The following is an 81,280-nucleotide window of genomic DNA, read 5'->3' as shown; positions in this document are numbered from 1 at the left end:
TGAATAGATGGCGTGGTTGCCGCTCTACCCACCCGGCACGTTCTGTCAGAGGATGGTCGGGTTAAATCCAACGGGTGGAAGGATGGCAGCATGACATACGACACGATGATTGGGATCGATCTGGCGAAGAACGTTTTTCAGGTTCACGGAGCTTTGCTTTCCGGAGAGGTGAAGTTCCGGCGGAAGCTACCCCGGCAGCATTTTCGAAGATTTATGGCCGGGCAAGGCGCTTCGATCGTCGTGATGGAGGCGTGCGGGAGTGCTCATTACTGGTCACGCGAGATGACGAAACTCGGTCATGAAGTACGGCTGATAGCGCCACAGTACGTTCGTCCGTTCGTGAAGCGTCAGAAGAACGATGCCGCGGATGCCGAAGCGATTGTCACAGCCGCACAGCGACCTGGGATGCGCTTCGTTACGCCGAAGCTCGAGGAGCAGCAGGCACAGGCGCTTCTTTTTCGTGGGAGAGAACGACTTGTACGTCAGCGTACTGAGTTGGTAAACGCATTGCGATCAGCCCTCTACGAGTTCGGGCATCCAATTCCTCCGGGCATTGGGCAGCTTACGCGGATTGAGGCGATGGTTGAGGCTGAGAACAGCGATCTGCCAGAACTGGTTCGCGACGAATGCCGCGATCTTCTGCTGCAGATCGCCGAGAAGACGCAACGGATCGAGGGGAAGACAAAACAGATCGGCGCTCTGGCATCACTGACTGACACAGCACGCCGTTTGCAAACAATGCCGGGCATTGGACCAATGAGCGCGTTGGCCGTTGAAGCGTTCGCTCCACCCATGGAAAGCTTTCGGCGTGGGCGAGACTTCGCGGCTTGGTTAGGCCTGGTGCCACGGCAGCATTCGTCGGGAGGAAAGGAGCGGCTCGGACGAATATCAAAGGCCGGACAAGCCGATATACGCCGGCTTTTGATCATGGGAGCGATGTCGCGCTTGAACTGGCTCGGGCGGAGAACGATCCCGGAAAGGTCTTGGCTATCTGGAATGCTGGCCAGGAAACCGAGAATGCTTGTGGCTATAGCGCTCGCGAACAAAATGGCCAGAGCGATCTGGGCCATGCTGACAACAGGCAAGGATTATCAGAACCCGGCACAGACTGCTGCTGCGTGACAGAGGTGTGGCACAAGGTAGTTTAGAGCCGGTGACGGAGGTGTGAGAAAGTCGACGACCCATATGGGCAAAATGATCGAACAGATCTGGATCAGGAAAACCAGTTCGGGGCATAGAGCCAATCAGCTCGCTGAATAGATTTGGACCTGATCCGCTGATCACCATATCGGCCAGCGGCTTCTAAAGTGCCGCATTTAAAGGCCTGACAGAAGACCGCACTCGATCACACCCAATGGTTCAGAAACTTCTTGCATTACGGGCGGCAACCACAGAAGCCCCAGGGACACACCGCCAACCGAACTGCTGACGGATATTTACCTGCCGCTGGCATGACCATGGGAGCTGGCAGGCCGGTCAGCTTGCCGCCGCCTGCAAATCCTTTGCCGCTTCTTCATCGAGTTGGGCGGCGCGCTTGAAGGCCGGGCGGTCGGTGAGATGCGCCATGTAATCGAGAAAGGCCGGGCGTTTTTCGATGGTGCCGAAATGCAGCCCCCAGCCGATATGGGCGCCGACATAGACGTCCGCCGCGGTGAAGAGATCGCCGGCGATGAAGCGGTTTTCGCTGACGGCCCGTTCAAGCGTGTTCATCACATCCGCATAGCTGCCGCAGCCGGCCATGCGCAGCTTTTCCTTCGGCACTTCGAAACCCATCGCCTTCATGCTCACTGCCATTTCCAGCGGGCCTGCGGCAAAGAACATCCAGCGGTAATAGAGCCCGCGTGCCTTGGGTGTGGGCGCAAGGTTCGCGCCGGGAAAGGCATCGGCGAGATAGGCGCAGATCGCGGCCGCTTCGGTGACGATGGTATCGCCGTGTTTGATGGCCGGCACCTTGGCCATCGGGTTGATCAGCCGGTAGGCGGGCGATTTCATCGAGGTCTCGAAGCCCAGTATTTCCGTGCGGTACGGAACGCCCACTTCCTCGAGCATCCATCGCGCGATGCGTCCGCGCGACATGGGGTTGGTGTAAAAGATCAATTCACTCATGCTTTTGCCTCCCCAAGCAAAATCGTCGAAGCATCACGGGAAAACCGGTAGGGATTTCGCACTCGTGCTTCGCTCTTTAACAATCCGCAGCGTCATTCGCGTATTCCCTAAAGATCGCGCCGATGCTCCGATGAACGTTTGACTGTGCCTGGCAAGTTATGTGCGAGTAGATGCTGTTTCAGCTTTGTCTTATTGTTGTACTGGCCGTGGCACGCGGAATCGAAGTCTGCGCCTAGTGTCACGGCTAATCAAGATACTGTGAACAAAAAAGAAAACCCGGCGTTACGGCCGGGTTCCGTTCCCTGATGGCGCATGAAGCTAGCCGGCTATCGTTGTCGTCGGACGCCGCGGCCTAATCGTCTGTTTTCTTTCCCGCCTGCCGCGTTGCGGCCAGCAGTGCGAGGAAAAAGGCAATACTGGTCAGCACGGTGCGGATGAGATTGGAAAGCGCCCAGTGATCGCGCAATTCCTGCCAGTTTGACGGTATTTCGGTTGAAACGGTTTTGAAGAACTCGTTGATGGGAACATTGACCATTCGGGTCTGGATCACGACAACAGCGTAGATGACCAAAGCGGACAACCATATCAGGCGGTTGTGCCTGTCGACCAGTGCGGCGGCGAAAAGGATCGCCAGCGGGGAGAAGAAGGCGGCATAAAATACGCCATTTCGGACGCTGAAATTTATGCTGTTGAATGCTGCAACAAAAATTTCCGCATCAAGCTGCGGGAAAGCCATCATCACGGGATTGCTGAAGGCAAAAAAGAAGCCGGCCATGATGCCGAGGCTCAGGGGCGCGACGATGCGCAGGGCCGATGCTGCCGGTTCTCTCACAAGGGTCTTCGCAGGAAATTGCCTTGTTCTTATCGCGTGCAGAAATGAGCTGGACATGAAAATCTCCATCGAATAACCGTACATATGCGTACGGATTATCCGTACGCATATGTACGGTTATTGTCAAGGAAATGCGGATGCGTAACGAGAGCAGGGAATTGCGCCGGCGCGAGATTGTCGAACATGCCTTCGCCATGCTCGCGCAGGAGGGATATGCCGCCTTTTCCATGCAGGCGCTGGCGAAGGTGAGCAGGTCATCGAAGGAGACGCTCTATGGCTGGTTCGGCGGCAAGGCCGGGCTCTACGAAGCCATGGTGGCAGAAAATGCCGCAAGGCTGGTATTGCCCTCGGCGGAGGTGGCCGATGGGGTGAATGAGCTTTCCCGTTTCGGGGCTGAATTATTGTCGATGCTCCTGGGGGAGCGGGCAGTCCTGCTCAATCGGGTCGCGGCGGCGGAGGTCGGCGGTGATGCTGCACTCGGTGCGTTTCTGGCGGAAAAGGGTCGTGACCAGGTCATGCCGAAGCTTGCGGCATATTTTCAGGCATTGGAAAAACAGGGTGTCCTGTGCATGGCGGCATCGGAAGAGCCTGCGGAACTCTGGCTGTCGCTTCTGGTCGGGGATTTGCAGATCAGGCGTGCGACGGGGGCGATTGGCCTGCCGACGCAGGAGGAGATGGCGGCACGCTCGGCCCGCGCCGCGGAGCTGATATTCCGTCTTTACGGCACAAATGAAAAACCCGGCACTGAGGCCGGGTTCTGAAGTCGCTGAGAAGGCAGGCTCAGGCCGCCATGGCCTTCTTGAGGTTTTCGTCGATCTTGTCGAGGAAGGCGGTGGTGGAGAGCCAGGGCTGATCCGGTCCGATGAGGAGCGCGAGGTCCTTGGTCATGTAGCCGCTTTCGACGGTATCGACGCAGACGGTTTCGAGCGTTGCCGCGAACTTGGCCAGATCGGCATTGTCGTCCAGCTTGGCGCGGTGGGCGAGGCCACGGGTCCAGGCGAAGATCGAGGCGATCGAGTTGGTCGAGGTTTCCTGACCCTTCTGGTGCTGGCGGTAGTGGCGCGTAACCGTGCCGTGTGCAGCTTCGGCTTCGACCGTGCGGCCATCCGGCGAAAGAAGAACCGAGGTCATCAGGCCGAGCGAACCGAAGCCCTGCGCGACCGTGTCGGACTGCACGTCGCCATCGTAGTTCTTGCAGGCCCAGATATAGCCGCCGGACCACTTCAGCGCGGAAGCGACCATGTCGTCGATCAGGCGGTGCTCATAGGTGATGCCGATTTCGTCGAACTGCTTCTTGAATTCGTTCTGGTATACTTCTTCGAAGATATCCTTGAAGCGGCCGTCATAGGCCTTGAGGATGGTGTTCTTCGTGGAGAGGTAAACCGGCCACTTGCGCATCAGGCCATAGTTCATGGAGGCGCGGGCGAATTCGCGGATGGATTCGTCGAGGTTGTACATGGCCAGTGCTACGCCGGCGCTCGGGGCGTCGAAGACGTCCTTTTCGATGACCTGGCCGTCTTCACCGACGAACTTGATGGTCAGCTTGCCCTTGCCGGGGAACTTGAAATCGGTTGCCTTGTACTGGTCGCCAAAGGCGTGACGGCCGACGACGATCGGCTTGGTCCAGCCGGGAACGAGGCGCGGAACGTTCTTGCAGATGATCGGCTCGCGGAAGATGACGCCGCCCAGAATGTTGCGGATCGTGCCGTTCGGGCTCTTCCACATCTGCTTCAGGCCGAATTCCTCGACGCGGGCTTCATCCGGGGTGATGGTGGCGCATTTGATGCCGACGCCGTGCTTCTTGATGGCGTGTGCCGCGTCGACCGTGACCTGGTCATTGGTGGCGTCGCGGTTTTCAACCGAGAGGTCGTAATATTCGATATCAAGATCGAGGTAAGGCAGGATCAGCTTGTCCTTGATGAGCTGCCAGATGATACGGGTCATTTCGTCGCCGTCGAGATCGACGACCGGATTGGCTACCTTGATCTTTGCCATGAATTCCTCACCTTCGAAGCTGTGGCGCCGGGTGACGCCAATAGTCGGAAAAATATCCGGTGCGGCTATAGCATCGCACGCGCCTGAGGCAAAGCCATGGGGGGCGCTTTTTTGGCGCAGCGCAATAACGCTTTGCGCATTGCCAAACCACAATGCCTGAATACAGTCAGGCGAATCGCTTCGCCCGCTTGTCGGGCCCATCCCGGGATCACATCATGCGGAATATTCTGCTTCTGACTGCCGCCGTCCTCTTTTCCCACAGCGCCCTAGCGGCCTCACCTGCCGATCCCGTTCAGAAGGTGATGGATATCACCGTCAAGAACTGGTCCGGTGATGCGGAGAACTGGAAGTATATTTTTGATGAGGACATGCTGACCAGCCTCTTCAGCAAGGACTTCGTGACGCAATATCGCGAAGCCTCCAAGAAGCCCGCTTACGAGGCTGAAAGCGGGGAGAAGGGTGATCCCTTCGGTTACGATGTCGTGACCAACTCCCAGGATGGCTGCCCGCTGGCCGATGTTTCCGTGACGCCCGGTGCGGTGAAGGACGGCGTGACGGATGTGACGGCGAAATTCAAGCTCTGGGCCTGCATGGACGAGGCGGAGATGAAGGCGACCGTCGACGAAGTGCATTTCGATGTCGTCGAGGAGGATGGCCGGCCGGTCATCAGCGATATTCACCGGGTGGGGGACGAGGGCCGGGATTCGCTGCGCGAAGAGATGGCGGCGATCATCAAGGGCGAGTGAGGGTGGCGATACGGAGGTTCGTGGCACTTGAAAACCGCTCCTCCGTTATGCCCGGGCTTGTCCCGAGCATCTGCAACAGATTGATTTTACGAGACGTGCGTGGATCCTCGGGACAGGCTCGAGGATGACGCAGGGTGTGGGATGGAGCTTCTGTCCCACTCGAAGGCTGCCATTCGCCCGCTCCGTCTTTGATTTTGGTGCCGATCTGTGCCAGTGAAGCGCGCTTTAGCGCATCGGATGCAAAATCGACGCGCAGCTTTAAAAAACGGACAAATGACGATGGCAGGCACAAATAGCGAGCTTGAACTTCTGGCGGAAGGCCCGGCGATCATTCTGGTCGAACCGCAGCTCGGCGAAAATATCGGCATGGTGGCGCGGGCCATGGCCAATTTCGGTCTTGCCGAATTGCGCCTCGTCAACCCACGGGATGGCTGGCCGAGCGAAAAGGCGCGCTCCGCCGCTTCCAAGGCCGATCACGTCATCGATGGAACGAAGGTGTTCGACACGCTGGAAGAGGCGATCAAGGACCTCAATTTCGTCTATGCCACGACCGCTCGCGAGCGTTATGGTTTCAAGCCGGTGCGTGCGCCGGTGACTGCCGCCGATATGCTTCGCGCAAAATTCAAGGCGGGCGAAAAGACCGGCATCCTGTTCGGGCGCGAGCGTTGGGGGCTGACGAATGAGGAAGTGGCGCTGGCCGATGAGATCGTGACCTTCCCGGTCAATCCCGCCTTTGCCTCGCTCAACATCGCCCAGGCCGTGCTTCTGATGTCCTATGAATGGATGAAATCCGGCATGGACGATCTGGGGGAGACGCTTTTCCAGTCCGTCGAGCAGCGGCCTTCGACCAAGGAACAGGTTTTCGGCCTGTTCGAACATATTGAAGAAGCGCTGGATGCGCGCGGTTATTTCCATCCGGCTGAAAAAAAGCCGAAAATGGTCGACAATCTGCGCGCGGTGCTGTCGAGACGCGGTTTTTCCGAGCAGGAAATCAGCGTTTTCCGCGGCGTGATCAATTCGCTTGACCGTTTTCCCCGGCAATGGCCGAAGCAGGCGGGCAGGGCAGCGGGGCCGTCGGCCGAGGGAGCAGGGGAGAATGCTGAAGACGAGTGAGGCGGCCGCTGATGTGCTGAAACCGGTGCTGGTGTTCGATTCCGGCATTGGCGGGCTAACCGTGCTGCGCGAGGCGCGAGTGCTGATGCCCGAACGCGGTTTCATCTATGTCGCCGACGATGCGGGTTTTCCCTATGGCGGCTGGGAGGAAGAGGCGCTGAGGGCGCGTATTCTCTCGCTTTTCGAGAAGCTGCTGCAGGAATACAGCCCGGAAGTCTGCATCATCGCCTGCAACACCGCCTTCACGCTGGCCGGGGCCGATCTTCGCGCCCGGTTTCCGCAGATGACCTTCGTCGGCACCGTGCCCGCCATCAAGCCGGCAGCGGAGCGCACACACTCCGGCCTCGTCTCGGTTCTGGCGACACCCGGCACCGTCAAGCGGGCCTATACGCGCGATCTCATCCAGTCCTTTGCCACCCAATGTCATGTGCGTTTGGTTGGCTCGGAAAATCTGGCGCGCATGGCGGAAAGCTGGATCAGGGGCGAGCCGGTCCCTGACGATGCGGTGCTGGCCGAAATCGAACCCTGTTTCATCGAAAGTGACGGCAAGCGCACGGACATCGTCGTTCTTGCCTGCACGCACTATCCTTTCATGGCCAATCTGTTCCGCAGGCTCGCCCCCTGGCCGGTGGACTGGCTCGACCCCGCCGAGGCGATTGCCCGGCGTGCACGCCATCTGGTGCCGCTGCCGCAGGATGCGGAACATCCCGATGGTTTCGATTTCGCCGTCTTCACCTCCGGCAGGCCGGATTTCGCCACACGGCGGCTGATGCAGGGTTTTGGCCTCAGCGTTGCGGCGGCTTGAGCTGCTGTTGTATTTTTGCATCGCCCTTACCTGTCTTTTGCAATTCGAGATTGCGGCCTCTTGTCGCGCCGGTTTTCTCGTGTAAGGTGATTCTCGTCTGTAACCGCACTAGATGGAGGCGTGAAATGACTAATGACATGAATATGCGCCTTAACGGCATGTCTGGCCTTTCCGGCATGATTATCGGCGGTTATGTGACCCGAGGCGTGACCCTCCGATAAGGCTTATGGCCTGATTTCCTTGCCGTTTGGCATTTTCACTTCGCTCGACATGTAACTTGCGCCTTCGCGTGGCATGACTGCTGCGTCCGTCGTTTCGGCATGTCGTTTTCCATCGATAAAGGACCTGGCCGCTTTGCCGCGCCGGGATGGATTCCCCATGCAAAATGATCAACCATTGGTAGCATATGCGCTGCCGGATGCGGTGGACCGTCTGTTCGTCACATTCGGCGTCTGGAAAACCCTGAAAGCGGTTCTTGTGGCCGCACTGGTGCCGCGCGCACCGCCGACCGATCCCGCCGATCTGCCGGACCGTCTGCTGGTCGATATCGGCCTTGAGCCTCGGCAATTGAAGCGGCGGCGAGACTGGTCGGTGCCGTGGGCGCCGCGGTTTTGATGATGGCGGCCTCTTCGGCAAAGAAATGTCGAGGAGGTCGTATCTCTACGAGCAGCCGCCCGTTCCTCCGCCGGATGACAGGGCGGCTTAATCTTCGAAGATTGAGCTTGATACCTCCTGATTTTGGTGGCTTGCTCGACAAATTGGACAAGGGAGACTCAATCATGCCGCTGGAGAACTGGCTGGCCTTCGTGGCCGCATCTGCCATCATGCTCGCCATTCCGGGACCGACGATCCTGCTGGTGATTTCTTATGCGCTGGGCCATGGCCGCAAGGCGAGTACGGCAACGGTGACGGGCGTGGCGCTCGGGGATTTTACCGCCATGACGGCTTCCATGCTGGGTCTCGGAGCGCTGTTGGCCACATCGGCTGCACTTTTCACCGGCCTGAAATGGATCGGTGCCGCCTATCTTATCTATCTCGGCATCAAGCTCTGGCGTTCACCGGTCAGCGGCGAAGGCGCGGAAGGGGCGGGGGTAACCGGTCGGGAGCGGCCGCTCAAAATCTTCCTGCATGCCTATATCGTCACGGCACTGAACCCCAAGAGCATCGTGTTCTTCGTGGCCTTCCTGCCGCAGTTTCTGGTGCCGACATTGCCCTTCTGGCCGCAGGTGCTGATTTTCGAGGTGACGTTCCTGGTGCTTGCCACCGTGAATGCGGCCCTTTATGGACTTCTGGCAAGTGCCGCCCGCAACACGATCCGCAAACCCAAGGTTCAGCGCATCGTCAACCGCACGGGCGGCGGTCTCCTGATTGGCGCCGGTCTCATTGCCTTTGGCTGGAAAAGGGCGGTTGCGCCGTGAGGCACCTCTCGATCGCCTGAAATTCGGACATAACAAAATGGCATTGCCGCATATTCTCCTTGCCCTGATCACCGTGTTTTTGTGGGGCTTCAACTTCGTCGTCATCAAGGTCGGCGTCGCGGATATGCCACCCCTGTTTCTGACGGGGGTGCGTTATCTTTTTGCGGCGGTGCCTCTCGTCTTCTTCCTGCCGAAACCCAATGTGCCGTGGCGGCATATGATCGTCTACGGCATGGCGATGGGCTTCGTGCAGTTCGGCCTGCTTTATCCCGCCATCAAGCTCGGGCTGCCGGCCGGGCTTGCCTCGCTGGTCATGCAGTCGCAGGCTTTTTTCACGCTCGCCCTTGCCGTGGTGTTTCTCGGCGAACGGCCGCTGCCTTCGCAGATCCTCGGCGCACTCATCGCTTTTGGCGGGCTCGCCGTCATCGGCGTGGAGCGCATGACGGCGGCAGCGCTGGTGCCGCTTCTGATGGGCGTCGGTTCCGCCATTGCCTGGGCCTGCGGTAACATCGTCAATCGCCGCATCGGCCAGGTAAACGCGGTCTCTTTCGTTGCCTGGACAAGCCTTGTGCCCGTTCTGCCGTTGATCCTGCTCTCGCTTGTGGTGGAAGGGCCGCAGGCGATTGCCGAAGGTGTGGCGAATGCCACGCCGACCATGGCTTTCGTGGTGATCTATATGGCCTATGGCGCAACCATCGTCGGTGCCGGCATCTGGAGTTATCTGCTTCTGCGTTATCCCGCCGGAACGGTGGCGCCGTTTTCACTGCTGGTGCCGATTGTCGGGTTCATCAGCGCCTATCTGGCTTTTGCCGAACACATCACCGTCTTCGAGATCGTTGGTGCGACGCTGGTCATTCTCGGGCTGGCGCTCAACGTCTTCGGCCGGCGCATCGGCATTTCACGCTTCCGGCTAGGGTCGGAACAGGGTTGAGACCGAATTGCCTGTGCATTATCGGTACGGGGCAGACGCAACCGGCGATTTTTTGGTAAAGAGCATGTTCGTCCGCGCCTAAGAGAATCGGCCGGATGACATGCAGCACGAGGAACGGAACATTGCAGGTCGGTATCGACATGGGAACCCTATCGGGCGGGCAGCAGGCCAAGCTCGATATCGAGGAATTGCTTGCGACGCGTTTGCTGGTGCAGGGCAATTCCGGTTCCGGCAAGTCGCATCTGCTGCGCCGGCTGTTGGAACAATCGGCGCAATGGGTGCAGCAGGTCATCATCGATCCCGAGGGTGATTTCGTCACGCTGTCCGACAAGTTCGGCCACGTGGTGGTGGATGGCGAGCGCACGGAAGCCGAGCTTGCCGGCATTGCCAACCGCATTCGCCAGCACCGCGTTTCCTGCGTGCTGACGCTGGAAGGGCTGGATATCGAGCAGCAGATGCGGGCCGCAGCCGCTTTCCTGAACGGCATGTTCGATGCCGATCGTGAATATTGGTATCCGGTGCTCGTCGTGGTGGATGAGGCGCAGATGTTTGCGCCCTCCGTCGGCGGCGAGGTGACGGAAGATGCGCGCAAGGCGTCGCTTGGCGCCATGACCAACCTGATGTGTCGTGGGCGTAAACGTGGACTTGCGGGCGTCATCGCCACGCAGCGCCTTGCCAAGCTTGCCAAGAACGTGGCGGCTGAGGCGTCTAACTTCCTGATGGGCCGTACCTTCCTTGATATCGACATGGCGCGTGCGGCCGATCTGCTCGGCATGGACCGGCGGCAGGCGGAAATGTTCCGCGATCTGCAGCGCGGCAATTTCGTGGCGCTTGGCCCGGCCCTCTCGCGCCGCCCGCTGCCGATCGTGATCGGCGCGGTGGAAACCTCGGCGCGCTCGTCCTCGCCGAAGCTGATGCCGCTGCCGGATGCGCCCCAGGATGTGGAAGACCTGATCTTCACGCCAGATCCGGAAGAATTCACGCGGCCCGCCGTGCGCCGCACGCCGCCGGCACCGCGTCCGACCACGGATATTCTGGCTGAGCTCTCCCGTTCTACCCCTGCCGCCGTCGGTCCTTCACCCGAGCAATCGCCGCGTGCAGGTCAGCCGGAAATGACGCCGGAAGAGCGTGGGGAAAAGATCGGGGCGGTTCTGGTCGAAATCCTCGACGATCCGCAATCGGCCTATCGCACGGATGCGGTACTCTATCAGGACTTTCTGGTACGTGCCCGCATGCGCCGTATTCCCGGCACACCGATGTCGCTTCCCGAATTCCGCCGGCAGGTGGCGATTGCCCGTTCCGGTGTGGATGCATCGATGGCGGCCAGCGAGGGCTGGCAGAAGGCGCTGGAACTCTCGACCTCGGTTTCCGATGATCTGCAGGGCGTTTTCCTGCTGCTGGTCAAGGCGGCGCTGGGTGAAGAGCCTTGCCCGTCAGATGCCCGCATTGCCCGGGCCTATGGCACCCATTCCGCCCGCCGCGCGCGGCGCCTCCTCGGTTATTTCGAGGAGAAGGAGCTCGTGGTGGTGCATGCCGATTTCTCGGGCAAGCGCATCGTGGCGTTCCCCGATCTCGATGCAAAAACCGCACCCGGCGATGCGGATGCGGCTGAGGATGATGCCAGACTGGCGGCGGAGTGAGGTCTGGCAGGCTGCTTGCTAGACATACCTTCCGTCAGCCGGACTTGATCCGGCATCCAGCCACGGCGCGTCTGCGCCGTGAGAAGAGTCTGTTGCGATCAAGGACTTGATCGCGCTGGACTCCAGATCAAGTCCGGGGTGACGGCGCGTGTATTACGTAGCGTTGGCAAACTCACCCATAAGCGGAAACTCTGAGAGAGGTGAAGGCGGCACAATCGCCGCCTTCGTTGCTCATCATTACTCGACGGCCTTCACTTCCTTACGCGTCGCAATCAGCGAACCGATGATGCCGGTTGCGAGGATGGTGACGGTGACGCCGAGCGAGACGACCGGCGGGATCTTGGCGATGCCCAGCATATCGGCGACGAAAATCTTAGAGCCCACGAAGACCAGAACCGCAGCCAGCGCGTATTTGAGATAAGCGAAGCGGTGGATCAGGGCGGCAAGTGCGAAGTAGAGCGCGCGCAGGCCGAGGATCGCGAAGATGTTCGAGGTATAGACGATGAACGGATCGGTGGTGATCGCGAAGATCGCCGGGATCGAATCGACTGCGAAGATCAGGTCGGCGATTTCGACCATGATGAGCGCCAGGAAGAGCGGCGTCACGAAGGTCTTCAGCTTTCCGGTGGCCTCATCCGTTTCCTTGATGAAGAATTTCTCGCCATGCAGACGATCTGTCACCGGCAAGTGACTGCGCAGGAATTTCAGGATGCGGTTATTACCGATATCTGACTCATCATGGTCGGACGAGAACAGCATCTTGAGGCCGGTGAAGACGAGGAAGGCCGCGAAGAGATAAAGCACCCAGTGGAAGTTTTCGACGATGGCAGCGCCGCCGGCGATCATGATGCCGCGTAGGACGATGACGCCGAGGATACCCCAGAGCAGCACGCGATGCTGATATTGGCGGGGAATGGCGAAATAGGAGAAGATCATGGCGATGATGAAGATATTGTCCATCGCCAGGCTTTTTTCGACCACGAAGCCGGTGACGTATTCCATCGCCGACTGCTGGCCGGACTGATACCAGATCCAGCCGCCGAAGGCTAAACCGATGGCGATGTAGAAGCCCGACATCAGCAGGCTTTCGCGAATGCCGATTTCCTTGGAATTCTTGTGCAACACGCCGAGATCGAGCGCCAAGAGGCCAAGGACGAGAGAAATGAAGACCGCCCACATCCAGGTGGGGGTACCGAGAAAATCGTTGAGGAGGAAGTCCATCAGTCAACCTTTAGCCGGACGAGGTTGGCTTTGCGGATGGGGAACGTGTGTCAAGAATATACGTGGGCCCCAACCTTAAGAAACTCGACATCGCGTATTGTCCGGTAATACGCCAGAGGGGCCCGAGTTCTGATCACGATCGAAAGATGGGAGGGCCTGCAGGCTTTTCAAGGGGCGGCCCGCGAAAAAAGCGGCGGGCGTTGTTTGACAAATTTGTAAAACGTGTTTAGAAGCCGCCCCAACGCCGGGCAGTGATGTCCGGTGTGTTTTGTTGACTGCCTTGCAGTTTAAAGGCTGACGTTCGGCGGTCAATATCACCGACATGTCCCGTGGTTTCTCCATTTGCATGTGAGAAGCCTGTCAGAGGCCCTGAAACGGGGCTTCAGAGGAGGGCGTGTTTCCTTGAACCGGTTTGGCAACAAACCGGCATAACCTTTTGAGAAGGAAATACGATGAGCAAGCGCGAATCGGCTAAGTACAAAATTGACCGCCGTATGGGCGAAAACATCTGGGGCCGTCCGAAGTCCCCGGTAAACCGCCGCGAATACGGCCCGGGCCAGCACGGCCAGCGCCGCAAGGGCAAGATGAGCGACTTCGGCACGCAGCTGCGCGCCAAGCAGAAGCTCAAGGGCTACTACGGCGAACTGCGCGAAAAGCAGTTCCGCGCCACTTTCGACGAAGCAAACCGTCGCAAGGGTGACACCTCCGAAAACCTGATCGGCCTGCTCGAGTCGCGTCTGGACGCCATCGTCTACCGCGCCAAGTTCGTTCCGACCGTTTTCGCTTCGCGCCAGTTCATCAACCATGGCCACGTCACGGTTAACGGCGTTCGCGTCAACATCGGTTCTTACCGTTGCAAGGCCGGCGACGTTATCGAAGTTCGTCAGAAGTCCAAGCAGCTGGTTACGGTTCTCGAAGCCGTTCAGCTCGCAGAGCGCGACGTTCCGGACTACATCGAAGTTGACCACAACAAGATGGTTGCGACCTACGCCCGCGTTCCGTCGCTCTCCGACGTTCCGTACCCGGTCGTCATGGAACCGCATCTGGTCGTCGAATTCTACTCGCGTTAATCGACGCGTTTCAGTATTCAGGAAGCCGCCCTTCGGGGCGGCTTTTTTGTTTGCTGGGGAAGGCATTGCATGCAGGACATTCAGGCGATCGTCGATTCCATCTATGACAGCATGGTGCCCAGGCTCGGCGAGGGTAAGGTCGCGGATTACATTCCCGAACTCGCCAAGGTCGATCCCAACCAGTTCGGCATCGCCATCACCACTGTCGATGGAACCACCTATACGGCCGGCAATGCGCTTGTGCCGTTTTCGATCCAGAGCATCTCCAAGGTCTTCATGCTGACGCTGGCACTCGGCAAGGCGGGGGAAACAGTGTGGAACCGGGTAGGGCGCGAACCATCAGGTTCTTCCTTCAACTCCATCGTCCAGCTGGAGCACGAGCAGGGCATCCCGCGCAATCCCTTCGTGAACGCCGGCGCGATCGTGGTGACCGATATCGTTCTTTCCGGCCACCAGCCGCGCGAGGCGATCGGCGAGCTTCTGCGCTTCGTGCGTTATCTCGCGGACGATGACACGATCAGCATCGACGACACGGTGGCGAAATCCGAGCAGGCGACCGGTTTCCGCAATTTCGCGCTTGCCAATTTCATGCGTTCCTTCAGCAATCTGCATCATCCGGTGGAACATACCCTCGGCGTCTATTTCCATCAGTGTGCGCTTTCCATGACCTGCGCCCAGCTTTCCCGCGCGGGCCTCTTCCTCGCCAATCGCGGCCGCAATCCGCTGACGGGCCACACGGTCGTCTCCGACCGTCGGGCGCGGCGTATCAATGCGCTGATGCTGACCTGCGGCCATTATGACGGATCAGGCGATTTCGCCTATCATGTCGGCCTGCCGGGCAAGAGCGGCGTCGGTGGTGGCATCATGGCGGTGGCGCCGGGCAAGGCGTCGATTGCGGTCTGGTCGCCGGGTCTCAACAAAGTCGGCAATTCGGCACTCGGGTCACAGGCGCTGGAAATGCTGGCAACGAAAACCGGCTGGTCCGTATTCGGGGCTTGATCTTGCCGGCGTATGGGGGCATTGCCTGCATCGAGAACGGCAGTCGTGCCGGAGCGAGCTGATTATGAACATTCTCACCAAGATCGATGACATGGCTGACCAGATCGGGGCAGATCAGGATCCGTCCGAAGAAAACGGCAGCTCGCATCCCCTGTTCGACAATGCACCGCGCTCGGTCTCCTTCAACAAGCTGCGCAAGCGGCTGTTGCGCAATGTGCGTCAGGCGTTTGAAGATTTCGGCATGCTGAAAGGCCAGAAGCGCTGGCTGGTCGGCCTTTCCGGCGGCAAGGACAGCTATGGCCTACTGGCGCTGCTGCTTGACCTCAAATGGCGCGGCCTCCTGCCGGTGGAGCTCATTGCCTGCAATCTCGATCAGGGCCAGCCGAATTTTCCCAAACATGTGCTGCCGGAGTATCTGGCGAAGATCGGCGTTGCCCATCGCATCGAATATCGCGACACCTATTCCGTGGTGAAGGAGAAGGTGCCGTCGGGTGGCACCTACTGTTCGCTCTGTTCGCGGCTTCGGCGCGGTAATCTCTACCGCATCGCGCGGGAGGAGGGCTGCGACGCGCTGCTGCTCGGCCATCACCGCGAGGATATTCTCGAAACCTTCTTCATGAATTTTTTCCATGGCGGCCGGCTGGCCGGCATGCCGGCGAAGCTGATGAATGACGAGGGCGACCTGATGGTGCTACGTCCGCTCGCCTATTGTGCCGAGGAAGATATGGCGAAATTCGCGGCGGCGATGGAATTCCCGATCATTCCCTGCGACCTCTGCGGCTCGCAGGACGGGCTTCAGCGTAACGCCATGAAGGAGATGCTGGCCGATATCGAACGGCGCATGCCGGGCCGCAAGGATGTAATGCTGCGGGCGCTTGCGCATGTGAACCCTTCGCATCTGCTCGATCCCAGGCTTTTTGATTTTTCGGCGCTTTCTGTCACCGAAGCGTCATCTGAAGAGCGTAGGGAGGCCAGCCCTCCCTGATGAAGAAGTGCCCCGCGCCATGAGCCTTTCCGATAAAGATATCGAATTCCTCGTTTCCACCGTCGCCGCTGCCGGCCGACAGGAAATCATGCCCCGCTTCAGAAACCTGAGTGCCGGTGCCATCTCCGAAAAGACCTCCGCCGTCGATCTCGTCACCGAGGCAGACGTTCTGGCGGAAAAGGCGATCACCACCGCGCTGCTTGAGCGGTTTCCGAAGGCCCATATCGTCGGCGAAGAGACGTATGAGGCGGACCCATCAGTCATTCCAGCCCTTGCCGATGCGCCGCTTGCCTTCGTGATCGATCCCATCGACGGCACTTTCAATTATGCTTCCGGCTTTCCTGCTTTTGGCACATTGCTTGCGGTCACCATCAAGGGTGAGACGGTGGCGGGCATCATCCACGATCCCGTCATGGGCGATACCATCGTTGCACTCAAGGGTGAGGGGGCCTATCTCCACCGCAAGAACGGTTCGCAGGCGAAACTCAAGGTCGCCGATCCTGCGCCACTATCCGACATGGTCGGCATTTTTTCCTGGGGCCACAGCCATGAGGATCGCCGCCCGGTGATCGCCGCCAATATGGCCAAGATCAAGATGGCGCTTTCAATCAACTGTTCAGCACATGAATATTGGCTTGCCTCGGCCGGCAAGCTGCATTTCATCGGTCATGAAAAGCTGATGCCCTGGGATCATCTCGCCGGTGTTCTCGTTCATCAGGAGGCCGGCGGTTACACGGCCCGTTTCGACAATACGCCTTACCGGCCCGGCCAGACGACGGGCGGCATCCTGTCGGCTCCCGACAAGGAAAGCTGGAAGATGCTGCGGCGGGAAATCGTCGCCTTATAAAGTTTACGCTCAGAAAGAAGGATATCGCCCATGGCTCTCGAACTCGACATCGCCTCTCTTGCCAATGCGCTTCAGGAGGCGGCGGCAGTGGAAATCCTGCCGCGGTTCCGCAATCTGGGCGAGGGCGATGTGCGGATGAAGACCGAGGCGATCGACCTCGTGACGGAGGCCGACGAGGCTGCCGAGCGCCTGATCCGCGCCCGGGTGCAGGACATCATGCCCGAAGCGCTGTTCATCGGCGAAGAGGCGGTGGCGGCGGATGCCTCGCTGCTTGGCAAGCTTGCCGATGCCGATCTGGCGGTCGTGGTCGATCCGATCGACGGCACCTATAATTTCGCCTCCGGTCTGCCGCTGTTCGGCGTGATGATGAGCGTTATCTCGAAGGGGGAGACCGTTGCCGGCCTGATCTTCGATCCGATGGGCAATGACTGGGCAATCGCCGAGAAAGGCTCCGGCGCATGGCTTTGCAGCGCCGATGGCGCGCAGACGCAGATGTCGGTGGTGCCGGCGCCGGAACTGTCGCAGATGATCGGCATCGCCAATACCGGTTATTTCGATATCGAGACCCGCCGCAAGGTGCTGCTCAATCTTGCGGATGTGCGGCTCTTCACCAGCTATCGTTGTGCTGCGCATGAATATCGCCTGTTCTGCGGCGGCCACATGCATTTCCTGATGTATAACAAGCTGATGCCCTGGGACCATCTGGCCGGCACGTTGATCTCGCAGGAAGCGGGCGCCTATGCCGCGCGCCTCGATGGCTCGCCTTATCTGCCGAGCCATGTGGATGGCGGGCTGCTGCTGGCGCCGGATCAGCAGACTTGGGAACTGCTGCGCGAGAAGATTTTCACGGTTTGAGGTGGCTGGCTGGGCAGGCCGGCAAGGCTTTCTCCCGTCATGCCGGACTAGATCCGGCATCCAGTAGCCGCGCGTCTGCGCGGCGGAAAGACTCTTCTCAGCCCAAAGACTTGGGCTGGCTGGACCCCGGATCGGGGCCGGGGTGACGGAATGTGTATGACGTGAACCGTCAACCAATAAATAAAAAAGGGCGCGGAACAGAATTCCGCGCCCTTTCTTTTTGTCCGCCTGAACTTACCGTGTCGGCTTGTTGTGAGCCTGAAACAACACGCCCTTTTCACCGATCAGCACGAAGACCAGGCCGATGATTGAGACGATGAAGAAGCCTGCCACCATGGGCAGCGCCGTGCCGTCGAAGGCCTGGCCGATGGCGGCGCCGATCAGCGATCCGCCAACCGTTCCCATGAAGCCCATGACGGAAGAGGCGGTGCCGGCGACATGGCCAAGCGGTTCCATGGCGAGCGAGTTGAAGTTCGAGCCGATCCAGCCGAACTGGAACATGGCCAGCGCGAAGAACACGATGAAGACGGCAAAGGGCATGGGTTCCGGTCCAAGCATCTGCACCACCAGCCACAGGAAGGTGATGGCGATGAAGCCGAGCAGCGAGCCGTGCGACAGCTTGCGCATGCCGATCCGGCCGACAAGCCTTGCATTGATGAAGGACGAGAAGGCCATGAACAGGGCAACGCCGGCAAAGGCCGCCGCAAACCATGCGCCAAGGCCATAAATGCCCTTGTAGACCTGTTCAGCCGAGTTGATGAAGCCGAACAGCGCCCCGAAGATGAAGGTGCTGGAAAGCGTGTAACAGAGCGCGATACGGTCGGTGAGCACGATCTTGAAGCCGCCGAGGACCGAGCGAACCGTGAAGGGCCGCACATCATCGGGATGCAGGGTTTCCGGCAGGCGGAAATACATCCAGGCCGTCACCACGGCGGCAATGCCGGCCATGAAGGCGAAGATCAGGTGCCAGTTGCCGAAGAAGAGCACGATCTGGCCGGTGCCGGGCGCGATGACCGGAACGACCATGAAGACCATCATGATCAGCGACATGACTTCCGCCATCTGCCGGCCGCCATAGATATCACGCACGATCGAGATGGTGATGACGCGTGTTGCCGCCGAACCGATGCCCTGGATGAAGCGCAGGAACAGCAGGCCGGAGAAGGACGGAACAAAAACGACAGCGAGGGCTGAAACGATGTAGATCGCGAGCCCGAAAAGCATCGGTTTGCGGCGACCGAAACGGTCCGAGATCGGCCCGTAGAGAAGCTGGGCGATGCCGAAGCCGAGAAGATAGGCGGAAATGACGTATTGGCGGTGGTTTTCATTCTCGACGCCGAGCGATGCGCCGATTTCCTGAAGGCCGGGCAGCATGATGTCGATGGCAAGCGCATTCAGCGCCATCAGCATTGCGGCCAGCCCAATGAATTCCGTGCGCCCCATCGAGCCTGCGCGCGAAGCGGTGGATTGTGAAAGATTTGTCACAGGATTGCCCCAAAAAGAACGGCAAAGGCGTTGCATGAAGCAACGCCTGGCATAAATTTCTGACAATCAGGGTGGGCCGGATGAACCGGCCGAAATCAGGCCGCGCCGCGGACGCTGATACCCTGTTCTTGGAAGTGGCTCTGCAGTTCGCCGGACTGGAACATCTCTCTTACGATATCACAGCCACCGACGAATTCGCCCTTGACGTAGAGCTGCGGAATGGTCGGCCAGTTGGAATAGTCCTTGATGCCCTGACGGATGTCGGCATCGGCAAGCACGTTGATGCCCTTGTAGTCGACGCCGAGATAATCGAGGATCTGTACCACCTGACCGGAAAAACCGCACTGCGGAAATTGCGGGGTGCCCTTCATGAAAAGAACGATGTCGTTGCTCTTCACTTCGCTGTCGATCATGTCGTGAATGCCGCTCATAGGCTCAATCCTTTCACATGCGGTTCAAGGCCGCTGCTTTCTGTTTGTTCCTAGATAACATGTCGCGGCGCGATTTCCACCCGGGGAGCGTAAAAAACTGCGTGTGTTGCATCGACGAAGGGGACAGGAATCGTCTTGTTCAACCGGCATCCTTCAGTGATCCGGATATATGAGCAGTATCTTTCCGATCGTCTTGCGCGGCTTGGAGACAAGCAAGGTGAATATACCGGTTTCCTTACCGGAAAAAAGATCAAGTTCCCGTTGGCTCTCGAGTCTCATGCGTGACTGGCCGTTCGCTAGCGAACAATCAGGCTCGCAGCGCACCCGCATTTCGGTGACTAACGTGCCGCTCTCATAAGCAGGCGTAACTTCAACCCGTATCTTTGGGCTTTCCTTATCGACCAGACGGCATGATTTGCCGATTTCACATATGGCTGTGCCAGCAATTGGATCGCTGCCATCAAACAGCACGCCAAAACCGATATTGATCTCTTTGCTGTTCGTATCCTCTGCGGTGCCTTTCAAAGGCACTGAAATCGCCAGCAGAGCGCAGGCGACAAGCAGATGGGCGTGACGTATCACCGATATCTCTGCCGGCTGCGGGCGGCGGCGGTGCGTCTCCTGCTTACCTGCTTCTTGGCCGGCTTGGGTTTGACGGCGGCGTTGAGTGCAGCCTCCAGAACAGAACCAACGATGCCACCGGCCAGCGAGCCGGTGCTTTTCGTCCGGCGCGCGCGCCGGGTCTTGCGGATACCGGTCTTGGTGAGGATTTCAGAAAGTGCGCCCTTGACGACGCCGTTGAGCACTTGGTCGACGATGCCAGACAAATTTCCCTCGCCAATAAATAAATCACATTTCCGTCGCGATTTTTACTATACGTGCATCGCCCACTGTATCAAGCGATCCTTTCGGGTGTCTCCAGCCCGAAGGTTTATGCATGCAGCCCGTCAAGTCGCGACTTGTTCTTTATTTCCCCGGTTTCGATCCGCTCGACGCAGCCGCCCATCATCTGCGTTACCAGCGCGCCGCAGCGCTGGCGGGAAAAACATGGGATGTCAACTATGCGCTAGGGCCACTGGAGAGCAGGCCGGCCGGTGAAGCATTCACCGTGGAAGCCTCGGCGGGCGACTGGCGGACGCGGTCGGATATTTTTGTCTATGACCATAATGACGTCATTTCGCAGCTGCGGGGTGCGCCGGTCTGGCGGCAGGTCTGGCTGGGATTCAAGGCCGGGGCGGGCATCGTCAGCGAGGGCGGTGCGGCGCGTTATTTCCGCCATGCCTGGCGTTTTGGCCTGTTCTTCATCTTCCCGTTCCTGCTGATGCTGGTGGGAGGCGCGCTTGCGGCTGGCATCGCGCTGTCGCCCTGGCTTTTCGGTTTGCCTCTCTGGCTTCTGGTGGTCAGCCTTCCCGCTGCCGCCCTGTTTTTCGCGAAGGCGTTCCTGCCTTTCGCGGAGCGGTTCCACACCCTGCATCTTTATGCGGACTGGCGTTTCGCGCTCGCGGTCGGCCGTGATGAGCCGATTGCCCGGGACTGGATCGAGGAGAGGGCGGCGCTTGTCCTGTCGGCGCTCGAACAGCCCGCGGATGAGGTGCTGGTGGTATCGCACAGCATGGGCGCAAGCCTCGCGCTGGCGGTCATTGGCCGCGTGCTGGAGTTGAGGCCTGATGCGCTGGACGGCCGGAAACTGTCTTTCTCGACGCTGGGCGGCGCGGCGCTGCAATGTGCGTTCCTGTCGAGCGCGGACCGGCTTCGCGCAAGCGTCGGCGCAATTGCACGTCACCCGCAGGTGACATGGTTCGATATCCAGTGCCTGACCGATCCGATCCATCTCTATCGCTGCAATACCGTGGCGCTCACCGGTCATAGGGATGCGCCGCAGCCGAAGATCGTGCCGATCCGCTTCAAGCATTCGCTTTCGCCAGAGCGCTATAAAAAGAACAAGCGCAATTTCCTGCGCATGCATCGGCAATATGTGCTGGGGCCGGACCGCAAGTCCGGTTACGACTTTACCCTGCTGACGGCGGGGCCTCTGCCGGCCGCATCCTTTGCCGATCTGGATTCACAGAGCCCGCCCGTTTTGTAAGCGTTTCTTCCCATTCTGCCGGATGTGAAAAGGCCCGCGTGAGAGCATCACGCGGGCCTTTTTTGGGTTCGCAGTCTTAGTGCTTATGCGCAGGCGGGACAGAGACCTGCCGTTGCCGCAACCGCTTTGACGGCCGCAATCATTCAGGAGCCGAGGTCTGAAGGGCGAGCGCGTGCAGAACGCCGCCCATATTGCCCTTCAGCGCGTCATAGACCATCTGGTGCTGCTGCACGCGGGTCTTGCCCTTGAATGCCTCCGCGACGACTTCCGCCGCGTAATGATCGCCATCACCGGCCAGATCGCGGATCGTGACCTTTGCCCCGGGGATTCCCGCCTTAATCATGTCTTCAATGTCGCCGGGTTTCATGGGCATGGTGTTTCTCCTTAATTCATTCTGCGGCGAGCAAAGTTTCGCCGTCCATGAATTGAGGGAACCACGATTCATAGGCCGAGTGCAATTCTTTAATCTCCACGGCGCGCGCCGTGCCCAGCTTTACGGTGGAGCCGCCGGTAGTGCCGATAACGGGGCAGGAAACACCCGCCGCCTTGGCTGCCGCCTGCACCTCGTCGAGATCAGCCTTTTTGACCGTCATGACGTATCGGCCCTGATCTTCGCCATAGAAGGTAAGAACCGGGTTATGGCCTTCGACCGCGTCGATCGTCGCGCCGATGCTGGAGGAAATTGCCATTTCGGCAACCGCAAGCGCCAGACCACCCGAAGAGCAATCGTGAACGGCGGTGGCAAGGCCATCGGTAATGAGGCTGCGGACGAAATCGCCGTTGTTCTTTTCGGCGGCCAGATCCACATGCGGCGCCGGGCCATCGATGCGGCCATGAATGTCACGCATGTAAACCGACTGGGCGATGTGCGTGCCGAGGCCGGCAGGGGCGCCGATGAGCAGCACCACTTCGTCAGCGGCGGCAAAGCGGATACGTGCCATGCGGCCCCAATCCTTCAGGAGGCCAACACCGCCGATGGTGGGGGTGGGCAGGATCGCCTGGCCGTTGGTCTCGTTATAGAGCGAGACGTTGCCGGAAACGATCGGGAATTCCAGCACGCGGCAGGCTTCGCCGATGCCCTTGATGGCATGGACCAGCTGACTCATGATCTCAGGCTTTTCCGGATTGCCGAAATTGAGGTTGTCGGTGGCCGCCAGCGGCAGGGCACCGGTGGCGGTGATGTTGCGCCAGCATTCGGCGACCGCCTGCTTGCCGCCTTCGAAGGGGTCGGCCTCGACATAACGCGGCGTCACGTCGGAGGAGAAGGCGAGGGCCTTCTTGTCATGGCCTTCGACGCGCACCACGCCGGCATCGCCACCCGGCAGCTGCAGGGAATTGCCCTGGATCAGCGTGTCATATTGTTCGTAGACCCAGCGGCGCGAAGAGTTGTTCGCAGAACCGACCAGCGATACCAGCGCATCGGCGATATCGGCGGCGGGAACGTCGTTTTCCGCCAGAGGTGCGGGCACCTTGGCGGGCGTCCACGGGCGGTCATATTCCGGAGCCTGATCGCCCAGTTCCTTGATCGGCAGGTTGGCGACTTCCTCGCCATTGTGCAGCACGCGGAAGCGCAGGTCGTCGGTGGTCTTGCCGACGATGGCGAAGTCCAGACCCCATTTCACGAAGATCGCCTTGGCGACTTCTTCCTTGGAGGGCTCAAGAACCATGAGCATGCGCTCCTGGCTTTCGGACAGCATCATTTCATAGGCCGTCATGCGCTCTTCGCGCACCGGCACGGCATTGAGGTCAAGCTCAATGCCGAGATCACCCTTGGCGCCCATTTCGACGGCGGAGCAGGTGAGGCCGGCGGCACCCATGTCCTGAATGGCGATGACCGCGCCGGTCTTCATCAGTTCAAGGCAGGCTTCCAGCAGGCACTTTTCGGTGAAGGGGTCGCCGACCTGAACGGTCGGGCGCTTCTCTTCGATGGATTCGTCGAATTCGGCAGACGCCATGGTTGCGCCGCCGACGCCGTCGCGGCCGGTTTTCGCACCGAGATAAACGACAGGCAGGCCGACGCCCTTGGCTTCCGAGAGGAAGATCGCGTTGGACTTGGCAAGGCCGGCTGCAAAGGCGTTGACGAGGATATTGCCGTTATAACGCGGATCGAATTCCACTTCGCCGCCAACCGTCGGCACGCCGAAGGAATTGCCGTAACCGCCGACACCGGCAACGACGCCGGCCACGAGGTGGCGGGTCTTCGGGTGGTCAGGCGCGCCGAAACGCAGGGCGTTCATGGCCGCGATCGGGCGGGCGCCCATGGTGAAGACGTCGCGCAGAATGCCGCCGACGCCGGTCGCGGCACCCTGATAGGGCTCGATATAGGACGGGTGGTTGTGGCTCTCCATCTTGAAGACGACGCAGTCGCCGTCGTCGATATCGACAACGCCAGCGTTTTCACCGGGACCCTGAATGACGCGCGGGCCCTTGGTCGGCAGGGTCTTCAGCCACTTCTTGGAGGACTTGTAGGAGCAGTGCTCGTTCCACATGGCCGAGAAGATGCCAAGCTCGGTAAAGCTCGGCTCCCGTCCGATCAGGTCGAGGATACGCTGGTATTCGTCGGGCTTCAGCCCGTGGGATGCAACGAGTTCCGGGGTGATCTTGATGGAGTTTGAAATCGACATAGGTCTCACGCGGTTCGAGCCGAGGAAAGTTTCCGGTTCTTTAGCGCAAGAGGCTCCATGGCGCGACAGGAAAATGCGCCGGTTTGCTGGCTAATGGGCGGTTTTTGCGGTTATTCACCCGTTGTGGGCGATGCCGGAAAGGCCACAGCCCGCATCACGCCTCGCTTTCATAGCCGGACGAACCGTTGTCGAGCAAATTGCGCAGGATGCTGAAGGCATGCGTCAGTTCCTCACGCGTGGAAGGTCCGGAAAAGCTGATGCGGACGCGGTGGAACACCTTTTCGGACCGGCCGGCCTTGAACTCGTCCTCGTCGTCGATCAGCACACCTTCCTTCATGGCGGCATTGCGGAAGGTGCCCGACAGCCAGGGTTCGGGCAGCCTCAGCCACATGAAGGCGATATCGGGCAGGGAATTGAATTCCAGCCCGGCAAAGATGCGTCTGGCGATCGCCTCGCGCTGATTGATTTCGGCGATGCAATCCTTGCGAATGTCATGGGCGTCGCCGCTATTGACGAGGCGCGCATTCAGCTCGGCCAGCATGAAGGGCAATCCGCCGGTTAACATCGAATGCGAAATCCGTATTCTCGATGAAAACTGCGCCGGGCAAGCGACCCAGCCGCCCCTGACCCCGGCGGCAACGGATTTCGACAGGCCACCGACAACGAAGGTGAGGTCGGGCGCGAATTCCGCAATGAGCGGGATCGCCTCACGGGTCATGGCGCCGTAGAGATTGTCCTCCACGATCCATACCCCGTATCTGCGGGCAATATCGGCGATTGCCCGCCGCCGATCCTCGGGCAGGGTGGCGCAGGTGGGGTTCTGGCCAGCCGACATCAGGAAGATCATCTTTGGATGTTGCTGGGCGCAGACGCGTTCGAAATCATCAGGGACGATACCCTTTTCATCCGCGTCCACGAGCGTGACACGGCGCCCGGCGAGGGTGGCGCTGCGGCTGATGTGGGAATAGGTGACGGGCTCAAAGACGATGCGGTCACCCGGCGCCGTCATTGCCGTTACCACGCTCATTACCCCCGCATGGGCGCCGAGCGTAGAGACGATGTTTTCCGGTTTCGGTGACCAGCCGTTCTGGGAGAGCCAGCGAGCGCCCGCCATACACCAGTTGTCGGGAAAGGTGCGGGTGTAGTTGGAAATTTCGAACGGATATTCTCTGGCGAGGGCCTCGACGTGTTTGCCGACCAGCGTGCTCTGGCCGACATCCGGTGCTGCCGTGGTGTTCAGGCGAAATTCGGCGCCGGTGTCGATGGCATGGCGCGTGCCACCAAATGCCGACGCAGACGGTTCCGCGGGCGATAATGGCGCAGGGGTCTTGCGTTCGTTGACATAGGTGCCGCGGCCGACTTCGCCGCTGACGAGCCCACGTTCGTGAATAAGCCCATAGGCCCGGCTGATTGTACCGATTGTCACGCCGAGATCGTAAGCGAGATTGCGCTGCGGTGGCAATTTCGAACCGGCCTGCAAGGTTCCGTCCGAAATCGCGCCTTCGATACTGTCCGCAAGGCGAAGGTAAATCGGGCCGTCGCCCTCGGTGATGTCAGGAAGCCAATTTGTCATGGTGACAATTTATGCATTGTATCTGTATGCAAGTCAATTGTATTTATTGTCTGCATTGAATGACATCAAACACACGGAGACAATAGGTGCAATATGCGCAAGATGGATCAATACCTTTCGACAGCGGATACACTCTATCCTGATGGCTACGAACGGGAACGCGTGTTCCGCGATGCCGGCGACATGGTCGCACCGGCGCCCTTTCCGGCCAAGATCGCCCGCACGCTTATTGGTCGCCTGATTGCGGGCATGGCCCATTGGCTGCAGAAACGACGGGGACGGCTCGCTTTGCGGGAGCTGTCCGATGATCTTCTGGAGGATATCGGCGTTACGCGGGATGAGGCCCTGACGGAGGCCGCAAAATCGCGGCTTCTCTCGTGGCCGCCGCGGCCGCTTTGATTTTTGTCGAAGAGCGGTGCCTTCTTTCCCCGGCACCATCAAGCCATTCGGCAGCCCGCCACGCCAATCCCAACCGGCGTCGGCGGGTTTTTTATGCGGACCGCTTGGAGGAACGTCGCCGCGTATTCCCTCATTCCTGTGCTCGTCACAGGAATCCAGCCGGCGCGCGTCCGCGCGGCGGAAAGACTCTTTCCAGCCCAAGGACTTGGGCTGGCTGGATCCCTGTGACAAGCACAGGGATGAGGAAGACAGGGCATCATCAAGGCCGGGATCTAACCCATGACCCCGCCGCGAGCCCGTTTACATGTTCGTTAATCAGCAGCCCTTGCCGCCATTTGCCCAGCGCTTGACGTCGGTGGCGATGCGGCCGGAGATGGCTTCGCTCATCACGGGTCCGAAGGCATCGAGCTTTGCCGGGTTGCCTTCAGCCTGGATCACCAGCATGGGACGCGATTCCGGGCTGTTGCGCGGCACGAGCAGGATGCGCGGGCGGCCTGAGAAAGAATTGAGTTCCGGGGCCAGACGATAGGCCTTGAACGCGGCATCACCCGATTTGAACCAGCAGGCATTGGCGCCAAGCGCGATCCTTTCCATCGTCGGCAATGCTGCGCGGGAGACGGAGGCGACCGGCTGTGGTTTCGGCTGGCAGGCGGCAAGTGCGGCGGCAGCGAGGATCAGTCCGGTGGCTTTGAAGGCATCGTGTCGAAGAATGCGGGGCATCAGGTCATCCAGAAGAGAAGCCGAAACATAGCCGGAAACCGGCATTAAAAAAGGCGGGCTTGAAGCCCGCCTTGGTCCATCAGGCTGCGATGACGCCGAGTGCCGAAGCGAAGAGGCCACGGCCGTCATTGCCGCCATGGGCCGCTTCGATGAGGTTTTCGGGATGCGGCATCATGCCGAGAACGTTGCCCTTGGCGTTGATGACGCCGGCGATGTCGTTCAGCGAGCCGTTGGGGTTGGTGCCTTCGGCATAACGGAACACCACCTGGCCGTTGCCTTCCACGGACTTCAGCTCATCCGTATCGACGAAATAGTTGCCGTCATGATGGGCGACGGGGCAGCGGAGGATCTGGCCCTTGTCATAGGCGCGGGTGAATTCGGTGTCGTTATTGGCGACTTCTAGCTTCACTTCACGGCAGACGAATTTCAGCGAGGCGTTGCGCATCAAAGCACCTGGCAGCATGCCGGCTTCGACCAGAATCTGGAAGCCGTTGCAGACGCCGAGAACCTTGACGCCCTTTTCGGCCTTTTCGCGGATGGCCTGCATGACCGGCATGCGGGCGGCGATGGCGCCGCAACGCAGATAGTCACCGTAGGAGAAGCCGCCCGGAATGACGATCAGGTCGACATCGGGAATATCCGTTTCCGTCTGCCAGATGGTGACGGGCGCCTGACCGGAGATTTTCGTCAGAGCCGCGATCATGTCGCGGTCGCGGTTGAGGCCGGGAAGTTGGACGACAGCGGATTTCATGGGCGCGGCTCCTGCGGCTTTAGAGGATGGCGATGGCGTAGTTTTCGATGACCGTATTGGCCAGCAGCTTTTCGCACATTGCCTTCAGGTCGGTCTCGGCCTTGGCCTTGTCGGCGCCTTCCAGTTCCAGATCGAAGACCTTACCCTGACGGACATGGCCGACGCCACCAAAACCGAGGCTGCCGAGCGCGCCTTCGATTGCCTTGCCCTGCGGATCGAGAACGCCGTTCTTCAGCGTAACAGTCACCCGTGCCTTGATCACCTGATCTTCTCCTGATTTTACCCTACGAGGCCAATATTACTTCACGAGGCCGATATTACTTCACCAGAACAGGGCCGGTGCCGCGGATCGGTTCGTTTTCATTGATGATGCCGAGACGGCGCGCCACTTCGGAATAGGCTTCCAGAAGCCCGCCCATATCGCGGCGGAACAGGTCCTTGTCCATCTTTTTCTGGGTCTCGATGTCCCACAGACGGCAACTGTCGGGCGAAATCTCGTCGGCGAGGATGATGCGCATCATGTCGCCTTCGAAAAGCCGGCCGCATTCGATCTTGAAATCGACGAGCTGGATGCCGACGCCGAGGAAGAGGCCGGACAGGAAGTCGTTGACGCGGATGGCGAGCGCCATGATGTCATCAAGCTCGGCGGGGTTGGCCCAGCCGAAGGCCGTGATGTGCTCTTCGGAGACCATCGGGTCTTCCAGCTCATCCGACTTGTAATAGAACTCGATGATCGAACGCGGCAGCACCACGCCTTCCTCGATGCCGAGGCGCTTGGAGAGCGAGCCGGCGGCGACATTGCGCACGACGATCTCGAGCGGGATCATCTCCACTTCCTTGATCAGCTGCTCGCGCATGTTGAGGCGGCGGATGAAGTGGGTGGGAATACCGATCTTGTTCAGATGCGTGAAGACATATTCGCAGATGCGGTTGTTCAGCACACCCTTACCGTCGATGACTTCGTGCTTCTTCTTGTTGAAGGCGGTCGCATCGTCCTTGAAGAACTGGATAAGCGTGCCTGGCTCCGGACCCTCGTAGAGGATCTTGGCCTTGCCTTCGTAAATACGGCGGCGACGGTTCATAATTGCAGGTCTCTTGGTTGACGCCGATTCTGGTGGCGTTGCGTTTGGTCTTTGAAGCGGTCCCATAAAGGAAAAGAGTGCATTCTACAATGCGGCTGGCATATTTCCCTTCAATTCTTGTGACAGGCCGGGGAAACCGCTGTGCCCGGAAAATCAGCTTCCGGGGCTGATCGAAGGGGAGGCGGTTCACACGGCCACCGCCGTCAGGGCTCGACTGCCTTCAGCCGGCTCAAAAACTGGGCGAAGACCATACCGCCTTCCGGCCACGGACCATGGCCGGACTCGGTGTTGATATGGCCAGACATGCCGGCGTCGATCAGCAGCGAGCCCCAGGCGGCGGCGATGTCATCGGCATGTTCATAGGAGCCGAAAGGATCGTTCCGGCTGGCGATGGTGATCGCCGGGAAAGGCAACGGGTCACGCGGATAAGGCCCGAAGGTCATCAGGTGCTTGGGCCGGATATCGGGATTGGCGACATCGGGCGGCGCGACGAAAAGCGCGCCGGACACCTTCTTGCCGATTTCCGGCAGCGCATGGATGACGGTCGGCACGCCGAGCGAATGGGCGACAAGGACGATGGGCTTGGTGGAGGCATTGACCTCTTCCACCAGCCGGGCGACCCAATCTTCCTTCACCGGCTTCGACCATTCCGCCTGCTCGACACGGCGGGCGGTGGAAAGCTTGCGCTCCCAGCGGCTCTGCCAGTGGTCGGGGCCGGAATTGGTGTAACCGGGGACGATCAGGATATCTGCTTCTGAAACTTTCATGCGCCCATATCTGTGTTGTGATGCCGCCGCGATCAAGGCCGCGGCGGCATTAACTTCAAGGAGTTCTCTCAGGCGTTGCCGAAGACGCGGTTGAAGATCGTGTCGACATGCTTGGTGTGGTAACCGAGGTCGAACTTCTCGCGGATCGTCTCTTCAGAAAGGGCGGCGCGCACTTCCTCGTCGCCCAGCAGTTCCTCAAGGAAGTCGGCACCCTGTTCCCAGACCTTCATGGCGTTGCGCTGTACCAGGCGGTAGGCGTCCTCGCGGGAAACGCCGGCCTGCGTCAGGGCCAGAAGAACGCGCTGCGAATGCACGAGGCCGCGGAACTTGTTCATGTTCTTCAGCATGTTGTCCGGGTAGATCACCAGCTTTTCGATGACGCCGGCCAGACGGTTCAATGCGAAATCTAGGGTAACCGTGGTGTCAGGGCCGATGGCGCGCTCCACGGAGGAGTGGCTGATATCGCGCTCGTGCCACAGCGCCACGTTTTCCATGGCGGGCACGACCGACATGCGCACCAGACGGGCAAGGCCGGTCAGGTTTTCGGTCAGAACCGGGTTGCGCTTGTGCGGCATTGCCGACGAGCCCTTCTGGCCGGGAGAGAAGAACTCTTCCGCTTCCAGAACCTCGGTGCGCTGCATGTGGCGAATTTCGATGGCGACGTTTTCGATCGACGAGGCGATGACGCCGAGGGTTGCGAAGAACATGGCGTGGCGGTCACGCGGGATGACCTGCGTGGAGACCGGCTCGGGGATGAGGCCGAGCTTGGCACAGACATGTTCTTCGACGCGCGGATCGATATTGGCGAAGGTGCCGACGGCGCCGGAGATCGCGCCGGTGGCGATTTCGGCGCGGGCATTGACGAGGCGCTCGCGGTTGCGGTGCATCTCGGCATAGAAGCGGGCGAAGGTCAGGCCCATGGTGGTCGGCTCGGCGTGGATGCCGTGGCTGCGGCCGATGCGCACCGTGTTCTTGTGCTCGAAGGCGCGGGTCTTGAGAGCCGTCAGCACCCGGTCCATATCGGCGAGCAGCAGATCGGCGGCGCGGACGAGCTGGATATTGAGTGTGGTGTCCAGCACGTCGGACGAGGTCATGCCCTGATGCACGAAACGGCTGTCGGGGCCGACAAATTCGGCAAGATGGGTGAGGAAGGCAATGACGTCGTGCTTGGTCACGGCCTCGATTTCGTCGATGCGGGCGACGTCGAAAGTGGCGCTGCCACCCTTTTCCCAGATGGTCTGGGCCGCGGACTTCGGAATGACACCGAGCTCGGCCAGCGCGTCACAGGCATATGCCTCGATCTCGAACCAGATGCGGAACTTTGTTTCCGGCGACCAGATGGCGACCATTTCCGGTCGGGAGTAACGAGGGATCATGGCAATGACTTTCTTAGTGGAGGAATTTTGCTGCCCGTTTAGCAAAGTGTTCCGGTAATCTCAATCTATCAAGCTGCATGGCTATGTCGCTCGCTGCGCACGCCGGCAGAGGATTGCGCCCGCAGGCAGGAGCGGAAGGACGGCAAAGGGAAAATACAGCCCTAGGCCAAGAATTGCGAACTGATAGATCGCGCCGAGCGAGGTGAAGAGCTGCTGGAAGAACCAGATGCGGGAAAAGGCCGGCGCATGCCACTGCGCATAAAAGATGCGGTACTGGAACGCGAAAAACGCCGCCGCGACCGCTATGGTGAAGATGGCGATGGCCGCACAGCTTGCCGCAAAGCGCAGCGGCAGGGCCGAGGAGGCGGGTAGCAGACGCAATGCCGCCATGGCCAGCGGCCAGCCCAACAGGCCGCCGCAGAAGAACAGCGCGATTATCTCGGCGGCATGGTCGGTCTCCAGCCGGTTCCTGAGATAAAGGCCAAGCAAGGCGGTGGCCGCCGAACAGCTTGCCCAGATGAACGAGGCGAGAAGGGGAAACAGCGCTTTCGAGATTGCGTTGCGGAAACCCTGCCTGTCGCTGTCCATCAAGCCCCCGCCTTCAAGCGCCCGTCGTAATACTTCCGGCGTTGCCGCCTTTTCGGCTACGACCTTGCGGTTTCCGCTGCCGCGCGCAGCAGCGAAACCGTCTTGCGATAGTCTTCGACGCCATCGCCCTTGAAGACGGCTGAACCTGCCACCAGCGCATTGGCGCCGGCAGCGATGATCGCGCCGGCGGTTTCCGCCGTCACACCGCCATCCACTTCCAGTTCGATCGGCCGGTTTCCGATCATCGCCTTTGCGGCGCGGATCTTGTCCAGCATGGCCGGAATGAACTTCTGCCCGCCGAAACCGGGATTGACGCTCATGATCAGCACGAGATCGACATCATCCAGCACGTTTTCGATGACGGAAAGCGGGGTCGCGGGGTTGAGCGTCACGCCGGCCTTCCTGCCGAGCGTGCGGATAGTCTGAAGCGAGCGATGCAGGTGAGGCCCGGCCTCCGCATGCACGGTAATCCCGTCGCAGCCCGCCTTGGCAAAGGCTTCGAGATAGGAATCGACAGGGGCGATCATCAGGTGACAATCGAAAAAGGCATTGCTGTGCGGGCGAAGCGCCTTGATGACATCCGGCCCGAAGGAAATATTAGGCACGAAATGCCCGTCCATGACATCGAGATGAATCCAGTCGGCGCCCGCTTCCGTGACATCGGCGACTTCCTGTCCCAGCTTGGCGAAATTGGCAGCCAGAATGGACGGGGCTATGCGGATGGGCAGGGACATGGGGCAAACTCCTCTCGACGCGTTGCGTAAGCTGCCTTTAACATCAAGTATCGGGGTTTGAAACGGCTGGCAGCGCGGTTGCTGGTGGTTTTCAGCCGTGCTTCAGCGAATTTCCGGCAAGGTCGGCCGGACCTATTGCCTTTCGGCCTTCTCCACCGGCTCGAAACGCTGGCCGTTCCAGCGCTGCAGGCGGTAGGGATTGTCCGAAAGCTCATGTGAGGGATTGAAGCCGAGATCGCCGATCACGGTTTTGAAGACGGTGCCACCCGTCAATATTTCGGGCGCGGGTTTCGACTGTGCCTGTACCGCCTCCGCAAGTGCTGCGGTGAGTTCCGTTGCCGCATAGGCCGGCAGGACATAGCCTTCGGGCTCGATGCCGGCGGCGCGCAGTTCACCGGCGGCGGCCTGAGCCGAGGGCAGGGTATCAAAGGCAGGGCGGGTGACCGCCAGCACATTCGCGGCCAAAGGGACGGGATTGTTGGCCGCATTCATGGCGTCGCCGCCCATGACCGTCAGGGCAAGGTTTTCGGAGCCGGCGTCTCTGGCGATGATGGCGACGTCGTTGCGTTCGGCGCCGACGAAGACATGCGTGATGCCGGTTCGCGCCAACCGGCGCACAAGCGCCACCTGCTGTTCCTGATTGGGGCGCATCGTATCGGCAAAAGTGGGTTTGAGGCCGTTTTCCTCGAGTGCCGAGCGGATGCGGTCGACCAGTTCGCGGCTGTAGATCGTGCCGTCATCCACCAGCCCGATGGAATGTCCCTTCCAGTCGCGCAGGATGATTTCGGCGATCCTGTCCGATTCTGCCCGGTCGGACGGGGCAAGCCTGAAAAGCGGCCAGCCATATTTCAGTGCGTCTTCCATGAGAATCGGCGCACGGCTGGAAAGCGTGATCGCCGGAATGGCGGCCGCCTTCAGCGGCGGCAGAACACCCTGAAGTGTTTCCGTGCACAAAAAACCGATCGCGGCGCTGACCTTCGCGGCTGCCAGCCCATCGGCGATCGCGCCGCCGCTGCCATCTTCGCAGCTTTCATGGATTTCCACGACATCCAGGCCAAGCTTGGCAGCCGCCGCCTTCGCGCCCTGCCGCACCTGCTGGCCCAACAGCTCGTAAGGGCCGTTCTGCGGGGCAACAATGCCGATCGACGCCGCGCTTGCTGAGCCCGCAAAGGCAAAACCGGCGATGATCGTTAGCAGGCGAAGTGAAAGCATGACGTGAGCGAAATCCTGTTGTCCCGGCTTGATGTTTATCGGCAACAACCGGTTTTCCAAAGGAAAAATACGTGCGCGTCACTGACATTCCTGCAAAACCACCACATTGCCCACGTGCCGGCATTGTTTTTGAGGATCAGCTTGCCGATCTTTTGCTCGTTTCAGGGCTTGCGCGTTTTGAGCGCAGCTCCTCCCCAAGACTTTGCTCCACCCATGGTAACTGGGACATGAGATCGTTCCATTCGAAGGAGGGGCCGGCGCGGCTGGTCAGATTGTTGTGCCATCTGGTCAGTTCCGCGAAGCGCTGATCGTCGGTTATCCTGACTTCGTGGTCGCGATAAACTTTGTTTATCAGTCTTCCGAGTGTTTCATGTGGTGGATTATTATTTTTTGCACGCAATTGATTATATCAAAGTTGTAAGTGCGTTAATTCATGGATTCCACACTGCGACGGAATTTATGTCCGTATGATCTCCGCTGGTTGTTCGGCGGAACTGTTTCACTTCGGGAAATTTGGTGAGACTGGCGTTCATATTGCTTGATGGATCGCTTTTTAAAGATGTCAATTTTAAGTTGTTTTTGCCCGTCGCGAATGAAGATGACCCTTGTCGTTGATTTTCAACGGAACTTTAAGCGTCCGTCTCTCTCGTCGCGGGGAAGAATTCAGCGCGGCTGAATTACTGTATTGCTTTATAAAACTATTATATTTGTGGAGTAGAGATACAATTTGGAGGGTGCGCGCTATTTATTGTGCCTTCTAGAGTGCAGCCCACAAAAATGCACATTTTATTTCCACTTCCCTAACTTGCTGATATATATTCGAAATATATAAAGCTTCCCATTGGTGGCATGTTTTTTCTCGTGGTTTTTTCGCAATTGCGAGAAGATTTGCTTGACGGAAAGTAAATGATTGGCTTAGATATAAGTGTTTCAGGGGACGACTGAAATTGGCTGTAACAGGCCTCGGAAAGTGTTCCGGTATAAGCACTGCCAGACTATATTGCATTCTATATTCTATTTTTTTCATTACGTATAAACCGCTTCGGGAAACTGGGGCGGTTTTTTACATGGAGCTAATTTAAGCAATTTAAAATTGAATTTGTGAAGCCTCCGGCAAAGACGTTCCATCATTTTTATATTTACAGAAAAGATATCGCGCGGAGAGGGCGGGTGTGACGCCGGCATATATACGCGTGTAACCGTTTGAAAACACCGCCGGCTGCCCTTTTCCCGGCAGGCGAGCTGCTCGGTTTCCTGTTCGGCTTTATTTCAGGGCGGCGAGCGCGTCTTTCGCAAAGGCGGAGATCGGTTCCGGGAGCTTATCCGGATCGAACCAGCCGATGGCGGAAAGCTTGTCCGGTTCGGTCAGGGCAGGTTCGCCCTCTGTGTCACGGGTGACGAAGATCAGCGAAACCCAATGGTGCCGGTCTTCCGGATCGATAAATTCGCTGTGGCAGAGAAATTCGACGTCGCCGATCGTGAGCCCGGTTTCTTCCTCGGCTTCCCGACGCGCTGCGGCGAGGCAGGTTTCAAGGTGATCGACCTTGCCACCGGGAATGCTCCAGTATCCGGCTTCCGGCGCCTTCAAGCGCCGGCATAAAAGCAGGCGGCCTTCGCGCAATATGACAAGACCCACGCCAACGCCCGGAAAATCCAGGCCTGGTTTGATGGTCGATGTCATGCTGTCCATTGCGCTGGTCAGGCCTTGGCGTTGGCCACGATCAGCATGAAGGCGGGAATGTCGTCGCCGAAACCAACCGGTGTCGGGCCGTCATCATGGTCGCGATAGTGGCGGCGGCGGTCACGGTTGTCATCGTTGGCATGCAGCGGGTTGCGGCTGTTGCGCTCGGAATTGCGCGGGGTCTTTTCCGGTTTGCGTTCTGCTTTCACCTTGTCGTCTCCCTGAGCCGCGATGTCCGTGTCCGCAGCGGATTGTGCACCCTGATTGATGGTTTCCACCGGCGCTGCGTCGCGACGGTTGCGGTCGCGGCCTCTGCCGCCCCGTTCCTTGCCCCGGCGGCCGGAATTGCTTTCGAAGCTTTCCATAGGCGCGGGAAGGGTGGAGAGATCACCGTTCAGCCACTCGATCTTTTCGCCGATCAGCTTTTCGATCGCGTCGAGATATTTCGTGTCGCTTCTGGTGACGATGGTGAAAGCCTTGCCCGAGCGACCGGCACGGCCGGTGCGGCCGATGCGGTGGACATAGTCTTCCGAATGAATGGGAATATCGAAGTTGAAGACATGGCTGACATCCGGGATGTCCAGGCCGCGTGCGGCAACGTCGGAGGCGACGAGCAGCTTCAGATTGCCGTCCTTGAAGTTCTGCAGCATCGTGGTGCGCGAACGCTGGTCCATGTCGCCATGCAGCGCGCCGACGGAAAAACCGTGGCGGTCGAGCGAGCGGAACAGGTCCGCCACATCCTTCTTGCGGTTGCAGAAGATGATGGCGTTCTTCAGTTCGGCCTCTTCGGCGCGGACGAGATCGCGCAGCACGGCGCGCTTCTCATAATCCTTGGCATGCGCGGCGACGATGCGCTGGGCAACGGTCTTGGCCGTGGAGGAAGGCTTGGCAACCTCGACACGAACGGGGTTCTGCAGGAAGCGGTCAGCCAGCTTCTGGATTTCCGTCGGCATGGTGGCCGAGAAGAACAGCGTCTGCCGGGTGAAGGGGATCATCTTGGCGATGCGTTCGATATCGGGAATGAAGCCCATGTCGAGCATGCGGTCGGCTTCGTCGATGACGAGGATTTCAACGCCGGTCATCAGCAGCTTGCCGCGCTCGCAATGGTCGAGAAGGCGGCCGGGCGTGCAGATCAGCACATCGGCGCCACGCTCGAGCTTGCGGTCCTGGTCTTCGAAGGAGACACCGCCGATGAGGAGGGCGACGTTCAGCTTGTGATTCTTGCCGTATTTCTCGAAGTTCTCTGCCACCTGTGCCGCAAGCTCGCGGGTCGGCTCGAGGATCAGGGTGCGCGGCATTCTGGCGCGCGCACGGCCCTTTTCGAGCAGCGTCAGCATCGGCAGAACGAAGGACGCGGTTTTGCCCGTGCCGGTCTGTGCGATACCGCAGATATCACGCTTTTCCAGCGCCGGCGGAATGGCGCCAGCCTGAATGGGTGTCGGCGTCGTGTAGCCGGCATCTGCAATAGCGGAAAGAACTTTTTGGCTCAGGCCAAGATCAGAGAATGTTGTCAAAGGAAGAACTTTTTCCGTTCTGGTTCGGTAAGAACACCTGCGTGCCGCTACGGCACTTGCAAAGACTTGGCGCGGGGATAGGCCCAAATTGCCGGAAAGTCAAGGAAACAACGGGAAAAGCGCACGAAACGTGATGCTTCGCGCGGGGCTTTTGAGCCTTGGGCGTGGATTTGTGCGATTTATCGTTAAAAGAGCAAAAGAAGCGTTAAAATCAGGCTGCTATTTCAGATAGGTTTTCAGCTCCGCCCCGGCGATCAGGAACCGCATGGGATCGACAGGCGTATCGTTGCGCCGCACTTCGTAATGCACATGCGGGCCGGTGGAGCGGCCGGTGCTGCCGGCGCGGCCGATAATATCGTCGGCTTCGACCCTGTCGCCAGTCCGGACGAGGATGGCGGAGAGGTGGCCGAATCGGGTGGAGACGCCCTGGCCGTGGTCGATCTCGACCATATTGCCGTAACCGCCCGAGTTTTCCGCCACCGTCACCCTGCCGGCGCCGGTGGACTTGACGTCCGCACCGGTTTCGGCGCGAAAATCGATGCCGGTATGCAGAGCGGGACGCCCGAGAAACGGATCCATCCGGTTGCCGAATCGGCTGGTGATCGCCCGGCCGGGGGCAGGGTTCCCGAAGGGCAGGGCGGTCGCGCTTTCCTTGACGACATCAAGCCGGTTCAGCGCATTGTCGAGATTGGTGAGCGACAGGTTGAACGGATCGGTTTCGCCGCGCTCAGGGGCGGCATAGGGACCACCGACATCCTCGGTGCCGTTTTCCTCGATCTTCAGGCCCGCCTGCCGGATGATGTCCTGCATGGCGCTTGCCTTGTCTTCGGCGTCACTGGTCAGCCTGGCGATGCGCGATATCTGCTGGCGTTCGATATCCTTCAGCGACAATGTAACCTTGGAGAAAACCCGGTCTGCGCGGTCCGAAGGTGTTTCGCCGGATGCGGGCACATAGGCGGCCCGTCGGTCTGCTGCTGCTTTTTCCGCCTGCGGCTTCGGAGCCATTAGCTTTTCAATGGCGGAAAGGCCGCCGGAAATATCCGCGCGTTTTTCCGGCACCATGGCGTTCGAAAGCGAGGAGGGGGCGGCCGGAGCGGCGGCGATGCCGGAATTTTCGGCACGTTCCAGAAGCTCGCTCATGCGCCCGTGGCGCGAGGTGAGCGCGGCTTGCTGTTCCAGCAGTTTTTCCACTTTCTTTTCAACGACCTGCTGATCGAGTAACTGCCGGGAGGTGACGCGGTCCACCTGGGCTCTGAGCGCGGCGATGCGATCTTCATAGTCATTCTGCATGCGCGTCTGGCGCGCCATGGTCGCGCCGATCAGGTCGTCGCGCAGGATGAGATAGCCGGTGGCGCCGAGATAACCGAGCGAAAACAGGCCGATGGTGCAGCCGGCAAGCGCTGCCATCCATGGCCGGATGGTCACATGCCGCACGTTTTCGCCGCGCGCGAGAATGAGCACGTGTGGCTCACGCTTTTTGCCGAATACCCGGTTTTCCGCCGTATCAGTCACAATCTCTCTCCGGACTGGCCGATTTCTTATGGGAAATCATAATTCGTTAAGGTTAACGAAGTTTTGCCGGAGATGCGTAGCGGCGGTGGTCAGCTATGGCTGACGGATGTGAGTGACCGATAGAACGAGGGCGTCAGGCCGGCTTCGGCGCGGGCAAGGTCGTTGAAGGGCGGTTTCAGCGGGCCACGGAAATTGGCGCGTACCAGTTGCCTGAAGGTTGCGGCCGGGTCTTTCTTTTCACGCGCGCAGAGGAACCGGAACCATTTGGCGCCGATGGCGACATGGCCCTTTTCGTCATTATAGATGACATCGAGAACCGCGGCACTTTCGAGGTCGCCGGTCTCGCGCATCTTGGCCTGCAAAGAAGGGGTGACGTCCAGCCCGCGCGCCTCCAGAATGAGCGGCACGACGGCGAGCCGTGCGGTCAGATCGTTGCGGGTGGAATGCGCCGCCTGCCACAGCCCGTCATGGGCGGGCAGGTCGCCATAGTCGGCGCCGAGGCTGCGCAGCCGGTCCCGCACCAGCCGGAAATGTTTCGCTTCCTCGAAGGCGACCTGCATCCAGCCGTCAAAAAAGGAATGCGGCACCGGCTCTCTGGCATAACGGGCGACGATGTCGAGCGCGAGATCGACGGCGTTGAGTTCGATATGGGCGATGGCATGCAGCAGCGCGATGCGGCCCCTGACGCTGTGAAGGGAGCGGCGTTCCACCGCGGTCGGCGGAACGAGTTCGGGCTTCTCGGGTCTGCCCGGCCGCTCGGGCAGGGGCGGATCGAGCGGCGAGCGCAGCGACAGGCGGCGCTCGAACCAGCGCGTCGCGGTTTCCTGCGCCAAAGCGGTTTTCCTGTCGAGACCCGCACAGGCGATGGCTTCCGTCGCGCCGCCGCGCAGGGACGTGATCTTGAACGGGGGCGTCACCACGGTTCCGTCCTTCAGAGGTTCCTTGCGGCCTCGAGAACGGCCTGCGCATGGCCCGCGACCTTCACCTTGTTCCAGATTTCCGCGATTTTTCCATCGCGCCCGATAAGGAAGGTGGTGCGTTCCACGCCCATATATTTCCGGCCATACATGCTTTTTTCCTTCCAGACGCCATAGGCTTCCAGAACCTTTTTATCCTCATCGGAGGCCAGCATGACGGAGAGCGCGTGTTTTGCCGCAAACTTGTCGTGGCTTTTGACGCTGTCGGGTGAAATACCGATGACGACGGCGTTTGCGGCCTCGAATTCGCCACCGAGCGCGCTGAAATCGATCGCTTCGGCGGTGCAGCCGGAAGTATCGTCCTTTGGATAAAAATAGAGGATGACGGCCTTGCCTTGAAGTTTGGACAGTGTCACCGTCCCTTCACCGTTGCGGGGCAAAGTAAAATCGGGAGCTGGGCCACCAATCGTCAAGTCTGTCATAATCTACCTTTCTTTCGCCGGGATGTTGAGGGAAAGTCGCCACATTCGATATATAGCGAAACCGCGCGTCGTCCAGATCACGATTCAGATTTCAGGCAAATAGGGTCTGAAATCTGAATCGTGATCTGAATTAGAGAATTAGAGCGGGATTCCGGACGAAAACCGCTTACACTTTTCGCCATCCCGCTCCGGTGTTGCGGCGAAACAAAAGCTATCCAGGGGCAAACACGGGCGTATGGCTGAAATACGGGGTGAAAAGGTTACGTTCGGCAGGCGCGATATCATTGCGCTGCACGAGCTTCCTTCGGCGCAGGCGGAAGATCCCATCATCGTGCATTGCCCGCCGCCGCGTTCCATGGCGCGCGCTTTCTGCAAGATTTTCGCGGCACTTTTTGTGCTGGCCTTCCTCTCCATCGGCGGCATCATTCTGTCCGTCGAGACCGGCTCCATCGACAGGACGTTGTCCAGCCAGGCGCAGCAGGCGCTTGAGCGGGCACTTGGCCCGCACTACAGCGCGCGCATCGGTTCCTCGGCGATCCGCTTCTCCACCGGGCTGCGGCTGGCGCTGGTGGCCGAGGATGTGGATATCATCGAGAAGGAATCCGGCCAGCATCTGAGCCGGGCACGGGCTATCGGCATGGCGCTCGATCCGCTTGCGCTTCTGGCCGGCCGTGTTTCGGTGGAAAGCCTCGAAGCCGATGGCATGGAACTGGATACGGCGCTGCTGCCGAAGGGTAACGGCTTTGATCTCACCAGCATCAAGCTCGACGCCGTGCCGCAGCAATTGCAGGAGGCCTTCGGGCAGCTCGACAAGCTGGCTCAGGCCTTTTTAAGCAGCGGCACCGAGGAAATCGATATTTCCAGCGTTTCCATTCACCTGCCGCCGAGCGAGCTCGGAAAGCCGCGCACCATCGAGGTGCGGGAACTGTCGCTGACACCCGACCAGCAGGGTGGATATTCGCTGGACGGCGAGACGATGTTTAACGGTGAAGTCGCCAGCGTGGCGCTTCAGACATCGGGATCGGGCGGCAGGATCGACGGTTTTCAGGCCCGTATCGATGGTTTCGATATCGGTCCGTTTCTGGAAAAATACGATCCCGACGGAAATCTCCATGAGGGGCTGAACGTCAAGACGGGTGTGAATATTGTCGCCCGGCGCGCCACGGAAGGGCAGGAGCCCAGGCTGGACGTCTCGGTCGGCATGGGCAACGGAACGCTTCTTATCGGCGGCGAGGCCCAGACCTTCACCTCCGGCACCGTCAATGCCCGTTACGACTTTGTAAAAAGCACCGTGGTCATCGACAATTCGCGGGTGGAACTCGGGCGGACGATCATTCCGGTCGCCGGTGAAATCAGCGATACGGACGATGGATTCGGCCTTTCGCTCAGAATAGACAATGGGATCGCGTCCTCCGAAGCCTCGGGCGAGGCGCCGGTTCCCTTCAGCCTGAAGGCGGACGGGCATTTTGCGGCAGCCACGAAGCAGCTCGATGTTCCCTCGCTTTATGTCAGCGGCCCGCTCGGAGACATGGCGGGATCGCTGAAGATCCGGTTTGGCCAGGGCTCGCCGGAAATCAGCTTCGGCGGTCAGATTCCGAAGATGGAGGCGACGGCGGTCAAGCAGCTCTGGCCGTTCTGGATGGCCCACAAGCCGCGCGACTGGGTGGTGTCCAATCTTTACGGCGGCACCATCACCAATGGCTCGATCGCGATCTTCATCCCGCAGGGGCGGATGTGCGGCCCCGGTTGCCCGCTGGTGCTTGGTGAAAGCGAAATGCAGATCCGCTTCGATATCGACGATACGCGCCTCAACACCACCGGCGACATTCCGCCGCTGCGCGATGTCGATGCGCATTTCGACCTCGTCGGCGGCAGGATGGCCGTCGATATCAAGCGGGCGACATCCTATTTCCCCTCCAACCGCTCACTTTCGCTTGAAAACAGCCGTTTCCTCATTTCTGCCGTTTACGAGAAGCCGCTGCTTGGAAATCTGGAGCTGAACGTATCGGGCTCGGCCGATGCCGTGGCGGAGCTTGCAACGCTCAATCCCATCAACGCGCTGAAGGACACCCAGTTCAAGCCGGAAGATTTCACCGGCGACGTCAAGGTCAATGCGAAACTGACCGTCGGCCTGCTCTCCAGCCACAAGCCGCCGCCGCCGGTGTGGACGGCCGATCTCGACCTGAAGAACCTGTCGCTGACGAAGCCTTTCGCCGGCCACAAGGTGACTGCGCTTGACGGTTTCATGACGCTGAACGACCACCAGCTCAAGCTGGAAGGCAAGGGCCGTGTGGACGATGTGCCGATGGACATCGTGATGACGGAACCTGTGCGCAAGAACAGCGATGTTGCTCCCACCCTGTCCCTGAAGGCCACCCTGAACGAGACGCAGGTCGCCAAGCTTGCGCCTGAACTGTCCTCCGTGCTGGGCGGTACGACGGTGCTGGAGATCAATGGCGCGGATCCGAAACGCCAGGACATCCGGCTCGATCTCGCCAAGGCATCGATCGTCCTGCCGGGGCTTGGCTGGAGCAAGGGCGTCGGCATTCCGGCCAAGGCCGCCTTCACCTTGGAAACCGCCGATGGCCGCACGACGATCAGCGATTTTTCCCTGGACGGCGACGGTTTCGGCGCCGCCGGCGATATCGTCTTCAGCAAGAACGGGCTGATTTCAGCCGATCTCGACCGGGTGCAATTGTCGCCCGCCGATAATTATGCCGTTTCGGTCGCCGCCTCGAAAAACGGCTACACCATCAATGCTTCGGGCAAATCCGCCGATCTTCGGCCGTTCATTTCGAAGCTGCGCAGCCCGTCCAGCGGTGGCGACGGCACATCCCGTTCGCAGCCCACGCTTGCGGTCACCGCGCAATTCGACAAGGTCTACGGGTTCAACGACGAGATTCTTGCCAATGTCAGTGCCGATGTCAGCGTGCGCGATGGCAAGGTCCGGTCGGTCAATGTGCGGGGTGTCACCGGTAACGGCCAGGCGGTCGTGGCGCAGACCACCAATCGCGGGGCGACGGGAACCGTGACGCTGACCAGCAGCGACGCAGGCTCTCTCGCCCGCTTCGCCAATATCTACAGCCGTATCCGTGGCGGCCTGCTCAATCTTGCCCTGACGACCGCCAATGGCAGCGACTGGAGCGGCTCGCTCGACCTGCGCAACTTTGCCGTGGTCAACGAAGCGAAGCTGCAGGATATCGTCGCCACGCCGACCGGCGAGGACGGCAGGAGCCTCAACAATGCGGTGCGCCGCAATATCGACGTCAGCTCGGAAAAATTCCAGCGCGGTTTTGCCCGGCTCGTTTATGTCAACGGCTCGGTGGCGGTCGAAAACGGCGTCGTGCGCGGTGAACAGATCGGCGCGACATTCCAGGGGCTCTTGAAGGATCAGAACGGCCGCATGGACATGACCGGCACCTTCATGCCTGCTTATGGGCTGAACCGGCTGTTCGGTGAATTGCCCTTCATCGGCATCTTCCTCGGCAATGGCCGCGACCGCGGCCTGCTCGGCATCACCTTCAAGCTTTCCGGCCAGACGGACCAGCCGAAGCTGACGATCAACCCGCTGTCGCTGATTGCGCCGGGTGTCTTCCGGCAGATTTTCGAGTTCCAATAAAAAGGGCCGCTTGCGCGGCCCTTGATGCGGGTTTGGCGCTGGTTTTACGCCGGGCGAACCAGAACGTGCTTCTTCTTGCCGACCGACAGCTTGATGACGCCATCGCCGGTGACTTCGCCGGTGCCGACGACCTGACGCTCATCGGAAACGCCCTGATCGTTGATCTTCACCGCGCCACCCTGAACGTGGCGGCGGGCCTCGCCATTCGAGCCGGCAAGGCCGGCGCGGACGATGAGGGAAAGAACACCGACGCCGTTTTCCAGTTCGGACGCCGGAACCTCGATGGAGGGCAGGTTTTCGGCAAGCGCGCCTTCTTCGAAGGTCTTGCGCGCCGTTTCCGCTGCCTCTTCCGCCGCTGCGCGGCCATGCAGGATCGCCGTCACTTCGGTGGCGAGGATTTTCTTCGCCTCGTTGATTTCCGATCCGCCAAGCGCGGCGAGACGGGCGATCTCATCCATCGGCAGGGTGGTGAACAGCTTGGCGAAGCGAACCACGTCCGCATCTTCCGTGTTGCGCCAGTATTGCCAGAAATCATAGACCGGCAGCAGGTCCTTGTTCAGCCACACCGCGCCCGATGCCGACTTGCCCATCTTCGCACCGGAGGAGGTGGTCAGAAGCGGTGAGGTCAGCGCGTAAAGCTGCGGCGTCCCCATGCGGTGACCGAGGTCGATGCCATTGATGATGTTGCCCCACTGGTCCGAACCGCCCATCTGCAGGCGGCAGCCGGTGCGCTGGTTCAGCTCCACATAGTCGTAGGCCTGCAGGATCATGTAGTTGAATTCGAGGAAGGACAGCGACTGTTCGCGGTCAAGACGCGTCTTCACGCTGTCGAAGGACAGCATGCGGTTGACCGAGAAGTGGCGGCCGACATCGCGCAGGAATTCGAGGTAGTTCAGACCACGCAGCCAGTCGGCATTGTTGATCATCAGCGCCGGATTGTTGGCGCGATCGTAATCGAGGTAATTGGCGAAGACGTGCTTGAGCGAGGTGATGTTGTCCTCGATCATGTCGACCGTCATCAGCTTGCGGGCCTCTTCCTTGAAGGAGGGATCACCCACCATGCCGGTGCCGCCGCCCATCAGTGAGATCGGCTGGTGGCCGGTCTTCTGCATCCAGTGCAGCATCATGATCTGGGTGAGGTGACCGACATGCAAACTGGAAGCCGTCGGGTCATAGCCGATATAGGCGGTCACGGTTTCCTTGGCGAACAGTTCGTCGAGACCTGCCTCATCGGAGATCTGGTGAATGAAGCCGCGCTCATCGAGCGTGCGGAGGAAATCGGACTTGAACCTGGACATAACCTTTTACTTTCTGGTTTGATCTTTTCCGTCATTGAAAGCCAATGAACGCCGGGGCTTTATCATTGTTTTTTGAAATGTGCACCCGTTTCGGCCATGAATATCGGGATTCACGTCATCATGATTCGATATTGCAAGGGAGCGGCGCGTGGGCGAGGTCAAAACGGCAATCGGGCTGATGAGCGGCACATCGATGGACGGCGTCGATATTGCGCTTTTGCGCACGGATGGCGAAAGCGTGGTCCGACACGGGCCGAGCGGTTATTTTCCCTATGATCAGGGCCTGCGCGCCATCTGGCAGAAGGCATTGATCACGGCCAAATCCATCGTCGAAAGGCGCGAACGCCCCGGCGATCTGGGTGAGGCCGAGCGCAAGCTGACGCTTGCCCATGCGGCGGCGGTTAAATCCTTCCTCCATCGCCACAGGCTTCAGCCCGGCGATATCGATGTGATCGGTTTTCATGGTCAGACCGTGCTGCATCGGCCGGATGAGGCGCTGACCGTGCAGATCGGCGACGGGAAGCTGCTCGCCGAAGAGACCGGCATCGACGTGGTTTACGACATGCGCGCCAATGATATGGTGCATGGCGGGCAGGGCGCGCCGCTGATCCCCGCCTATCATATGGCGCTTTCCGCCAACCTGCCTGATGGTTTCGAAACGCCCGCCGTCTTCGTTAATATCGGTGGTATCTCCAACCTGACCTATATCGGCGAGGCGGGACGGCTTGCCGCCTTCGATAGCGGTCCCGGCAATATGCTGATCGACCAGTGGATCGAGGCGCACACCGGCAAGGCCTTCGACAAGGGCGGCAGGACGGCGGCGGCTGGTAGCGTGGTTGCTTCGCTGGTGGAGCGTTATATGGAAAGCCCGTTCTTTTCGGCCAATATCCGCCGCTCGCTCGACCGCAGCGATTTCGTGCCGCCGCAAAAGGGCGAGGCCTCGCTGGCGGATGGCGCGCGGACGCTGGCGCATCTGACGGGTGCGGCGATCCTCAAGTCGGCGAGTTATTTGCCAGAAGCGGCTAAAACCTACGTGGTTTGCGGCGGCGGGCGGCTCAATCCTGTTATCATGGCGGAGTTTGCGGGCCTTGCCGCAAAGGTTGGGGCGCGGGTGATCGCGGCCGAAGAGGCGGGTTTCGATGGCGGGGCGATGGAGGCGGAGGCCTGGGCCTATCTGGCGGTGCGCTCGCTGAAGGCGCTGCCGCTGACCTATCCGGGTACGACGGGGGTTAAGGAGCCGGTGACGGGTGGGGTTTTGGTGCGGGGGTAATAGATGAAGGTGAGCTTGGCTCACCCCCCCTCTGCCCTGCCGGGCATCTCCCCCTCAAGGGGGGAGATCAGCCAGATGCCTGCTCTTCGCCTGAGTTGCGAAACTTGAAGTTGGTCGATCGGTTGCCACGATTCGATCTCCCCCCTTGAGGGGGAGATGCCCGGCAGGGCAGAGGGGGGTAAGCCCAGCCCGCCGGGGACCATTGTAGGGATATCAAGCCTGCCCGGATACCGGGCGGCCAAATCACCGAATACGCTTGGCCGCCGGTTCCGGCACCAGTTCGCCGTTCAGGCGACGGTCGAGGTAGTCCTCGCATTCGCCCATCAGCTCATCCACCTTGCCGTTGAAGAAGTGGTTGGCGCCGGGAAGGGTGCGGTGGGTGATGAGGATGCCCTTCTGGGTCTTCAGCTTCTCGACGAGGCCGTTCACGTCCTTTTCAGGCGCGACCTTGTCGGCATCGCCGTTGATGATGAGGCCGGAGGACGGGCAGGGGGCGAGGAAGGAGAAGTCGTAGGTGTTGGGCTGCGGCGCAATCGACATGAAACCTTCGATTTCCGGACGGCGCATCAGAAGCTGCATGCCGATCCAGGCGCCGAAGGAGTAACCGGCGACCCAGCAGCTTTTCGAATCGGGATGCAGGCTCTGCACCCAGTCGAGCGCGGAGGCGGCATCGGAAAGTTCGCCGGCGCCGTGGTCGAATTCGCCCTGGCTGCGGCCGATGGAACGGAAGTTGAACCGGAGCGTCGTGAAGCCGCGCTTCTGGAAAAGATAGAAGAGCTGGTAGACGATCTGGTTGTTCATCGTCCCGCCAAACTGCGGGTGCGGATGAAGAATGATCGCGATCGGCGCGCTCTTTTCCTTGGAGGGTTGATAACGGCCTTCGAGGCGACCCGCAGGGCCGTTAAAGATGACTTCGGGCATTGGTACTCCGGTCGTGTTTTTTCATTCCCGAACCGCATTCTTCCGATGAGAAGACTTGACGAACTGTGTCATCTTTTCTAGAACGCAGTTTAGAATAATTCGAAACTTTGCGTGTGCTCAAGCACTCGGGTCGTGTCATAAGGCAAGCGCAACTGTAATTTCAAGAAAAATGCGTTTTGGCGCATATAAGATTGAGCGAAGCTTTTCCGCTATGACGGGTTTAACGCGCACATATATGGACTGGAACGCCACGGCGCCGCTTCTGCCCGCCGTGCGCGATATCCTTGTGTCCGCGCTCGATCTTGCCGGCAATCCGTCTTCCGTGCACCGGGAAGGGCGCGCTGCCCGCGCCGCCGTGGAGGCTGCCCGTCGCGACGTTGCCGCACTTGCCGGCGCGCAGGCATCCCATGTCACTTTCACCAGCGGTGCGACCGAGGCCGCCAATCTGGTGCTGACGCCGGAATTCAGAATGGGGCGTGCGCCTGTGCGTTATGGCCGCCTTTATGTGTCCGCCATCGAGCACCCCGCGTTCCGCGAAGGCGGCCGCTTTGAGAAGGATGACGTTACGGAAGTTTCCGTTACGTCAGCGGGTGTCATCGATCTTGCTGCGCTTGAGGCGCTGCTGTCGTCGCACGACAAGTCCACCGGCCTGCCGATGGTCGCCTGCATGCTGGTCAATAATGAGACCGGCATTCTCCAGCCGGTGGCGGAAGCCGCGCGGCTCGTGCACGTGGCAGGCGGATTGATGGTGGTGGATGCGGTTCAGGCGGCGGGCCGCGTTCCGCTCGATATCAATGCGCTGGATGCGGATTTCCTCGTCATCTCGTCCCACAAGCTCGGTGGCCCCAAGGGCGCCGGCGCTCTCATCTCGCGCGGCGAGGTGATGATGCCGAAGCCGCTGATCCATGGCGGCGGGCAGGAAAAGGGACATCGTTCCGGCACGGAAAATACCTTGTCGGTCATTGGTTTTGGTGCCGCCGCTGCCGTGGCGGCCGAGAGACTGGCGGACGAAGCGACGCGTCTAGGCGCGCTGCGGGCGAAGCTGGAGAACGGCATGCGGGTCAACGCGCCCGATGTCATCATCCATGGTGCGGATGTTGCCCGTGTGGGTAATACGACCTTCTTCACCCTGCCGGGCCTGAAGGCGGAAACGGGACAGATTGCCTTCGATATCGAGGGTATAGCGTTGTCTGCCGGTTCGGCCTGCTCTTCCGGCAAGGTGGGGGAAAGTCATGTGCTGACGGCGATGGGGCACGATCCCAAGCTCGGTGCACTCAGGATTTCCCTCGGCCACGCGACCGACGAGGCCGATATAGACAGGACGCTTGCGGCGTTCACGAAAATTGCCGGACGGCGCAAGCTTTCCGGTCAGGCCGCGTAAAATGTGGCAAAGAATTGCGGAATAGCAATTTTCCGCTTGCCGGGATGTGTGAAAAGCGCCATCCCGCACCTACATGGGTATAAGCTCCGCCCCGGCTGACGGCTCGGAACGATTTGCCCGAAGATGAATAAGGCGGCTTTCCGCCTTGATACGTTGACAAGCCACCGGACCTTGGCTCCGGCGAGATTGGAGAACGACATGGCAGCGGTTCAGGAAACGATCGATCAGGTCCGCCAGATCGATGTGGACCAGTATAAATACGGCTTCGAGACAAACATCGAAGTCGACAAGGCTCCGAAGGGCCTTTCGGAAGAGGTGATCCGTTTCATCTCGGCCAAGAAGCAGGAGCCGGAATGGATGCTGGAATGGCGTCTTGAGGCTTACAAGCGCTGGCTGACGATGGAAGAGCCGACATGGGCACGCGTAAGCTACCCCAAGATCGACTTCAACGATCTCTATTATTATGCCGCGCCGAAGACCGCGCCCGGCCCGAAGTCGCTGGACGAAGTCGACCCGGAGCTTCTGAAGGTCTATGAAAAGCTCGGCATTCCGCTGAAGGAACAGGAAATCCTCGCTGGCGTCGAAAAGCGCCCGGTGGCGGTGGATGCCGTGTTCGACAGCGTCTCGGTCGTCACCACCTTCAAGGCGGAACTGGCGAAAGCTGGCGTCATCTTCATGTCGATTTCGGAAGCCGTGCGCGAGCATCCGGAACTGGTGAAGAAATATCTCGGCTCGGTCGTCCCCACGACGGACAATTTCTACGCGACGCTGAACTCGGCCGTCTTCACCGATGGTTCCTTCGTGTTCGTGCCGAAGGGTGTTCGCTGCCCGATGGAGCTTTCTACCTATTTCCGCATCAACGAGAAGAACACCGGCCAGTTCGAGCGTACGCTGATCATCGCCGAAGAGGGTGCTTACGTCTCCTATCTGGAAGGCTGCACGGCCCCGCAGCGCGACGAGAACCAGCTTCACGCCGCAGTTGTCGAACTGGTGGCGCTCGACGATGCCGAAATCAAATATTCCACCGTCCAGAACTGGTATCCGGGCGACAAGGAAGGCAAGGGCGGCATCTACAACTTCGTGACCAAGCGTGGCGATTGCCGTGGCGACCGTTCGAAGATTTCGTGGACACAGGTGGAAACCGGTTCTGCGATTACCTGGAAGTACCCGTCCTGCATTCTGCGCGGCGATGACAGCCGCGGCGAGTTCTATTCGATCGCGGTTTCCAACGGCCACCAGCAGATCGACAGTGGCACCAAGATGATCCACCTCGGCAAGAACACGTCGAGCCGCATCATCGCCAAGGGCATCGCTGCTGGCTTCTCGGAAAACGTCTATCGCGGCCAGGTTTCGGCTCACCGCAAGGCGACCAACACGCGCAACTTCACGCAGTGCGATAGCTTGCTGATCGGCGACAAGTGCGGCGCTCACACCGTGCCCTATATCGAGGCGAAGAACTCGTCTGCGCATTTCGAGCACGAGGCGACGACGTCGAAGATTTCCGAAGACCAGCTGTTCTATTGCCTGCAGCGCGGCATCCCCGAAGAAGCGGCCATCGCGCTCATCGTCAACGGCTTCGTCAAGGAAGTCATTCAGGAACTGCCGATGGAATTTGCCGTGGAAGCGCAGAAGCTGATCGGCATTTCGCTGGAAGGTTCGGTCGGCTGATAGTCACCCAAATATGCACCTGAGTGCGCGACGCTCGCGCACCTTCGCTCACACTATTCTTAGGATAAATCCATGCTTGAAATCATCGACCTGCACGCAAAGATCGCCGATACCGAAACCGAAATCATCAAGGGTCTCAACCTGAAGGTTGCCGCCGGTGAGGTTGCTGCCATCATGGGGCCGAACGGTTCCGGCAAGTCGACGCTGTCCTACATCCTGTCGGGCCGCGAAGATTATGAAGTCACCTCCGGTGACATTCTCTATAACGGCGAAAGCATTCTGGAACTGGATGCGGCCGAGCGCGCCGCCAAGGGCATCTTCCTTGCCTTCCAGTATCCGGTTGAAATTCCCGGCGTCGCCACCATGCAGTTCCTGAAGGTTGCGATGAACGAGCAGCGCAAGGCGCGTGGCGAGTCCGAACTGACGACGCCGGACTTCATCCGCCGCGTCAAGGAAGCGGCCGGCGATCTGAAGATCGACATGGAAATGCTGAAGCGTCCGCTCAACGTCGGTTTCTCCGGTGGCGAGAAGAAGCGTGCTGAAATCCTGCAGATGGCGCTCCTGGAGCCGAAGCTCTGCGTTCTCGACGAAACCGATAGCGGCCTCGACATCGACGCCCTGAAGATCGTGGCTGACGGCGTCAATGCGCTGAAGTCGCCGGATCGCGCCACTGTCGTCATCACCCACTATCAGCGCCTGCTGGATTACATCGTACCTGACAGCGTTCACGTTCTCTACAAGGGCAAGATCATCCGCTCGGGTGACAAGGCGCTGGCGCTGGAACTGGAAAACAATGGTTACGCCGACATCATCGGTGAAGCGGCCTAAGCCGAAGGCCAGGAGGTGATGTCCATGAACATTCAAGCTACCAACCGGCTGACGCCCGCGGAAACCGCGCTGGTCGATGCCTATACCGCCAAGTTCAGCGAATTGCCGGGCGATGGCGCCGTGGTTGCCGCTCGTGACGTGCTGTTTGACGATCTGAAGACCGGTGGTCTTCCGACCCGCCGTATCGAGGCTTGGCACTATACCGATCTGAAAAGCCTGCTGCGGACCATCCCGGAAGACCAGCCTGCACCGGTTATCGAGAAGGCTGTATCCGTCATTGCCGGTTCGCCTGTCGCTTACGTGCTGCATGGGACGGCCAATACCGGCAAGATCGACGAGGTTCGCGTTTCGAGCTTTGCCGGAAGCCTGGCCGACGGTTCCGCCGCCGCAGGTCTTGCAGAAGCCAGCAAGGATGACACGATCGGCCGCATCAATGGCAGCTTCGTGCGCGACGGTCTGGTGCTCGACATTCCGGCCGAGGCCGAAATCGAAAAGCCGATCGAATTGCAGGCGATCCATGGTGCAGGCCAGGTTCACAGCCGCTTCCCGGTGCGTTTCGGCAAGGGGTCCAAGGCAACCGTCATCGAACGTCACCTTTCGGTGACTTCGGACGCGGCCTTTGTTTCCTCCGTCAGCGACATCGTCGTTGAGGATGGCGCGGAAGTGACCTGGATCATCCTGCAGCAGCAGGGTGCCGCCGATATCCATCTTGGCCAGCTGCGCATGAAAATCGGTGCGGACGCCAAGATTCGCATTTTCATCATCAATGCCGGTGGCAAGCTGGTGCGTCAGGAACTGCGTATCGACGTGGAAGGCGAGGGCAGTGACCTCATCGTTCGCGGCGTCAACCTCTTGGGTGGTGAAACGCATACCGACGTGACGATGGTTCTTGGCCATAACGTGCCGAACACGACCTCGACGGAAGTGTTCCGCAACGTGGTGTTCGACCGTGCAAAGGGCATTTTCCAGGGCATGATCCGGGTGGCCCCCGATGCCCAGAAGACCGATGCGAAGATGGCCTGCAACACGCTGCTGATGTCTGATGATGGCGAGTTCTCGGCAAAGCCGGAGCTTGAAATCTTCGCCGACGACGTCCAGTGCGGCCATGGTGCGACGGTTGCCGATATCGACGACAACCATCTTTATTACCTGATGGCGCGCGGCGTGCCGAAGGCCAAGGCACGGGCGATGCTCGTCAACGCCTTCGTCGCGGAGATCGTCGAGGAACTGGAAGACGAAGAAGAACTGGTAGAGGCGCTGGAGACGATCATCTCCGGCTGGCTGGAACATCATGCCTGAGAGCGAACGCGCCGCAGTGGCGGCCCCCTATGACATCGAAGCCGTGCGCCGGGATTTTCCGATCCTGTCGCGCGAGGTCTATGGCAAGCCGCTGGTCTATCTCGACAACGGCGCGTCCGCTCAAAAACCGCAGGTGGTGATCGACGCCGTCTCGCATGCCTATGCGAACGAATATGCGAACGTGCATCGCGGCCTGCATTTCCTCTCCAATGCCGCAACCGACGCCTATGAGGCGGCGCGCGAAAAGGTGCGCCGTTTCCTCAATGCCGGTTCGGTGGACGAGATCGTCTTCACCAAATCTTCGACCGAGGCGATCAATACGGTTGCCTATGGTTACGGCATGCCCAAGATCGGCGAGGGCGACGAGATCGTCATCTCGATCATGGAGCACCACTCCAACATCGTGCCGTGGCATTTCATCCGCGAGCGGCAGGGCGCGAAGCTCGTCTGGGTGCCTGTCGATGATGACGGCGCGTTCCATATCGAGGCTTTCGAAAAGAGCCTGACCGAGCGCACCAAGCTCGTTGCCATCACCCATATGTCGAATGCGCTCGGCACCATCGTGCCGGTCAAGGAAATCTGCCGCATTGCCCATGAGCGCGGCATTCCGGTGCTTGTTGATGGTTCGCAGGGCGCGGTTCATATGCCGGTCGATGTGCGCGATATCGATTGCGACTGGTATGTGATGACCGGCCACAAGCTTTACGGTCCGTCGGGCATCGGCGTGCTTTATGGCAAGGCTGACCGGCTGCGCGAGATGCGGCCGTTCCAGGGCGGCGGCGAGATGATCCTCGACGTTTCCGAGGACAATGTAACCTATAACGAGCCGCCGCATCGTTTCGAAGCCGGCACGCCGCCCATCGTGCAGGCCATCGGCCTGGGTTACGCGCTTGACTACATGGACAATCTCGGCCGCGCCGCGATTGCCGCGCATGAGGCGGATCTTGCGGCTTATGCCGCTGAGCGGTTGCGTGAGATCAATTCGCTGCGCATCATCGGCAATGCACCGGACAAGGGCGGCATCTTTTCCTTCGAGCTTGAGGGCATCCATGCCCATGATGTCTCGATGGTGATCGACCGGCGCGGCGTTGCCGTGCGGGCCGGCACCCATTGCGCCATGCCGCTCTTGAAACGGTTCGGCGTCACCTCCACATGCCGGGCATCGTTCGGCCTTTACAATACCCGCGCCGAAGTAGACTCTCTTGTCGAGGCGCTGGAATATGCGCGCAAATTTTTCGCCTGATATCGGGATTAAAGAGATCAGGATTGAGGTTTAAGACCATGACTGCCGAAGCCACTGCAAAGACCCAGGATGCGACCGAAGCTCAGGAAAAGGTATCCACCATTCCACCGGAAGAGTTGGCACGCCTCAGCGACGACGTTATCGCGGCGCTGAAGACCGTCTACGACCCGGAAATTCCGGCCGATATCTTCGAACTCGGTCTCGTCTACAAGATCGACATCGAAGACGACCGGATGGTCAAGATCGTCATGACGCTGACCGCTCCCGGTTGCCCGGTGGCCGGTGAAATGCCGGGCTGGGTGGAAAATGCCGTTGGCGCCGTCGAGGGTGTTTCCGGCGTCACCGTTGAAATGACCTTCGATCCGCCGTGGACGCCGGATCGCATGTCGGAAGAAGCACAGGTCGCCGTCGGCTGGTACTGACGTGATTTTGACGGGTGTCATCTCTTGATGACATTCTCAGGCGCTATTAGATTGAATTCCATAAACATCGAGCCTTGAACTCGATTGTCGAAGGAGAATGAGCCCATGGGCTTTGCGATCATGACCATGACGGGGGCTGCGGCCTCTCGCGTTAAAGCAATCGTCGAAAATTCCGGACCGGACGCCAAGGGCGTGCGCGTCGGCATCAAGAAGGGTGGCTGCGCAGGCATGGAATATACCATCGACCTCGTGACCGAGGCGGATGCAAAGGACGATCTGGTCGAATTCGAAGGGGCGAAGGTCTGGGTTCAGCCTTCCGCCGTGCTTTATCTGCTCGGCACCCAGATGGATTTCGAAGTGACCAAGATGCGTTCCGGTTTCACCTTCAACAATCCCAACCAGACCTCGGCCTGCGGCTGTGGTGAATCGGTTGAGCTGAAGCCCGCCGATCTGGCGGCACTGGCGAAGCAGCGCGAGGCTGAGGCGAGCGTTTGATCGCTTGCGTGGGCTCTTCGATGGCGCGGGGTCCTTTCATTGTGCACGCAGCATTCCTGCAAACGCGACGTCATCCTCGGGCTTGACCCGAGGATCCATTCCCCTCACATCGCTTGAAATGTGCGTAGATCCTCGGGTCAAGCCCGAGGATGACGGAGGACAGGTCTGAGCTTTCGTTTCCCGGAACTGATTGTCACCGGAAATCAGTTTTCGAAGGACGATGACTGCTGTTTCAGGGTATTGATAAAATCCGCCAGAGGATGAATCGGTGGCGTCGTCGTCAATAACGGTTCGAGAGCGGCGGCGATCGTCTGGCAATCGTCTGCCGAGAGCGACCGAAGGCTCGAGACGATTTTGTTGTAGACAGGCGTCCCGCGCGCCGCGAAGGAGCGATTGATCACAAACTGCTCCGTCTGCCCGTCAACGCGCTCCACGAAGAGGGCGAGCGAACCGCCGTCAGCGGCGGCAGCGCTGTCCGATACCGATTTGAACATCCAAACTCCGTCCGGTAAACTGGAGGGCGAGCCTATCCGATTGACGCCCTGACGCAAGATCAGCAAGGATATCGGATATTCTGCGAGGTTTGGCGGAGGTACGGAACCGCATGCCTTCCATGCTCCGGGAAGGCGTTTCGGGCCACCGGCGGGATTGATCGTGGGGAGTGAACCGGGATGGACATCAGTAGCGCCTCGATTGATATCTGGACGATAGGACTGATCGTCGCCAGCGTCGTGGCTGGCCTGACGCTGATCGTTGGTATTGTTTGCCTTGCATTTTACTGGGAGGAGACAAAGGGATCTGCGGCATCCAAGGGTGATGCGTTGAATAGCCCCCCGCTCGAACGGACTGAGGGTGGAGACTGGCCCACAGTGCACGGCGACGCGAGTGGGGGAGCGCATCATTGAACAGGCAGACTATTTGATGAGGCCGGAACCCGATATGATTGCGAATGCCAAAGCCGCGGTGCGGGCGGCATTTGGGGGTGTCACTTTGGGTGGCGGCATCGGTCTCTCCGAGGCGCAGGCGCTTGATGACTATGCGAATGATGAAGTTCGCGCGACATGCCGCGCTGGCGATGAGAAGAATGATTGGGCGGCGATCCCGCCAAGGGACCTCAACAGACATTCCGGCAGCCCCGCCTTCCTTGATGCTGAAGGAATGCGATTTCATTTGCCTGCCTATATGATTGCTGATCTTGATGGCGACTACAGGCATGAATTCGCACCCTATTTATGCGGGTGCCAGGAGAAGTTTTCCTTGCTGACCCCTTTGCAACGGACTGCCGTGGAAGTGTATCTCCGTGCCATCAGTGAGAGGGAAAATGTGCCGTCCTATCAGGATGACATAAATCGCGCACTTGAAGAGTGGGTTGGTCTGCGCGCGCCTTAGCGAGCGATTAAAGCGGTTCGGCTAATCCCTGGAAGAACCAGAGGTTTCCGTTTATTGTCCCAAGAGCCGGTTGCGGTTTGAAATCCAGCTTTCATTCATGCCTGAGCGCTTCGATCGGGCTGAGGCTTGCCGCCCGCCGTGCCGGGAAATAGCCGAAAATCACCCCGATGGCCGCCGAAAAGGCGAAGGCGAGGAAGATGATCGACGGGCTGGTGACGAAGGGCACGTTGAGATAACCGACGACAGCGTAAGCAAGGCCGAGGCCGGTGAGGATGCCGACGAGGCCGCCGAAGGCCGACAACATCACGGCTTCCACCAGAAACTGCGTCAGCACCTGTTTTTCCAGCGCGCCGATGGCAAGCCGAATGCCGATTTCGCGGGTGCGTTCCGTCACTGACACCAGCATGATGTTCATGATGCCGATGCCGCCGACCAGCAGGCTGACGGCCGCGACCGCGCCCAGAAGCCCGGTCAGCAATGTCGTCGTGCCCGTCATGGCCGAGGCGATCTGGGTCATGTCGTTGACGGTGAAGTCGTCCTCACGGCCGATGCCGATGCGGCGGCGCTCACGCAGCAGGTTCTGCAGGTCGCTCTGCACCTTGGCGGTGGAAACGCCATCCTGCGCCGAGACCATGATCGAAGAAATGGTGGTGGTGCCGCCGATGCGCCGCTGGTGGATTTTCAGCGGCATGATGATGGTGTCGTCCTGATCGTCGCCGAGGCCGGACTGGCCTTTTCTGGCGAGAACACCGATGACGGGGCAGGAGATGTTGCTGACGCGGATCGTCTGACCAACAGGGTTTTCCGCGCCGAAAAGTTCCTGCCGCACTGTTTCGCCGATGATGCAGCCGATCTGGCCGCCGCGATCTTCGGCGGGCTGGAAGTCGCGGCCGAGAGCGATCGTCCAGTCCTGCGCGATCAGATAATCATTGGTGGTGCCGATGACGCTTGTCTGGTGGTTCTTGCCGCCGAAAATGACGGTTGCTGCGGAACTGCGGTTCTGGGGCGCGACAGCACGGATGCCTGTGACCTGGTTGCGGATGGCCTCGACGTCGCGGTCATCGAAGCGTTTGGCTTCGGTGCTGGCCCGTCCGGGGCCGAACTGGCCGGGGCGGACGAACAGCATGTTGGTGCCGAGCCGCGAAAGCTCCGATTTCACCTGTTCGGTCGTACCGTTGCCGATGGTGACCATGGCAATGACGGCGGCGACGCCGATGACGACGCCAAGCACGGTGAGGAAGGAGCGCAGGAGGTTGCGGCTGATGGCGCGCAGCGCAAGACGCGACGTTTCAAAGAACATCGGTAGTCTCCTTCTTGTCCGCCGCGCTGTCGGAGGCGAGATGCCCATCGACGAAACGCAGCAGGCGTCCCGCGTGGGCGGCGATATCCTCTTCATGGGTGACCATGACGACCGTGATGCCCCTGTCACGATTGAGCGCGGTGATCAGCTCCATGATCTCGATGCTGGTTTTCGTATCGAGATTGCCGGTCGGCTCGTCGGCCAGAAGCAGGGCAGGGCGGGTGACGATGGCGCGGGCAATGGCCACACGCTGCTGCTGGCCGCCGGAAAGCTCCTGCGTGGTGTGATCCTCGCGGCCTTTCAGGCCCACCTGCGCCAGCGCCTCCATGGCACGTTCGCGCCGTTCGGAAGCCTTCATGCCGCGATAGATCAGTGGCAGCTCGACATTTTCCACCGCCGAGGTGCGGGAAAGAAGATTGAAGCCCTGAAATACGAAACCCAGCATGTGCCGGCGCAGCAGCGTCAGATGCTCATTGTCGAAGCCGCTGGTCGGTACGCCCTGAAACAGATATTCGCCTGATGTCGGCACGTCCAGACAGCCGATGATGTTCATCGAGGTGGATTTGCCCGAGCCTGATGGCCCCATGATGGCGACGAATTCCTTCTCGCGAATGGAGAGGCTGACGCCGTCGAGCGCGCGGATCGCCGCTTCGCCGCGGCCATATTGCTTGACGACATCGCGGAATTCGATGAGCGGCGGCTGTTGCATGCGGTTCTCCTCCGTCAGCCGGCGTTGCGGGCCGTTGCGTCGGTAATCACCTGATCATCGGCTTTCAACTCGCCCGATTTTACCACGGTATGCTGACCGTCGGTGGAGCCTGTTTCGATGGCGACGGAGACCGGCGTGTTGTTGCGCAGCACCCACACGGTTCTCTTGCCGGTCGCGGCCTGACCGGCATCGCGGTTCTGCGAGCGTCCCATGCGCGGCGGGCGGAACAGGCTCATCAGCCCGCCACCACGGGAGGCGGATTCGCGCGGCGGCGTATAACGAAGCGCGGAATTCGGCACCAGCAGCGTGTCCTTGATTTCCTCAACGATGATATTGGCGGTCGCCGTCATGCCGGGGCGCAGCAGCAACTCCGCATTGTCGACCGTCAATATGCCCTTGTAGGTCACCACATTGGACACGGTTTCGGAGGCGAAACGGACCGTTTCGATTTCGGCCGGGAAGCTGCGGTCGGGATAGGCATCGACATTAAACGTGGCCTTCTGCCCGGTCTCGACCTTGCCGACATCGGCCTCATCCACCGAGACCTGCAATTCCATATGGCGCAAATCGCCGGCGATGGTGAACAGCACAGGCGCGTTGAGCGAAGAGGCGACGGTGGCGCCGGGATCGACGCTGCGGGTGAGGATGACGCCATCGATGGGCGAGACGATCTTGGCCTTGCCGAGATTGACTTCGGCGAGCCGCAGATCGGCTTCGGCCGAAAGCACGGTCGCTTCGTTGACCTCCAGCGTGGCTGCGGCCGCATCATGGGTGAATTGCGCCGCATCGAGATCCTGCTGGCTGGACACCCGGTTCTGCACCAGCGACCGCAGGCGCTCCATGGATGTCTTTGCCGAGCCGAGATCGGCGCGCGCCTTCAGCACATTGGCCTTGGCGGAGGCGAGCTTGGCGCGGGCGCTCTGCACGTCGGCTTCGAGCTTGTTGGTATCCAGCTCCGCCAGAACGTCTCCGGCCTTGACCGGGCTATTATAGGTGACGTTGACCTTGCGCACCGTGCCGGACAATTCGCTCGATATATCGACCTGATCCGTCGGCTGGACGGAGCCGGTGGAGGTGACGATGACGGACAGATCGCCCTGGCGCGCCGCTTCCGTGGTGTAGCTATAGGCGACGCCCGCCGCACGCGACTGGTAATAATAACCCAGGCCACCGCCGATCAGAACAAGGAAGGCGGCCACATAAAGATAACGGCGCGATTTCTTCTTCCTGCCGTTTCTGTTCGTTCCCAGAATCTCACGCAGATCGGGTTGGCTGTTTGGTGTATCGCGGCCAATGCCGTTGGCGTCATTCATTCTCGTCACCCGCAAAATTCAAAATACCACAGAGGGTTGTTTCCGCTCAGCGGTTTATCCGTCCATCTGTCGTTCTGTATTCCTCTGATTGTGGGAAGTGACATAGCTTGCCCCAAGGGTGAAGTGAAAACTTGGTAATATTTATGATAGTTCTGGTCTGATAGAGATAAGCACTGGAGAGCCCGATGCCACCGACACGGCAAAAGGTTTCAGCAGCGACAGTCAGGACGATGATGAAATGAACGACAATGTGGTGAAGTTCCGCAAACCGGTGCCGCCGAAAAAACCGCGCGAACCGCTGGGTCCGAAAGCGAGGAAGGCTTTGACGATTGCGGCTGTCATTTTGTTTTTCGTGGCTGCGTGGGGTTATTTCACGCTGATGGGGCAGGGGTAGGGCGAAAAGTTCGCCGAAGCGGGCGGATGGCGTTCCTGAATGCCATTATTCCAATGACCGCGATTGTGCAGCAAGTCAAAACTCTCGGCCATCAAATCAAAGGAACCCTCCCGAATGCACGACAGAGTTCAAAGCGCTATCCCCAACCTAGTTCCGGAAGTAGTTGATAAATTGGAACGCCTTATCATTGATGTTGTCACAAGCATCGATGAGGGACGAGATTGCACAGATCAGCTTGCGGCTATTAACACGTTTTCTGGCAATCAAAATTATAACAAAGAAACGTTTTTTAAGCTCTATAGCTGGACGAGTGAAAGAGAGTTCGCCGAGTTGATCTCGATGGGGCCTCCCCCTAACATTCCTGACTTAACCGTGGACGAAATTGCTGCATGCTTGGATATTGTGGAGAGTGCGGCTGAGCCACGCGCAAGCTTTTGCTTTCGCATTTTAGAGCAGAATTTTCCGACCGTCTCCATAACGGATCTCGTCTACAATCCGGATATAAAACTAGATAATTTCGCCTTGGCAAATGAAATACTCGACCACGCATCAAAGCCCAACATCATCCGGCTGTAACTATCGAAACATGGCCGATAGCCAGCACCACCATTGGAGATTTGACCTGTGGCATTTAGAGGTGCAGTCTACCTTACGATAACGGCACACTTCTCGTCGGTTCGCCCGTATAGTCAGGCAGACTGCTTCCTGCGGCGAAGAAGCAATCGGACATCAATGCGAACAGTCATTCATGGAAAAGTAGAGAAGCGGTGGCGACCCCTGCAGGACTCGAACCTGCGACCTACTGCTTAGAAGGCAGTTGCTCTATCCAGTTGAGCTAAGGGGCCGTCATGCCGGGCAATCGATACTCCGGCAAAAACTTTGATCGTCGTGTTTCAGTGCGTCCAGGGCTGGGTGCGGTTGAAACGAAAATTGTCGGTGTAGGAAACCACCTTGCGGGTTGCTTCTTTCGGCAGGATGACGCGGTATTCGATGCCCTTGCGCTGGGCATAGGCTTCGGCCTGTTCCTGCGTCTCGAATGTTAGCTTGACCTGCTGCTTCATGTCGGAGCTGGAGGTATAACCCATGATCGGATCGATCTTGCGCGGAACCTCGGCGTCGAATTCCAGAACCCAGACATTGGTCTTCGCCTTGCCGGATTGCATGGCGGTTTTTGCAGGGCGGTAAATCTTCGCAGACATGTCGAAACTGCTCCGGTTGGACAGTGGGGCGCAACACCCCGAATTATTCTTCACGTACCTGAATAGAATAACCAAATCGTGTCAGGAACGTTGAATTTGAAATGGACTGACTTCAGGTGAGAGTCAAGACGATTATCCCGCGCTTTCCTTTCGCGCCACTGCAACGCCGGCGACGGATTTTGCCGATCGAGGCCGCGACTGAACAAAGATGAATTTCCCTGTTGCGGACTTCAGGTGAACCGTGTATTCCCCAGCCATCGCCTCGGCGGAGTGTAGCGCAGTCTGGTAGCGCATCTGGTTTGGGACCAGAGGGTCGGGAGTTCGAATCTCTCCACTCCGACCATTTTAAAGCAAAACATCAGCTTTCCGGCGTAACCTCTTTCAAAAAACCAGTATTTATTCCGCCGATGGTCCGGCCAGCGTGCTCTCCGCCGTGCCGATCGTCATCACATTGCCGCGCCATGCCACCGCGCTGCCGATCCAGCTGCGTGCCCAGACGACGGGCATGATCATGTCGCGGGCGATCATGGCCGGCAGCGTGTGGAGCGATACCGGCCAGCCATTAAGGGCGGCAAGCGCCAGTTCCGGCACGTACATGAGGGCGAGCGCGGCAAAGGCCGTTGCCACGAGGTTCACATCCATCATGGTAGCGGCGGCGAGCGCGAGGAGGAGTGGGGGAAGTGCGCCGGTCAGGATTTCCGGTGCGAAATATTGCGGGAAGGTCACGCGTCTCAACCGCGCCCAGCGGGTCTGGCGCGACCAGATTTCGCCGGCATGGCGCTGGCCGAGTGGTTGCTCGAAGGGAGTGGAGACCAGATGCACCTTGCGGCCGGCGCTTCGCACCAGCTTTGTCGAGGCGGCGTCTTCGGCGATTTCGGCGGCGAGGGCGCGAATGCCGCCATTCTCCTCCAGAAACGGCTTGTTCCACAACATCGACTTGCCCTGCGCAAAACCCATGCCGATCGCTTCCGCAGCATATTGCCAGCGCCCCTGCGAGCCGTTGAGGAAGGCGCATTCCACATGTGCCCAGAAGCCCGCCGGCCGCGAGCCGAGCGGCGGCGAGCAGACCAACCCGCTATCCTGCCGCCAGGCCGACATCATGGTCGTTATATAGGATTTCGGCATCAGCACGTTCGAATCGGCGAGAATGACCCATTCGTGGCGGGCGGCGCGCCAGCCCTTGACGCAATTGTTCAGTTTCGGATTGGCACTGATGCGGTCGTCACCGATCAGCAATTGCGCCGGCACCGTGGGGAAGGCCGATTGGGCTTTGCGCACTTCCGCGATCACGGGATCGAATTCATCGGCGACGCAGAACAGCAGCTCGTAATCCGGCCAGTTGAGCTGGAAGGCGCGCGACAGCGTCAGCGGCGTGAAATTTTCGACGCCGCGCAGCGGCACGACCAGCGAGACCGGCGGTTTCTTCCGCACAAGCTCGTTTTCGGCATCGCGTCTCGTCAGCCGCCAGCCGGCCAGAACGATGCCGAGAAGATTGAAGGCAAGGAGCAGAATTGCGCAAAGGGCAAAGACAGTTTCCATGCTGGCCAGTTCCACTCCCAAGCTTTCGGCGGTTATTCCGCCAATCGATTCCATGGAATTCGTCTCTGCCGATTATAACGTTTGCGTGACAGTTACATGTCATCATCCGCAGGCGGACGGGCTGCGCCGCGTGTGAAAACCTGGTGAAGACACATGGCCGCAAAAGAAAAGCCCTCCGTGGTGAAGGGCCCAATCGTCACGATGACATGAATTCTAGTGGATGTTCAGAATATGGGCATGGCTGCTTGCAACGAGAAACGATTCTCGCGCTATTTCGATGTCGCATTTGCCGGCGATCGCATCGAGGCAGTTTTTGCAGGCTTCCTGATGTTCCGGGCCGTGTTCCTCCGGCCAGCGGTACATCAGCATGTCCAGCGCCACCAGCGGGCTGTAGATTTCCACAGCCGCCGACAGTGGCAGGTGGATCGCCACCGGCTTCATCCACAAGGCGTGGTGACACGGCTCCGTTCTGTTAATCAGCATATCATTCTCCTCCCTGTTTATCTGGTCTCGACAGCCTTTCTCACTCCCATGCGCGAAATGTTTGCCTCACGAAATGGTTCCCGATCACCTAAAATGTGATCGATCAGGGGGTTCCAATTTTCCAAGATGAATGGAAGATGAACGAATAGATGAACCGGAGATGAACAAAACCGCCCATCAGGCGTTGTTGTGTCCATAAGAAGGAGAACGCATATGTTCAATTTGTCAGGCATTCAGGAAAGCTTCTTCGGGGATCGCATGGCGGGCGTCTGCCAGGCGATTACCTCGGCGCTGGCCTTCGAATCGGGCCTCGAAAAGTCACGTATTTCGGCAAGCGTCGAAAATGACGTGATCTATCTGGAAGGCACGGCCGATTCGGTCGAGGCGATCGACATCGCCATCAATCTCGCTTCTTCCATTTCCAATTGCCGGGTTTTGAGCCATATCGAGCCGGTCTACTGATTATTGCGTCGGCCGGGTGAAACCTCGTCCGGCCCGTTCAGACGCAATAACGCGGCAATCTTACTTTCGGTTGCCGATTTGCGCACTGCGGATCATATCGCCCGGCTTGATGCCATAGCGTTTTGCAGTGCCGCCATTCAGTTCAAGAACGAAATTCACCGGGCCGCGGGAGCTGATGATGGCTTCCGAATGCGGAACCGCGTTCTCGTGGATATGGGTGATGCGCCCGTCGCGGGCGATGAACAGCATGTCGAGCGGGATGAGGGTGTTGCGCATCCACATGGCGACGTCGCGTGACATACCGAAATCGAACAGCATGCCACTTTCAGGCGGCATCGACTTGCGGAACATCAGGCCCTGTTCGCGCTGGGCATTGTCCAGCGCCAGCTCGGCAGTGAAATCGTGGGTTTTGCCCGAGGCGGTTTCAATTGTCAGTGGCTCTGACGTGAATGTCAGCCGTTCCTGAGACTGGGCGGCGCCCGCAAGCGTGAAAAAAAGAAGCGCCAGAATGGCGCTTTTCACCATCTGGGGCAGGGCGGCCATCAATGCGACATCCCGATGGAGACCGGGTTGTCGGGGTGGATTTCCGCCGCCATCAGGCCCTTGTCGCCATCGCCGAAACGCACCAGCACCACCTGGCCGGGGCGAAGCTCCGTCAGGCCGAAACGGCGCAATGTTTCCATGTGCACGAAAATATCTTCCGTTCCTTCGCCGCGCGTCAGGAAGCCGAAACCCTTGGTGCGGTTGAACCACTTGACGATGGCGCGCTCAAGCCCGCTCGAAGGCGTTACCTGTACATGGGTGCGCACCGGCGGCAGCTGCGAGGGGTGAACGGCGGTCGTTTGATCCATCGACAGGATACGGAAAGCCTGGAAACCGCGGTCGCGGCGCTGGATGAGGGCGACGATGCGCGTACCTTCAAGAATGGTCTGGTATCCGTCGCGGCGCAGGCAGGAGACGTGCAGCAGCACGTCCTGCGTGCCGTTGTCCGGCACGATGAAACCGAAACCCTTGGCGACATCGAACCATTTCACGACGCCGGTAATTTCGGTCAGGTCCACGGCATCGCCCGAAAGGTCCTCGACATCGACTATCGTTTTCGATGACATCCTATCAGCCATATCCTGCCAACCCCTCGATTACGCGCCACACATCGGTCAACTGATTCCTGTGCGCCAGATTAACATCTTGGTAACGGTTCCACGCAAGCCCTAGTTTTTGATTTGCGCAGCTGCTTTTATGTCGCCGTCCTTGTCCGGGGCTTGCCGCCAGGCGTTTAACGGTCCCGGACCCGTGTAATGGAGAGGAAGAAAATGCGGTATCTGCACACAATGGTTCGCGTCAAAGACCTTGGCGAATCACTGAAATTCTATTGCGACCTGCTGGGTCTTGCGGAAATACGCCGAATCGAGAACGAAAAAGGCCGATTCACTCTGGTGTTTCTTGCCGCGCGTGACGACATTGCTGCGGCAAAGGAAAACAAGGCGCCGTGCCTGGAGCTCACCTACAACTGGGATACCGAGGATTATACCGGCGGCCGCAATTTCGGCCATCTGGCTTACGAGGTCGACAATATCTACGATTTCTGCGCCAGCCTTCAGCAGAACGGCATCGTCATCAACCGGCCGCCGCGCGACGGACACATGGCCTTCGTACGTTCTCCGGATGGCATTTCTTTTGAAATCCTGCAGAAGGGCGAAAGCCTCGCACCAGCCGAACCATGGATATCTATGCAGAATACCGGTTCCTGGTAGGGATTTTCCGGCCAATAGCGGCGTTTTCGGGCGCTCTTGCCTTATCCCGAGGGGATGAGGCATAGTCCGCGAATCGAAACGGCCAGTCCCGTTTTGGGGGAAGCACACGATTCCGTTCCCGTGCTGCTGTTGGAAATGCAAGATACGGAGGCCACCCATGAAAACTGTCGAGGGCGCGAAACAACGCGTTTCCTGTCAGCGTCTCGTCATTGCGGTTTCGCTGCTCGGGCTTTCCGGATGCGTTTCGGCGGTGACGGATGACGAGATGGCCGCCAGTTCCAAGAAGCCGGAAATTGCCGCACAGCATAAGCCGCAAACCGCAGCCGTTGCTCCCCAGACATCCGGCGCCCAGCCGGGGCACTATGTGGATCCCGCCGTGGCATCGGCCGCCGGAGCGGCCACGCCTTCCCAGCCGCAGCACGCCGGAGGTCCCGCCCAGGTTTATGGCGCTGCCGCCGATATTGGCGGATTGACGACGCAGCCGACGGCAATTTCTGCCGGGACGGCCAGCATCTATTCCACGGCATCTGCCGTCGCGCCCGCCGCTGCGGCGGGTGCACCGGGCGCGGCCCCCGCCGCAGCGGGCGCTCCTTCCCAGAAGATCATGCCGGCTGTCAGCAGCGTCTATTCCGCGCCGGTGCAGGCGGCGCAGCCACAGCCGGTATCCGTTCCGGTTCCGGCAGCCGCGCACGTGCCGGCGGAACAGCACAGCGAAAATCGCCAGCCCGCCGCCGTGCCGGTGCCGCAGCCGCCATCGGCGCAGCTCGCCGCCGCTGAGCCGGCGGCCAATGCCGGAACGACGGGCGAAGGGCAGGAAAGCGAAGGCAAGGGCGTGACGCTTGCGGCGTTTTTCGCCGGCGCGGCCAAGAAGCGCCTGCCGAAGATGATTGAAAGCGGCACGGCGGGCAACACGCAGGTCGCCGCACTTCCCGGTGCCTCGGACGGCTCGATGGGCATTGCGCTTTCCGGCCGCTCGATGATGTCCGATGAATTTGACGATGCCCATCTCGACGAAGAGGATGACCAGCCGACCGGCCTGATGAAGCTCGCTTCGCTTTCCGGTCTCACCCGCGTTGCCCCGAACGGGCTTTTCCTGCAGACGGACCGGGTCGAAGTCGGTTGCTTCAAGCCGGAACTGGTGCGGATGATCAAGGATGTGGAGCACCACTATAACAGCCCCGCAATCGTCACCTCGGGCTATCGCCCGCCAAAGGGCATAAGGCAGGGCTCCAAGCACTATACCTGCGATGCCGCCGATATCCAGATCAAGGGCGTCTCCAAATGGGAGCTTGCCACCTATCTGCGTTCCCTGCCTGATCGCGGTGGCGTCGGCACCTATTGCCACACCGAATCGGTGCATATGGACACGGGTGAACCGAGAGACTGGAACTGGCGTTGCCGCCGCACCGCTGCGCGTAAGTAATCTCCCTCAGCCTTCCCGTCGAGAATCGTGCGGTTTCGCGCGCTGTCGAGACGGGACATCCCTTCCGCATGGACGTCCGGCCTTGCTTGCTGTAGGAGGCTGTCCTTCATCTTAAGCTTATGGTGCCTTGCGAATGCAGCCGATCTCCACCTTCCCGATATACATCATTTCAATTGCCCGGGCGCGGGCGCGGCTTGATAAGATGCTGGAGAGTGCCTCCGGGCTGGGCCTGGACCTGCGGCCGGTGGAAGGGGTGGACGGCAAGAGCCTGTCGCCGAATGACTGGCGGGATTTCGACCGGCGCGGCTTCGAGTTGCGCAATGGCCGGTATGCCCTGCCGGGGGAATATGGCTGTTATGCCAGCCATATCAAGGCACTCGAAATCTTCCTCGCGACCGATGCGCCCGTGGCGGTGATCGTCGAAGACGACGTTGCCTTCACTCCGGATTTTGCCGGGCGGATCAAGGCGATGATTACGGTGATGCCGGACAATTCCATCGTGAAGCTGACCAACCACCGGCGCAGTGGTTTCAAGGGTCGCAAGACCACCATTCTTGGTGATACGCTGGGGCGCTGCATCTACGGGCCACAGGGATCATCCGCCTGCTACCTCATTTCACGCAGCGCCGCGCAACGTTTTCTGAAGGCCGCAAGGGTTATGACATTGCCCTTTGACCGGGCTCTGGAATGCGGCTGGGGTTACGGCACGCAGGTTTACGTGGCCGACAGGGATTTCCTGCCATTTGGCAACCCGGATACGCTGGTCGGGACGCGGGCGGAATATAAAGACACCAAATTTGCCCGTTTGAAGCGGATCCCCGCCTATCTGTCCAACGTCTATGACAGCATCGCGCGGTATGTTTACGCCTATCGGTAACCGCGAGCGCTCCGCATCAATTGCCCGCTGTCGCGTCATCACGCCAGTAGCAGGCATTGAGACAGCTTTTTTTTGACAAGCGGCCCAGCTTGTCTCGGAAATCCTGCCAATGCGAGAATGGATTGGCGAGCCAGAGGAAGTAGCTCTCGGCCGAAGTTGCTGTCGTCATCGCAGCATCGCAAACATGGTCGACAAATATGGATGGCGATACGGTGGAGCGCGGCAGCCAGGATATGCCTATGCCGGATGGAGCAGGCATATCATATCCGACGTTCTCGGACCGCAGGAAAACCTGACCCGTCGCACCCGGCGGCAGATTTTCACAGATGCGGGCAATTGCCGGCAGGGCCGTTTCGTCCCCGGCAAACAGATACTGTTTTGCCGGCTTTATTCCGAGTCCGCAGGGGCCTGTCATGCCGCAGATCGCGCCAGGACGTGCGCTGCGGGCAAAGGAGCACCCCGGTCCCGCGTCGTCATGCATGACAAAATCGACATCGATCCATCCGCTATCGGCGTCTATCGCGCGGATCGTATAATAGCGAACATGGAAAGAATCTGCGTTCAGGGCCTGGGTATCCTCGGGGCCATTACCCAGTTTTGCGAAATGAAGCCTGACATGCAAGTTCTCCAGCGTATCAAAACGATGAAGCTCGGAGCCCGTAAATCTCAGCCGCTGCATGAACGGGGTGATGCTGCGGCTCTCGACCAGGGTTAGCACGCGAAAGCTCTCATCCATCAAAATGGTCATGTGCGCCTTCCAATCAGTATGAGCAAGAACGGCCCGCCGACCACCGTGGCCAGCAGGCCTGCGGGGATCTGAAACGGGAAGATAAGATTGCGACCCAGCCAGTCGGCGATAAGCAGGATCAGCCCGCCGATCAGCGCCGCTGCCGGCAATTGCGTGCCGGCGCGCTGGAAGCCCGCAAGCCGTGCCAGATGTGGTCCCATCAAACCGGCGAAACTCAAGGGGCCGACGAGGATCGTGGCGCTTGCCGTGAGAATGGCCGACAGCGAATAGAGGCTATTGCGGCTCGCCATGATCGAGACGCCGGTGTTTCTGGCAAAGTCTTCGCCAAGCGGCAGCACTTCCAGCCAGCGGCGGATGAAGGGAACCAGGGCAAGTCCGACGGACAGCAGGAGTGCGGAGATGATGGCCTCACCGGGCGCGACGGCATAGGTGGAGCCGGAAAGCCAGGCCAGAAGCTGGCCGAGCCTCGGGTCCTGTGATGTCATCAAGACCGCCATGACGAAACCGGAGACGGAGCTCAGCGCAATGCCGATCAGCAGCAGCCGGTCGCCGGAAAAACCCGGCTTGCGTGACAGGGTCAGCATCAGCAGCAGAACCGTCAGCGAGCCCGCCGCGCCGGCGAGGATTTGCGCGGAGCGGCTGGGCGCGGCAAGCGTGAGAAGAACCGCGATGACGCCGAGCATCGCCCCGGAAGAGACGCCGAGCACTTCCGGCGATGCCATGGGATTGCCGGTGACGCGCTGCAGAATGGCGCCCGCAAGCGCCAGCATGGCCCCGCCGCTGAAGGCTGCGAGCGCCCTTGGCCAGCGCCAGCCGAGGCTATGCGTGTCGTAGAGCCCCGATAAAAACCAGCCTTCCGTGCTTTTCCCGACGAACAATGCCACACCGGCGGCAAGGCAGAGAATGGCGAGGAGGCCGAGCAGGACCGGCATGGGCCGGGCAAGACGCGCCGCCACCGGCTGGGCACCCGGCTGCGGTGGGGCCGGCATCTTCAGCCGCCGGATCAGCGCAAACATCAGCGGCGCGCCAAGAAGCGCGGTGACGGCTGCGGTCGGGAACAGGCGATAGGTAACGGGGAAAAACAGGACGATCTGGTCGGTCAAGGTCAGCAGCAATGCGCCAAGGGCGGCTGAATGGACAAGCTGCGCCGCCATTCGTCTTGCGTCGCAGGCGCGCGCCAGTGCCGGTGCGGCAAGGCCGATGAAGCTGATGATGCCGACGGAGGCGGTGACCACCGCGGTCAAGGCCGCTGCCACAACGAGTGTCATCAACCGGTAGGCCGCAAGCGACAGGCCGAGACTTCTGGCATTGGCGTCTTCGAGCGTCATGATCGTCAGCGGGCGAAGAAGCAGGGCTACGGCAAGGACGAGTACGGCAAGGCGAGGCGCGAGAAAGGTAACCGCGCTCCAGTCCTGCTGATCGAGATAGCCCGCGCCCCACAAAAAGATGCTGACGAGGAAATCATGGTTGAACAGCACCAGAACCGCACTCGCGGCACCGCAATAAAGGCTGACGATCATGCCCGCCAGCGTGACCGTGACGGGCGACAGGCCTTTGCGCCAGGAGAGTGCAAGGATCGCCAGAAGCGACAGCGCCGCGCCCGCAAAGGCGACCCATTCCTGTGCGCCGGCCCATTGCGGGAACCAGAGCGTTGTAATGGCAAGCAGCAGATAGGAGCCGGCCGAAATGCCGAGTGTCGCCGGCTCGGCGAGCGGATTGCGCAGGATGTTTTGCAGGATAGTCCCGACGAAGCCGAGCGTCGCGCCGGTCATCAGCGCAACGACGATCCTCGGCAGCAGGGTATTGTGAAGCAGCACCTCAGCCGTCACGTCCGGATCGGGAAGGAACAGGGCTGCAAGCGGCATTCCATCCGGCATGCGCAGATAAAGATTGAGGCCGGTGAGGCCGGCGCAGACGATGGCGAGCGAAGCGATCACGATCGCGGATAGATTTACTGTTCTGCTCATGGCGATGCCTTACCGGCAAGGGCTGTGGAAACGAGACGGGCGAAGCGTTTTGCCGGTGGCAACCCGCCGTAAAACAGCACGTCCTTAATGCGCACCAACCGGTTTTCGCGAATGAAGGGCAGGCTTTTGATGACCGGTGCTGCGAGAAGCATGTCCAGTTTCTCGCTGCTGGTATCGCCGATGCATAAAAGCCGCGCCTGCGGATGGCGGGAAAGCTGGTCGGCCGTTACCGTTGTATGACCATATTGAGAGGTGTAGCCGTCCCACGCGTTTTTTATGCCGAGTTGGTCTAGGACATTCTGGAACAGGCTGTTCTTGCCGAAAACCAGCAGCCGCCTGCCGTCTATCACCGTTGCCAGCAACAGGGGGCGTCCGTCATAGGCGGCGAGCCGTGCGCGTGCCTGCTGCATTTCGGCGTCAAAACTTTCCTGAAATGTGTCAAACCGGCCGGGATCGCCGATCCGCGCGGCAAGCGCCACAAGAGCGTTTCCGCCGCTGGTAAGATGGTTTTCGCCTGCCACGACGCCGGCATCGAAACGATGGGTCGGAGCGATGGCGGCAAGCTGTCCGGCGGCCATGGCGAAATCATCGCTATACACGATCAGGCACGGCCGAAGCCGGTCGATAAGTTCGAGATTGGGTTCGGACCGCAATCCAAGCTCGGCGACCGAGGGCGACGGCACCGGCTCGACGACGAGGCTGCGATAACGCTCCAGTTCCGGCAGGGCTGCGGGTTGCATGCCAAGCGCCAGCAGGTTTTGGCCGCTCACCCAGTCCATGGCGACGATGCCGCCGGAGCAGGCAGCCGAAGATGACCGGCCGGCGAGGAAAAACGAACCCGCCCCGCAGAGCAGCGCTCTGCGGGACAGGGAACTGCGCGATATCATCAGAACTTCGCCTGAACCGAGAAGGAGACGGTTCTCGGCGCTCCGAGATAATAGCTGTTCTGCCAGTAGTTCTCGTCGGTGATGTTGCTGACATTCAGCCGGAAAGTCAGCGGATTGCCGAAGTTTTCGGTGGTGTAGCGCAGCCCGAGATCGGCGGTGACATAGGAGGAAAGGCGATCATTGTTTTCGGATGTCGCCCATTGTTTGCCGGTATAATAGAGGCCACCGGTCAGGAAGAGGCCCTCGACGGTGGGGACCTCATATTCGGCATAGACCTTGGCCAGAACATTGGCGACATTCATGGGGCGCTTGCCGTCATAGGTTCCGCCTTCGACCCTGGCGTCAAGGAACGTCACGCCACCGAGAATGGTAAGATCATCCGTCACCTTGCCGGTCGCCGTGAACTCGACGCCGCGATGGCGCTGGCGTCCGTCCTGCGTGTAGACATTGGCATCCGTCGTCAGTTCGTAGGCCTTGGAGATGTCGAACAGCGCCGCCGTCAGCAGCACGTCGCCGACATCGCCCTTGATGCCGATTTCCTTCTGCTTGCTGACCATGGGGGCGAGAATTTGCCCGCTGTTGATGGCCGTATCCGGTGCGACGCCACCTTGCTCCAGCCCTTCGATATAGCTGCCATAAAGAGTAACAGTCTCTATCGGCTTGAACAGCAGCGAGGCAGAAGGCGAGAGCCTTGCTTCATCGTAATCCGGTGCGGAGCGGGCGCCGCTGCTGTCCAGCGACTGGCTCTGGATCATGCTGTAATTGGCGCCGACGAGGGCCGACCATTGTTCGTCGAATTCGATCTGGTCGCCGACGACGAAGTTATGATTGCGCACATAGCCGGACTTGTAGAGCGTACCGGTGTTGGGCGGGAAAGTCGGCTCGGCAGTGTGCCGGGGAGAAGACAGGGGGAAAGACGGCTGCCAGCCGGTATTGGGGTTGTAAGTCGTACCCCAGTCCTTGCCCTGATACATGTAATATCCGGCGGTCAACTTGTGGGAGACCGCGCCGGTGTCGAAGGAGACGTCAGCGAAAAGATTCGCGGCGTCGAAGACGCTTTTTGTCCTGCCGGAGCGGATTGCGATCTGGGAATATTCCTCCGCGGACTGAACAAGATTCATAGTGTGATCCTGAACCGGCCGGTCGATATATTCCCGCATATATCCGCCGCGCAGGGTAATGGCGTCGTTCACATCGTAAGTGAGCTTGGCAGAGTATCGTTTTTTCTCGATTTCGTCGTGAATCCAGGGTTGGCTCCAGTTCCTGCTGGCGTCGGGCGCATCGCCATGCAGCACGCCGTCTGCGAAAGCCCAGTAGGAGTTGGCGGCGTCCAGCTTGTATTTGCTATAGGACGCGTTGAGTTCCAGCTTCAGCCGGTCGGTGATGTTCCAGTCGAAAGCGCCGCTTGCGAGAAAGCGATCGACATTCTGATCGTCGATGGTGGTGTCTCCCGCCGAGCGGACGATGTTGAGGCGATAACCCATATCGCCTTCCGGATCGATACGGCCGCCGAAATCGCCATGAACGAAGGCCTGCGCGCCGCCGTAATTGCCGACCGTCACGCTATTCAAACGTTCCTGCGTCGGGCGCTTGTAGACATAGTTGATCATGCCGGCGGGCGATGCCGCGCCATAGAGAAAGCCCGAAAGGCCGGAAAGAACCTCGGTGCGTTCCTTGTCTTCCAGCACCGTCGCGTGGCTGTAGGAGCGGCGGAAACCGTCTTCGGCCGTGTCATAGGTGGTGAAACCGCGAATATTGGCCATCGGCGCCCAGCCGGACATCTGTGGCGTCTGGCTGCGGATGGTCGGCAGGACACGGTAAATATCCTCAGGCGATTGCGCCTGGATATTCTGGATCAGCTCCCTCGGCGCGACGGCGACCGAGAACGGCGTGTCACGAATGGCAGTCTGCCCCAGCAGGCCAAGGGAGGACAGGGTCTCTGTGCGGTAGCCGTCCTGCGCCAGCCCGTCCTGCTGCAGAGCCGATGCGCCCTGCGAGCCCTGAACGGTGATGGTCTGGAGAAGGGTGGAGTTTCCGGCTGCCGCAACAGTTGCGGCACTGACCGGCGCAGCGATGACCACAGAGGTGGCGTCGGTGAAGGAATAGACGAGGCCCGTGCCGCGCAGCAGTTCCACGATTGCCTGCTCGCGGGTGGTCGCGCGGCTCACACCCTGCGACAGCTTTCCGCGCGCGATCGAGGCATCATAGGAAATCTGCGTTCCCGACAGTTTTCCGAAGGTCGCCAGCGACTTGTTCAGCGGGCCGGCCGGAACCGAATAAACCGCCTGCGCAAAGGCGGGCTGTGCTGCAAGGCCGGCGGCGAGTGCCGATGTCGTCGTCAAAAAAGCGGCGACGAGCGCGCCATGACCCACGCGACCCCGATTGTTACCCTTGTGAGCCGTTGAGAACTCATTCCCCATGTGAAAACCACTCCATTAAATGTCCCCGGAGACCGGCCTGCGGATAGTGCCGGCGGGCTCCCTGAGGACAATACGAATGGCGTTCGAAATTTTTCCTCTTTTTCTCAAGTTTTATCAGATAGAGGAGATAACGGTCAAAAACGGCGTGACTGTTCTTACTTTCCCGCCGAATGGCCGCACCACCGCATCAAGCGCGCGGACGGGATCGGCAAGATCGAATACGCCGCTGACGACATTGTTTTTAAGGGCAGGGGTGGCGATGACCACCTTACCCTTCTGCCAGCGGGCGATGCGATTGACCACCGCCGCGACGGTCTCCCTTTCGGCAATCAGCATGCCCGTGCGCCATGCCGCGATTTCCGAGGCTTCCCTGACGCCACGATCCATACGGCGCGATGCCTGATCGTAGATCAGCCAATCGCCCGCCGCCAGTTTCTCTCCCTCGGAGGAGGGCAGATCAGGCGAGGTGGCGAGAACAAGCCCATGATCGACGGAGACCGAGATCGAGAGATCATCCCCCGAAACATCAAAAGCAGTTCCGAGCGCGGTCGCGGTCAGCTGCCCATAGGTGACCGAGAAGGGGCGCGCCGGATTTGGCGCGACGTTGAAATAGGCCATGCCGGACAGGAGGTTCACCTGTCTTGCCCGCTCGCTGAAATCGATGGCGATTGCGCTGTCCGGCCCGAGCGTGACCATGCTGCCATCCTCAAGGGGAATGTCTCTGATCTCTGCGGTCGAGGTCAGGTAGTCGGCGCGAGCGCGTAGCGACACATAGGGCGCCAGCACCGAACCGCCCGCCGCCGCACCGAGACAGAGCGCGCCGCCGACGAGCAGCAGGCGCCGGTTGGGGGCAACGTCCTTTTGCGAGGACCGCGCCTCCTCGGCCAGAATCTGGCCGGTCATGCCGTGGATCGCGGCAACCTTTGCCCAGGCGGCCGCATGGGCCGGCCCGCGCTCGATCCAGGCACGCGCGGTTTCGATGGCGACGGGATTGCCGGGGTCGTTCTGCAGGCGAATGGCAATATCCGCAGCTTCACGAAACAGGCGCCGTTCTTCCGACACTTCGTTCATAGGGAGCCTTTCAGGATTGCCGGAGATCGGACAATGTTACAGCCTTTGATATATACGAATGAGAGGCTGCATATTTCCGGATGAAAAGAAGTTTAGTGCACGGGCCGGCGGCCAAACGGTATATCCGGGACGGGATGGACGGTATTTGTCCCCTAGAGACCGTTCAGCCGATCCTCGATATGTTCGTAGGCGTCGCGGATCAGAACCCAGGTGCGGGTGGTGGACATGCCGAGCTTCTGTGCGACCTCGCTTATGGTCAGGCCGCCCATCCGGTGCAACTGGAAGGCCTCGCGCACCCGCCGGGGCAACTCAGCCAGCGCCTGCTCCACCAGTTGCAGCCGCTGGCGGTCGTAGACGATTGTTTCTGCCGATGGCGATGGATCGACGATGGCGTCGAAGGCACTTTGCGGCAGATCGACACGGAGCAGGCTACGTTCACGGCGATAATGGTCGATGCTGAGATTGCGCGCCACCGTATAGAGATAGGATTTTGGATTATGGGAGGCCGCACTTGCGGATGGCCGTGAGGCCAGAACCTTCAAGAACGCATCCTGCGCCAGATCGGATGCCGTTTCAGGATCGATGCCCCTGCTGCGGAGGGACCTGACGATGCCCTTTGCATATAGCCGGAACAGTTCCTGCAGATCCCAACTCAAGCGCTTTGCCTTCCGGTAATCCACCGCCGCGTTTGCTAGCGTTTTCTAGCAGTTCGGCTGAAAGTGAAGTGGGTACGATCAACGCAGTTTCAAAACCAATTGAAGCGATTACTATAACAAAAAGGCCATCACGCAAGCATGGGCTGGCTGTTGTTGATGCCGCTAGCATGGCCACTTCGAGAGAGCAAAGAAAAAATCCAGGCAGCAAAGAGACTGCGATTTCCGTGCGCGTGCAAATTTCCGGTAAGGGCTTCCATGCGCCGATGCGTTGAGCCTTTGTCGGGGGCAATATTGAAGCTTGATACGTGCTTCGTGGTCTTTGAGGTGACGCGGATTGCGCGGCCCGTTGGTGAGCGGCACATACTCCAGCAGAAACTGCCCGGCCACATCCGCAAAGGTGTGCTCGGTCTTCAATTGGCGGATACGGCTCTTGCCGCGCGGCTCCAGATAGGTGGAGCATTCCCACAACGACCTGTCGGTACGGCGGTAAACGCGAACCGTGTCAAACAGCGCGAGAATGATTCTTGCCTGTGTCAGGTAATTTCAACGATAACCGGTTGATTATGTTGGTGAGAGCGCAGGGATTCGAACCCTGGACCTACTGATTAAAAGGCTTAGGATAAACCCTTATTTTGCAGGGCCTTTAGCGTCCCGTGTGCCATCCATGTTCCATGTAACCCAGCGTAAAGGGCGGTAAAACACGGTAACAGGATGGACCATGGGACAAGGCTTTGCTTCACAGCGATATGGCGTCCATGATCGCGTTATGATCCTCAGACGGGAACATATGGCCATATCTATTCAGCGTTATGTGATAGGAGGCATGGCCCGCTAGGGTTTGAATGGCCTTTACCGGCATTCCCGATTCGATCCATGTAGAGATTGCGAAGTGCCTCAAGCCATGCCAGCCCGTTTCAACCCCAGCCGTCTTTAGCAAAGGGTTCCATATCCGCTTGACGAAATTTGTGTGCCGCGTGAAGCCGCCGCGCGCATCGGGAAACACATAATCATCATCGCCGGGGTAAAGCGTTTCGGTCCGCCATTGCTTCAGGTCCGCAATCAAGGCCTTGCCCATGGGAACGGTTCGAGTCCCCGCCTTCGTTTTCGTCACGTCGATTTTGCCGAACGCGTCAACGGATTGCAAAACACTGATAGCGCCTTTTTCAAGGTCTATATGCTTCCATTGCAGTGCCCATTGTTCCGAGGCGCGCAACCCGGTACGGGCTGCAAATTCGATACGGAGCGGAACGGCCACGGGCTGCTTAGACCACGCCGGGGGCAACTCCTTGGCGGCTTTCAAGACGGCAGACAATTCCGCTTTGGCCGGAGGCGTCACGCGTTCGTTGTCTTCCCCGCGTACCGACTCGACTCGCGTTCCCTTGGCGCTATTGACCGCCACCATGTCTTTGCGTCGGGCATGGTCCATGCACCGCGTCATTGATCCCATGACGCGACGGATAAGCACGATACTAAGCCCGTACCGCTCCAGCATGTCGGCATGATCTTGAAACACGCCGGTTGTAGCATGAATCAACTTGACCTTTCCCAACCCCTTAAGCGGAGGCTTTTCCGGGGGCAGATCGCCAAGAATCCACATTTCAAGCTGACGCTTCGTATTAGTTACATACATCCGCGTCTTTTTGTTCGCCACGAGCAAGGAGTCCAAATGGTCGCAATACAGCTTGACGGCATCAGCTACGGTTGCGCCCTTTGCGTCGGCCAGCAACGTGCCAGAAGCGGATTGAGCCATAACGTCTTTTAGTCGAGCCTCAGCAAGCTTTTTCGTGGCGAATTGCTCCTTGTGCCGGTCGCCCTTAGTGTCGGTATAACTCAGACGCCACGCCTCACGCTTTTCGCCGCTAGCCGTTGTCCATGTCCGCTTGCTGACGGTTGCCATTACAAAACTGCTCCCTGACCTAATTACATCGTGGCCCATGGATATGGCATGGAACATGGCGCGGTCAACTCCCTATGACGAGAATTTCAGGAAATGGCATGGACCATAGGGGCGGGAAGCCGGGCGAAAGCGCTATAAAGGGTAGAAACTGCCATAGCGGGCCAAAGGCGCGGTTTTGCTTGTCCGGGCTGCCATTCCCGCCGGCAAGGCGTCGTTTCGCAGCGTGTGGCGATCTCTGGCGACGCGATCCGGCACTCCAAGCCTTTTACGGGCTGCGCCCTTGCCGTGCGGCCTATCGGCCTTGCTACTGCCCGCCCCATACCGTCCACAACGCGAAAGCCCGCCGACCGGAAAGGCAAGCTGGCATTTCGGAATATGGGCATGGGCCGTTACGCGCCAACCGGAATAAACTGCAACGCGACATGGAACGCGCCTAGGATCGTGGCACAAGCCCCGACGAATTAACACACGGGGAACGGAAAAGATTCGGCGCGGGGTGCGGAGCCAAGACGCCCCGGCAAAAGGAGACGCAGTCAAACAAAGCAGTGGATTGCCTTGCGCTGGCCTTTCGCGCCCCTTGAGCCGCCACAAGTCACCCTAATGAGATGCTTAGTCTCCTTGGACTGCCATAAATGTGGGGCTTTCGCGTGTCGTGTGGCGGTATCCGTGGCAATGCAGGGGCACTATGGGTAGCCCGACGTAGAATGTGGGGGCCGAGAGGGCGCGCGGAAGCATTTCTATCGATTGATGCCTCGGATTTTTTCGTTAAAAATGACAGCTATTCGGGGTGCGGACAAAGGTCACGGCAGTGCAGGAAAAGCGATATCAGATATTCCTAAGTTCAACTTTCACTGACCTGAGGGCTGAGAGACAAGCAGTGCGCGATATCATAATTAGGGGCGGTGATTTTCCCATCCAGATGGAAGACTTCCCAGCAAGCGATATTGACCAGTTAGAATATATTAAGCCCCTCATCGAAGAGAGTGATTACTACGTCCTGATAATCGGAGGGCGGTATGGCACAATTGCAGATGATGGCCTTAGCTACACACACAAAGAGTATCAACACGCAAAACGGTGCGGCGTACCCGTACTCGTTCTGCTCCACGGTGATCTCGGGTCCATTCCGGCAGAGAAGTCGGAAGAAACCAGCGCCGGACGTAGACGTCTTAATGACTTCATAAACGAGGCCCAAAGTGGACGACTTCGCAACACTTGGACCAATATCGATAATCTCAAACTCCACATGATGGAGGCACTTTATCACGCCAAGGCTGCACATCCCAGAGTTGGATGGGTCAGAGGTGACTCAGTTGCTAGCACTCAAGCCTTGGAAGAACTGAACACAGTCCGCAAAGAAAATGAAAAGTTTCGTGATGTTCTGGGTAATTTTTCAATTGAGGTTCCTATTCCTCAGTTGCCCCCTCCAGAAAACGATCTCCATATAAAGCTTCTTTCTAATCGCAATGCCCAAGGCTATGAGACTGGCAAGATTGGCAGTAATGCCATCGTCAAGGCTTCGTGGATCACATTGTTCCCAATTCTCTACTCAAATTTGAGCTGGTCCAACGACGACTATCATCCCGACGAGCATTGCATTGATCGTCGGGAGTCTTGCTTAGCGATCGGGTCGGCTATCGCCGGTGAGATAATTCGCGACGATACGTCAAGGCTATTCAAAATATCTGAAAGTATGCTCGACCTACTGGTAAGTTATTACATCGAGGTGGGTTTGATGAAGACCGATGGAGCAAGCCCTTTTACTAAGAACGCTGAGCACCTCGCTAGGCGTCACCTTATCAACAATACGGGAAGGCCTGTCTTCACGATTATTGAAGGGGAGGTGGCTGTAAGCGACTACGATGACATACCCTTTTAAGGTTTACCTCTTTTCGGCAAGCCGGGAAGAGGTAAACGGTCCTTGTGCAGCAAATGCCGAATCTCCCTTATATATGAACGGGAGGGGATAGGTTTCCTCCTCCTACGGTGGGCTGTAATTGAAACTGTCTGTCACCCCAAGCATGGTACGCATGAACGTGGGACGGCAAGGATTGTGGGGATTGCTGGCTAAGCATTAACTTACCTGTAGGAAATAATAGAAAACGACTGGATAATCATCCTGCGGTTGCGCATCGAGGATGAGTCGTGAGTACCACCGAAAAAGGCGATAAGCTTGAAGATGCCTTTTACAATTTCCTTCTCGATCAACAAAATCGAGGAGAGGATGTCTATTGGACAATCCCACATGGAAAGTGCAAGATTCTCAAGAAGAAGAAATATCCGTCGAAAGACCGTGGCGCGCCTGTCCAGTTCGATATCGTTATCGAAACTTATAGACCGGGAGCGGAAGTACCATCCTTCTACCATGTGTTTGAATGCAAGAACTACTCTGGTAGCGTTCCAGATCACTACGTCCGTGAATTTTCGGACAAACTCAAAGAGCTATTTCCCCACAAACATAAAGGAGTGATGGTTGTTTCATCCAAGCTGCAATCGGGCGCACGAAAACTTGCTGAGAGCAGAGGGATAGCAATTGTAAAATACGCGGAGCATGGTGTAGAAATTCTAGCCGACCGCAGACTACGGCCATTTGTTAGTCACAGCTCCATCAAATCGCAGATTTTCCGGGAAGAGGCTCGTGCAACTGAGCTAAAGTTTTCCGCCTATTCTGAAGGCAATTATTTCAGTACCGTGGAAGACTTTCTTGCGGGTACCCACCTTGGAAACGAGTCGCCTGAGGTCCGAAATGCGCCTGCGAAACCCTCGGCCCCTTATGTCTCGCCTGACGAAATAAGGAGGTCCACTGAGGCAGTTCTAAATCAGATCAGTTACGAAGCAGGTTGCGTCGATCTGGCAAAAATATGCAAGGCCCTAAGCATCGATCTAACATACTCGGATAGCGTGGTGACGGACGCTGACGGCCTACAAATTCTAGGCACAGCTAATTTCGATTTAAGAACTATCGAAATTTACTCCCACCAAGACGGTAATCAAAAACGCTTCACGCTGTGCCACGAAATAGGTCATTTCTATCTGGGGCACGACCGATACCTGCGATCAGATAAAATATTGGCAAGAGACTTAGAAATTAGTGACGAGTCCGAAAACACGTTCAACTACGAGCGCCTCGAATTCCAAGCAAACGCTTTTGCAGCCGATCTCATCCTCCCACACCACGCATTTATACGCGCAGTGGCAAAATATAAGGTCGAACTTGAGATTAAATACAAAGGCCACGGATATATATTCGTAGATAATCAGCCGGAAAACCTGTTTACCTATGAGAAGTTGCTCACGCTTTTGTCGATCGAATTCGAGGCATCCAAACAGGTGATCGAAATCAAACTCAAAAAGATGCAGTTGTTGAACGATCAGAGGGTAGCTAGCCGATCTATCCCGGTTGCCCGGTTGGTTGCAAACATATTGAAACCCTAGCCAGTCAGTGAAAGCCTCAGCGAGGCTCCCGTAGATCGTTTAATTAAGCCAGGACGGTTGATCATCTATCCTGAAGCTGCTGTTGCTGCTGGCGCAGCCCAATGAACGCCTCGTAGGCTTTATCCCGGAGACCCTCCGAGTGTTCCTCGTGGGCCTTGTCGGGGTTCCTCGCCATTAACCCATTAGCCTACAGCCACAGCAAGCACGTCCAGACGGTCGGTAATCCCCCCGCCAAATAACGGGCTTCAAAAGTAGAATTTTCTCGGGCTTTATGATCGAGGAGATTTTGATGAAGACGAGCAGATTCAGCGAACCGCAAATCCTTGCAATCCTGCGCCAGGCGGAGGGTGGCGTTCCCGTGCCTGATCTATGCCGGGAACACGGGATGAGCACGGCGTCGTTTTATAAATGGCGAGCCAAATATGGCGGCATGGACGCGTCGATGATCAGCCAGATGAAGGCTCTTGAAGACGAGAACCGTCGGCTGAAGAAGATGTATGCGGAGATGAGCATGCAGGCGGAACTGCTCAAAGAGGCTCTTGGAAAAAAGTGACGCGGCCATCTCAACGCCGGGAGATGGCCGGGAAAGCGGTGGCGTTGCGCGGGGTGAGCATTGCACTCGCCTGCCGCACCTTTGGTGTCAGCGAGACCTGCTATCGTTACAGCGCCAAGCTGAACGACGAGAACGAGCAGATCGCCGATCTCCTGATCGGGTTGACGCGCGCGAAGAAGAGCTGGGGCTTCGGCCTTTGCTTTCTCTACCTGCGCAATGTCCGGGGGCATTGCTGGAACCACAAGCGGGTATACCGCATCTATCGCGAGCTGGAACTGAACCTCAGGATCAAGCCACGCAAGCGGTTGAGGCGCGAGAAGCCGGATGCTCTGGCCGTACCGGAGAAACCGAACCTGGTCTGGTCGATGGACTTCATGGCGGATCGTCTTGAGGATGGCAGGCAATTCCGCCTGTTGAACGTTCTGGACGACTTCAACCGCGAAGGGCTGGGCATCGAGGTGGATTTCTCGCTTCCTGCCGAGCGCGTCATCCGCAGCTTGAACCAAATCATCGAATGGCGCGGCAAGCCGCTGGCCATCCGAGTGGACAATGGCCCGGAATATGTCAGCGGCAAGCTAATGGAATGGGCAGAAAAGCAGGGCATCGCCTTGAGCCACATCCAGCCGGGCAAGCCGCAGCAGAATGCTTATGTCGAACGCTATAACCGGACCGTCCGACATGAATGGCTCGACCAGCACATCATCGAAAGCATTGAGGAGGCACAGGAATTTGCCACGCAGTGGCTATGGACCTACAACAACGAACGTCCCAATATGGGCATCGGCGGCATCACGCCCGCTCAGAAACTGAAAATGGCCGCGTGAATTCTACCGCGGAGCCCCGTTGAAAGCGGGGGGATTACC

Annotated in this window: 80 protein-coding genes and 2 tRNA genes; 38 read left to right on the top strand and 44 right to left on the bottom strand. The window is 59.2% G+C overall.

Features of this window, described 5'->3' with window-relative positions; all coding sequences use genetic code 11:
* The first annotated feature begins 90 nt into the window (after window positions 1-90).
* Entirely contained in the window at window positions 91-1,122 is a 1,032-nt protein-coding gene (locus QD336_RS22125) for an IS110 family RNA-guided transposase (protein WP_499172208.1), read from the top strand.
* 354 nt (window positions 1,123-1,476) lie between these two features.
* Here the strand turns inward: QD336_RS22125 and QD336_RS22120 are convergent, their stop codons facing one another.
* Both QD336_RS22120 and QD336_RS22115 read right to left on the bottom strand, forming a co-directional pair.
* Window positions 1,477-2,106: a glutathione S-transferase family protein gene (locus QD336_RS22120; protein ID WP_269340936.1), complete on the bottom strand. Its 630-nt coding sequence runs from the start codon at window positions 2,104-2,106 to the stop codon at window positions 1,477-1,479.
* A 352-nt stretch (window positions 2,107-2,458) separates the two neighbouring features.
* Window positions 2,459-2,995 (bottom strand): anthrone oxygenase family protein, encoded by a 537-nt coding sequence (locus tag QD336_RS22115; RefSeq protein WP_499172207.1) that lies wholly within the window; start codon window positions 2,993-2,995, stop codon window positions 2,459-2,461.
* An 80-nt stretch (window positions 2,996-3,075) separates the two neighbouring features.
* Between QD336_RS22115 and QD336_RS22110 the strand changes: the two genes are divergently transcribed.
* Window positions 3,076-3,699 carry a TetR/AcrR family transcriptional regulator gene (locus tag QD336_RS22110; RefSeq protein ID WP_499172206.1) on the top strand — a complete coding sequence of 208 codons (624 nt, stop codon included), beginning with the start codon at window positions 3,076-3,078 and terminating at the stop codon, window positions 3,697-3,699.
* Window positions 3,700-3,718: 19 nt separating this feature from the next.
* Here the strand turns inward: QD336_RS22110 and QD336_RS22105 are convergent, their stop codons facing one another.
* Complete coding sequence (locus tag QD336_RS22105) at window positions 3,719-4,933, bottom strand: NADP-dependent isocitrate dehydrogenase (protein WP_269340941.1); 1,215 nt, start codon at window positions 4,931-4,933, stop codon at window positions 3,719-3,721.
* A 215-nt stretch (window positions 4,934-5,148) separates the two neighbouring features.
* On the opposite strand from QD336_RS22105, the gene QD336_RS22100 reads away from it, so the two are divergent.
* The 7 genes from QD336_RS22100 (at window position 5,149) to QD336_RS22070 (ending at window position 11,586) form a co-directional block, all read left to right on the top strand.
* Window positions 5,149-5,679, top strand: a complete 531-nt coding sequence (locus tag QD336_RS22100) for a hypothetical protein (protein ID WP_269340942.1) — start codon at window positions 5,149-5,151, stop codon at window positions 5,677-5,679.
* A 279-nt stretch (window positions 5,680-5,958) separates the two neighbouring features.
* Window positions 5,959-6,792 carry an RNA methyltransferase gene (locus tag QD336_RS22095; protein WP_499172205.1) on the top strand — a complete coding sequence of 278 codons (834 nt, stop codon included), beginning with the start codon at window positions 5,959-5,961 and terminating at the stop codon, window positions 6,790-6,792.
* Window positions 6,776-7,597, top strand: a complete 822-nt coding sequence (gene murI, locus QD336_RS22090) for a glutamate racemase (RefSeq protein ID WP_499172204.1) — start codon at window positions 6,776-6,778, stop codon at window positions 7,595-7,597. The genes QD336_RS22095 and murI overlap by 17 nt, the downstream gene beginning before the upstream one ends.
* Window positions 7,598-7,975: 378 nt before the next feature.
* A complete protein-coding gene (locus tag QD336_RS22085; RefSeq protein ID WP_499172202.1) occupies window positions 7,976-8,212 on the top strand; it encodes a hypothetical protein in 237 nt (78 codons plus the stop codon).
* 164 nt (window positions 8,213-8,376) lie between these two features.
* Complete coding sequence (locus QD336_RS22080; protein WP_269340946.1) at window positions 8,377-9,015, top strand: LysE family translocator; 639 nt, start codon at window positions 8,377-8,379, stop codon at window positions 9,013-9,015.
* 37 nt (window positions 9,016-9,052) lie between these two features.
* Window positions 9,053-9,946, top strand: coding sequence for an EamA family transporter (locus QD336_RS22075; RefSeq protein WP_499172201.1), 894 nt, complete (start codon window positions 9,053-9,055; stop codon window positions 9,944-9,946).
* A gap of 95 nt (window positions 9,947-10,041) precedes the next feature.
* Window positions 10,042-11,586, top strand: coding sequence for a helicase HerA domain-containing protein (locus QD336_RS22070; RefSeq protein ID WP_499172200.1), 1,545 nt, complete (start codon window positions 10,042-10,044; stop codon window positions 11,584-11,586).
* A 237-nt stretch (window positions 11,587-11,823) separates the two neighbouring features.
* On the opposite strand, the gene QD336_RS22065 is transcribed toward QD336_RS22070, so the two are convergent.
* Entirely contained in the window at window positions 11,824-12,807 is a 984-nt protein-coding gene (locus QD336_RS22065; protein ID WP_269340949.1) for a TerC family protein, read from the bottom strand.
* A 452-nt stretch (window positions 12,808-13,259) separates the two neighbouring features.
* Between QD336_RS22065 and rpsD the strand changes: the two genes are divergently transcribed.
* From rpsD to QD336_RS22040, 5 genes are all read left to right on the top strand, one after another.
* The gene (rpsD, locus tag QD336_RS22060; protein WP_046798221.1) at window positions 13,260-13,877 is read left to right on the top strand and encodes a 30S ribosomal protein S4; all 618 of its coding nucleotides are present in this window, start codon (window positions 13,260-13,262) and stop codon (window positions 13,875-13,877) included.
* Between the two features lie 69 nt (window positions 13,878-13,946).
* Window positions 13,947-14,876, top strand: a complete 930-nt coding sequence (locus QD336_RS22055; protein WP_499172199.1) for a glutaminase — start codon at window positions 13,947-13,949, stop codon at window positions 14,874-14,876.
* A gap of 64 nt (window positions 14,877-14,940) precedes the next feature.
* Complete coding sequence (gene ttcA / locus QD336_RS22050) at window positions 14,941-15,861, top strand: tRNA 2-thiocytidine(32) synthetase TtcA (RefSeq protein ID WP_269340952.1); 921 nt, start codon at window positions 14,941-14,943, stop codon at window positions 15,859-15,861.
* A gap of 19 nt (window positions 15,862-15,880) precedes the next feature.
* A complete protein-coding gene (locus QD336_RS22045; protein ID WP_499172198.1) occupies window positions 15,881-16,708 on the top strand; it encodes an inositol monophosphatase family protein in 828 nt (275 codons plus the stop codon).
* 30 nt (window positions 16,709-16,738) lie between these two features.
* The gene (locus QD336_RS22040; RefSeq protein WP_269340955.1) at window positions 16,739-17,563 is read left to right on the top strand and encodes an inositol monophosphatase family protein; all 825 of its coding nucleotides are present in this window, start codon (window positions 16,739-16,741) and stop codon (window positions 17,561-17,563) included.
* A 234-nt stretch (window positions 17,564-17,797) separates the two neighbouring features.
* On the opposite strand, the gene QD336_RS22035 is transcribed toward QD336_RS22040, so the two are convergent.
* From QD336_RS22035 to QD336_RS22020, 4 genes are all read right to left on the bottom strand, one after another.
* Window positions 17,798-19,006, bottom strand: coding sequence for a multidrug effflux MFS transporter (locus QD336_RS22035; RefSeq protein ID WP_269341389.1), 1,209 nt, complete (start codon window positions 19,004-19,006; stop codon window positions 17,798-17,800).
* 137 nt (window positions 19,007-19,143) lie between these two features.
* Complete coding sequence (gene grxD, locus QD336_RS22030) at window positions 19,144-19,479, bottom strand: Grx4 family monothiol glutaredoxin (RefSeq protein ID WP_004442454.1); 336 nt, start codon at window positions 19,477-19,479, stop codon at window positions 19,144-19,146.
* A 153-nt stretch (window positions 19,480-19,632) separates the two neighbouring features.
* Window positions 19,633-20,061 carry a hypothetical protein gene (locus QD336_RS22025; RefSeq protein ID WP_499172197.1) on the bottom strand — a complete coding sequence of 143 codons (429 nt, stop codon included), beginning with the start codon at window positions 20,059-20,061 and terminating at the stop codon, window positions 19,633-19,635.
* The gene (locus QD336_RS22020) at window positions 20,058-20,306 is read right to left on the bottom strand and encodes a hypothetical protein (RefSeq protein WP_269340960.1); all 249 of its coding nucleotides are present in this window, start codon (window positions 20,304-20,306) and stop codon (window positions 20,058-20,060) included. Before QD336_RS22020 ends, QD336_RS22025 begins: the two co-directional genes overlap by 4 nt.
* 110 nt (window positions 20,307-20,416) lie before the next feature.
* On the opposite strand from QD336_RS22020, the gene QD336_RS22015 reads away from it, so the two are divergent.
* Window positions 20,417-21,565 (top strand): hypothetical protein, encoded by a 1,149-nt coding sequence (locus QD336_RS22015; RefSeq protein ID WP_499172196.1) that lies wholly within the window; start codon window positions 20,417-20,419, stop codon window positions 21,563-21,565.
* 139 nt (window positions 21,566-21,704) lie between these two features.
* Here QD336_RS22015 and QD336_RS22010 read toward each other — a convergent pair whose 3' ends face one another.
* The 3 genes from QD336_RS22010 to QD336_RS22000 all read right to left on the bottom strand — a co-directional run bounded on the left by QD336_RS22010 (window position 21,705) and on the right by QD336_RS22000 (window position 25,762).
* Window positions 21,705-21,938 (bottom strand): BolA/IbaG family iron-sulfur metabolism protein, encoded by a 234-nt coding sequence (locus QD336_RS22010; RefSeq protein WP_003507909.1) that lies wholly within the window; start codon window positions 21,936-21,938, stop codon window positions 21,705-21,707.
* Window positions 21,939-21,954: 16 nt separating this feature from the next.
* Window positions 21,955-24,189 (bottom strand): phosphoribosylformylglycinamidine synthase subunit PurL, encoded by a 2,235-nt coding sequence (gene purL / locus QD336_RS22005; RefSeq protein ID WP_499172195.1) that lies wholly within the window; start codon window positions 24,187-24,189, stop codon window positions 21,955-21,957.
* Window positions 24,190-24,343: 154 nt separating this feature from the next.
* On the bottom strand, window positions 24,344-25,762 hold the full coding sequence (locus tag QD336_RS22000) for an aminotransferase-like domain-containing protein (protein ID WP_499172194.1): 1,419 nt from the start codon (window positions 25,760-25,762) through the stop codon (window positions 24,344-24,346).
* A 93-nt stretch (window positions 25,763-25,855) separates the two neighbouring features.
* Between QD336_RS22000 and QD336_RS21995 the strand changes: the two genes are divergently transcribed.
* Entirely contained in the window at window positions 25,856-26,161 is a 306-nt protein-coding gene (locus tag QD336_RS21995) for a DUF1127 domain-containing protein (protein WP_499172193.1), read from the top strand.
* 315 nt (window positions 26,162-26,476) lie between these two features.
* Here QD336_RS21995 and QD336_RS21990 read toward each other — a convergent pair whose 3' ends face one another.
* From QD336_RS21990 to bcp, 14 genes are all read right to left on the bottom strand, one after another.
* A complete protein-coding gene (locus QD336_RS21990) occupies window positions 26,477-26,881 on the bottom strand; it encodes a hypothetical protein (protein ID WP_499172192.1) in 405 nt (134 codons plus the stop codon).
* Between the two features lie 79 nt (window positions 26,882-26,960).
* Window positions 26,961-27,632: a phosphoribosylformylglycinamidine synthase subunit PurQ gene (gene purQ, locus QD336_RS21985; RefSeq protein ID WP_499172191.1), complete on the bottom strand. Its 672-nt coding sequence runs from the start codon at window positions 27,630-27,632 to the stop codon at window positions 26,961-26,963.
* Between the two features lie 19 nt (window positions 27,633-27,651).
* Window positions 27,652-27,894, bottom strand: a complete 243-nt coding sequence (gene purS, locus QD336_RS21980) for a phosphoribosylformylglycinamidine synthase subunit PurS (RefSeq protein WP_003507918.1) — start codon at window positions 27,892-27,894, stop codon at window positions 27,652-27,654.
* Between the two features lie 55 nt (window positions 27,895-27,949).
* Complete coding sequence (purC, locus tag QD336_RS21975) at window positions 27,950-28,714, bottom strand: phosphoribosylaminoimidazolesuccinocarboxamide synthase (RefSeq protein ID WP_003495374.1); 765 nt, start codon at window positions 28,712-28,714, stop codon at window positions 27,950-27,952.
* 203 nt (window positions 28,715-28,917) lie between these two features.
* On the bottom strand, window positions 28,918-29,481 hold the full coding sequence (locus tag QD336_RS21970; RefSeq protein ID WP_269340973.1) for an alpha/beta hydrolase: 564 nt from the start codon (window positions 29,479-29,481) through the stop codon (window positions 28,918-28,920).
* A 68-nt stretch (window positions 29,482-29,549) separates the two neighbouring features.
* Entirely contained in the window at window positions 29,550-30,857 is a 1,308-nt protein-coding gene (purB, locus tag QD336_RS21965; RefSeq protein WP_269340975.1) for an adenylosuccinate lyase, read from the bottom strand.
* 81 nt (window positions 30,858-30,938) lie between these two features.
* Complete coding sequence (locus QD336_RS21960; protein ID WP_499172189.1) at window positions 30,939-31,445, bottom strand: hypothetical protein; 507 nt, start codon at window positions 31,443-31,445, stop codon at window positions 30,939-30,941.
* A gap of 56 nt (window positions 31,446-31,501) precedes the next feature.
* A complete protein-coding gene (gene rpe, locus QD336_RS21955) occupies window positions 31,502-32,179 on the bottom strand; it encodes a ribulose-phosphate 3-epimerase (RefSeq protein ID WP_499172188.1) in 678 nt (225 codons plus the stop codon).
* A gap of 132 nt (window positions 32,180-32,311) precedes the next feature.
* Window positions 32,312-33,391, bottom strand: a complete 1,080-nt coding sequence (locus QD336_RS21950) for an ABC transporter substrate-binding protein (RefSeq protein ID WP_269340981.1) — start codon at window positions 33,389-33,391, stop codon at window positions 32,312-32,314.
* Between the two features lie 1,264 nt (window positions 33,392-34,655).
* Window positions 34,656-35,081 (bottom strand): NUDIX domain-containing protein, encoded by a 426-nt coding sequence (locus QD336_RS21945; RefSeq protein ID WP_499172187.1) that lies wholly within the window; start codon window positions 35,079-35,081, stop codon window positions 34,656-34,658.
* 8 nt (window positions 35,082-35,089) lie between these two features.
* Window positions 35,090-36,586, bottom strand: coding sequence for a DEAD/DEAH box helicase (locus QD336_RS21940; RefSeq protein WP_499172186.1), 1,497 nt, complete (start codon window positions 36,584-36,586; stop codon window positions 35,090-35,092).
* 219 nt (window positions 36,587-36,805) lie between these two features.
* Window positions 36,806-38,098 carry a M23 family metallopeptidase gene (locus QD336_RS21935; protein ID WP_499172184.1) on the bottom strand — a complete coding sequence of 431 codons (1,293 nt, stop codon included), beginning with the start codon at window positions 38,096-38,098 and terminating at the stop codon, window positions 36,806-36,808.
* An 89-nt stretch (window positions 38,099-38,187) separates the two neighbouring features.
* The gene (locus QD336_RS21930) at window positions 38,188-39,015 is read right to left on the bottom strand and encodes a ferritin-like domain-containing protein (RefSeq protein WP_499172212.1); all 828 of its coding nucleotides are present in this window, start codon (window positions 39,013-39,015) and stop codon (window positions 38,188-38,190) included.
* A gap of 14 nt (window positions 39,016-39,029) precedes the next feature.
* Window positions 39,030-39,497 (bottom strand): thioredoxin-dependent thiol peroxidase, encoded by a 468-nt coding sequence (bcp, locus tag QD336_RS21925; protein ID WP_499172182.1) that lies wholly within the window; start codon window positions 39,495-39,497, stop codon window positions 39,030-39,032.
* Window positions 39,498-39,732: 235 nt separating this feature from the next.
* Here bcp and QD336_RS21920 point away from each other — a divergent pair, with 235 nt between their 5' ends.
* Complete coding sequence (locus tag QD336_RS21920; RefSeq protein ID WP_499172180.1) at window positions 39,733-43,116, top strand: YhdP family protein; 3,384 nt, start codon at window positions 39,733-39,735, stop codon at window positions 43,114-43,116.
* Between the two features lie 44 nt (window positions 43,117-43,160).
* Here the strand turns inward: QD336_RS21920 and tyrS are convergent, their stop codons facing one another.
* Window positions 43,161-44,414, bottom strand: a complete 1,254-nt coding sequence (tyrS, locus tag QD336_RS21915; protein WP_499172178.1) for a tyrosine--tRNA ligase — start codon at window positions 44,412-44,414, stop codon at window positions 43,161-43,163.
* 148 nt (window positions 44,415-44,562) lie between these two features.
* On the opposite strand from tyrS, the gene QD336_RS21910 reads away from it, so the two are divergent.
* Entirely contained in the window at window positions 44,563-45,684 is a 1,122-nt protein-coding gene (locus tag QD336_RS21910) for an anhydro-N-acetylmuramic acid kinase (protein ID WP_499172177.1), read from the top strand.
* Between the two features lie 243 nt (window positions 45,685-45,927).
* On the opposite strand, the gene QD336_RS21905 is transcribed toward QD336_RS21910, so the two are convergent.
* A complete protein-coding gene (locus tag QD336_RS21905; RefSeq protein WP_003495402.1) occupies window positions 45,928-46,605 on the bottom strand; it encodes an alpha/beta hydrolase in 678 nt (225 codons plus the stop codon).
* A gap of 211 nt (window positions 46,606-46,816) precedes the next feature.
* Between QD336_RS21905 and QD336_RS21900 the strand changes: the two genes are divergently transcribed.
* The 7 genes from QD336_RS21900 (at window position 46,817) to sufA (ending at window position 53,941) form a co-directional block, all read left to right on the top strand.
* Window positions 46,817-47,986, top strand: coding sequence for a cysteine desulfurase family protein (locus tag QD336_RS21900; protein ID WP_499172176.1), 1,170 nt, complete (start codon window positions 46,817-46,819; stop codon window positions 47,984-47,986).
* A gap of 198 nt (window positions 47,987-48,184) precedes the next feature.
* Complete coding sequence (gene sufB / locus QD336_RS21895) at window positions 48,185-49,654, top strand: Fe-S cluster assembly protein SufB (protein ID WP_020809911.1); 1,470 nt, start codon at window positions 48,185-48,187, stop codon at window positions 49,652-49,654.
* A gap of 72 nt (window positions 49,655-49,726) precedes the next feature.
* Window positions 49,727-50,482: a Fe-S cluster assembly ATPase SufC gene (sufC, locus tag QD336_RS21890; protein ID WP_003522658.1), complete on the top strand. Its 756-nt coding sequence runs from the start codon at window positions 49,727-49,729 to the stop codon at window positions 50,480-50,482.
* A gap of 24 nt (window positions 50,483-50,506) precedes the next feature.
* Window positions 50,507-51,781, top strand: coding sequence for a Fe-S cluster assembly protein SufD (gene sufD / locus QD336_RS21885; RefSeq protein ID WP_499172174.1), 1,275 nt, complete (start codon window positions 50,507-50,509; stop codon window positions 51,779-51,781).
* Complete coding sequence (locus QD336_RS21880; RefSeq protein WP_269341002.1) at window positions 51,774-53,024, top strand: cysteine desulfurase; 1,251 nt, start codon at window positions 51,774-51,776, stop codon at window positions 53,022-53,024. Before sufD ends, QD336_RS21880 begins: the two co-directional genes overlap by 8 nt.
* A gap of 38 nt (window positions 53,025-53,062) precedes the next feature.
* Complete coding sequence (locus QD336_RS21875) at window positions 53,063-53,446, top strand: SUF system Fe-S cluster assembly protein (RefSeq protein WP_269341003.1); 384 nt, start codon at window positions 53,063-53,065, stop codon at window positions 53,444-53,446.
* Between the two features lie 105 nt (window positions 53,447-53,551).
* Entirely contained in the window at window positions 53,552-53,941 is a 390-nt protein-coding gene (gene sufA, locus QD336_RS21870) for a Fe-S cluster assembly scaffold SufA (protein WP_269341004.1), read from the top strand.
* A gap of 203 nt (window positions 53,942-54,144) precedes the next feature.
* On the opposite strand, the gene QD336_RS21865 is transcribed toward sufA, so the two are convergent.
* Window positions 54,145-54,435, bottom strand: coding sequence for a hypothetical protein (locus QD336_RS21865; RefSeq protein ID WP_499172172.1), 291 nt, complete (start codon window positions 54,433-54,435; stop codon window positions 54,145-54,147).
* A 177-nt stretch (window positions 54,436-54,612) separates the two neighbouring features.
* Between QD336_RS21865 and QD336_RS21860 the strand changes: the two genes are divergently transcribed.
* On the top strand, window positions 54,613-54,846 hold the full coding sequence (locus QD336_RS21860; protein ID WP_269341006.1) for a hypothetical protein: 234 nt from the start codon (window positions 54,613-54,615) through the stop codon (window positions 54,844-54,846).
* Window positions 54,847-54,880: 34 nt separating this feature from the next.
* Window positions 54,881-55,330, top strand: a complete 450-nt coding sequence (locus QD336_RS21855; RefSeq protein WP_499172170.1) for a DUF6714 family protein — start codon at window positions 54,881-54,883, stop codon at window positions 55,328-55,330.
* 91 nt (window positions 55,331-55,421) lie between these two features.
* Here the strand turns inward: QD336_RS21855 and QD336_RS21850 are convergent, their stop codons facing one another.
* The 3 genes from QD336_RS21850 to QD336_RS21840 are packed head-to-tail and all read right to left on the bottom strand — an operon-like array spanning window position 55,422 to window position 58,652.
* On the bottom strand, window positions 55,422-56,630 hold the full coding sequence (locus QD336_RS21850) for an ABC transporter permease (protein WP_499172169.1): 1,209 nt from the start codon (window positions 56,628-56,630) through the stop codon (window positions 55,422-55,424).
* A complete protein-coding gene (locus QD336_RS21845) occupies window positions 56,620-57,339 on the bottom strand; it encodes an ABC transporter ATP-binding protein (protein WP_499172168.1) in 720 nt (239 codons plus the stop codon). The genes QD336_RS21850 and QD336_RS21845 overlap by 11 nt, the downstream gene beginning before the upstream one ends.
* Before the next feature lie 14 nt (window positions 57,340-57,353).
* A complete protein-coding gene (locus tag QD336_RS21840; RefSeq protein WP_499172167.1) occupies window positions 57,354-58,652 on the bottom strand; it encodes an efflux RND transporter periplasmic adaptor subunit in 1,299 nt (432 codons plus the stop codon).
* A 238-nt stretch (window positions 58,653-58,890) separates the two neighbouring features.
* Here QD336_RS21840 and QD336_RS21835 point away from each other — a divergent pair, with 238 nt between their 5' ends.
* Both QD336_RS21835 and QD336_RS21830 read left to right on the top strand, forming a co-directional pair.
* On the top strand, window positions 58,891-59,046 hold the full coding sequence (locus tag QD336_RS21835; RefSeq protein ID WP_499172166.1) for a hypothetical protein: 156 nt from the start codon (window positions 58,891-58,893) through the stop codon (window positions 59,044-59,046).
* 114 nt (window positions 59,047-59,160) lie between these two features.
* Entirely contained in the window at window positions 59,161-59,622 is a 462-nt protein-coding gene (locus QD336_RS21830; RefSeq protein ID WP_499172165.1) for a hypothetical protein, read from the top strand.
* 192 nt (window positions 59,623-59,814) lie between these two features.
* On the opposite strand, the gene QD336_RS21825 is transcribed toward QD336_RS21830, so the two are convergent.
* Both QD336_RS21825 and QD336_RS21820 read right to left on the bottom strand, forming a co-directional pair.
* Window positions 59,815-59,891 (bottom strand) — tRNA-Arg (locus QD336_RS21825).
* A gap of 48 nt (window positions 59,892-59,939) precedes the next feature.
* Complete coding sequence (locus QD336_RS21820) at window positions 59,940-60,245, bottom strand: ETC complex I subunit (RefSeq protein WP_173987132.1); 306 nt, start codon at window positions 60,243-60,245, stop codon at window positions 59,940-59,942.
* Window positions 60,246-60,511: 266 nt separating this feature from the next.
* On the opposite strand from QD336_RS21820, the gene QD336_RS21815 reads away from it, so the two are divergent.
* Window positions 60,512-60,588, top strand: a tRNA-Pro gene (locus QD336_RS21815).
* A 53-nt stretch (window positions 60,589-60,641) separates the two neighbouring features.
* Here QD336_RS21815 and QD336_RS21810 read toward each other — a convergent pair.
* Both QD336_RS21810 and QD336_RS21805 read right to left on the bottom strand, forming a co-directional pair.
* Window positions 60,642-61,784, bottom strand: a complete 1,143-nt coding sequence (locus QD336_RS21810) for a ceramide glucosyltransferase (protein WP_499172210.1) — start codon at window positions 61,782-61,784, stop codon at window positions 60,642-60,644.
* Window positions 61,785-61,997: 213 nt separating this feature from the next.
* Entirely contained in the window at window positions 61,998-62,267 is a 270-nt protein-coding gene (locus QD336_RS21805) for a DUF982 domain-containing protein (RefSeq protein WP_269341020.1), read from the bottom strand.
* A gap of 213 nt (window positions 62,268-62,480) precedes the next feature.
* Here QD336_RS21805 and QD336_RS21800 point away from each other — a divergent pair, with 213 nt between their 5' ends.
* Window positions 62,481-62,729: a BON domain-containing protein gene (locus QD336_RS21800; protein WP_269341021.1), complete on the top strand. Its 249-nt coding sequence runs from the start codon at window positions 62,481-62,483 to the stop codon at window positions 62,727-62,729.
* Between the two features lie 60 nt (window positions 62,730-62,789).
* Here the strand turns inward: QD336_RS21800 and QD336_RS21795 are convergent, their stop codons facing one another.
* A complete protein-coding gene (locus QD336_RS21795) occupies window positions 62,790-63,272 on the bottom strand; it encodes a DUF192 domain-containing protein (protein ID WP_269341022.1) in 483 nt (160 codons plus the stop codon).
* A complete protein-coding gene (locus QD336_RS21790) occupies window positions 63,272-63,850 on the bottom strand; it encodes a cold-shock protein (protein WP_269341023.1) in 579 nt (192 codons plus the stop codon). The genes QD336_RS21795 and QD336_RS21790 overlap by 1 nt, the downstream gene beginning before the upstream one ends.
* 192 nt (window positions 63,851-64,042) lie before the next feature.
* Between QD336_RS21790 and QD336_RS21785 the strand changes: the two genes are divergently transcribed.
* The 3 genes from QD336_RS21785 to QD336_RS21775 all read left to right on the top strand — a co-directional run bounded on the left by QD336_RS21785 (window position 64,043) and on the right by QD336_RS21775 (window position 66,783).
* Window positions 64,043-64,483, top strand: a complete 441-nt coding sequence (locus QD336_RS21785; protein ID WP_269341024.1) for a VOC family protein — start codon at window positions 64,043-64,045, stop codon at window positions 64,481-64,483.
* A 157-nt stretch (window positions 64,484-64,640) separates the two neighbouring features.
* Window positions 64,641-65,906 carry a YcbK family protein gene (locus QD336_RS21780; protein WP_499172163.1) on the top strand — a complete coding sequence of 422 codons (1,266 nt, stop codon included), beginning with the start codon at window positions 64,641-64,643 and terminating at the stop codon, window positions 65,904-65,906.
* A gap of 133 nt (window positions 65,907-66,039) precedes the next feature.
* Window positions 66,040-66,783 carry a glycosyltransferase family 25 protein gene (locus QD336_RS21775; protein WP_499172162.1) on the top strand — a complete coding sequence of 248 codons (744 nt, stop codon included), beginning with the start codon at window positions 66,040-66,042 and terminating at the stop codon, window positions 66,781-66,783.
* Between the two features lie 16 nt (window positions 66,784-66,799).
* Here QD336_RS21775 and QD336_RS21770 read toward each other — a convergent pair whose 3' ends face one another.
* The 6 genes from QD336_RS21770 to QD336_RS21745 all read right to left on the bottom strand — a co-directional run bounded on the left by QD336_RS21770 (window position 66,800) and on the right by QD336_RS21745 (window position 74,532).
* Window positions 66,800-67,531 carry a siderophore-interacting protein gene (locus tag QD336_RS21770; RefSeq protein WP_499172161.1) on the bottom strand — a complete coding sequence of 244 codons (732 nt, stop codon included), beginning with the start codon at window positions 67,529-67,531 and terminating at the stop codon, window positions 66,800-66,802.
* Window positions 67,528-69,498, bottom strand: coding sequence for a Fe(3+)-hydroxamate ABC transporter permease FhuB (gene fhuB, locus QD336_RS21765; protein WP_499172160.1), 1,971 nt, complete (start codon window positions 69,496-69,498; stop codon window positions 67,528-67,530). Before fhuB ends, QD336_RS21770 begins: the two co-directional genes overlap by 4 nt.
* Window positions 69,495-70,385, bottom strand: a complete 891-nt coding sequence (locus QD336_RS21760) for an ABC transporter substrate-binding protein (RefSeq protein WP_499172159.1) — start codon at window positions 70,383-70,385, stop codon at window positions 69,495-69,497. The genes fhuB and QD336_RS21760 overlap by 4 nt, the downstream gene beginning before the upstream one ends.
* Window positions 70,385-72,805, bottom strand: a complete 2,421-nt coding sequence (locus tag QD336_RS21755; protein WP_499172158.1) for a TonB-dependent siderophore receptor — start codon at window positions 72,803-72,805, stop codon at window positions 70,385-70,387. The genes QD336_RS21760 and QD336_RS21755 overlap by 1 nt, the downstream gene beginning before the upstream one ends.
* A gap of 114 nt (window positions 72,806-72,919) precedes the next feature.
* Entirely contained in the window at window positions 72,920-73,876 is a 957-nt protein-coding gene (locus tag QD336_RS21750; RefSeq protein ID WP_499172157.1) for a FecR family protein, read from the bottom strand.
* Window positions 73,877-74,028: 152 nt separating this feature from the next.
* The gene (locus QD336_RS21745; RefSeq protein WP_269341039.1) at window positions 74,029-74,532 is read right to left on the bottom strand and encodes an RNA polymerase sigma factor; all 504 of its coding nucleotides are present in this window, start codon (window positions 74,530-74,532) and stop codon (window positions 74,029-74,031) included.
* Between the two features lie 68 nt (window positions 74,533-74,600).
* On the opposite strand from QD336_RS21745, the gene QD336_RS21740 reads away from it, so the two are divergent.
* A complete protein-coding gene (locus QD336_RS21740) occupies window positions 74,601-74,804 on the top strand; it encodes a hypothetical protein (protein ID WP_269341041.1) in 204 nt (67 codons plus the stop codon).
* A 464-nt stretch (window positions 74,805-75,268) separates the two neighbouring features.
* Here the strand turns inward: QD336_RS21740 and QD336_RS21735 are convergent, their stop codons facing one another.
* Entirely contained in the window at window positions 75,269-76,429 is a 1,161-nt protein-coding gene (locus tag QD336_RS21735; RefSeq protein WP_499172156.1) for a tyrosine-type recombinase/integrase, read from the bottom strand.
* Between the two features lie 787 nt (window positions 76,430-77,216).
* Between QD336_RS21735 and QD336_RS21730 the strand changes: the two genes are divergently transcribed.
* The 3 genes from QD336_RS21730 (at window position 77,217) to QD336_RS21720 (ending at window position 81,241) form a co-directional block, all read left to right on the top strand.
* On the top strand, window positions 77,217-78,308 hold the full coding sequence (locus tag QD336_RS21730) for a DUF4062 domain-containing protein (protein WP_499172155.1): 1,092 nt from the start codon (window positions 77,217-77,219) through the stop codon (window positions 78,306-78,308).
* A 266-nt stretch (window positions 78,309-78,574) separates the two neighbouring features.
* Entirely contained in the window at window positions 78,575-79,864 is a 1,290-nt protein-coding gene (locus QD336_RS21725; protein WP_499172154.1) for an ImmA/IrrE family metallo-endopeptidase, read from the top strand.
* Between the two features lie 289 nt (window positions 79,865-80,153).
* A protein-coding gene (locus tag QD336_RS21720) for an IS3 family transposase (protein WP_499172209.1) occupies window positions 80,154-81,241 on the top strand; the annotation gives its coding sequence in 2 pieces (ribosomal slippage) (window positions 80,154-80,415 and window positions 80,415-81,241; 1,089 coding nt in all).
* Window positions 81,242-81,280: the final 39 nt, after the last annotated feature.

It is taken from the genome of Rhizobium sp. BR 250 (assembly GCF_047445855.1).
In the GTDB taxonomy this organism is placed as follows: Bacteria; Pseudomonadota; Alphaproteobacteria; order Rhizobiales; family Rhizobiaceae; genus Agrobacterium; species Agrobacterium tumefaciens_I.
The sequence above is the reverse complement of the archived record's forward strand: the minus strand, read 5'-3'. Positions and strand labels throughout refer to the sequence as shown.

What these genes read in the sequence shown, in the direction of transcription:
- QD336_RS22125 (WP_499172208.1), top strand. Translation starts at nt 91, where the DNA reads ATGACATACGACACGATGATTGGGATCGATCTGGCGAAGAACGTTTTT.
- QD336_RS22120 (WP_269340936.1), bottom strand. Translation starts at nt 2,106, where the DNA reads ATGAGTGAATTGATCTTTTACACCAACCCCATGTCGCGCGGACGCATC.
- QD336_RS22115 (WP_499172207.1), bottom strand. Translation starts at nt 2,995, where the DNA reads ATGTCCAGCTCATTTCTGCACGCGATAAGAACAAGGCAATTTCCTGCG.
- QD336_RS22110 (WP_499172206.1), top strand. Translation starts at nt 3,076, where the DNA reads ATGCGTAACGAGAGCAGGGAATTGCGCCGGCGCGAGATTGTCGAACAT.
- QD336_RS22105 (WP_269340941.1), bottom strand. Translation starts at nt 4,933, where the DNA reads ATGGCAAAGATCAAGGTAGCCAATCCGGTCGTCGATCTCGACGGCGAC.
- QD336_RS22100 (WP_269340942.1), top strand. Translation starts at nt 5,149, where the DNA reads ATGCGGAATATTCTGCTTCTGACTGCCGCCGTCCTCTTTTCCCACAGC.
- QD336_RS22095 (WP_499172205.1), top strand. Translation starts at nt 5,959, where the DNA reads ATGGCAGGCACAAATAGCGAGCTTGAACTTCTGGCGGAAGGCCCGGCG.
- murI (WP_499172204.1), top strand. Translation starts at nt 6,776, where the DNA reads ATGCTGAAGACGAGTGAGGCGGCCGCTGATGTGCTGAAACCGGTGCTG.
- QD336_RS22085 (WP_499172202.1), top strand. Translation starts at nt 7,976, where the DNA reads ATGCAAAATGATCAACCATTGGTAGCATATGCGCTGCCGGATGCGGTG.
- QD336_RS22080 (WP_269340946.1), top strand. Translation starts at nt 8,377, where the DNA reads ATGCCGCTGGAGAACTGGCTGGCCTTCGTGGCCGCATCTGCCATCATG.
- QD336_RS22075 (WP_499172201.1), top strand. Translation starts at nt 9,053, where the DNA reads ATGGCATTGCCGCATATTCTCCTTGCCCTGATCACCGTGTTTTTGTGG.
- QD336_RS22070 (WP_499172200.1), top strand. Translation starts at nt 10,042, where the DNA reads ATGACATGCAGCACGAGGAACGGAACATTGCAGGTCGGTATCGACATG.
- QD336_RS22065 (WP_269340949.1), bottom strand. Translation starts at nt 12,807, where the DNA reads ATGGACTTCCTCCTCAACGATTTTCTCGGTACCCCCACCTGGATGTGG.
- rpsD (WP_046798221.1), top strand. Translation starts at nt 13,260, where the DNA reads ATGAGCAAGCGCGAATCGGCTAAGTACAAAATTGACCGCCGTATGGGC.
- QD336_RS22055 (WP_499172199.1), top strand. Translation starts at nt 13,947, where the DNA reads ATGCAGGACATTCAGGCGATCGTCGATTCCATCTATGACAGCATGGTG.
- ttcA (WP_269340952.1), top strand. Translation starts at nt 14,941, where the DNA reads ATGAACATTCTCACCAAGATCGATGACATGGCTGACCAGATCGGGGCA.
- QD336_RS22045 (WP_499172198.1), top strand. Translation starts at nt 15,881, where the DNA reads ATGAGCCTTTCCGATAAAGATATCGAATTCCTCGTTTCCACCGTCGCC.
- QD336_RS22040 (WP_269340955.1), top strand. Translation starts at nt 16,739, where the DNA reads ATGGCTCTCGAACTCGACATCGCCTCTCTTGCCAATGCGCTTCAGGAG.
- QD336_RS22035 (WP_269341389.1), bottom strand. Translation starts at nt 19,006, where the DNA reads ATGGGGCGCACGGAATTCATTGGGCTGGCCGCAATGCTGATGGCGCTG.
- grxD (WP_004442454.1), bottom strand. Translation starts at nt 19,479, where the DNA reads ATGAGCGGCATTCACGACATGATCGACAGCGAAGTGAAGAGCAACGAC.
- QD336_RS22015 (WP_499172196.1), top strand. Translation starts at nt 20,417, where the DNA reads ATGCAGCCCGTCAAGTCGCGACTTGTTCTTTATTTCCCCGGTTTCGAT.
- QD336_RS22010 (WP_003507909.1), bottom strand. Translation starts at nt 21,938, where the DNA reads ATGCCCATGAAACCCGGCGACATTGAAGACATGATTAAGGCGGGAATC.
- purL (WP_499172195.1), bottom strand. Translation starts at nt 24,189, where the DNA reads ATGTCGATTTCAAACTCCATCAAGATCACCCCGGAACTCGTTGCATCC.
- QD336_RS22000 (WP_499172194.1), bottom strand. Translation starts at nt 25,762, where the DNA reads ATGACAAATTGGCTTCCTGACATCACCGAGGGCGACGGCCCGATTTAC.
- QD336_RS21995 (WP_499172193.1), top strand. Translation starts at nt 25,856, where the DNA reads ATGCGCAAGATGGATCAATACCTTTCGACAGCGGATACACTCTATCCT.
- QD336_RS21990 (WP_499172192.1), bottom strand. Translation starts at nt 26,881, where the DNA reads ATGCCCCGCATTCTTCGACACGATGCCTTCAAAGCCACCGGACTGATC.
- purQ (WP_499172191.1), bottom strand. Translation starts at nt 27,632, where the DNA reads ATGAAATCCGCTGTCGTCCAACTTCCCGGCCTCAACCGCGACCGCGAC.
- purC (WP_003495374.1), bottom strand. Translation starts at nt 28,714, where the DNA reads ATGAACCGTCGCCGCCGTATTTACGAAGGCAAGGCCAAGATCCTCTAC.
- QD336_RS21970 (WP_269340973.1), bottom strand. Translation starts at nt 29,481, where the DNA reads ATGAAAGTTTCAGAAGCAGATATCCTGATCGTCCCCGGTTACACCAAT.
- purB (WP_269340975.1), bottom strand. Translation starts at nt 30,857, where the DNA reads ATGATCCCTCGTTACTCCCGACCGGAAATGGTCGCCATCTGGTCGCCG.
- QD336_RS21960 (WP_499172189.1), bottom strand. Translation starts at nt 31,445, where the DNA reads ATGGACAGCGACAGGCAGGGTTTCCGCAACGCAATCTCGAAAGCGCTG.
- rpe (WP_499172188.1), bottom strand. Translation starts at nt 32,179, where the DNA reads ATGTCCCTGCCCATCCGCATAGCCCCGTCCATTCTGGCTGCCAATTTC.
- QD336_RS21950 (WP_269340981.1), bottom strand. Translation starts at nt 33,391, where the DNA reads ATGCTTTCACTTCGCCTGCTAACGATCATCGCCGGTTTTGCCTTTGCG.
- QD336_RS21945 (WP_499172187.1), bottom strand. Translation starts at nt 35,081, where the DNA reads ATGGACAGCATGACATCGACCATCAAACCAGGCCTGGATTTTCCGGGC.
- bcp (WP_499172182.1), bottom strand. Translation starts at nt 39,497, where the DNA reads ATGACAGACTTGACGATTGGTGGCCCAGCTCCCGATTTTACTTTGCCC.
- QD336_RS21920 (WP_499172180.1), top strand. Translation starts at nt 39,733, where the DNA reads ATGGCTGAAATACGGGGTGAAAAGGTTACGTTCGGCAGGCGCGATATC.
- tyrS (WP_499172178.1), bottom strand. Translation starts at nt 44,414, where the DNA reads ATGTCCAGGTTCAAGTCCGATTTCCTCCGCACGCTCGATGAGCGCGGC.
- QD336_RS21905 (WP_003495402.1), bottom strand. Translation starts at nt 46,605, where the DNA reads ATGCCCGAAGTCATCTTTAACGGCCCTGCGGGTCGCCTCGAAGGCCGT.
- QD336_RS21900 (WP_499172176.1), top strand. Translation starts at nt 46,817, where the DNA reads ATGACGGGTTTAACGCGCACATATATGGACTGGAACGCCACGGCGCCG.
- sufB (WP_020809911.1), top strand. Translation starts at nt 48,185, where the DNA reads ATGGCAGCGGTTCAGGAAACGATCGATCAGGTCCGCCAGATCGATGTG.
- sufC (WP_003522658.1), top strand. Translation starts at nt 49,727, where the DNA reads ATGCTTGAAATCATCGACCTGCACGCAAAGATCGCCGATACCGAAACC.
- sufD (WP_499172174.1), top strand. Translation starts at nt 50,507, where the DNA reads ATGAACATTCAAGCTACCAACCGGCTGACGCCCGCGGAAACCGCGCTG.
- QD336_RS21880 (WP_269341002.1), top strand. Translation starts at nt 51,774, where the DNA reads ATGCCTGAGAGCGAACGCGCCGCAGTGGCGGCCCCCTATGACATCGAA.
- QD336_RS21875 (WP_269341003.1), top strand. Translation starts at nt 53,063, where the DNA reads ATGACTGCCGAAGCCACTGCAAAGACCCAGGATGCGACCGAAGCTCAG.
- sufA (WP_269341004.1), top strand. Translation starts at nt 53,552, where the DNA reads ATGGGCTTTGCGATCATGACCATGACGGGGGCTGCGGCCTCTCGCGTT.
- QD336_RS21865 (WP_499172172.1), bottom strand. Translation starts at nt 54,435, where the DNA reads ATGTTCAAATCGGTATCGGACAGCGCTGCCGCCGCTGACGGCGGTTCG.
- QD336_RS21860 (WP_269341006.1), top strand. Translation starts at nt 54,613, where the DNA reads ATGGACATCAGTAGCGCCTCGATTGATATCTGGACGATAGGACTGATC.
- QD336_RS21855 (WP_499172170.1), top strand. Translation starts at nt 54,881, where the DNA reads ATGATTGCGAATGCCAAAGCCGCGGTGCGGGCGGCATTTGGGGGTGTC.
- QD336_RS21850 (WP_499172169.1), bottom strand. Translation starts at nt 56,630, where the DNA reads ATGTTCTTTGAAACGTCGCGTCTTGCGCTGCGCGCCATCAGCCGCAAC.
- QD336_RS21845 (WP_499172168.1), bottom strand. Translation starts at nt 57,339, where the DNA reads ATGCAACAGCCGCCGCTCATCGAATTCCGCGATGTCGTCAAGCAATAT.
- QD336_RS21840 (WP_499172167.1), bottom strand. Translation starts at nt 58,652, where the DNA reads ATGAATGACGCCAACGGCATTGGCCGCGATACACCAAACAGCCAACCC.
- QD336_RS21835 (WP_499172166.1), top strand. Translation starts at nt 58,891, where the DNA reads ATGAACGACAATGTGGTGAAGTTCCGCAAACCGGTGCCGCCGAAAAAA.
- QD336_RS21830 (WP_499172165.1), top strand. Translation starts at nt 59,161, where the DNA reads ATGCACGACAGAGTTCAAAGCGCTATCCCCAACCTAGTTCCGGAAGTA.
- QD336_RS21820 (WP_173987132.1), bottom strand. Translation starts at nt 60,245, where the DNA reads ATGTCTGCGAAGATTTACCGCCCTGCAAAAACCGCCATGCAATCCGGC.
- QD336_RS21810 (WP_499172210.1), bottom strand. Translation starts at nt 61,784, where the DNA reads ATGGAAACTGTCTTTGCCCTTTGCGCAATTCTGCTCCTTGCCTTCAAT.
- QD336_RS21805 (WP_269341020.1), bottom strand. Translation starts at nt 62,267, where the DNA reads ATGCTGATTAACAGAACGGAGCCGTGTCACCACGCCTTGTGGATGAAG.
- QD336_RS21800 (WP_269341021.1), top strand. Translation starts at nt 62,481, where the DNA reads ATGTTCAATTTGTCAGGCATTCAGGAAAGCTTCTTCGGGGATCGCATG.
- QD336_RS21795 (WP_269341022.1), bottom strand. Translation starts at nt 63,272, where the DNA reads ATGGCCGCCCTGCCCCAGATGGTGAAAAGCGCCATTCTGGCGCTTCTT.
- QD336_RS21790 (WP_269341023.1), bottom strand. Translation starts at nt 63,850, where the DNA reads ATGGCTGATAGGATGTCATCGAAAACGATAGTCGATGTCGAGGACCTT.
- QD336_RS21785 (WP_269341024.1), top strand. Translation starts at nt 64,043, where the DNA reads ATGCGGTATCTGCACACAATGGTTCGCGTCAAAGACCTTGGCGAATCA.
- QD336_RS21780 (WP_499172163.1), top strand. Translation starts at nt 64,641, where the DNA reads ATGAAAACTGTCGAGGGCGCGAAACAACGCGTTTCCTGTCAGCGTCTC.
- QD336_RS21775 (WP_499172162.1), top strand. Translation starts at nt 66,040, where the DNA reads ATGCAGCCGATCTCCACCTTCCCGATATACATCATTTCAATTGCCCGG.
- QD336_RS21770 (WP_499172161.1), bottom strand. Translation starts at nt 67,531, where the DNA reads ATGACCATTTTGATGGATGAGAGCTTTCGCGTGCTAACCCTGGTCGAG.
- fhuB (WP_499172160.1), bottom strand. Translation starts at nt 69,498, where the DNA reads ATGAGCAGAACAGTAAATCTATCCGCGATCGTGATCGCTTCGCTCGCC.
- QD336_RS21760 (WP_499172159.1), bottom strand. Translation starts at nt 70,385, where the DNA reads ATGATATCGCGCAGTTCCCTGTCCCGCAGAGCGCTGCTCTGCGGGGCG.
- QD336_RS21755 (WP_499172158.1), bottom strand. Translation starts at nt 72,805, where the DNA reads ATGGGGAATGAGTTCTCAACGGCTCACAAGGGTAACAATCGGGGTCGC.
- QD336_RS21750 (WP_499172157.1), bottom strand. Translation starts at nt 73,876, where the DNA reads ATGAACGAAGTGTCGGAAGAACGGCGCCTGTTTCGTGAAGCTGCGGAT.
- QD336_RS21735 (WP_499172156.1), bottom strand. Translation starts at nt 76,429, where the DNA reads ATGGCAACCGTCAGCAAGCGGACATGGACAACGGCTAGCGGCGAAAAG.